An 82,563-nucleotide genomic window follows, 5' to 3' on the forward strand; every position below is an offset into this window, starting at 1 on the left:
ATACAACAAACTGTTGCTGTAAATGGTTATCAGCAATCAATGCTGGTACGGATGACTTAAAGTAGCGACGTTTGTAGCCAATACTTGCTTTGAGCTTAGCTTGTTTCATTAAGCGAGCAACTCGATTTTCACTACAGCTTTCACCCTGACGGCGTAGCTCATGCGTAATACGTGGGCTACCATAAACACCACCACTTTCAACATAGCTTGCTTTGATAGAGCGGCCGTTAGCAAATCAAAAAAAAGTAGCATTAGGGTGCAGAAGCAATAATTACTCTAATGAAAGGTTAAGTTCTTTATATTCAGCCACAGGAGATTCAAAGCCTGATATGCCTGCTTCAATTTATATAGGAATAATTTTCATAAAAACCATTGTACTGTGTAAACAAACAGTACAATGGTTTTTATCAGGTATAGAAGAAAACATTAAAGCTTAGTTTTTAGATTATGAGTAAAGTGAAATCAAGTTGAGTTTCTATCTATATAAGTATTTCTAACGTTTGATGTCAAATAAAACAACGCGTCAATTATTAGATCTTTGGATTATATTATATAGCTCCGTAAACCTGAAAACTTTAGAAAATCAAATATTTTCCCATATTAGAAATTGACTGGTAAAGACGCCCTGGATACGCCTTAAAATGGAAAGTATATTTATATATAAAAAGATACTTTTTTTGCAATATTCAATAAGATTTCCATAAATAGTTATTTTTAGAAACCTTTTAAATAAATAGAAGTTATATCTTTAGAGGGAATTAGAAAATAAATGACATTATTTAAAAAATGTATTGCACATAAGGTAAAGACTCATTTGCCATGCTAGATATTTTACTCAGCTTACAAAAAGCCGCGCCTATCGACTTTAAAATAATAGCTGTTAATTTAGACCAAAAGCAACCTGGGTTCCCTGCGCATATATTACCGGCATACTTCGAATCACTAGATATTCCCTATTATATTGTCGATAAAGATACTTATTCAGTAGTTAAAGCAAAAGTGCCAGAAGGTAAAACCACTTGTGGACTATGTTCACGATTACGTCGTGGCACCTTATATTCATTTGCTGAAGAAATTGGTGCAACTAAAATAGCACTTGGCCATCACATGGATGACATTGTTGAAACCTTGTTTTTAAATATGTTTTTTGGCGCTAAATTGAAAGCAATGCCGCCAAAATTGCGCTCTGATGATCTAAGAAATACCGTGATACGCCCATTAAGTTATTGCCGAGAAGCTGACCTGATAAAACTAGCTAATTTTAAAGAATACCCTATTATTCCTTGTAATCTATGTGGTTCACAAGAAAACCTTCAACGACAAAATATTAAAGCAATGCTAACTGAATGGGAACTTGCTACGCCCGGAAGAATTGAAAATATTTTCAAATCCATCAAAAATGTGAGTCCAAGCCAATTAGCCGATACCAACTTATTTGATTTTATAAATTTACCGATAGATAGAACGGTTGAAAAAGATACCTACGAATTTTCTAAAGAACTCGTTTCATCAACAAATATTGATGAATCACTGATTATTGATATTACTTATCAAACTAATTAATAATTGAATGTGAATCTCCCTCTCATTGATGACGGCATAGAGAATGTAATATCGTTACATTCTCTAGCTTTTAATCAATTATACCAACCTCTGGAACAAAATACCCTTGATTATGACGCAGCATATCAGTGATTTCTTCAACATAATCACTGCCTCGTTCTGAATAAGGTATCAAACCAGTTGCTAATACTTCTGGTACTAAGGGTTGTTGATTATCTCGAAGATTTTTTCTAATATTTCGAAAAACACTATAAGCACTGTTAGTATTGATATTATGTAAATATCGCTTTACCGCTTGCTTAACAGATGTATACGCAGCAACTTCATGATCTGCATCTTCATCCCTACTATTAGGCACCATGCCACAACCTTCAGTAAAACACCAAACACCAAAGAAATTTAATCCGATACGAGCAAAGCGAGACGTTCCCCAAGCCGATTCATTAGCTGCTTGAACCAAAACTAATGCCTTAGGAATAACATCTACTTTAGTTAAAAGCGCATTTATTTGCTTATTAGTTTCCTTTGCATTAACTCTATACTCTTTACTTAATTGTTGAATAAAATCAAATTCATTTTGCTCTATCGTTTCGCCATTAACTACCTTGGATTTGATTGCTAATAGTTGTTTCCTTAACGACATTATGTGATTGTTTTCTTTATTAACAGCGGGCTCTATAAAGTTAAAAAATTGCCTTTTTTTAGTTTTAACATTTTTAATAGCACTAAAGTCAGGTAAATTAACATTGTGTAATGGCTGTTCTTTCTCTATAACTGGCTCTTTGCTAATAGTGCTATCTTTTGAAGCATCTATTTCTGATTCGTCTTGTTGAATAAAAGGATACAACAATGAATAGAGAAAAATAAAGCTCAGTATAACTAATAAAACAATACGTAATTTAATCATATTTTCCTAATCCTTTAAGCCGAGAATATATTATCATCAGCAGGTTTATCACCGGCTTTAACAGCGATTTTCATTCCAAATATTTCTCGATACAATATGCCTTTAACATTATAAAAAAGAGGTGCTAAATAACTCATCGCAAAAAAGAAAAACATCCCTCCAATTAATTGTACAGATGAACCAGCCAATAAAATAAATGGCATAAAAGCAAAAACAAGTCCGACAAATAAAACAGCGTAAACCGTAAAAATAGACAACCATTGAAAACGGGTTACCTTCAATGAAATTGTAATCGCTTTAAATGGCGTAAACCCCTTTTCAACCACTAAGGGCAGTACTAAAGATAAAGCGACTAATAAATATAACCCTGGTAAGATAAATAAACTTAGCCCTAATGATATCAGCATGGATGAAAGCAAAGCACATACAGCAACGAGACTACCTTTGCTCAAAAAAGCAAACAAGGTTTTAGGATGAGTTTTAAGGCCTACAGCATGAAAAATCCCCATCATCTCAATTCCTACTAAAAATGGGGATACTAATAACGTGACTAAAATATTTACCGCAAAATTTGCTTGTGGATTTTCAGCCATCATCTTGATATCACCAAAATAACTTGCCACAACAAAAAATAGTAAGCCGGACAAAAATAAACAGAACAAAATGCCTAAATTAATAGAGACTCGTGACTTTTGAGTTAATGCCCATGCTTCCCCAATAATGGATTTAGCATTAATTTTATAATTCCCTTTAAGTGATTCTTCTAAATCACCACCTACTTGTATAACCGCATCTTTTTCCACGAATTAAAGCTACCTTTTATTCTTTTTATAAAACTGACATAGCTATTATACCTAATATAAAATAGTTATGTCAGTAATAGCAGTGTGTCGACAATTACATTAATTTTAAAAACCTATAAGCGTTTCAATATATTCTCAAAAAAAAGCAGCCCTTTTTCTCGGGAAATTTTAATATTATCTTCTGGAATTTGTTCTGGATTTTTATACACCGTTAACACTTTTTCCATGCTTTTTTCACGGATCAGATGAAGCGTAGGATATGGAGAGCGATTAGTATAATTGGCCGCATCATCAAAACTTTCTCCCTCAAAGCAATATAAAGGATGAAAGCTAGCAATTTGAAAAATACCTTCAAAGCCCTCATCAATAACTATATCATTGCAATAATCAACTAAATCAAGATAACGTTGAAAATCATCAAATCCCTGTTCAAAAATAAGTAAACTAGTTTCTATTTCAGGATGAGCATGTAAGTATTGGCATTGTTGCTTAAATTCTATTAATGCTTTTTTAATTTTTTGTTGGCTAGTTACATAATAATAAATGCTATTGTTTACTAATTCTTTTTTAGCGAAAGGACAAAAATTAAGCCCTACAATCACTTGGCTTATCCATTCTCGAGTTTTTTTAACCGTTTGATAACCCGCTTCATTCACAGCAATATTTGATAATAAATCTTTATTCATAATTATCACGATTAGATTGTTGCAATTGCCACATGGTAAAATATCGCCCCCTATGTGCTAATAATTCTTGATGGTTACCTTGCTCAACAACTTCCCCTCGATGTAAAACAACAATATTGTCAGCATCAACAATAGTTGATAATCGGTGCGCTATCACTAAACTAGAGTGCCCTTTGGCAACGTCTCTTAAGGCGTTTAAAATAGCTTGTTCTGAATGGCTATCTAAAGAAGATGTTGCTTCATCAAATACTAAAATTTCAGGTCCCTTTAGTATAGTCCGTGCAATTGCAACTCGTTGCTTTTCACCTCCTGACAGCTTTAATCCTCGCTCTCCTACTTGTGTATTTTCTTTATCTGGTAAAGCCGCAATAAAATCACTCAAATGCGCGAGCTCTATTGCGTGTCTAACAGCTTCATCAGACGCTAATGGATTACCATATTTTACATTTTCGAAAATAGTATCATTAAAAAGCACGGTATCTTGAGGAACAATGCCAATATGTTGTCGAACACTACTCTGCGTTAACAAGCAGATATTTTGTTTATCTATAGTAATATCACCTTGAACACAGTCATAAAAGCGGAATAATAACTTTACTAAGGTTGATTTACCTGAACCACTCTCTCCAACTACAGCTACCTTTTGACCTTTATCAACTTTAAACGATACATTTTTTAAAATTTCTCGCTTGTTACTGTAACCAAAATGCACTTGATTAAACTCGATTACGGCATCGCTGATTTCAATATCTGGAGCATTAGGTTGATCAACTACTTTTGGCACTCGCGCCATTAATGAGAACATATGTTCAATATTGGCTAAAGAGCCTTTAATTTCACGATATACAAACCCAAGAAAGTTTAAAGGCATAAATAACTGCATCATAAATGCATTGATTAAGACAAAATCACCTAACGTCATTTCATTATATGTTACTTGATAAGCAGCTAATGCTAGCATCGCTGTCATTGATAACGAAATGATAAATGCCTGACCACCATTTAAAGCGAAGAGCGATAATCTATTTTGTATTTTGGCTTTTTCCCAATCTGATAATTGTTGATCATAGGCTTGGGCTTCATATTCCTCATTAGAAAAGTATTTAACGGTTTCATAATTCAATAAACTATCAATAGCGCGTGTATTACTCGACGAATCAGCTTTGTTGGCGGCCCGTATATAACCGGTTCGCCACTCTGTAGCATAAATAGAAAAATAACCATAACTAACAATAGAGATAGCAGTTATTAGTGCAAACCAAATCCCATAGTTATACCAGAGGATTCCGATCACCATCACAATTTCTAACAATGTAGGAACAATATTAAAAACCATAAAGCGCATTAAAAAGCTTATACCTGAGGTACCACGATCTATGTCCCTAGATAAACCACCTGTTTGACGATCAAGGTGAAAATCTAAATCTAGTTGATGCAAGTGCTTAAAAACTTTTAGCCCTATTCGTCTAATCGCTCTTTCGGTAACTCGACCAAATAAAGTGTCACGCACCTCAGCTAATAGGACAATTGAAAAGCGTACTAATCCATAAGTGATTACCAAAGCAAATGGTACTAATAATATATTTTCCTCTAATTGCTTATCTAAGGTATCAACGATATCCTTAATAACAAACGGCAAATAGACACTCGCTATTTTAGTTAAAACCAAGCATGATAATGCCAACAAGATGCGAACTTTGAATTCAAAAAGATAAGGTAGTAACGAAGAAAAAACTCGCCAATCAATAGTGTCAACTTCACGTTCAGGGTAGGAATGTCGGCGCAAGTTAATCTCTATGCATAAAATATATAGTAACTATATTAGCATTTTATTGCACAGGAGAAACTACATTTAATAAACGTCTTCAAATAAAATTATATTGTTTAATGCTCTATATGATAGGTTACTTATTATGTTTAAATTAATATTCAACTTAATTGATAAAACATTATTTACCTTAATGTTTATCATAGGTATTCAGATACCAGCTTTTATCAATGCTTATCGTCAGTATTTATCGGGACAATTAAACGAAGCAAAAGAACACCTTACCCAATATCAACTTATTGCAGATATGCAATATCAAGGAAGTCTTGAACAACTTATAACCGCATTTAAAAATAATACAGATAAAGCTATACAACAAATGTCGACTGTGATATCGCATAATGTAGAGAGTGTTAATGCTTATCAACAACAACTTTTTAACTTAGAAAATGGTAGCTATGTGCAGAGAATTTTTTACTTTGTAGCACATATAGATCTAGAAAAAGCCTCTGATACACTAATTCGTTTTGTTCCTGCTATCCCTTTAGAGCTTAACGCAATCATCACAGGAGTGTTCTTAAGCTTATTATTATCAACATTACTCAATACACTCTATCTCAGTGGGAAAAAACTACTGACCACTAAAGTTAGCGTTTCCACAAAAAATGCATAAAAAAAGCACAAGAAAAGTTCTTGTGCTTTAAATTTCGCCGTGATTTACAACATTATAAGTACAAAATATTGATTTATAATGACAACGAATAAATATTAGTAGCCTTAGCCATTTCCATCTTCAACTCGGCTTTTCAATTTTTGACCGGGTCTAAAAGTAACAACTTTACGTGCAGAAATTGGAATATCTTCGCCTGTTTTAGGATTGCGACCAGGACGTTCACTTTTCTCACGTAGATCAAAGTTCCCAAAACCTGACAGTTTTACCTGTTCTCCACTTTCTAACATTTCTCGAATTTCTTCGAAAAATAATTCAACCATATCTTTGGAGTCTCGCTTACTTAGCCCGACTTTCTCAAATAAGTGTTCTGCGATTTCTGCTTTAGTTAGCGCCATTGCTTAATCCCTCAGTGATGCATTTAGTTCATCTTTTAATGTATCGACCACACGATTTACTACATCAGTAATGTCTTTTTCTTCAAGCGTTTTTTCTGTATCTTGCAAAATCATAGCAATTGCCAAACTCTTAAAGCCAGGTTCGATACCGTTACCTTGGTATACATCGAACAAGTTTAGATCAATTAGAAAATTTCCGCCAACCTTTTCAATGAGTTGTAACACTTTTTTTGCATCAATTTTCTCTTCGACTATCACTGCAATGTCACGTCTATTTGACGGAAAGCGAGATATATCGCTGGCTTCAGGTATTTTTCTTGTTGAAATTTCATCCAACAATAGCTCAAAAATTAATGTACGTCCATTAAGACCTAATTTTCGTTCTAATTCAGGATGTAAACTACCAACATACCCTACTAAGCGACCATTTCTCTGTATCGCTGCGGTTTGTCCTGGATGAAGAGCAGATATTTCTGCTGAAGAAAATTCAAATGATGAAACATCCGAAGTTAATGATATTAATGATTCAACATCAGCTTTAATATCATAAAAATCAGCTGCCGCCTTTTCCATTGACCAATGCTCGTTTTGACGAGAACCACTAATCACACCGGAAAGCAAAGCTTGTTGACGTACTCCATTTTCAGCTGTTTCATCAGGAATAAAACGTAAGCCAGTTTCAAATAAGCGCACCCGAGATTGTTGTCTGTTTTGATTATAAACAACAGTTTGCAATAACCCGGTCCATAAACTCACTCGCATTTCAGACATTTCAGAAGAAATAGGATGCGGTAACGTCATTACCTCTTGTTCAGGGTGAATCAAGCGTTGTACCTTAGGATCTACAAAACTATAAGTTATGGCTTCTTGGTAGCCACGATTCACTAAAGTTTCACGCATAGATGATAGTGATAAGTTCGCTTCTTTTTGCTCACGCATAGCCAGTGTTGCTTGTGGCGATACATTAGGAATATTGTTATAACCATAAATACGCGCAATTTCTTCAATTAAGTCAACTTCAATTGAAATATCAAAACGATAAGCGGGTACATTCACTGTCCATAAATCATTTGCAAAGTTAACATCAAAGCCTAAACGAGTTAAAATATCATTTACATTACTGTCTTGGATATGATGACCAATACGACTATCAAGCTTTTCACGACGTAAAGTAACCGTTCTTGCTTGCGGTATATGCTGCTCATGTTTAGCTTCAACAATAGGGCCTGCTTCACCACCAACAATTTCTAACAATAGCTGTGTAGCACGTTCCATCGCATCTCGTTGCATTTGCGGGTCGACGCCACGCTCATAACGGTGCGAAGCATCCGTATGTAAACCATATTGACGTGCTTTACCTAATATCGCTAAAGGCGCAAAGAAAGCACTTTCTAAAAAGATATCTTTTGATTCGTTAGTAACACCTGAGTGTAAACCACCAAAAATACCGGCCATAGCCAATGCTTTACCGTTACTTTGACTGTCGCTATCAGCAATAACTAAGGTTTGGCTTGAAAGCGTTACTTCATTTTCATCAAGTAATACTAGCTTTTCACCTTCATTGGCATAACGAACATTAATACCGCCGTCAATTTTTGACAAATCAAAGGCATGCATTGGGTGACCTAGTTCAAGCAATACATAATTAGTAACGTCTACTACAGGATCTATAGATCGTGTACCACAACGGCGAAGCTTTTCAACCATCCATAATGGTGTTTGCGCATTAACATTAATATTTTTGATGACTCGCCCTAAATAACGAGGGCAAGCCTCACCGGCAGTAATGGTAATATCACGGGTATCGTCAATAGTTGGTACAACTGACGTAATTGTCGGTTCAGTTACAGTTAAACCATTTAATACGCCGACTTCACGTGCTAAACCCTTTAATCCTAAACAATCACCACGATTAGCGGTTAAATCAACATCAATAGTAACGTCATTTAAATCTAAATATTCACGAACACACATACCAATAGGTGCGTCTTGCGCTAATTCCATTATACCATCAGAGTTTTCCGCTAAACCAATTTCAGATTCGCTACACAACATACCATGAGAAGGTACGCCACGAAGTTTGGCTTTCTTAATTTTAAAATTACCCGGTAATACCGCACCAACAGTAGCAACGGCTACTTTTAAACCTAAACGACAGTTTTTAGCACCACATACGATGTCAGCTAATTCGCCATCATTGTAATCTGGACCTAAATTAACTTTTGTTACTTGTAATTTATCTGCATCAGGATGTGGACCACATTCAACCACTTCACCAATGAGTACACCAGTAAATTCACCAGCAACAGGCTCTACAGCGTCAACTTCTAGGCCAGCCATTGTAATTTGATGAGCTAACTCATCTGAAGATATTGCAGGACTAACCCACTCTCTTAACCAAGATTCACTAAATTTCATTATTTGGCAGTCCTACTTAAATTGTTTTAAGAAGCGAAGATCATTTTCAAAGAATGCACGTAAGTCATTCACCCCGTAGCGCAACATAGTTAAACGCTCAACCCCCATACCAAAAGCAAATCCAGTATAAATTTCGGGATCAATTCCGGCTGACTTCAATACATTAGGGTGAACCATGCCACAGCCTAAAACTTCAAGCCATTTACCATTTTTCCCCATAATATCAACTTCAGCTGATGGTTCAGTAAATGGGAAATATGATGGACGAAAACGTATTTCTACTTCTTCTTCAAAAAAGTGATGTAAAAAGTCATGTAAAATACCTTTTAAATGCGTAAAGCTCACATCTTTGTCTACCATTAAGCCTTCAACTTGATGAAACATGGGTGTATGTGTTTGATCATAATCATTACGATAAACTTTACCTGGCGAAATAATTCTCAATGGTGGCTGTTCTTTTTCCATCGTGCGAATTTGTACACCCGAAGTTTGTGTACGTAGCACTAACTTAGGATTAAAATAAAACGTATCATGATCTTGTCTAGCTGGATGGTGCTCAGGAATATTTAACGCATCAAAGTTATGAAAATCATCTTCTACTTCAGGCCCCTGCTTAACAGAAAAACCTAAATCACCAAAAAAACTTTCAATGCGCGCAATAGTACGAGTGACCGGATGTAAACCGCCCATTTCACTTGTGCGTCCTGGTAAGGTTACATCTATAGATTCAGCCGCTAACTGTTGTTTAATTACTTCTGCACGTAATAACTCTCCGCGCTCTGTTAACAACTTTTGTACTTGTTGTTTCGCAATATTAATGATTTGCCCTGCTTTAGGCTTTTCTTCTTTAGGTAACTGACTTAAGCCTTTCATTTGTTCCGTAAACAAACCTTTTTTACCTAAATAATTAACGCGAACTTGATCAAGCCCAGCGGGATCGGTTGCAGCAGCTATGTCTTTTTCTGCCTGCAAAATTATATCGTCTAAATTCATGATTTCCTCTGAAGCGATCGTTTATGTCAACGCTTTGGGTAGACTTATCTATCAACAAAAATGGACACTGATTCTACACAAAAAACACAACAAAAAGTAGAGGTAAATATTGATTTTTTAATGAATTATAAATAAATTAAGTACAATAACTACTTTAAACTCCTTAATAAAAAACCCGCAAAAATGCGGGCTTTTTTACACAAACTTCTCTTAATAAGAATCTAATCAATTAATTGGTATTGATTTTTCAATATATCAATAATTTCAGCTTTAGGGTTATCACTTAATACAATTTTTTTGCCTGTAACTTTTTCAGCAATATCAATATAGGTTTTAGACACTTGCATTAATACTTCCGTTGGCAATACATTCTCTTGAGCTAAAGCATTACGCTCATCCATTCTGTCTTTATTTAATAAAATATCAGGATCAGGAAAATAATTAAGCAATAACTGACGGAAACCTTCTTTTGAATTTTCAACAACGTTACCTTGACTATATTGCTCGCCATCCCAAATACGCGAAGAATCAGGGGTTCCAACTTCATCCATATAAATCAGTTTATCATTACCTGCTTTATCTTTGACATAGCCAAATTCAAATTTCGTATCAACAAATATTTGATTTAATTGGGCAAGTTCATTAGATATCACATCAAAGCCGTCTTCGAGTAGCTTTTCATAAAGCGCAATGTCTTCTTTAGATTTAAAGTTGAATTTATCAAAGTTTTCTTCAATATCTTTGCGGGTAACATTCACGTCATCAACCGCAGGAACACCTGGAATACCTTCTAAAATCCCCTTAGTGGATGGAGTTTGTAATAAGTTAGGAAGCTTACTGTCTTTTGTCAGTCCTTCTGGTAACTCAATGCCACAGAATTTTCTCTCACCTTTTTCATAAGAGCGCCACATTGACCCTGTAATGTACTGACGACAAATAGCTTCAATCATTACAGGTTGTGCTTTTTGTACAATCCAAATAAATGGATGTGGAATATCAAGGATATGGCTTTCAGCTAAGCCTTTATCTTTAAACAATTTAAACCAGTGATTTGAAATAGCGTTCAGAGCCGCACCTTTTCCAGCTACACCACGCATACCTCCTTCACCCTGCCAGATACAATCAAATGCAGAAATACGATCACTGATCACCATAATCGCTAATGGCGTGTCGCTAGGCACATCATACCCTTTCTCTTCAATCAAACGGCGGCTATCAGTATCCGTTAACCAATAAACACTGCGCACTTTACCACTGTGTACAGGTTTATTTGTACGAATAGGAAGATCATTATTTACTGCAAGTACTTTATCAGCAAGATTCATTTGCATTGCTCTCTAATTATACCAATCGAACTAATTTATTAATCACTTAGCGAAAATTAAATTTAACGTTTAATTAAAACTATTTATCAAATCACTTTAACTAAAAGTTAAAACAGAAAAGGACGCCTAAGCGTCCTTTCCACATATAGTCATCTCGATTATGCTAAAGAAGCTTGCGCTTTTTCAACTAATACAGAGAAAGCTGCTTTATCATATACTGCGATGTCAGCTAGGATCTTACGATCGATTTCAATAGAAGCCTTTTTAAGACCATTAATGAAACGGCTGTAAGATAAACCATTTTGACGAGCTGCCGCATTTATACGAGCAATCCAAAGTTGACGGAATTGACGCTTACGTTGACGACGGTCACGGTAAGCATATTGGCCAGCTTTAGTTACAGCTTGAAAAGCAACGCGATAAACGCGACTACGAGCACCGTAGTAACCTTTAGCTTGCTTTAGAACTTTTTTATGACGTGCGCGTGCTACAACACCGCGTTTAACTCTTGCCATTTTATATCTCTCCTATTAACCGTGACGTAAAAGTTTTTTAACTGACTTAATGTCAGCTGCGGCGATCATGCATTTAGCACGAAGATGACGCTTAACTTTAGTACGGCGCTTAGTCAAAATATGACGAAGACCAGCTTGTTTAAATTTGTAGCCCGACGCTGTCGGTTTAAAGCGCTTTGCAGCACCTTTGTTAGTTTTCATTTTAGGCATTGAATATTACTCCACATTCACACAAAACAAAGAAGTTAAGTGTTGCCATTGAAATTTAGCAATTTAGGCGAAAACCAGCTTTAAAATAAAGTGATTTTACTTTCAAGCCTAAAATTACCCGTTAAAAACAATAATGGTGAGTTAACAACCTTAATTGTTAACTACTTGCATATACCAATTATTGATTATTTTTTTGGTGCTAAAACCATCACCATTTGACGCCCTTCCGCTCTACGAGGGAAAAACTCAACTACTGTTAGTTCTTCTAAATCGTTTTTAACACGAGTCAAAAGATCTAAACCGAGCTCTTGGTGGGCCATTTCGCGACCACGGAAGCGTAAAGTTACTTTGACTTTATCGCCATCCTCTAAAAAGCGTTTCAAGCTACGTAATTTCACTTGATAATCGCCTTCATCTGTACCAGGGCGGAATTTAATTTCCTTCACCTGTATTTGTTTCTGCTTTTTACGCTGTTCTTTTTGTTCTTTACTTTTTTCGTAAAGAAATTTGCCGTAATCCATAACACGGCAAACAGGAGGTTTAGCTGTTGGACTAATTTCAACAAGATCAACACCTGCGTCCTCTGCTTGGTCCATAGCTTCATCTAATGTAACTATGCCACCAGGCTCGCCGTCAAACTTAATTAAACGAACTTCATTACCCGGAATACCTGTGATTAACTCATTTAAACGATGTGCTGGCTCTGATTGCCCGCCTTTTTGACCATTCTTAATAGTCTGTTCCTCCAAAGAACTAAAATTACTAATGCCCGTTAAATTAACAAGAACTTAGCTACGAGAGCTAACTTCTTCACTTAATTTAGCGATAAAGTCTTCAACCGACATTTTACCTAAATCTTCGCCACTTCGTGTGCGAATAGAAATTTCGCCATTTTCCATTTCTTTGTCACCTACAACTAACAAATATGGAACACGCTTCAAAGTGTGCTCGCGGATTTTAAAGCCTATCTTCTCATTTCTCAAGTCTAGTTTTGCTCTAAATCCATTTTCTTTTAGTTTTTTAACAACTTTTTCACAATATTCACCTTGTTTGTCGGTAATATTCATTACAGTTGCTTGAATTGGTGATAACCAAGTAGGAAATTTTCCTGTGTACTCTTCAATTAAAATACCGATAAAGCGTTCAAGGGAACCTAAAATGGCACGGTGAATCATTACTGGAATATAACGTTCGTTATCTTCACCTACATAAGTAGCACCTAAACGCTCCGGTAAAGCAAAATCTAGTTGTACTGTACCACATTGCCAAGCTCGACCTAAACAATCCATTAAAGTAAATTCAATTTTAGGTCCGTAAAAAGCACCTTCACCCGGTAAGTATTCAAATTTAATATTACTATCAGTTAATGCTTGGGCTAAACCTTGCTCAGCTTTATCCCACATTTCATCACTACCAATGCGATTTTCTGGACGTGTAGATAATTTAACAATAACATCTTCGAAGCCAAATGAACCGTATACGTCGTAAACCATCTCAATACATTTAGTGACTTCGGCTTGTACTTGTGATTCCATACAAAAAATATGAGCATCATCTTGAGTAAAACCACGAACGCGCATTAAACCATGTAAAGAACCAGATGGTTCATTTCGGTGACAACAACCAAACTCAGCTATACGCAACGGTAAATCACGGTACGATTTTAGGCCTTGATTAAATATTTGTACGTGCCCTGGGCAGTTCATGGGTTTTATCGCATATTCACGCTTTTCAGATTCGGTAGTAAACATGCCATCTGCATACTTATCCCAGTGCCCAGACTTTTCCCACAGACTACGGTCCATCATTAATGGAGCTTTTACTTCGTCGTAATCATACTCATGTAATTTTTCACGTACGAATTTTTCTAATTCAGTATAGATAGTCCAACCGTCATTGTGCCAAAACACCATTCCCGGCGCTTCTTCTTGCCAATGAAATAAGTCTAATGTTTTACCAATTTTACGGTGATCGCGTTTTTCAGCTTCCGCTAAACGAACAATATAAGCTTTAAGTTGCTTTTTATCAGCCCATGCTGTGCCGTAAATACGTTGCAACATTTTATTGTCAGAATTGCCACGCCAATAAGCACCTGCAACCTTCATTAATTTAAAATGATGACAATGACGCATACTCGGCACATGTGGCCCACGACACATATCAATATATTCTTGATGATGATATAACGCTGGCGTGTCAGTTTTCTCGATGTTTTGATCAAGAATTTCTAACTTATAGGTTTCACCACGTTCTGTAAATGCATCGTAAGCATCTTGCCAAGAACCTGTTTTCTTAACAACTTCATACCCTGTACGCGCTAAATCAGTCATGCGTTTTTCAAGTTTAACTAAGTCATCTTCAGTAATTGACTCATCTAAATCAACGTCATAGTAAAAGCCATTTTCAATGGTTGGACCGATAGCCATTTTTACATTAGGGTAAAGTTGCTTTATTGCATGACCTAATAAATGTGCACATGAATGACGAATTATCTCTAAACCTTCGCTGTCTTTACTAGTGATTAACTGCAACGATGAATCAGCAGTAATTAGTTCGCACGCATCGACAAGGTTTCCATTAATACGACCAGCAATAGTAGCTTTAGCTAAACCAGGGCCAATATCAAGCGCAACATCCATTACAGAAACTGCTGAGTCAAAAGAGCGTTGTGAACCGTCGGGGAGAGTAATTACAGGCATGTTATTTCCTTTTCAGTGGCGACACACACGAAGCGCCGCTTGAGTTTTTATAATAAATAGTAAATGAATTCTTTAGATGTATTCGATAGCCATTTCAGCTTGTAGAATAAATCGAGCTCGGCAATATAGGGGAATTTTCCATGATTTGCAATGACTAGAAGTAATATGTTCATTTTGCTTTGCTATATTTCGACCAAAAACACTCAAAGTATCGCTATTTTTTAATTTAAATCTTTTGGCTGATTGGAGAGTATAGTTGAAATGCAGTATCAACATTGGATTTGATCATCAATTGTGCTTGTTCAGGTTTTTGCCATTTAATCGTTAAAAACTCTTCAACAAATGAATCAACGTCAAGATAATCAACCGCTGTCATAAATATATCGCAGGTCATTTGTTTAAACCCCCTGCTTTGTCATGAACAATCTTTAAAAATGTACCTTGATAATGTTTACGTAAATAATCATTTAAACTATCTACGTTACCATAGTCACTTTTTGACCATGTTCCACCATAAATCGCAGTAGTTAAAATCACGTTAGAAGTATTATACATAAGTAAATCAATTCATAATTAAGCTAAACATAAGATATAAATTTATTAGCAGTTATACATTAATTTATCACTATCAAATAAATAAATAAGCTACATTACAATCAGATTAATTAAAGAATAGACAGCAATAACATTAAAGGTTTATAACGTATTGTTGATGTATCTCTGGAAAAGTATAGTAATCATCAGCTACTGGGATAATTTCACTAGATTAGTTGGGAGAAACGAAAAGAAGCCGTTTCTCCATACAAGCTTTTCTTTCTATGCTATTTCAACATGGATAAAGCCATAGCTTCAGCAACTTTAATTCCATCAATACCTGCAGATAAAATACCACCAGCATATCCTGCACCTTCCCCTGCTGGATATAACCCTTTTACATTGAGGCTTTCTAAAGAGTCTTTATCGCGAGTAATTTGAATAGGTGATGATGTTCTCGTTTCTACTGCAGTTAATGTCGCATCATTCATTGAAAAACCTTTAATTTTCTTTTCAAAGGCAGGTAATGCTTCACGAATTGCTTCAATGGCGTAGCTAGGTAAAGTTTCACTTAAATCACAATATTTTACACCCGGCTTATAAGAAGGTGTTACTTCACCGTGTTCACCACTTTTTCTACCTGCGATAAAATCACCGACTAACTGCACTGGAGCATCGTAGTTTTCTCCCCCTAATTTAAAAGCGTATTCTTCTAAACGACGTTGAAAATCAATACCTGCAAGTACATTTTTCGATTCCCTTTCAGGGTCGTCACTGCCATAAGTAAAATCACTTGGCTCAATACCAACGACGATAGCACTGTTAGCATTACGTTCATGACGAGAGTATTGGCTCATACCATTGGTCACTAAACGCCCTTCTTCTGAGGCTGCCGCAACCACAGTTCCGCCAGGACACATACAAAAGCTGTAGACACTACGACCATTTTTACAATGGTGCACTAATTTATAATCCGCAGCTCCTAAAATAGGGTTGCCTGCATTTTGACCAAAACGCGCCTCATCAATAACTGATTGTTCATGTTCTATCCTAAAACCAACAGAAAATGGCTTTGCAACAACATGAACATTTTTTTCAACTAACATTTTAAAAGTGTCTCGCGCACTATGACCAATGGCTAATGCTACATGATTGGTATGAATCACTTCCCCCGTAGCAAGCGTTAAACCCGTTACTTGCTGAGTGCTCGTTCCTTCAACATTACTTTCAACATCAACACCTTCCATATGAATATCAGTAACGCGTTGTTCAAAGCGAATTTCACCGCCAAGCTCGATAATTTTTGCACGCATTTTTTCAATCATTGTCACCAACTTAAAGGTGCCTATATGAGGTTTACTTACATATAAAATTTCGCTCGGCGCGCCGGCGTCTACGAACTCATGTAACACCTTACGACCATAATGTTTTGGATCTTTTACTTGGCTATAAAGCTTACCGTCTGAAAATGTGCCTGCGCCACCCTCGCCAAATTGCACATTTGACTCGGTATTTAGTATTTTTTTACGCCAAAAATTAAAAGTATCTTTAGTACGTTCTCGTACTTCTTTACCACGTTCTAAAATAATGGGTTTAAAGCCCATTTGTGCTAATACTAAACCTACAAATAATCCACACGGCCCAAAACCTATCACAACTGGACGTTGCTTTATGTCTTCGGGGGCTTGCCCTACAAATTTATAAGTCATATCAGGGCTAACTTTTACTTGATTATCGCTTTCAAAACGTTCAAGTAATTCATCATTGATTGTTGTATTAACATCGAGGGTGTACATTAAGATAATTTTATTTTTCTGGCGAGCATCATAACCCCGTTTAAATACAGTGAAATCAACTAATTGCTCTGCTTGGATCTCCAGTTTATCTAAAATAGCTTGTAGTAATTGTTCAGGTTGATGATCAAGCGCTAATTTGATATTTGTTAAACGCAACATATGATGGAATTCCAGAAATTCAAAGTGATGAAAAGTAAAAGTGGCGATATTTTACCTGAACACTCGCCGATGATAAATCAAGAGTTTGAAATTGTTTCACTCCAAGGTATGATCGCTTCGATTTTCTTTGCTTCGTTATTTTTAGTTTTAAAAGAGTAGAATATGGCCTTTGTGGTTACCGACAATTGCATTAAATGCAAATATACTGATTGTGTGGCGGTATGTCCTGCTGACGCATTCTATGAAGGGCCTAATTTTCTTGCTATTAGCCCTGACGACTGCATTGACTGTGATTTATGCCCAGTTGAATGCCCCGCTGATGCTATATATCAAGAGGATAATGTCCCCGAAGATCAAAAAGTATTTATTGAATTAAATGCAGAATTAGCGAAAGTGTGGCCAAGAATAACAGAAGTTAAAACGCCTCCAGCTGATGCTAATAAGTGGGATGGAGTACCTAATAAAATTAAGCACCTCCTTATTGATTAATTTGAGTTGATTGACTCAGTTAATGAACATAAATTGATTAACTTATACTCATTAACTGTGATATTTAACTAGTTACTAGCAGTATCGTCCTGACTAATTCGGCTCGCTACTGCTCCCATTTGACCTTTGTATTTAGCATCATTTCTTTTGTTATAAGGGCGTAATGCGCTAGACGACATAGTTTCAAAATTTAATGCCGCTATTTTCATTTTAGGTCTTAAAGCCAAAGGAAGCTTTCCACTATTATAAAATTCCAACACTATTTGCCCTGACCAACCAGGATCAATACGATGTGCGGTTACATGAACCATTAACCCTAATCGTGCAAGTGATGAACGTCCATCTAACCAACCAACAATATCATCAGGTAAAGTTACTGACTCATAAGTCACGGCAAGTGCTAATTCTCCTGGGTGCAAAAAGAAGGCTTCACCATCAGGAATAACAATTTCATCGCTCATGACTGAGTCCATGGCCTTTTGCATTTCTTCTTTAGGACCACTTAAATCAATATATGGAGCGGTATGATCTTGAAATACACGAAATTCATTACCTAAACGAATATCAACACTTACTCCTGAAATCATTGAACTATCAGGTTTAGGGTCAATAATTATTTTGCCCTGTTCAAGTAAAGTCTCAATATCTTTATCACACAATCTCATTGTTGTTCTTCTTATCTTATTTTTACAAATAACGTTATGACTATAAAACTAATAATATTCTTTAATCAGTGACGAATAAACTAGTTAATATGTTTTAGTCTACTGTTTTAATCAGTATTTCTTTGGTTAAAGGACTACGTTTATCCAACTGATGAAATAGTCCAGAGGCTATTTTTGTCGCTATTCTACGGTATTGAAGTGCTACTTCACCAGTGCTATTTTCAAGTACCTGTGAATTTCCCTGATCAGCACTCTCGCAAATACTAATATCAAGCGGTAACTGACCTAATAATTCACAATTAAATTTGGTTGAAATTTTTACGCCACCATCGCGTCCGAATAAATGGCTTTTTTCGCCACAATTATCACAAATGTGATAACTCATGTTCTCAATAATACCTAATACAGGCACCTTTACTTCTTTAAACATTGCTAAGCCCTTAACCGCATCATTTAAAGCAATATCTTGTGGTGTGGTGATCACAATTGCCGCAGCAACAGGTACTTGCTGTGCTAATGTTAGTTGAATGTCACCCGTTCCTGGTGGCATATCTACAATTAAATAATCTAAATCAGACCAAGCAGTTTCATTAAGTAATTGTCCAAAAGCTCGACTTGCCATAGGGCCTCGCCAAATGGTAGCGTCATTTTCATCGGTTAAAAAACCTATCGACATAGCCGCTAGGCCACCAGACTCAAGTGGTTGCATTTTTTTACCGTCGATTGATGATAGTCGCTGCCCTGCAAGACCAAGCATTTTAGGGATAGATGGGCCGTAAATATCGGCATCTAAAATACCAACATTCGCGCCTTCTTCTTGTAATGCATAAGCAAGATTAACCGCAGTTGTTGACTTGCCTACACCTCCTTTTCCAGAAGAAATAGCAATTATATTGGTAATACCTTCAATTGCATGCTCTTTTACTTTTATCATTTTTACTTCTGCATCAATCAATACCGAGATTTCATGCTTTGCTAAAAGTTGCTCTGCAAAAATAGCTAACTCGCCCAAACAAGGAAAAGGTACTGTAATTGATAAAACAATATTACTATTTTTAACGGATAATTTGGTTAATTCAGTTACTGCAGCAATACCCTTAGGAAAAATGTCGCTTTGATACGTTTGATAAAAGTCGCGAATTGTTTTGCTGTGCTCGTCAGATGGAGATTTACTTGAAAATAATTTGGAAAACATAATTTTAAAACATCGGTTATCGAGTTAAATTACTAATTGCCACTAAAAGCCAACAATTATTAATGAAAAGTTATCATAAATTCTGTACCATTCCCCCCATAATTACCACCTTAATTTTTAGTCAGCGTTAGAGACTTGTATGCAATCAGTAGATAAACGTAAAATCTTAGTTACATGCGCCCTTCCTTATGCCAATGGTTCAATTCATTTGGGTCATTTATTAGAGCATATTCAAACAGATATTTGGGTACGCTTTCAGCGAATGCGTGGCCATGAAACCTACTTCGTTTGTGCTGATGACGCACATGGCACGCCAATTATGCTTAAAGCACAAGAGCTAGGTGTAACACCCGAAGATATGATCGCGGGTGTACGTGAAGAGCACATGGCTGACTTTAGTGACTTTCTCATCAGCTTTGATAACTATCATTCTACACACAGCGAAGAGAACAAAGCGTTTTCAGAAGAGATATACAAGCGTTTACATGACAAAGGGCATATTAAAACACGTACCATTTCTCAGCTTTATGATCCTGAAAAAGGTATGTTTCTACCCGACCGCTTCGTAAAAGGCACTTGTCCAAAATGTAAAAGTGAAGACGAAAATGGTGATAGCTGTGACAATTGTGGTGCTACTTATTCGCCAACAGAAGTGATTAACCCTCGTTCAGTAGTTTCAGGTGCCACACCAATACTTAAAGATTCAGAGCATTACTTTTTTGACCTTCCGGCCTTTGAAGGCATGCTAAAAGACTGGATACGCAGTGGCGCATTACAAGAAGAAATGGCAAATAAGCTTTCAGAATGGTTTGAGCAAGGTTTAAAACAGTGGGATATTAGCCGAGACGCGCCTTATTTTGGTTTTGAAATTCCAGGTGCTCCTGGCAAATTTTTCTATGTTTGGTTAGATGCTCCTATTGGTTACATTGGTAGTTTTAAAAACCTATGCAATAAAAACAGTAGCATAGATTTTGACAGTTTTTGGAATGAAAACTCTGACGCTGAGCTTTATCACTTTATTGGTAAAGACATTATTTATTTCCATAGCTTGTTTTGGCCAGCAGTGCTTGAAGGCGCAGGTTTTAGAAAACCAACATCTGTTTTCGCTCACGGCTTTGTTACCGTTAATGGTGCGAAAATGTCTAAGTCTAAAGGAACGTTTATAAAAGGGCGTACCTACTTAGATCATCTAAACCCTGAATATTTACGTTACTACTACGCCGCTAAGTTAACAAGCCGTATTGACGATCTAGATTTAAACCTAGAGGATTTTGCGCAACGCGTAAACTCTGATCTTGTTGGTAAGGTTGTTAATATTGCTTCACGTTGTGCCAGTTTTATTACCAAACGTTTTGATGGCATGTTATCAACAACCATTGAAAATCAAGCATTAGCTGATGAAGTAATGAATGCGGGTGACACCATTGCATCATATTACGAAGCCCGCGAGTTTTCTCGCGCAATGCGTGAAGTAATGGCGCTTGCTGATAAAGTAAATGAATACATTGCAGTGAAAGAACCATGGCAATTAGTAAAAGATGAAACTAAGCAGCAAGAAGTACAAGATATTTGCTCTCTTGGTATTAATTTATTTCGTATAATCATGATTTACTTAAAGCCAGTTATTCCTCAGCTAGCAAAGAGTACAGAAGAATTTCTTAACGATGAGTTATTATGGGATGGCCATAAAACACTATTAACCAACCATAAAATTAATAAGTTTAAAGCATTATTACAACGAGTTGACATGGATAAAGTAAATGCGATGATCGAAGACTCAAAAGAAAACTTGTTAGAAACTGACAGTAAAACAGTCGCAACAGGACCATTGGCTGACGATCCTATCAGCGAAGAAATTCAGTTTGATGATTTTGCTAAAATTGATTTACGCATTGTCAAAATCATTAATGCTGAGCATGTTGAAAAAGCCGACAAACTATTAAGACTTGAATTAGACCTTGGTGGAGAAACTCGCCAAGTATTTGCTGGTATAAAATCGGCCTATCAACCTGAAGACTTAATTGGTAAGCATACGGTAATGGTAGCTAACCTTGCCCCTCGTAAAATGCGCTTTGGTATGTCAGAAGGTATGGTATTAGCTGCTGGACCTGGCGGTAAAGACTTGTGGATACTCAATCCTGATGAAGGCGCACAGCCTGGTATGCGAGTTAAATAACCTGAATTCTGGTTAAGCTTCATTATATTTAACGATTAGGGTCAACATGCCCTACTGTCATTAACAATTAAAAAAGGCAATGATATTCATTGCCTTTTTTATCTTAACAATAAGTTTGGTACTAATTAATGATAATGTGCATCACAAAGAAACTAACCATGATTGGGCTATTAATTTTAGCCATTAGTAGTTGTTCTCAAAATATAACCGTTAATAGCAATCTTGATCCTGAAAACTTTCGAGAGTATTTTTCAGTAGGTAAAGTTAGCATTATAAAAGATGAGTCTGAGTTGCCAAAGCCTTATAAATATATTGGTCTTGTTGAAGGTCAGTCTTGCCAACTAAAAGCTCACCATGAACTCCCTAATGAAATAGACGCGAGAACAGATACCAGAAAGAATGCTATAACAATGAATGCTAATGCCGTACTTTTCACTTCTTGCACTTTGATCACCAATAACGAAGCAGATAAGCAATGTATCGCAACAAGAGTTTGTTATGCAAAAGCTTACATTATTCAACAGCCTAAGTAGTTAGTAGCAACTGATAATGACAGAGCCATCTTCTTTCAATTTTGCACCAATTGGATTAGTCAATTCACCCTATAAAGAAAAGTTTGCCATTCCTCGCCAGCCAGGGCTAGTAAGTGCTGCTCAAGGCACAATAACGTTACTCAACGATGCCAATCACCAAGACTTAGTGAGAGGTTTAGCGCAGTTTAGTCATATTTGGCTGATCTTCGTGTTTCACGGTACACAAATTCAAGGGTGGAAGCCCTTAGTTAGACCACCAAGGCTAGGCGGTAATAAAAAAATGGGGGTGTTGGCAACTCGATCCACCTTCAGGCCTAACCCTATTGGTATGTCGGTGGTTGCTTTAAACGAAATAACCGTTGAGCAGCAACAAGTAATACTACATATTTCTGGCTTAGACTTATTAGATCAAACACCAATACTCGATATAAAACCCTATATCCCCTACTCAGACGCTATAAGTTCAGCAGATGCTGGCTTTGCTCACACCGCGCCTACAGAGTTGTTAAATGTACGCTTTAGCGAGCAAGCACAACAGGTAATTGAGCAACAGCAAAGCTTGTATCCTCAGCTTGAGCTATTAATTAGCCAAGTGTTAGCTCAAGATCCTCGCCCAGCTTATAAAAAACAACAAATAGACAGTAAAGTGTATGGTATTGCACTGTATCAGTTTAATATTTTGTGGCATGTTGATTCTAACAACCAAATTCAAGTAACTGATATCATTCCAATCTAACAGGCTATATAGCTGCTTTTTCTGTGTATAAAATAGTTCATTTAATAAAGCACATTAATAATGTACTAGTGACAGTTACCAATACTAAAAATGATCTTTTTCAACCACAGCTGTTGTCCAATATTTTAACCTCGCAGGTTGGCAAATAGGAGCAAGTAACCCTTTTAATTCTGGTAATAGGTGGCTAGGAAGCAAAACTTCAAATTGGCAAAATGAGCGAAAGCCTTCAACTTGCTCAGCAATATCAAACAGGCTATGTTTTTTACTATAGCCATTAATTTCCTTCAAATTGAAGCCTGATATATCTGAAAAGCTCATAAGTATATCAATAACCTCATCTTCTAGGCTTTTAGGTGCATTAAGAAAAAAAATTATATTATCTGGCATTTCTTTGCTCCAACCAACAATAAAAAATTGGTAATAAGTACAGTGTGGTAAACGTAGAGGTGACTAAGCCACCGATCACAACAATGGCCAATGGCTTTTGAATTTCTGCACCTGGGCCAGTTGCAAAAACGAGAGGTAATAAGCCAAACATTGCAGTTGTGGCAGTCATCAGTACAGGCCTTAAGCGACGTATGGCTCCATCAATTACTCGACGTGTAATGTCAGTGGCAAACATTTTAGTTTGTTCAAAGTAACTTATCATTACAATACCGTTAAGAACAGCAATTCCCAATAGCGCAATAAAACCAACAGAGGCAGGTACTGATAAATATTCATCTGTAATGTATAAACCAATAATACCGCCAACTAAAGCAAAAGGAATATTAGCTATAATCAAACCTGACTTAGCTATTGAATTGAAGGTAGTAAATAGAATAATAAAAATCAGCCCTAACGCGATAGGTATCAGTAATAATAGGTTATTAGTGGCTCTTTGCTGGCTTTCAAACTCTCCACCAAATGAAAGCGAATAACCGGTGGGTAAGTTAATTGTATTTTTAATTTGGTTACTAAGATCTTCAACGTAACCCACCACGTCACGATTAATCACGTTAACACTCACGGAGGCGAATCTATTTCCTTTCTCTCGTTCTATTAATAAAGGCCCCGTTTGAAAGCTTACTTGTGCAACTTCTTCAAGTGGTATTAATTGATTGTTAGGCATTAAAATTAACTGCGACTTCAACGCATTTATAGAGTTAATTGTATTAGTATTTTCAGTACTCTGCTTAAGGCCATTGAACATAATAGGTATTGATTTATTGCCTTCGAGTAAGCTTGATACTTGTAACCCTTCAATTTGTGACGTTAAGTAATGACTTAATGTCTCGATAGTTAAACCAAATTGGCTAGCCACTTCCGGAATAAGCGTTATATTAACAAATTTACCGCCTTCAATAATTGCCATTTGTACATCAGTGCCGCCCCTAGTTTTTTCAGCTAGTGCTGACACCTTCTTCGCAAGGTCCGCTAGTACACTGATATCGTTACCGATAATTTTTATTGATATATCACCTGTACCTCCTGTTAGCATTTCAGAAACTCGCATCTGTATGGGTTGTGTAAAACCAACATTTATCCCTGGGAAGCGCTTTAAGGTTTGACGAATATCTTCAATTAACTCTGCTTTAGTATTAAATCGCCACTGCTCTTTCGGAGCGAGTTCCATAAAAACATCTGTTTCGTTTAATCCCATAGGGTCAAGTCCAAGTTCATCAGAACCCGTTCGTGCAACAATCTGAACAAGTTCTGGTGTTTGAGCTAATAAAGCTTTTTCAATTTGTTTATCGATATCGATAGATGCAGGCAATGAAATACTAGGTGACTTTTCAAGCTGCACAATAATATCGCCCTCATCTAGAACCGGCATGAAACTTTTGCCTAATTGCTGAACCAGAAAAATACTAACAACAAGAAACAAAACCCCAACCATGATTAACATTTTAGGTTTTTGTATCGCACTTTCGAGCGTTTTACCGTAAATTTTCTGAAGAAATAGCACGAGTCGGGGCTGTGCTACCGGACCCGCTTTTAATAAAAATGAGGCGAGTATAGGTATAATTGTTAACGACAATAACAAAGCACTGATCATTGCAAAAACAATCGTTAATGCGACAGGGGTAAATAATTTACCTTCTAAACCTGACAAGGTAAGTAAAGGAGAAAATACAATAATAATAATTAGCGTACCTGAAAATACAGGTGTAGCAACCTCTTTACAAGCACGATAAATTACATGCAAACGAGGCGAATTTTGATTTAAGGCAAGTCGATTTAAAATATTTTCAACAATAACAACTGAAGCGTCAACTAACATACCTATTGCGATAACTAAGCCTCCTAAACTCATTAAATTGGCTGACAGGTTAAAGTACTTCATCAAAATAAAAGTCAGTAGCGCTGACATAGGTAAAGACAGCGACACAACAAGCGATGAACGAATATCTCCTAAAAATATTGCCAGTAAAACAATCACTAAAATTACCGCTTGTGCTAATGCACTAGTAATGGTTGTTATAGCAGTGTCAATTAATGTTGAACGGTCATAAAATACATTGATAGTGGTACCCGCAGGTAAAGATAACTCAATTTCTTTTAATTTTACTTTTACATCGTCAATAACTTGAGCCGTATTACTGTTTTTAAGCGCAATAATAAGCCCTTGAGTTGCTTCTTCTGAGTTTTTAGTTACAGCGCCATAACGCGTTAAAGCACCAATACCTACAGAGGCAATATCTTTTAATTGTATGAACTTGCCATCAACGCTTTTAATAACGGTTTGCCCAATTGATTCTATGTTTTCAAACTTACCTTGAGTACGAAGTATCAAGGCATCATTACCTTTAATTAAGCGCCCTATCCCCCCATTTTTATTAGATTGAATAACCGCGGTCTCAATCTCTTCAAAACTAATTCCGTATTGTTGCATTGCTAACACGTCAGGTTTTATCTCATACGTTTTCACAAAGCCACCTAAGCTATTAACGTCTGCAACGCCCTCAACAGTCCTTAATAATGGGCGAATATGCCAATCAAGTATTTCGCGCTTAGCTGTTAACGATAAATCATCGTTATCAACGGTAAACATAAATACTTCACTTAATGGCGTGCTCATAGGTGCGATTCCGCCACTGATATTCGCAGGTAAAAGTGGCATCACACTCATTAAACGTTCATTAACCTGTTGTCGAGCCCAATAAATATCAGTGCCTTCTTTAAAGTCAATGGTAATATCAGTAATCGAGTATTTTGTGGTAGAGCGCAGCATTTCCTGCGAGGGAATACCGAGTAGTTCGGTTTCTATAATTCTAGTAACTTGTGACTCTATTTCTACCGCATTCATTCCGGGTAATTTCAGTACAATTTTAACCTGAGTAGGCGAAATTTCAGGAAATGCATCTACTGGAATACTCAACCATGCCTTAGCACCAAAAAACAAAGCAATGAATAGAAATATGCTGACAAAAAGTCGCTGAGTAAGGGAGAACTTAATTAAGAGATTCAACATTTACTCTGCTCCTAACTTGAGCAAAATGCCCTGAACTATGCTTACTGAGCTTGCTAGCACTTCTTTATTGCTGATATCTTCATTAGTAATAATATACGTATTTTCTTGATCAGTGCTGGCAATAGTTAGTGGATAAAAGCGTAATTTGTCCACTATTTTTACCGCAATAAAATCACGGTTTTCAAACTCGAATATTGATGACGAAGGAACTTTGTATCCAGCAAAGTGATAGACGGGTGATACTGTAAGCGTTTGTCCTAACCTGAAATTACAGTTATTTGTTGCTGGGCTTGCCCATACCCTGCTGTGGTATTTATTGGCCAACATCTCAACGTTTTTAATCACTAATTGGCAATTTGAAGACACAACAAAATGCGAAAGGTTTTGTTGTTGGCTTATTGGGATAAGTATTTCTACCTTAACAGATTCAGGATTAATAATTTCAAATGCTAAATCATTTACAGACTTACTATTTTCTACATTTTTTAAACTAACAATGCCATTTTCAGGGCTAATAAAATACACATTTTCATTTTCATCAACTGTTAAAAATGACAATTGATGGTTAAAGTGCTCTAGTTGGAGTTTAGCATCAAAGTAGCTTTGAGATATAGCTAGCCATTCTGAACTTTTAAGAGTTTTATCATTAAAATGACGTTTATTCGTTAAATAATGCAACTCTGATGCTGAGAAGATAGCTTTAACAGATTCATATTCATCAAGGAAATGATGTACCTCATATCCTTCAATTTTGGCAATTTTTTCTCCTCTACCGACAGTTGAACCATTTTTTACTAAATAACTAATTTTTTGTATGCCAAAAGGAAGTGATACTGAATAATTTTCACCGGTTCTAAAAGTTACTTTTCCTGTTAAACTTTGACCGTTAAGAAAATTTGCAGGCTCAATAGTTGTAAACTCTGTTTGAAAGTCTCCAAGACTGGACAGAGAAACTGTAGGTATATTTTCGTTAGCTTTAACATTATGTACACTCAATAAAAGTGATAACACAATTAATAAAGCCGTATTGACAGTAGTGCTAAGAGTAGTAGTGACAAATTTCCAACTAAATATAAGATTTAACATAGTTAATACATCGATAACTTTTAACGGTAGATGCATCCATCTTACCCTTTATTTTTGGTAATTCATCAGACATGTGTCAATATTTTTGCTATGGTACATTTGCCCATTGTAATTATAAGCATTTGAAATAAAGAGAATAAAATGAACGACAGAGTAATCGCTGCCATATTAATGATAATTATGGTACTTAATTTTTTTGATGTATTAACAGATATATCATTAGGTGTTCCTGCCTGGCATATTTTTTCTGAAAGCTTGATTGTTATTGTCTCTGGTATTGGCGCTATCTTTTTAATTAAAGATATCTATGCAAAATCATCGAATGTTGCCAAATTAAAAAATGAATTGATGATCTCAGACGACAAGCTTAAAAATATTTCAACAGAAATGATCAATGCACGTACTCAATATGCAGAAGTAATTCACTCGCAATTTGAACGTTGGGGATTAACTAAAAGCGAACAAGAAGTGGCTATGCTATTATTGAAAGGCTTAAGTTTTAAAGAAATAAGCGGTTTACGAAATACTAAAGAAAAAACAGTTCGCCAACAAGCTTCTCTTATTTACAGTAAAGCCAGTGTTCAAGGTCGTCATGAATTGGCAGCTTGGTTTTTAGAAGATTTTATGGTGACAAATTAAAGGGCAGCAAATAAAGCTTAGATAGTTTTTACTACCCTTTAAAGTCAAAGTAGACTTATTTGCTCTTAATAACCTCACCAGCTTTCATTACAAAATCAACATCAAGTAATTCTTCAATATTGTTAAGTGGGCTACCATGTGTGGCAATAATATCAGCCATTTTCCCTACCTCAAGTGTACCTAGGCTACTACTTCTATCGATTAAATCAGCAGCATTTACCGTCGCTGATTTAATAATATCGGCTGCCGGCATGCCAGCGTTAAACATCAGTACGGCTTCTTGTGCATTTGTGCCATGTTGAGACACGCCACTGTCGGTGCCAAACGCTATTTTAACACCGGCTTTATAAGCTTTAGCGAAATTACCTTTCATATCAGTGCCGACTTTAATTGCTTTAGCTTTTTGTGATTCACTTAACACATTTGTGTTTTTAGCCATTTGCAACACGGTTTCACCAGCAAGTAGTGTCGGGACAAGATAAGCACCTGTCTTTTTAAATAACTTATAAGATTTTTCGCCCGCATAAGTACCGTGCTCAATACTTGCCACACCCGCTTCTAATGCTGCAATAATGCCATCTTCTTGGTGCGCATGGCTGGCAACCTTCGCTCCCATTCGCTTAGCGGCTAGTACGACTTCTTTTAACTCATCCATTTCCATCTGTTGACCAGTACCTGTTGCACGATCAGTCAACACACCACCCGTTGAGGTTATTTTAATTAAATTAGCTCCGTATTTAATTGCATGGCGGGCAGCACGACGACAATCAAATGGTCCATCACAAACCGTTTTATTGCTGTCATCATGAAATTCCATTAGCTCAGGGCTAACGCCACTTACATCAGCATGTCCGCCAGTGATACCTACACCACCAGCAGCAATGATGGTTGGTCCTTGGATCCAGCCATTATCAATAGCATCTCGTAAAGCATACATTTCTTGGGGACTAGACCCTGCATCACGTACGGTAGTAAAACCCGCATTTAATGTTCGCATAGCAAACATATGAGATCTCATTTGCATCAGCTGTGACGACATTTTTAAGGCTTCGCTGTCGTTTTTAGGACCTAGCTCCCCTTGTAAATGTACATGTAAATCCATTAAACCAGGCATCACAAAACTCGATGATAAATCAATCAAGGTAGCGTCTTGCGCGATGTCTTTCGCGTTAACAAACCCTGATGTAACTTGGGTTATTTTGCCATCTTTTACTACAATCGTTTGTTTAGAAAGTGGTTTTTTACCAGGAATTGTTAGTAATTCACCTGCATGTATTACTTGCGTGTTAGCCCAAACATTAGTCGCTAGCGCCATTAATGTTAAAGCTGAAGAAAACTTTATCGTATTTATTTTTAGTCGTTTCATAAACCCTCACTTTTATCATTATTATTAATAGTTACTACGTTAAACTAGCAACCAACGAGAATTTAGCAAGTAAATTACCTTAAATAAGCATGATTTTACGACGAACAACAAAACTAAAAAGGCCAGCAAATGCTGGCCTTTCAAAAAAATTAACGATTTAAATAATCTTAATGGTGATGACCACCAACGCCATGAGCATGTCCATGTTCAACTTCTTCGTCAGTAGCATCACGTACATCAACCACCTCTAAATCAAAAGTTAACACTTTACCTGCAAGTGGTGGATTAATATCAACGGTGACCATAAAGCGCCCTGCCTTCACAACAGTCACTTGGCGTTGACCTTGTTCAGTATTAACTACAGCTGTCATACCTGGTTTCCATTTAGTGGCACCTTGTAAATGCTTAGCTGGCACACGCTCGATAGCATCTTCTTGACGTTCACCATAAGCGTCTGCAGGTTGTAATGTTACTGAAAACTTCTCCCCTGCTTCTTTACCGGTTAACGCATTTTCAACGCCAACAATCATATTTTTATGACCATGCAAGTAGGCTAAAGGATCACTTTCATACGAGTTTTCAATTTCTTCGCCCGCTTCATCTTTTAACGTATAGTGAAATTGCACTACTTTGTTATCTGTTATTTTCATTAATTGTCCAGTTTGCTTTGTATAAGGTGATAATCGCGCAAGTTTAACAAAGATATTATCGCTGCCAAAGTAAATTTTGATACCCCTACCGCTGTTATGCCCAAAGCAATAAGATAATGACACTAGCAATGACTAATGCCATCCCCAAATATTCCATTAATGTTATCTTTTCTTTAAAAATACGATAGGTTAAAAATAAAGTAATAAAAAATTCAACCTGCCCTAAAGCTTTAACATAAGCGGCGTTTTGATAACTTGCTCCAGTAAACCAACCTATGGAGCCTAAAACGCTGGTTATACCTACAAATAGACATAAACGCCAATGAGTAAACATTAAACTAAGCTGGTTTTTATCTTGTAACCACACATAGATAACCGAAATGAATGACTGAACCGTGATCATAAACACTAATGTAACCGCGGCACTTACCATTAAATCGATATTAAGTGCTAAACTCGATTCGCGAATTAACAACGTGGTTATTGCCAGTGCTAATCCCGACGCTAAACCAAAGCCTGCACCAGGGTTTTGAAAAATATCTTTAAAGGTAAATTTTACTTTCGACAAAATGAGAACGCCAACAACACCAATAACCACAGAAAGCCAGCCTAAAAAACTCATTGATACTGAAAAAACTAATGCGCCCACTATGGCAACTTGTATAGCTTCAGTTTTAGCCAAACTCGTGGCAACTGCAAAGTTTCTATATTTAAATGCGGCTACTAAACATGCAGTACCAACGATCTGCATCACACATGCAATTAAGGCATATTGTAAAAATTGAGGGTTAAGTTCAGGTAATGATTGCTGACGAAATTCCAATAGAAATACGAGATAAATAATAGCAAAAGGCAATGCATATAAATAACGAACGCCTGTGGTGGCCATTGAATTTAAATGAACAGATAATTTTTTCTGACCTGCTGTTCGTACAGCCTGCATGAAAGCAGCAAGTAAAGTAAATGCAATCCAAGTTTCCAAATAAATTCCAACGTTATGAAAAGAGTTATCAATTAGCTAAATTATTCTATAAAACCAAGTATAAAATGCGCAAAAATATTTCAGTTATAGGCCTTGATGTATTAATCTTGCTGAGGAAGTAATATCACTTTACCGTCACTTTTATGCTCGGCGTAATGATCTATCGCTTTAGAAAAATCAGAAAAACCAACTGTGGCATAAATATCTGTTTTGAAAACACCAGAAGCAAAGAGCTTTTGCACTTTTTTACTTAATGCCAATACCTGCCATGGTTTAGCTTTACCGATATAGGTTGCTAACCAAAAGCCTTCTATTTTTATATCTCTAAAAATAACATCTGCCACAGAAAAACGTCCACCAATAGGGTCATGGGTTTCAGTTAAGCGGCCATAAACTATTGCAGTTGAACCTTTTGGCATGGCTTTTAATACTCGTGGCGTATCATCAGCTGCAACCGCATCAAGTAATACTGTCGCTTGCAATTCATTAGCGAATGTTTTCAATTGGTGATCGAAATTTTCATCCATAGTATTTAAAACATGATCAGCGCCAAGTGTCGTTAAAACATCAACATTGGTTTGACTTCTCACTGTTGCAATGGTTTTTACGCCCAAACGCTTAGCATAACGAATGGCACCTTTACCTACTTGACTAGCTGCCGCATTGATAACAATGCTTTTAGCGCCCAACTCTACTGCTCTATCAACCATACAAACTGAAGTGCAAGGATTAACAATTAAAGTAGCTGCTTGTTCATCAGGAATATCGTTTCGAACAGGTAAACAAAAATTGGCTTTCGTAATCGCATATTTTGCCCAAACCCCATCAATACCTGGTTGCGCGGAAATAGCCACACGTTTACCTGTTAACCATTTACCATAAATTCCCGCATTGGCATCAACAACTATACCAACGCCTTCAAAGCCACAGTAAGCATTATCTTGTGGAGGTAAGCCATACTTTCCAAGCAAATAAACAAGATCGGAAGGGTTAACTGGGCTAGCTAGCATTTTAATTAAGACTTGGCCTTTTTTTAAGACAGGTATGTCTTTTTCAATTAAATTAAGGCGTTGAGAAGAAAGTAAACTTTCATCTTCACTTAAGACTAAAGCCAATCCCTGATTTTTGATAATTGATTGTTTCACTGTCATATTATTCTTTTTATTTTAATTATTGATTGCTATGGTAAAGACTATTGAAACTTTTTTCACTATAAATTGCTCCACATACAATAGCTTTGTTCATCATTAATATACTTACAATATTAGGTAACTCATGGAATTTAAAAGTATTACAGCGCCGGCAGCCAAAAAAATAGCGCTTGTTGCACACGACAACATGAAGGCTGACTTAATCACTTGGTGTTTACGTTATCAACAACAACTTTCAGCCCATACTTTGTTTGCTACCGGTACAACCGGTACTAAAATTTCCCAGCAAACCGATCTAAAAGTAAGCAAGCTTATAAGTGGCCCATTAGGTGGTGATCAACAAATTGGAGCGATGATCACTGAAGGTAAGGTCGATCTAATGATATTTTTCTGGGATCCGCTTGAAGCACAGCCTCACGATCCTGATGTAAAAGCGCTATTAAGGCTTGCCGCGGTTTGGAATATTCCTGTTGCTTGTAATCAAGCCAGCGCTGATTTTATTATCAGCTCGCCATTATTTTCCAATACCTATGAGAAGACGATTCCTGATTATGAGCGCTATCTAGAAAGCCGTGCATAAAAGTCTTAATTACATATTTTAATTGGCACGTATTTACAACCTTAGTCGCCAATCGCCGTGATATACATTAAAGCTATCTGATTTTAAAAAGGCGATTAAGGTTAAATCAAATCGTTTAGCAGCTTGAATTGCTAATGCTGAAGGTGCGCCTAGGGCAATAAGTATTGGACTACCTGCCACTAATGTTTTTTGTACCATTTCAAAACTAACTCGACTTGATATTAATAAAAAACAATCATCATTACGAATGACTTTATTATTAATAGCTAAAGCACCTATTAATTTATCTAACGCATTATGTCGACCTATATCTTCTTTTATTTCAATAAGTTCGGAATTTTCATCAAACATAGCAGCGCAATGAGCGCCGCCAGTTAAAGCTTGTAAAGGTTGCACATTAAATAACAACTTTCCTGCTTGATGAATCTGCTTTTTGCTTAACCAGTTTCGTCTGTTCGATAAAGGGGGGATTCCTTGTAGTTCTAAAGCTTTAAGGGAAGTATTACCACATAAGCCACAACTACTATAAGTAGTTTGGTATTTATTTATAGGTTTGATTTTATCTTTACAGCTAGCAATTAATGTTACTTCCCAAAGGTTACCTTGACTATTGTCGTCCTCATCGTTTTGCATGCTAAGAATTTGATGTTTATTAGTAATTACACCATCAGATAACAACAATCCTGTGATATGAGCTTGTTCATCTCCAGGCGTTCGCATGGTAAGCGTATATACAAACGCATTACTTCCATTTTCAGTACCATCACCTGAAATAACCAAGTTAATTTGCAAAGGCTGTTCACAAATAACAGTATCCAACTCGGTATTCGTAGCTGTATCTGTAACTAACTGTTTAAATAAATTTTCTGTTGTTTTTCTCAAAATAATCCAGTGAAGCGACTAACAATACAATAATTATAACGAGCTAATGTTCACACATAAATAATTATAAAATTTAATTAAGCTAAGTAACAAAAATAGAGAAAATAGAGAAAATATAAAACTTTACGTTACACTAAGATTCAAGGTTATCAATATAAATTTAAAAAAACTCTGAGACGCAGGACGCAGCTTGATAAAATGATTAAGGAAATCATATGCAAAAACTCCCCTCATCACTGATTAATACATGGTTATTTTTAGCTCAATGTGACGAACCTCAACTTGCTAAATCAAAGCTCATCGCTTTTGGGCGCATAAAACACTATTTTGGTAATAATGAATTGGCAAAGCTATATATTGAACAATCGAATGATAAAACAATAGAAGTATTCATCATATAGGTTTACTACAAACATAACTTCTATGAGATAATCCATCCGAGTTCTATAAAAATAATTAAATAATAATACTTAAACAATGCTTACTTTATTTACTCACTTTAACGTGCCATGTGGACATAAGGTTCAACTATTTTTACATGAGTTATCGCTCAATTATAATATACACCCTGTTAATTTAAGAGATAGTGAACACCAAAGTAGTTGGTTTCTAAAGCTTAATCCTAAAGCACAAATTCCAGTACTTTTAGATGATACGACGGTTATTTGTGATTCAACCGAGATTTGTATTTATTTAGATCATAAGTTTAACAAAGGAAAATTTTTCACTGAAAATCAACTTAATTATGGTGCTATTCAACAATGGTTAGATTTTATTGATCATAATATCCATCATGCAAGTAGCTTATTAAGTTGGTGTATTGCCGTTCGACCTGAAATGCTAAAAAGAGATGATTGGCAAATAAAACAATATATTAATGCAATTCCTTGTGAAGACCGACAACATAGACGAACTAAAGCGTTAAAGCTGGGGATAAATTTACCTGAGCTTTCAACATCGATGACTCACTACAGGTTAATGTTAACTAAAATGGCAAGATTATTGACACAAAATAATTATCTTTTTGGTGATGAATATAGCGTAGCTGATATAGTTACGCTGCCCTATATTGAACGATTAGTTTTATTATCTTTTTCTTCTATGTGGCAAGAGTACCCTGAAATATTGAAATGGCATAAAAATATGGCAAAGTTAAAAGGCTATCAAACATGCTTTCATGACAGTTATCCTCCTTATTTTAAGGAACGCTGGCTTGAATATGGTGACGCTGCCAAAGAAAAACTACTTAACCTCGATGCATAAGTCCCCATAAATACTTAACATACATAAGTAACAGGCATTACAAATTGTTTATAGACGCTCGAATGCTTGACGGTAATTGCTCAAACATTGCCTTAAAATGTTTACTAAAGTAACTATGATCTTGATAACCACATTGAAAGGCAATATCAGCAATAGGCAATGAAGTTTCAACTAAAAGTTGCCTTGCTTTTTCAAGCCTCACTTCGCGTATAAATTGCTTTGGCGTTTTATTTAAATACTTTTTAAAACGTCGCTCTAGCGCACTAATAGAAAGATGAGAAACCTTAGCTAACTCTTCAATATGAATATCTCTTTCATAATTTAAACGAATAAAATCAACGGGGACTTTTAACTCATCAATACCCGATAATGTTTTGACTGTTTTTTGCAAATGGCGAGTAATTCCATAAGTACCAATGATCTGGCCATTATCATCTCTAAGTGGCCTTTTAGACGTTGAAAACCATGCGACTTCTCGTGACTTATGCATATTCATTTCAAGACGATTTTGAACCATTTCACCAGCCAATACTTTTTGATCATCCACTATATATTGTTTCGCAAGGTGAGGAGGTGAAAAATCGCTATCACCTTTACCGATAACAGACTCCAATGAGCGATAACCTAAATGTTCAATCAAATATTTATTTGCATAAACAATTTTACAATCACAGTCTTTTATCCAAAAAAGGATGTCCGGTAGAAGCTCAAATGCTTCAATTAATTGCTTAGCACTTAGCTGATTTAGCAGTGGGTTTTCTTTCATAAGGTTAACTAATAACTTTATTGTTAGTGTAATTACTTTATCAAACGTAAAAGTAAGTTAAAACAACTAACGCCGAATTTATTGCATTTAAAACCGATAAAATAATACCCTAACAAATTATCACAGCGTTACACTGATGAAATAAATTCAATTATTACTTTTTGCTAACCTAACTATTAACAAATGCCAAAAGAGAAATTAACCACATGAATAATATAGATAAAAGAAAACTCAGAATGGCAATGGTTGGAGGTGGACATGGTGCTTTTATCGGTGCAGTTCATAGAATAGCAGCTCAAATTGACGGCCAAATATCCTTATGTGCTGGTGCATTTAGCCAAGATGCTCAACGCAGTATTGACTCAGGAATTTCATTGTTTTTACCAGAAGATAGATGTTATCGAAGCTACCAAGAACTGATCACGTGTGAGGCAAAAAAGCCACTTGATCAACGCATTGACTTTATCGCTATTGTAACACCAAACCATTTACATTTTGATATTGCTAAAATGGCGTTAGAGCATGGCTTTCATGTGCTGTCTGACAAACCCGCCACCTTCAACTTAAATCAAGCCTTAGCGCTTAAAAAGATTATTGAAAAAACCAATCAACTTTACGCTCTATCGCATGCTTACACGGGATACCCACTTGTTAAACACGCTAAGAACTTAGTAAACGAAAATGTATTAGGCAATATTAACAAGATTGTTGTTGAGTATAGCCAAGGTTGGTTAGCCCCCTCAGAAGATGATACCAGTAAACAAGCGAGTTGGCGTTTAGATCCGAAACAAAGTGGTATTAGCTGCTGTATGGGAGATATTGGCGTTCACGCAGCAAACCTAGCTGAATATATTTCAGGCCTCGAAATTACTCGTGTTTGCGCTGATTTAGCGCCCGTTGTAGAAGGTCGACAACTTGATGACGACGGCACAGTTTTGCTCAGATTTAATAATGGTGCAAAAGGCGTACTAATGGCTAGCCAAATATCTACCGGTGAAGAAAATGATCTTCGTATTCGCATTTATGGCGATAAAGCTAGCATCGATTGGTCTCAACTAGCGCCTAATACCCTTTGGCTGAAAATTAATCATCAGTCCGCGCAAATGATCCGTACAGGTGTTGGCCACTTTAGTGACAATGTAATAAAAGCCGTTCGTACACCAGCAGGACACCCAGAGGGGTACCTTGAGGCTTTTGCCAATATTTATAGCAATTTTGCTGAGCAAATACGGGCGTTTAACAAGAATCACACTGTGTCTAACACTCAATTTGACGTGCCGGGTATTGATGAGGCAATCAGAGGAATGGCTTTTATCGAAAACGTTGTTCGCTCCAATCAAACTGAGTCTAAATGGTCAACATTTACCATTTAATTAACACAAGAAATACAAACAGTAAAATGATTACGGAATTACTCATGAAAAGAATAAAAGGCCCTGCCATTTTTTTAGCACAATTTGCCGATGATTTAGCGCCATTTAATACACTTGAAGAAATATGTAACTGGGCATCAAGTTTAGGTTTTAAAGCAATACAATTACCTACTTGGGATGCACGTTTTTTTGATTTAAAAAAAGCGGCAAACAGTATCGAATATTGCCAAGAAATATTAAATACAGTGCGCAGTGCTGGTGTAGAAATTAGTGAACTTTCAACACATCTACAAGGGCAATTAATTGCAGTCAATCCTGCATATAATGAAATGTTCGACAACTTTGCTCCCGAGCATGTAAAAAATAACGCTAATGCAAGAACTGACTGGGCAATTGAACAACTAAAATTTGCGGCGCAGGCGAGTAAAAACTTAAATTTAACTACTCATGTCACTTTTTCAGGGGCGTTGTTATGGCATACTTTTTATCCTTGGCCACAACGCCCCGCTGGATTAGTTGAACAAGGCTTTGCAGAACTTGCTAAGCGCTGGCTACCTATTCTTGATGAATTTGATCGTGTAGGTGTTGATGTGTGTTATGAACTACACCCTGGCGAAGACTTACACGACGGCGTTACATTTGAACGTTTTCTTAAAGCGACCAATAATCATCCTCGCGTTAACATTTTATATGATCCTAGTCATTTTGTATTACAACAACTCGATTATCTTGCTTTCATTGATATTTACCATGAGCGGATAAAAGCTTTTCATGTGAAAGATGCAGAATTTAATCCTAATGGCCGTTCTGGCATATATGGTGGTTACCAAGATTGGATAGATCGCCCCGGTCGTTTTAGATCACTCGGTGATGGGCAAATTGACTTTGTCAGTATTTTTTCAAAACTCACTCAATATAAATATGAAGGTTGGGCAGTACTGGAGTGGGAGTGCTGTATAAAACACCCCCTTAATGGTGCAAGAGAAGGAGCCGTATTTATAGAGCAGCATTTAATCAATCCAACAGATAAAGCCTTCGACGATTTTGCAGGTACCGAACAAGATAATGAGCTTAATAATAAAATTTTAGGGTTGTAAATATTTAAGCGAAATAAAACAGCTAACTAGTTTAAGAGCTAATGAGGAAATAACAATGATAACAAATGCCAATAGCGCTAGAATATTTACCCTGTGTTGCATTTCACTGATTGTAACATCTATGACCTTTGCGATACGCGCAGGTATTTTAGGGCAACTCAGTGGCGATTACTCGCTCACCGACACGCAATTGGGCTGGGTTAATTCCATGGCCTTTTTAGGCTTTCCCTTGGCAACCATGATTGGCGGGGTTTTGTACAATGCTATAGGTGCACGAAATTTAATATCGTTAGCTTTTATCTGTCACTTATTAGGCTTGGTACTGACCATTACTGCTGATGGTTTCTGGGGATTATTAATATCCACCTTTTTAATCGGCTTTGCCAATGGCTCAGTTGAAGCGGGCTGTAATCCATTAATAGCGCAAATGTATCCTAATGATAAAGTAACAATGCTAAATCGTTTCCATGTTTGGTTTCCTGGGGGAATTGTTATTGGTGCCCTACTTTCAAACGCGATGACTTCAATGGGGATTATTTGGCAAATTCAAGTTGCGAGTATCATAATACCAACACTAATATATGGCTTATTATTACTGCGTTCTGACTTCCCTACGTTTGATAAAGAAATCAACTCAACCCGCAGTAATCTTAAAAGTTTGTTTTCACCTTTATACTTATTTCTAGTGTGTTGCATGACCTTAACTGCCACAACAGAATTAGGCACACAACAATGGATTGAACGTATTCTAGGCTCTACTGGCGCTTCACCTATGTTGATATTAGCGATGATCACTGGATTAATGGCCGTAGGTAGATTTTATGCAGGCCCTGTAATACATAGATTAAACCCTGTTGGCGTATTAGTATCATCGGCAATTTTAGCGACTATTGGTATTTACTTAATGAGTCAAGCTCAAGGTAATATGATTTACCTAGCTGCAATTATATTTGCATTAGGTTGTACCTATTTTTGGCCAACAATGATTGGTTGTGTCGCAGAATATACTCCCAAAACAGGAGCCTTAGGAATGTCATTAATTGGTGGTGCTGGTATGTTTGCCGTCAGTCTATGGAACCCTGTTATTGGTACTTGGTTAGATAATGCTAAGAGCCAATTTCAACATCAGAGCCTGTCAGCAGAAGAAATAGATGTATTAGCAGGACAAGCACTATTATCTAATTTATTGCTATTTCCATTGATATTAATTGTTGCTTTTGTTGGTTTATATCTATTTATCAATACACAAGCAAACCAAAAAATAACTAAAGAAGCATAAGTCGTAGCATTAAAACTAAACACGAAATTAAGTCATAAATACACGAACGGTCTTGGGGGGGAAATGACAGATTTTTCAAAAAATACAAGCATAAATGAAAATACTCGTAGAAGTTTTCTTAAGCAATTAACTGGCGCTATTGGAGCAACAACAGCTTATTCATTACTCTCTGGTAATAACTTAGCAATAGCATTAGCTTATAACGACAACAAAGAGTTATTAGATAGAATACCGTTACTTTTTAGTAAAACGCAACTAATAACTTTAGCGAGTATTTGCCAAACAATCATCCCTAAAACAGACACTTTGGGAGGTGCCGATGTTGATTGTCATGGCTTTATCGATCATCAACTTTTCCACTGTCATACAGAGGAAGAACAACAAAATAGTTTAGCTATTGTTAATAAGATAGAAACAATTAGCCTGCAATATTTTGGACATTCCTTTCATAAACTTGAATGCGAAATACAAACCAAAGTGCTTAATTACTTAGAAATGACTAAACACTTTTCTTCGATTGATAGTAATCACTTTAAATCGCTTAAAGCCTTAATTGTATTTGGATATTTCACATCAGAGATAGGTGCAACCAAAGCATTGAACTATCAGGCCGTTCCTGGTGGGTATAAAGGTTCAATCCCTTATAACGAAAACGCTAAGAGCTGGGGCTCTTTGTCATATTATTAATGACAACAAAAAATAAGTGCAAAATATGAATGAAAAACTCTATATAAATCAGACAAAGGACGTATTTGATGCCATTGTTGTAGGATCAGGTATTTCTGGTGGTTGGGCAGCAAAAGAATTATGTGAAAAAGGCTTAAAAACTCTAATGATAGAGCGTGGTCGCGTAGTTGAACACCGAAAAGACTATATTGGTGAAAGCAAAGGCCCGTGGGAGTTTCCTAACCGCACAAAAGTTGATAACTTGCTGGTTGAACAACAATATAAAATTCAAAAGCAATGTTACGCTTTTAATGATGCCACCAAGCATTTCTTTGGTAATGATAGTGAACTTCCCTATTCAACAGAGGAAGGAACTAACTTTTCTTGGATAAGGGCTAATCAGTTGGGGGGAAAATCACTACTATGGCATCGCCAATCTTATCGTTACAGCGACTTTGATTTTAACGCAAATAAAGCTGACGGCCATGGAAATGATTGGCCAATCCGCTATAAAGATTTAAGCCAATGGTATAGCCATGTTGAAAAACATATCGGAGTTAGTGGTGCAAAAGAAAATTTACCTCAATTACCCGATGGTGATTTTCTCCCTCCATTTGAGTTTACTGCCCCAGAACAGGCATTTAAACAATCTTTAGAGGCCAATTTCCCTGATAGAAAGCTAATTATTGGTCGAGCGGCTCATTTAACCAAACCCTCTGAATTTCACATTAGTCAAGGTCGCGGACAATGTATGGCGAGAAATGAATGCCAAAAAGGATGTTCTTTTGGTGCCTATTTCTCAACACAAAGCTCAACATTACCGGCAGCAGTTAAAACTAATAACCTTCATATTGCACCAAACAGTGTAGTACATAGCTTAATTTACGACGAGGTAACTAATAAGGTAAAAGGGGTAAGAGTCATTGATAATGATGATTTATCAACTCGAGAATATTTTGCCAAAGTGATCTTTTTATGTGCTTCTACTTTAGGCTCAACACAAATAATGCTCAATTCTAAATCATCAAAATTTCCAAATGGCATAGCTAATAGCTCAGGAGTTTTGGGGCATTATTTAATGGACCACAACTATAATGCAGGTGCAAGTGCAGAAATAGAAGGATTTGAAGATGAGTATTACTCAGGCAGATCGCCCACAGGCATTTATATACCTAATTTTTATTACGAACCCAGTAAATATAATAAGAAGTTTGTTCGTGGTTATGCCCTAGCAGGAGGTACAGGAAGAACAGATTGGCGCGGTAAAGCTTGGAATAAAGGCATTGGAAAAGACTTCAAAAAGCACCTAACACAAGCAGGAAAGTGGCATATAAGCCTGGGTGCTCAAGGTGAAATGTTACCACGGTATGAAAATATGATTTCACTACATCAAACTAAAACCGACAAATGGGGGATCCCTCAATTACATATCAACTGCCAGTGGTCTGATAATGAAAAGTTAATGATGGAAGATGCTGCAGTACAAGCTGAAAACATACTTATTAAAGCAGGTTATAGCAATGTAACGCGCTACACCAGTTACCATGTTAACGCGCCAGGACTAGCGATTCATGAAGTTGGCACAGCTAGAATGGGTAAGGATCCTGCGGATTCTATACTTAATGGCTATAACCAAACTCACGATATTCCCAATTTATTTGTGACTGATGGGGCAAGCTTTTGTTCTAGTGCAGTTGCCAATCCATCCTTAACATTTATGGCATTAACTGCTCGCGCTGTTAATTATTGTGTAAATGAAATGAATAACCACAGAATTTAGTAAAGGAGCATTCAATGAAAAAAATAACATCACTATTATCATTACTAGTAATAACACTATTTTGTAAATCTGCCGTCGCAAATGCGCAACAAGTTCCCCCATTAAGTGTGCAATTATGGTCGGTTAAAGATGAAATTAAATCAGATATTAAAGGCACCATAAAAACACTTGCTGACATGGGGTTTTCCGGCGTTGAATTTGCCAATGAATTTGGCGAATTTACCGGTAAGCCTGAACAACTGAAATCTTATTTAGATAGCATTGGAATAAAAGCAAGCGGCGCACATGTGTCATTTGAATCATTAAATGAAGTAAATTTTGATAAAACCATAAAACTCTATAAAGCATTAGGGGTGGATAGTTTAGTTATTGGTTGGGATACTAGAGCGTGGCATCCTCAAGGCATATTTGAAATAGTGAGACTATTAAATCAATTATCAAAAAAATTAGCGCCATTAAATATGCAAATTGGTTTTCATAACCATGATCATGAGTTTGATACATTCAATAATTCAACTTATTGGGATTACCTTGCTAAGCACACAAGTTATGACGTTATTTTACAGATGGATGTTGGTTGGGTAACTTATGCCGGTAAAGACCCCATAGAATATGTGAAAAAGTATAGTGGTAGAACCCTAAGCACTCACTATAAAGTACAACTACCTGAAGGCACAAAAGGCAAACTTCCTATTATAGGTAAAGATACTATCGATTGGTTAAATTTACTCAAAGCAAATATGTCTCATGGCGCAACAAAATGGATCATTGTTGAACAAGAAGATTACCCTAATGGGCTCACACCATTACAGGCGGTGGCTGAATCTAAAAAAGGGTTAGACAAGTATATTAAACAATTGACCCAATAAAAGAGTATTAAACACCTTTAAAAATAACTGGGCATCAATACTTCAACAAGAAAAACGTTACATAAACTGAATATAAAACATAAAAAAAATGATATTTCAAAATAAAATGCAACTACCAAGGTAGTATCTTGTAGTGAGCTTCTGTTAATATAACGCATATAATCTGCGTTGTTTAACAGAAGCGAGCGATCTAATGCCTGACGATAAACTTTCTCATGAAAATTTGTATTATGGCAAATGCCTGTGTGGTGCAGTGCAAGTCACGATAAAAGGCAAAATAAGTGACATCATTCATTGCCATTGCTCACTCTGTAGAAAAAATAGTGGTAGTGCTTATGCTACTAATGGTTTCATAAATACCAGCGACTTCAATATTACATCTGGGAAACGAAGCTTAACGGTTTTTTCATTTAAACCAGGCCGTAATCGGCACTTTTGTAAATGCTGTGGTTCCCCCATTTATAGCTCGAACGAACAAGATCCAAGCCGATTAAGAATACGTTTAGGCCTCCTTGACACTGATATAACAGAAAGGCCTATGTCTCATAATTTTGTTTCATCAAAAGCAAACTGGGAAGATCTAGATGCTGACTTACCTAGATATGATGCGTTTGAACCTAGCCGAAAAAAGCTAAAGTAAAACTAAGACATAGCCAAAAGAAATTAAATAGAATGCCAGACTTTATCCTTTCACAAATACTTGTCACCGTAACACTTATTATTGAGTGTTGTGCAATGCAGCTTAAAAATAAAAATTATATTCTAGCGGCTCTTTCTGTTAGTTGCTTTTTCAATGGTTTGCATTACCTATTGCTAGAACAACCCACAGCAGGCTATATCTTCCTATTTTCAAGTATTCGATTTTTAATCTCAATTAAATGGAAGTTTCAATGGATTTCAATAGTAGCGTTATGTGTTAGTTTAATAATTACCATCTCTACTTATACCGGTCTATTGAGTATGGTTGGCTTTGTTGCCACTGTATTTATCACCGTAGGATCATTTAGCAATAATGATAAATTTTTACGATTAATGATGATTCTAGGTGGTTCATTATGGTTGCTACATAACTTTTTATTATGGACCCCTGTTGGCATTCTTGTAGAAGTTATTTTCGTTAGTAGCAGTTTTATTGGATATTACCGTTACTATATAATCAAGCAATCGGTTAAAACATAACATTTATGAGGGTTAGATTAATTTAGAGTAATCTAGACGTCTTAATTATTTTAGGATCTCTAAGTGTCATACCAAGCTCAAGAAAATACTCTTCTATATTTTCAGGATATTCATGCTGCCCTGCCTCATTAATATAATGTCGCAGTGTTTTATTATTACCGGTATCTAAAGTGACAATCATCGCTGTAATATTTTCTGATGAAATATCCCCTAACGATGCAGCTTTTTCTTGATAATGTTGTTGCCAACTAAAGGTTAAATCTTCTTGAGAAATTTTTAAATTAACAACTTCATCAATATCAGAAACCAAATAACTATAGCTTGCTGTAGCTGTTTTATGTTGTGGATCATTATGATTTTCACCGACAAAAGTAAAAGTAATTTTAGCTGGTTCTACAAGCAACTCTTCCAGCCACTGCTCTTTAATAATAGTGGCATTAATTTCACTTAAATAATGGTTAACCGCCTCTTCGACATAGGGAAGCTCTGATTTTTTCTCATTAATGAGTAGTTCAAAATCAAAGGTTTTAAAGTTGCCAAAAGTAACGCCTTTTGAGGCTAAATCAACTTTAATACCATTACTATGTTGACGCTCCCAATTAGCTAATTTACGTACTAAAACTGTAGATACTTCTAAATGTTTTTCCTCATTTAACGATAATTCAGTTGCATCAATATGATAAGCGGCACTTGATAACCTGAGTTGTTTATATTCTTGCGGGAAAAATGAGATATGGTTCCAACCCGATATATCATTAAATGACACATCGTAACTACTTTCTTTCATTAATGATGAAAACACCTGTGGTATGAAGGATTCTTGCGCTTTTGACACACTCACATTTTCACTTTCAGGGGTTTGAATAAACTGGCACGAACTGATTAAATTTAATCCACAAGCTAAGCATAAATATTGGAGAACATTTTTACTTTTACTTTTCACTTCGCTTTTAGTTATCATCAAGGTTATCGACCTTTTTATTATTACATTTTATAACGTTAACTTATCTACCATACTAATTTTTAAGCAGAATAACCAATAGTTAATCGTATTTTTATGCAAATTTATTTTTTGCTTAAACTTATAGTTATTTACACAAAGGTGTGAATAACGAGTATAGTTGTTTTTATTATCCGCATCTTGAAAAATCATATTCGAGTTAGCAAACTAGTACAAGAATAAAGGGAAAACTATGACAGCTAGAACTTCTCTTGCGAGTTGGCAAGCATTAGTAGAACACGCCAAAGACATGAAAAAGCAGCACATGAATGACTTATTTGCTGCAGACAAACAGCGTTTTAATAAATTCTCAATTAAGCTACCCGCTTTTTTGTTAGATTATTCTAAAAATCTGATCACAGAAGAAACGTTCAACAAGCTAATTACACTTGCCAAAGATTGTGATCTTGAAGGCTGGCGCGAAAAAATGCTCAAAGGTGAGCATATCAATCGTACAGAAGACAGAGCCGTGCTTCACACCGCCTTAAGAAATCGTAGTTTAACGCCAATGATGCTCGAAGGTGAAAACATTACTGAGCAAGTTGAAAATGCATTAGCGAAAATGAAAAGTTTCAGTGAACAGGTTCGACAAGGTCAGTGGCTAGGTTATTCAGGTAAACGGATTACTGATATTGTAAGTATTGGGGTTGGTGGGTCAAACCTTGGTCCACAAATGGTTACCGAGGCATTAAAACAATACAGCGATCACAGCTTAAACGTACATTACGTTTCAAACGTTGACGGAACACAAATTGCTGATGTGTTACGCCCATTAAAACCAGAAAATGTTATGTTCATTATTTCAAGTAAAACCTTTACAACCACTGAAACAATGACGAATGCAAGAACCGCAGTAAAATGGCTAACCTCATCTTCTTTTGACGAGAAAGCCGTTGCCAAACATTTTGTCGCAGTTAGCGCCAATAAAGAAAACGCGATGGCATTTGGTATTAATGAAGAAAACATTTTTGATATGTGGGACTGGGTTGGCGGACGTTTTTCACTTTGGTCAGCAATTGGTTTGCCAATCGCCTTAGATTTAGGCTTTGACAAATTCATGGAGTTACTCGACGGTGCTCATGAAATAGATAATCATTTTACTAATACACCACTCGAACAAAATGCCCCTGTCATTCTTGCCTTGTTGAGTGTTTGGAACTGCACATTTTTAGGTGCACAATCGCAAGCAATTTTACCTTATGATCAATCTTTACATATGCTTTCAGCTTATATGCAACAAGCTGAAATGGAAAGTAACGGTAAATCAGTATCATGGGATGGTATTGAAGTGGACTACCCTACTGTTCCTACCATTTGGGGTGAAGTAGGCATTAATGGACAACATGCCTTTTATCAATATCTTCACCAAAGTAATAACGTAGTGCCAGCTGATTTTATTGGCTCAGTAGAAAGTGTAACGCCCGTAAAAGGACATCATCAAACTTTAATTGCTAACTACTTCGCGCAAACACAAGCATTAATGCAAGGCGTTAATGAAGAACAAGTACGTGCCGATCTAAAAGCAAAAGGCCGACAACCAGACTACATTAACAACGTTGCTCCGCATAAAGTACATAAAGGTAATCGTCCAACCAATAGCATACTAATGAAACGTATTTCACCTCGTTCGATAGGTAGCTTAATTGCGTTGTATGAACACAAAATATTTGTACAAGGCATTATTTTACAAATATGCTCATTCGACCAATGGGGTGTAGAGCTTGGTAAAAGTTTAGCAAATAATATTGAACAAGAGCTTGAATCTACCGAGGTTAATGAAACGCTCGATAGCTCAACGGCAGGTTTAATCGAGTTTTATAAAAGTAACTTAAGTTAGTGCTTTTGAATAATTCAACGAGACCGCTTATCAATAAAGTTACGAGCTAGATATAAAATCTTCTAATCGTGGTAGTTTTTAGTACTTGTTTAACTTTTGTTACTCAAGAAACTAAAAACTGCCATAAATGATTATTCTACCTCAATATTTTGAAGATAATTAATCCTGTTTACCTTACTAATCGCTAGTGAGCTAGAGAATTATACCTGTCGAATAAAATAGAAAATCACATTAACTTTGTTTATCCATTTCTCACTCTTTAACTTATTCCAAAAAAATCATTTTAACTTTTTGATTTTCCTATAAAAAAACTTATAACGTACCTCTTAATGATTAAGTGCGATAGTAAGCTTAAATTTTTTAAGGTCATTATGTTGCAAATAAAAGCCTGTAAAGTCGATATACTCATGCAATATATTAGCAACTAAAAATTTACCTTAAAGGCTTTACAATACTCAGTTATTAAACGCTAAACTATTCCAACAAGGGAAGTCTATTCCTATTTCACTGCTGATAGATTACTTAATAGACCTTAGTAGCATTTCGAAGGAAGATACCAAAAGCCCTGTAAAAAACGGGGCTTTCTCTTTTTCAATTTTTAAAATTATTAGTCTATTAAATCCAGAAGTTCGAGTCTTTGCTTTGCTAGAAAATACCTTGTGCGAACATCATCAATTTGCTGTTGAGTTAATTGTTTACCAAAGGTACGAAGTCCTCCGTTGGTATCATTATGGTGAACGCCAAAAGCAAATTTAAGATATTCCATAAGCAGCGGCTGAGCATCAAGATATGAAATGGAATTCATTGCCTGAGAAATTTTATTTGCCTGTGCCCATTGTCCATTATTAACATACTCTTGCATGGTGACACTCGCTTTTGGGAAGATACAACCGACACCTGTAATTCCACCGCATGCCCCCGCAAGTCCTGCATGTACAGTTACAGTGTCAACACCGGCCAAAATTTTTAAATCTTTATTCTCTAACATCAAAGTTTCAATAACAGAAACATCAATAGTCGATATTTTAAGCGCAGTCACTTCAGGAAGCGCCGCGAGTCTTTTAAGAATATCGGTTGAAAGTGCATGATAACCTGCAGCATCAGGATTGTTATACGGCATTATTGTCACGCCTGCTTCTTTTGCCGCTGTTGCTGAAAGCGCGTAGTACGCATACATTTCTTCATCAGAAGGAGTTTCTTTAGTTTTTGGTGGCATCACCATTACTGTGTCCACGCCAACAGTTGCTAGCTCTTTAACGATAGTGGCAAGCTCTTCTTTAGTTTCCGCTGCAGCTCCACTAATTAATGGCACATTGTATTCTTTAGCGACATCAGAAAGAGCTTTAAGTAAAGAAAGACGCTGTTCAGCGCTTAGATAGCTATTCTCACCTAACGTACCAGAGCCGACAAGACCGCCCATTCTGCTACCACCTTTGCCTTGAACTTTTAATATATCTGCAGCGTATTTTTTTGTCGCATCAAAATCAATTTCAAGGGCACCAGTTTCAGACTCTTTAAGCCATGTAAATACGGCCGGCATCACGGTATATCGCCAATCTTTACTATTTGTTTCCATCATATTTCCTGTTATTTAAAAATCACACTCGATAGATCATATCACTAAGATATACTGTATACAATATATCTTGGTGATAGTTGAATTATATCAGTTAAATTAACTCCGGCAAAGCATGAAATGTATAGGGATGCCCCTTTAAATGGCTAAAGTTAACACTCAACTTCTACTCTATGTCTATGTTAAATTCATTGTAAATGAATACCCCTAGTAAAAAAATTTATCCTTGGTAAATGTACCATTCTACCTCTGAATTTTGTATTATCGAGGGCGTACTATAGTGCTACTGTACTTTTCTCTTTTTAGACTAAATACTATATTCCGCTATTTTTATTGCCAGCATTTTTATTAAACGGTATGTTAATGAAATTGTACGTTTAGCAAACACTTCAAGCGGGGTTTTAAACAGTTTGCTCTATATCGTGTCGGTTCACTTTTAAGCACGCAATTTTTAGTCTCAAATAGGACGTATACAAGGAGGTTTAATGAAAATTAATAAAATATGGAGTTTTATAGGCGTTGTTTTATTTGTTGTTGGCCTGTTCGATATTATTTTTTACTGGCCAGTTACTGGGATATTTGGGTGTTTTTAATTAGGAAAGTATTCAACATAGTGGTGGGAGCCTTTTTAATTTGGGAGTACTTGATTAAGCCTAAATATAATAATGCTCAATGACCTAATTAGCGCTTGAGTCATAACAATTACATTATATATGGGTCAGCTAGTCGGCATTTAACCATTATATAAAGCAACAAAGACACTCGAATAACTGATAATTTTATGGCTAATGCAATACCTAAGGTTATGTACTAGCGCTCAAATGAATTTAATTAGAAATGGAAGTTTCAATATGTATAGACCAATTATTTTTTTATTAGTTATTATTTTTTCCAATACAAGCCTCGCTTCTAGCGATGTTGAGACAGCTCTGACAAATCATAAAATTGCAGGTATCACATTACTCACAAGCAAAAAAGAACTAGATGAAATACTAAAAGCTAGATCGGATTTGACCTGTGAAAATAGTGATGTCCCTGAACGGACCACTCATAATAAAGTTATTAGTGCATCATGGTCTCGTGATTGTCACACTATTTTCTCACCAACCGATCTCATAGGAATGAAAATACACGTGACAGGGTTGAAGTCTGTGATCACGAGTATTGACTATATTTGGTCTAAACGAGAAGGTGAAAGAGCGGATGTGGAAGACACGATCAAAGAAATAAGAAATATTTATCAAATATTAAAACCGCACATGCCAAAGAACTGGTCTGGTTATGAAGAAGTGCTGATGTCAGAGAAAAAGCCACAATTAAAAGCAATGATTGATCAAGGGTTAATTAAAGATAGTTATCGGCAAAATCTAGATGCTAACAAAATAGAACATTCTTGTGGTCCCATTAGATTCAGAACCCAAGTTGAATTTAACGATAGAGGTGTTAACTTGTTCCAACAAATGAATCGAATTGTTGAAAAATGTGTACCCAAGACTGTACCACTTAAAAGGTCATAAACTATTAAGATATTAGACTATTATAGAAATTTTAATCAAGCTTAGCCTTTTAGTTACTTGAATATTATCGTTAATCTCTCCATCTAAACCATATGTTAGTTGAAGTTATAAATAACCATATTCAATACAATTAATGTTCTTTATTACATATTAGCTATAGTATTTATATTATCTATATTTCGAGGTATGTTTAGTCTAATAGTTTTGAGTAAAAAATGCTAAAAGGAGCATTTATATTTTTAGCTATGCTCCCTTTAATATCTATTTTTCCAATACACCTCAAGAAGGCAAAAACCTGGAAAAGTAAAAACAAGAACAGATAAAAAGAAAAGCAGAAAGTGGTGAGCCTCTAATGATTTGTAACCATGAATTATTCAAGCCAGACAAATTACAACTTACTGTTTTATTTTTCATTATTTTAGCTAGCTATATTCTATGCGAGTGGATATGAGTATTATCATTGGTACAGCTATTTGGTTGCTTATAGTGCTATTAGCGATTGCAAATGGCGTTTTAAGAGACAAAGTTTTAGCTCAATTACTCGGTAAAAAGTTAGCTCTGCCGTTGAGTGGTATTTCACTGTCAACACTTATCGTTATTGTCGCTTCAAATACCATTCACTTTACAGGCTTATCAACCTTTAAAGGTTTTATTAACCTAGGGGTTTATTGGTTATCTATTACAGTTATTTTTGAATATACAATGGGGCTCTTTGTTGAAAAGAAGTCACTACATGAAATAAATCAAGTCTTTAACATCAAAAAAGGTAATTTGTTTGTGTTAGTTCTTATTGTGGTAACTTTAGCTCCACCTTTGATCGCATATTATAAAGAACTTTATTAAACAATTGCCTTGAAAAATAAACTATAGTCCTTTTAATTTAATAGCCTACACTAAGTAGGTGCTTTCTATACCTTTTATAAGTTAATCGTTGTTATATTGATGCTCCCCTACAAGGAAATATTATCTCTACACAAAACATAAACGCCATTAAAGGACTCTATTATGCTTTTTCTATTGGCGATATGCCTAATGTACTTGCCGTATTACATGATGACATTATTTGGAATGAAGCAGATAACTTTCCCTATGCCGATAACAATCCTTATATCGGCCCACAAGCAGTACATATTTGGACTATGAATAATGGAAAAGCCATTCGCTTTCAACAACACATAGATACCCTAAATACAGCTAGGACAACCGGAACAGTATAATTAAATACAAAAGCATCAGATCATGCTAATTGTTTACACTTCACTCAAAAATGCTAAGTAATTAAAATTACTTAGCAATCCAAGAAGACGAACATATTTCTTGGTTATTCACTAATACACGCCCTTTAAATACCGCACCTTGCTTAATTTCACCAACACCTTTTGGCGTACCTGTCATAACAACATCACCATTTTCTAGAGTCATAAATTTTTGTAATTCGCTTAAAATTTCAGATGGTTTATACATCATTAATAACACACCGCCTTGTTGAGCAAGTTCACTATTAATCGTCAGTTCAAGTGATAAAGTCTCATCAATAGTATCTATTGCAACAAAATCACTAAAAACGGCTGAGCCGTCGAATGCTTTGGCGCGTTCCCATGGTAAGCCTTTTGCTTTGAGCTTGCTTTGCAAAGTACGTTTGGTTAAATCTAGACCAAAACCTACTGCTGAAAATTTACCATCTTGATACACAAAACAAAGCTCGCCTTCAAAGTGTAATGGCTCTTGGTGAACAGCATGCAAGTCAGTTGAAATAGCACTATTAGGTTTTAAAAACACCACCATTTCGTTAGGTACTTCATTACCTAGTTCAGTAATATGATCAACATAATTTCGCCCTATACACATAATTTTTGATGGCGTTACTTTATGGTTGTTTACATTAATACAATTCATTACTTTTACTTACTCGTCTATATTTTAGTTAATACTTTGCTTGACCAACAACATTGCGGTTTCATGTTGAGCATGAACAAACGATCTAATATTAAGTTCTGATAATGCAGCTTTTTCTTCAAGCGAATTGACTTTCACCACTAACTTAGCTTCAGGGTAATATGCAAGCACAGCTTCACATACAATTTGTTTATTTTTTAAGGAATTAACAGTAATAATTATGCTACTTGTTTGCTCTACCTTTAATGACGTTAATACAGGAACTTTATCTAAGTGACCAAAATAAGCGTTATAACCACGTTTTCTAGCAAGTAATACATGCTGTAGATTATCGGAAATAATTAAAAATTCAACACCACTATTGGTTAACTCTTTTGCGACAATTCTGCCTAAAATAGAAAAGCCACAAACAATTGTATGGTTGGTTATATTCAACCTAGTTATTTTGTCTGATTCAAAAAACTCTACAACAAAAAATGAAGCTAATTTATAAATATTATTTACCATAAACGGCGTTAGTATCATAGACAACACTGTTATTAGTATAAGAAAGCTACCTAAGGTTTCTGAAATAAGGTGTTGATTTAAAGCCATGGCAAAAATAGCAAAAGAAAACTCCCCTACTTGGCATAAAGCAATTGCTGACTTTATTGATTCACTTTTATCCGATTTTCGTCGGATTAATAAATAAATAATAATCGCTTTAATCAGCATAACTAAGCTTAATACACCGAGTACCCAATGTAAGTTACTAGCAAAATAGAAAACATCAATTTTAGTACCAATAGAAAAGAAAAACGCACCTAATAATAAATCTTTATAGGAAGCAATATCTGATTCCACCTTTATATGAAATTTAGTTTCAGCGATGATCATGCCTGCAATAAAAGCACCTAGAGAATAAGTAAACCCCATCTCATGAGCAATTAACGATGCTCCGATAACAATAGTAAATACCGAACTTAAAAATAATTCTTCAGTTCGTGCATTCGCCGAAAAATGTAGTAACCATGTAATAACCTTTTTACCAATGGTAAACATGAAAATAATAACTAAGGTCGCATATAGTATAGTTTTTAATAACACATCCGTTAGTGATAATTCGTTATACGATAAAAAACCCATTAATAATAAAATGGGTATAACCGCTAAGTCTTGAAAGACTAAAATGGCAACTGATTTTTTGCCATATGGCGTAACAATATCTTTGGATTTTTTCAAATACGGTAATACGATAGCAGTTGAAGATAAACTAAATGCTAGAGCAATAATTAATGCAGAAATAGCTTCAAGGTTAAACAGATAAAATGCAACACCAAAGATAACCAATGCACTGGCTGCAACCTGAATAAAACCATTAAAAAATATCAGGTCTTTCATTTTTCCAAGCTTAGCAAATGACATTTCTAGACCAATAGTAAACATTAAAAATACAATACCAAATTCACCAATAAGATCTAAATAATGAAGATTACCACTACCATTAAATTCAAAGAATGTACTGACAAAAGTGCCAGTAATGATATAGCCAATGATATGTGATATTGAGAATTTAGTGAGGATAATATTAATTACGCTAGCAAGCGCCAACGATATAGCAATAATTATAAGAATAGAATCCATATAGCCCTTAAAGATATTTAACGCTACTTATAACAATACACGTAAATAATTTAAATTAGTATAATAACTCTAAAGAAATTCTAATAATTAACAGTTAGCCACTGAAGTAATGTATGGTTATCGTGAAACAACTTAAGCATACTTTAATAGATAAGAAGCTAATCCTAATTAATAAGGAATATTATGATACTTAAACTGCGATTGACCTTAATTCCAACATTAAAGCTTTCTATTTTTCTATTAGGATTAATAACTTTATCTATTAACGCACAAGAACCTGTTATCGCAAGCTATTATTCCGCAAAAGGTGAGCCGACTGCTGTAAGTAATTTACCCGCGGAAAAGTTAAGTCACATATTATATGCCTTTGTAGGATTATGCGGAGATAATAGTGGTACTAATGCAGCAACGCAAAAAGCAATGGCAACTGCTTGCGAGGGAAAAGCCCCTTTTTCTGCCGTTTTTTATAATGAAAATGCAGTAATGACTGAATTAAACGCTTTTAGAAAACTAAAGCAACAACATCCACATTTACGTATTTTACCCTCATTTGGTGGTTGGACACTTTCACAACCTTTTCATGAAATGGCAAAAAGTAACTCAGGGCTTAAACATTTTGTTGAATCCGCACTTGAGTTAATAAAAAAACACGAGGTATTTGACGGTATTGATATTGACTGGGAATATCCTGGTGGCGGTGGAAATAATCAAAGAAAATTACAAGGAAAGGCAGCACTAAATGAAAAGCTCGTTTTTACATTAATGATGAAAGAACTGCGCGAAGGTCTTAATAAGCTTCAACAACAAACAGGTAGAGAATATCAATTAAGTGCGGCAGTCAGTGGCCAAGCCGACAAGACTAATGCCATTGATTGGAAAAAAACGATCCCTTTTATGGATTATGTCTTTGCAATGACGTACGACTTTGCTGTTGGTAACGGGCGAGCTTCTCATCATACTAATTTATTTAGTAGCGAAAATAATCCCCAGAGTAGCGAAGCCATGATCAACAACTTGCTTAATGCAGGTATTCCTGAGCAAAAACTAGTACTGGGTATCGCATTTTATGGCAGAGGTTGGACCAACAGTGGCTGGCAAGGTGATCATTTCAATAAAGAAAATCAAGCTGTTTCAATAGGGAGTTTTACCTACAAAGCGTTAATCAACAAACCACCTACCGGTTATCAATATGGTTATGATACCAAAGCACAAGCAGCCTATTTTTATAATGCAGACAATAAAGGCTTTATTTCTTTTGACGATAAACGTTCTACTTTAGCAAAAGCTCAGTGGGCTAAAAACAAAGGGTTAGCGGGCGTATTCTCATGGCAGTTAATACAAGACAATGGCAATTTGCTTGATGCCATGAATAAAGGTATGAAATTAAAAGCTAAGGAATAAGCGATAAAAATTAAAGCTTTATAACAACTAGATATTCTTTATACAGCCCTAATTAAACATTAATTTTTTAAAAGTTCATGATGCTTTTTAAAGTTTAAACCACAGCGCCTAATAAAGTCTTTCAATGCTACTTTTTCCTGATGATATGCTGAATAATCAAATGATTGTTTCACGTTATCGGTAGGAAATACTCCATAGCCAGCAAGCATACACGCCCATGATTTAGGCTGATAACTGCCGATTAAGTTATACTTATGCATATCTCCAGCAAAGTTTTGACTATTCTGCCAAAGATGTAAAATACGCTTTAAAGTTTCAGAGATATGATTATTGGCTGCATTATCTCGCCAATAAGCGGTATCATTACGCTGGTTAGTTTTGTAATGACAAACGACATAATCTCGAATCCCATCGAATCTAGCGTTAATATCTTGATTAAATGCCGCTTCAAATTTGTTCGTCCCTTTACCTTCATGAAAATATTGCATGAATTGAGCTATTGTATTAAATGAAAGTGCAATAGCGGTTGCCTCAAGAGGCTCAATAAAACCCTGTGATAAACCAACAGCTAAACAGTTTTTGTGCCAGTGTTTTTCAACTCGCCCTACTTTCATTTGTAAATGTCTGGCTTGTATATCACTATCTAATAATCCTAAATGTTGCCTGAGCTCAACTTCTGCCTGCTCCGAATTAATGTAGTCGCTACTATAGACATAGCCATTTCCAAACCGGTTTCTAAGTGGTATTTGCCAAGCCCAACCATTAGATAGAGCTGTAGATTTAGTTTCTACAGGTAGCGTTTGTGATATTTCACTAGGCATAACAACAGCCGAATCATTATATAAATTATCTTTAAAGCTCTGATAATTAACTTTTAATGTGCTTTGCATCAGTAAAGAGCGAAAGCCTGAACAGTCAATAAAAAAGTCAGCTGTCAATAATGTATTATCATTTAATTTAACTGCGTTTAAGCTACCATCGTTATGCATTAGCACTTCATTAACCGTACCGACGATTCTTTTTACGCCATGTTTTTGTGCATTTTTAGATAAAAATTGTCCTAATAGCGCAGAATCAAAGTGATAACCATAGGCAATACCAAAAGGAAAGCACTCATCCGGTATAGGTCCCAAGTTATTTTTCGATAAATAAGATTCTAAAAAGTAATCATCTGGGTGGGCATCAACTTGATACCCCTGCATACGCGCATAAATATTGTTGAAAAAATGAGGGACTGTAAAAATATCGTCGGTTTGCGCCGCAAACGGATGAAAATAAGATTCAAAGCCTTCAATAGTTGACCACTTATCAAAAGTAATACCATTTTTATACGTTGCATTACACTCTGGCATCCAATCTGCGTCAGCAACACCTATCGCATCAAAAAACAACTTCAAGTGAGGCGTACTACCTTCGCCAACACCAATAATACCTATTTCTTGAGACTCAACTAAAATAATTTCAGTATCTTTCCATTGTGTCGCCAATAAATTTGCTGCCATCCACCCTGCAGTTCCGCCACCTACTATTACTAACTTTTTAGGTTTACTGTCATTATTTACGTTATTTAACATGATATGTGCTCATTACGGGTCATTTTATTTATGTAATTTTTTAGCAAAATAGTCTTTAACCGCTTCAATATAATCAGTTGATAATTCACCTAATAGATGATGTTGATGCTCAGGAATATAGGAAGCAGGATCAACGCCTTGCTTAAAAAGATAGTGATCAAACATACAACGCCAAGCATTTCGTTGATTTTGGCTAAGATCTCGCATAGCCAGCAAGGCTATATTTAAACTATCTATGGGACTTGGTGACATTGCATTAGGTGCCGAAGAGCCCGTCCACCAATAATTCATTAATGCATTTACTTTATCCAACGACTCAACATGATGCCACCAAAGCATAGGAATAAAAATAGCATCACCCGGCCCTAGCTCTACGCTGTAACCTTCTTTTTGAGCCTGTTTAAATAAGGGATAGCGTTCATAATCTGGTGCTTTAAAATCAACTAAGCTTGTTGGTGCACCCGCTGGTGTAAAATTTAAAGAGCCTGGATATAAATTTTTTGTTTGTTCAGGCGGAAACAGTATAAATTGCCTACGACCCGCAATCACACAAGCTACATTATCAGAGCCATCATAATGAGCACTAACAATACCTTCATTACCTATCCAAAGACGTGGCTCTAAGTCGGGGAAAAACTCAGAAGCATTATGATTAACTAACCCCGGAAAAATATCGCTAATATAAGCATTCTGCATGGAAATAGCCGGATAAACCTCTCTGTCAGCCAGTTCTAAAAGACGCCCTAAAAATAAATCTACGCGTTCCTCACCACTTAGGTAATTAACATCAGTCATTTCATCATTGTAAAAAAAACGTTTATCAGCTGAAGGCGGCGCAACAATCATTTTAGCCTTTTTACCTGTATAAAACTCATTCAAATAACTGATGAAGTCAATAGCGTGCTTTTGAGCTGCTTGCACTACTGGCCAGCTCTTAGCAAAGCCACGGATAACAACGGGCTTTTGGGCAGGCGCAATCTCATTAAAAAACTGTGTAGCTCCTAAAGGAGAGTTTTGTGCACAATATTCTGGAATGCTTTTATATACCGTCATCTAATTATTTTCACACTTATTACTTTGTTTTTATTACTTAATTTGTGCAATATTTCGTTAACTTAATATTAGGTTTTTATTTGAAACACTTTTCTATCTTTGAGCCTGACAATGTGACTGAATATAGTCATAATGCTTCGGCATTTTTAGCACCGTATCACGAATAGTGCTTACATTCTCATTTAATGTATTGGCTAAATTTTCGCTATGAAACGCATCTAATAAAGGGTGATATTTTTTTGGGCGTATTTTCATACCTTCTAAAATAGAATACCAACTATCACTGCTAAAAAACTGTCCAGGAATGTCTTCGACAACCCCTCTTTCTTTAAATAAGTGTATTTTTTCCTTTAATGTTTCGGGAATTTCCATGGTTTGACACCATTGCCAAAATTTAGAGTCAGATCGTGTTGATGTGCAATAATGAAGAACAATAAAGTCTCGAATTTCTATGTAATCGATATCAATTTTTTGATTAAACACTTGTTCGTTGTATGTATCAAAGTCTTTATCGGGTAAATACTTAATAAAGTGAACGAGAGTTTTATAAATAAGATGTATAGCTGTAGACTCCAATGGCTCTAAAAAACCAGAAGCAAGCCCTAAAGCCAAACAATTATTGTGTAATATTTTTTTGCGCTTACCTGTAACAAATGGAATAACTCGAGGTTCATTAAGAACTGTACCACTGACATTCGTCAGTAAAGTCTTTATCGCCTGTTCATCATTACAAAACTGATTAGAAAACACATAACCATTGCCAGTTCGGTGTTGCAATGGAATTTTCCAAGACCAGCCAGCATCTTGTGCTGTTGCAATTGTATATGGGACAGGTTGACCATCTTGCTCAGTTTGTACAACTACTGCACGATTACAAGGCAATAAATGGGACCAATCTTCATATTCAACCTTTAACGACTTTTCAATTAAAAGGCCCTTGAAACCAGTACAATCAATGAAAAAGTCACTTGAAACTGTTGCTTCATTATCTAAAATTAAGTCTTGTATAAATTTATTTCCATCAAGATTAACTTCGTTAACTGTTGCTTCAATTCGAGCAACACCACGTTGAGCACAAAGTTCACGTAAATAATTAGCCACTTTAACAGCATCTAAATGTAAAGCGTGGGCATAACTTGATAATACCCAATCTTGTGATTGATTTGGGCGCAACATAAAACGCTCATGCTCTGCCATAATAGCGCTTGGGGAATAATCTAACCAACGTGTTAATTGCCCATCAGCAAGAGATTTTAGCCAAGCCTGATAAAAATCAAACCCATTGACTCCTTTACCGACTCGACCAAAGGGATGAAAATAACTTTCTTCTGGTGTTTGCCAGTTATCAAACCGTATACCTAATTTAAAACTGGCGGACGTTGCTTGTATAAATTCTTTAAGATTAATTTGGCACGTTTGTAAAAAGTCCATTATTGACGGTACTGTAGACTCGCCCACTCCTATTGTTGCAATATCAGGTGACTCAATAACGGTGATCTTAATATTGCTACCTCTTGTGGCTGATGACAGTAACGTTGCGGCCATCCAGCCAGCAGTACCACCACCAACAATACAAATAGATTTTAAAGGGTTTTGCATAATGAAGCCGTTTGTAGAGTAAAAGAACTTTTGAATATTAAATAATTTTTTGAGTGATATTGAATATAAAGCCAACTAAAGTGTAATAAACTGCACAATATCACTACTGTGCAGTTTATAGCCTTTATCAATAGCGTTTGCTACTAGAAAGTGGCACGAACACTTAACGCATAACGACGATCAGTCGTAAAGCTTAAGGCATCAGTTTTCAGACCTTCCTGATTCATTTGATATTGAGTCTTAGTATCATCATTAAGTAAGTTACTACCCTCAATGCCAATTTTCCAGTTTTCATTGATGGTATAATAAAAGCTCGCATCCATCATACCTGAGGCTTCAGAATATGCAGGTGCATATTCTTCAGATTCGCGTAATGTCAGCAAATATTCAGAACGCCATGTATAGGCAAGACGGAATGAAATATTTTCATATTCATACATACCAACAATATTCATATTTTTATCTGAATAGCCCTGTAAAGGCAAACCGCTAAATGCTCTAAAAGAATGACGGTTGTCATCAACTCTTGAGCCATCTTCTTTAAAGCCTAAAGTTCCTTCACCAACATCATTTGGATCTTCTAACCCTGATTGATCAATATAAGTAAAGTTAAACTGTAAACCTAAACCACCCCATGCTCCTGGTAACATATCGTAGAATTGTGAATATGAAAATTCAATCCCACGAATAGTACCAGAACCTGTATTGTCCGGACCATAAGCGGCTACATCATAGTTTTCGCCATTAAACTCAACATCAAGATCAAAACGTTTGTTACGGATTATGTTGTCGAGCTTTTTATGAAATAAACCAACCGTCAAAAAGCCTGCATCAGCAAAATACCATTCAGTTGTTAAGTCTAAATTAATAGACTCTTCTGGCTCTAGGTATGGGTTACTCGCCAACGCTGTTAAATTCATATTATCAAGTGCAATAATAGGGTTAGTTTCATCACTTTGAGGTAAAGAAGGGTCTTGTAAACGAGTAGTATAGTCAAGACTCATTACCGTGAGGTTTCGTGTATCTAGTAAGCTTGGGTAATACAAACCTTTTGATGCACCAAAACGAATGACGACTTCTTCCGTTAAACCATAGTTCAAGTTTAAGCTTGGTAACACCGTTGTATAATCGGTACCATTAACTGTCGTTAATAATGAATCACCGTTAGCCAAGTCATAAAGCGCTTTATGATCACGTTGCATGACCTCGTTACGTGAAGTGCCTTCGTCACCACGAGAAGAGATTAATGGCTGTACTAATGCACCAGTCGACTCTAAATCATACTTAACATAACGCAAACCGATATTTCCTTTCAACGGAATATCATGATCAAGAAAGTCAAAATCACCTCGTATATAAAACTCAGTGCGTTTTTCATTAATTGAACTAATATTGTGCGCGGCAAAAGGCCCTTCAACACGATTAGGTTTATCAGCGTAAGGAACATACGTGCCTGTACAAACCCCCCCATTTGCTGCACTCAAAGTAGCGTTATGCCAACCGTCCTGACACCCTTGACGTAAAGAATTAGCATAATCTTTAACTAAATCCATTCTTGGAAATAAGAAATTATTAACACCGCCTAATAGGACATCTCCGTTATAAAAATCTGAAAAATCAACTTGTTCAAATAATTCAGGTCTGTTTATTGCACCTGCAGCAATTCGATCAGCCTCTACCCAAGGTGTACCAATAGCAGACCAGCCTTCGTAATTGGTATCACGAACAGTTAAGTCTTTATCTGAATGATAAAAACCACCTTTAACAACAGTCATAACCCCGTCGAGTTCATAAGAAACATCAAATTGAAAACTGTCAGACTTAGCCGTATTATATTCTTCTTGTTCCATACCTGAGGCCAAAAACAAGTTTGGCTCTGTCATGATAGGATTACCATCAGCATCTGGGGCATATCCAGGTGTTAATATGTTATCGCTAAGATACTCAATAGTTGGTCTTGAACCGGTTAAATCAAGGTAATAAGGCGAAACGTTGGCCACGTGACCACCACGCGTTTGACCTGCCATACTATAATTATGTACAACTTGTTCAGAATCTATGTTTTGATAATCAAACGCTAAAACTAAACGTTCATTTGGTTTGAAAATTAAATTAAAAGAAGTATCTTCTACCGTATTTTCATTGTAATTCCAGCGACTGCGATACATTAATGGAACGCCGGTATGTGTCCCCAATGCAACGCCTGAGGTTAAAAAGCCATTATCATCAAATGTACGTTCGTAACCTTCCCCTCCATCAATCCAATCGTGTGAAGAACGTAAATCTGAAACAAAACCTTGAGCTGCTTGACCTATTTGGTTTTCACGATATTCGAGAGATGCTTTAGAGTTAATATGCTCTAAAGTGGCGGTAATTCGCTCATCTGTGCTTTGCCATTGTAATGAAGCGGTAATCCCTTGGCGTTTACGATCGTTTTCAGCTGTACTCATGTGTATAGCCGCTGGCGTGTAATAGGTAACACCTTCTGGTTGATCTGAAATTGCAGTACCTTCATACAGAGGTGTATATGCAGCTGAATCAGCATCTGTATATTGCACAGTGTCTTCATAGCCCATGCCCTCACAACTACGCCACCCAGTATCACCAGGCACACAAGGGTTTGAATATTGTCCAGGAACGACACCAGGTGTTGCTGTTCCCCATTCATCATAAGAAAACTTATCAGAAGGGCCGCGGCTATGAAAATTACCTAAACCTACCCCATCACCACGAGTTTGGTATTCTGATTTTGAAGCAGCAACAAGTACACCAAATTTACCTGCATCCGTCTCCCAGTTATCAGAGAAAAGCGCTGAAAAAGAAGGGGTTGTTTCTTCTCTAAAGTCAGCATAGTTAGCTTTTGCGTTAAATGAAAATAAGCGTTTATCAGAATCAAATGGCTTACGAGTAATAAGGTTAACCGTACCTGCGATACCCCCAGAGATGAGATCTGCCGTTTGGTTTTTAACAACTTCTACTGCCCCTAATAATTCAGCAGGAAAGTCTTCATAACTAAGACCACCATAAGGGTTTGCACTAAATGCATCTCGGCCGTTAATTTCAGAACGCACTCGATCAAGGCCACGTACTAATACCCCTGTTCCTTCATCAGCATAATGTTTTGGATCACTCGATGATGCAAAACGCTCAATAGTTACACCAGGTACACGCTGAAGTGCTTCGGTAACCGATTTATCAGGTAACGCACCAATATCTGTTGCTGTTATAACATCCTTTACTGTGTCAGCATATTGCTTTAAGAGCTGGCCACTTTGTATACTTTGACGCATACCACGAACTTCAATAACCTCCGTGACATCATCTGCTTTTGTCTCAGCAGTTTCAGTCTCTTGAGCTATAGCAGTTGTAGAAAGTGAGCAACTAATCGCTGCTGAAATAGCGATTACTAAACGTTTTCTCTCAAATTTACTAGACATGTTTAACCCTCAATGTATTTTTATAATTTTGGTTTTCTAATAATGTTTATGCCTTTGTTTTGTAACCTTAACGCTCTGACAGCGTTGTCATTTTTATCCGTAAACATTAGTACAAATAATACGTAAAAACAAGTGTATGCAAATACAACAAATATAATTGTCCAATTAAAGTAACGCTTTAATCCTTTTATTACTCAATTGCGTAAATACTCTTCACTAAATTAGGTATAAATTAATCTATAGCACACTACTTTTTTAAGTTAAGTTACAAATTAACATGCTACTCAAGGCAATACCGTTACTTTTTAACACTTATTGATACCCAAAATCAACCACTTTTTAATCTACTAGTGATTTTCTTTTAATAACGGCAGTTTAGAATAAATTTAATAAAGGGCTTTAGTGAATAGATGTTAAAGAATCAATGGTAAAAGAACCACTAAATGTAAAAAGCCGATTCATAATGAATCGGCTTTAAAATATATTTTATAGTTTAGTGGTGCGGATGGGGGGACTTGAACCCCCACGACCTAAGTCACCAGCCCCTCAAGCTGGCGCGTCTACCAATTCCGCCACATCCGCGCAATACTAAACTATGTTAACTCGTTTTGAGGTAAATAAGTTGATTTAATCTGGAATATCACTATCTTTAGCTTTAGTGCTATCTTGCACTGTTGCTGCAGGAACATCGCTATTCTCAATTACCTGAGGCTCAACACTACCAGAAGGAATTCCATCTACTTGTTCTGTAACAGGAGCAGCAAGATCATTCCATTCATCAGTCGCTTTAACACGATTAGCAGTAAGGTTACCCAAAACTAAACTAATGATGAAAAAAGCAACCGCCAACCATGTAGTTGTTTTTGTTAAGAAGTTGCCCGAACCGCTTGAACCAAAGATGGTCGCCGATGAACCAGCACCAAAAGATGCGCCCATATCTGCGCCTTTACCCTGTTGGATTAAAACTAAACCAATCAAGCAAAGTGCTACGATTAGGTAAACTACGATCAAAATTTGATACAACATTGTTATTGTCCTTTCGCTGTCGAACAAATTACACTGAATTCTTCGACTTTTAAACTAGCTCCACCGATAAGACCACCGTCTATATCTGTTTGAGCGAATAATTGTTCACAATTACCTTCGTTGACGCTACCGCCATATAACAAAGGAACCTTTTGTGCGACTATATCACTTTCATTCGCTAAATATTGTCGAATAAAAGCATGTGTTTCTTGTGCCATTTCTGGCGAAGCGGTTTTACCCGTACCAATTGCCCAAACAGGCTCATACGCGATAACCACTTCAGTAAATTTTTCTATGCCTATCTCATCAATCACAGGCTGTATTTGTGATGCAAGCACAGCTTCAGTTTTTTCTGCTGTACGTTCTTGCTCACTTTCACCAATACATAATATCGGTGTTAAGTTATCTTCAAGTGCCTTAGCTACTTTCAGAGCAATTAAATTGCTTGTTTCTTGATATAAGCTTCTTCGCTCTGAATGTCCCAAAATAACATAATTAACAGACAGTTCACTAAGCATTTCTGATGAAACTTCACCAGTATATGCACCGTTTTGCTGTTCACTCATATTTTGAGCACCTAAACAAAATTTATTTGATAAATTCTGCTTTGTACTTTCGTTGGAATATGCAGCTAAATAAGGAAAGCTAGGACAAACAACAACTTTTACGTTTGAAGCAAGTTCAACCTGCTTTAATCCGCTTATCATTTCTTTTACTAAAGAGAGGCTACCATTCATTTTCCAATTGGCAGCAACTATTGCTTGTCTGGTCATTTATCTTTCCTAAATTTAAGCGGCGAGATATTAACTAACCTCGCCACAAGATACAAGCTTTTCACTTAATATCTTGTTCATTTGCTCATATTTCAACCCATTAGCATGCTTTTTTGACAGCATCGGCAATTTCATTAGCCAGGAGTGTCACTTCTTCATGTTCCGGCCCTTCAACCATAACGCGAATTAAAGGCTCCGTACCTGATTTTCTTAACAATACTCTACCACGGCCGGTAAGCTTTTCATTTACGGTATGAACAGCATTCATTACCCCTTCCGTTGTTAAAGGATCATTATCTCCTGCAAAACGGACATTAACCAATACTTGCGGTAATTTAGTCATTCCTTGGCGTAGCTCATTAAGTGATTTCTTACTAGAACAAATCGCTGTTAGAACATTCAACGCCGCAATAATACCATCGCCGGTAGATGTATGACTTAAGTTAATAACATGGCCAGAATTTTCAGCGCCTAACTGCCAACCATTTTCTTTTAACATTTCCATTACATAGCGATCACCAACATTACTTCGAGCAAACGGTACACCCATATCAGCTAATGCCAATTCTAGTCCCATATTACTCATTAATGTGCCAACAACACCACCACGAATATTACCAGATTTTAAATCGTTACAAGCAATAACAAATACACATTCATCACCATCAACAACATAGCCTGTGTGGTCAACCATCATCAAACGATCGCCATCACCGTCTAGTGCTATACCAAGATCTGCATTATGCTCTAAAACAGCAGCGCTAATCGCATCCATAGAGGTTGCACCACAGCCATCGTTTATATTTTTCCCATTAGGTGAGCCACCAATAACAATAACCTCAGCACCTAGCTCTCTAAAAACATTAGGTGCAATATGATACGTCGCCCCATGAGCACAATCGACTACAAGTTTCATGCCTGAAAGAGAGTACTGACTTGGAAAGTTACTTTTACAAAACTCAATATAACGCCCCGCTGCATCATCAATACGATTAGCCTTGCCTAAATGACTTGATTCAACACATCCCATAGGTTTGTCAAGTTCAGCTTCTATCGCTTGCTCAACATCATCTGGAAGCTTTTGACCATCTTGTGAGAAAAATTTAATGCCATTATCATAAAAAGGATTATGTGACGCGCTGATCACTATTCCCGCTTCGGCGCGAAACGTTTTAGTTAAATAAGCGATACCCGGCGTTGGCATTGGCCCAAGTAACCCAATATCAACACCTGCGGCTGAGAAGCCCGCTTCAAGTGATGATTCAAGCATATAACCAGAAATACGTGTATCTTTACCAATTAATACTTTTTTTGTGCCTTGAGCAGCCAATACTTTACCTGCTGCATAGCCCAATCTCATCACAAAATCAGGTGTTATTGGGTACTGCCCAACTAAACCTCTGATCCCGTCGGTACCAAAATATTTTCTCTCTGACATACAAGTCTCCCTTGTCAGTTATTATTTATTGTTTTGTGCTGTCGCTAATACGCGTAACGCATCAACAGTTTCTTTTACATCATGCACGCGGATAATATGCGCGCCATTTTGTGCGGCTAATAAAGCGGTCGCTAAACTGCCTGCTAATCTCTCTTGTGGTGGGCAATTTAATAAATTGCCAATCATAGACTTTCTTGATGTTCCCGACAATATAGGTAATTTAAAACTCGAAAATTCTTGTAAATTGGCAAGTAATTTATAATTCTGTTCAAGTGTTTTTCCAAAGCCAAAACCTGGATCGAGTATTATTCTTTGCCGCTCTATGCCTGCTTTTTGGCATTGCTCTATTCGCTGCTGAAAAAACAATTTAATATCTTCAATCAAATCATTATAAATAGGAGCTACCTGCATAGTTCTTGGTTTACCCTGCATATGCATCAAACAGATAGGAATATCTGTTTGCGCTGCCACTTCAATACACCCCTTATTTTGTAAAGCTCTCACGTCATTAATGATATCAACGCCATGTATTATTGACTCAGCCATCACTGAGGCTTTACTCGTATCTATTGAAATTAGAATATCAAATCGTGACCTAATGGCTTTTAATAAAGGTATCGTGCGTTCTAATTCGTCTTTATCGCTTACTTCTGCTGCGCCTGGTCGTGTTGATTCGCCACCAATATCAATTATTGAAGCACCTTCTGAAATCATTTTTTCAACTTGATGAAGTGCCAAGTCAATATTATTGAATTTTCCGCCATCGGAGAAAGAATCAGGAGTCACATTAACAATCCCCATAACCTTAGGCTGAGTTAAATCAAGCTTAAAGCGAGAACAAACGGATAAATTAGCTGTAGGACCAGTCAGCATGTTAAACACTACCTTTTTATTATACCAATCGAACTATGAGTTAATACGATTGGTTTAAATAAGCTTATCAATCATATTATAAAACAAAGCCTCGATAATCGAGGCTTTGTTGACAGTTTTATTACATTAATATGCTGTTTAACTTGCAGCGTCTGATGGCTTATTTAAATCAGGCTGTACTTCAGCTTTAGCTGTAGGTGGCTTATCTGAGTCTGAATGATTATCCCATTCAGCAGCAGGTTTACGTACTTCTCTACGTTCCATCAAATCATCTATTTGACCCGCGTCAATAGTTTCATAATGCATAAGTGCATCTTTCATTGCATGTAAAATATCTTCGTTCTCTTTAAGAACTCTTTCCGCACGTTGATAGTTACGATTAACAAACTCTTTAATCTCTTCATCAATGGCTTTTGCCGTTTCATCTGACATATTTAACGATTTTGATGAAGTACGACCTAAGAATACTTCGCCTTCTTCTTCAGCAAAAAGCATCGGCCCCATTTTTTCAGAGAAGCCCCATTGTGTCACCATTTTACGTGCTAATTGTGTTGCACGCTCAATGTCATTTGAAGCGCCAGTAGAGACTTTGTCAAAACCATAAATCATTTCTTCTGCAATACGACCACCATATAAAGATGAAATATTGCTCTCTAAATGTTGTTTACTGTGACTAAAACGATCTTGCTCAGGTAAATACATAGTCACACCTAGCGCACGGCCACGAGGAATAATACTCACTTTATAAACGGGGTCATGATCTGGCATTAAACGACCAACAATGGCATGTCCTGCTTCGTGGTATGCTGTCATTTCTTTTTCGCTTTCAGACATCACCATTGAACGGCGCTCTGCACCCATCAAAATCTTATCCTTAGCTTTTTCAAACTCATCCATTGAAACAGTACGACGAGCTGAGCGTGCAGCAAATAAAGCAGCTTCATTCACTAGGTTGGCTAAATCTGCACCTGAAAAGCCTGGTGTACCACGAGCAATAACCGATGCCTTAACATCGTCACCTAATGGTACTTTACGCATATGCACTTTTAATATTTGTTCACGACCACGGATATCAGGTAGGCCTACAGTGACTTGACGGTCAAAACGGCCAGGTCTCAATAACGCAGGATCTAACACATCTGGACGGTTAGTTGCAGCAATAACAATAACACCTTCATTACCTTCAAAACCATCCATTTCAACTAACATTTGGTTTAGCGTTTGTTCACGTTCATCGTGTCCACCGCCCATACCAGCACCACGCTGACGTCCAACCGCATCAATTTCATCAATAAATATGATACAAGGTGCTGACTTCTTAGCTTGCTCAAACATATCACGAACACGAGAAGCCCCAACACCTACAAACATTTCCACAAAATCTGAACCTGAAATAGTGAAAAAAGGTACTTTAGCTTCACCTGCGATTGCTTTTGCTAATAACGTTTTACCTGTACCTGGTTGACCCACCATAAGTACACCAGATGGAATACGACCACCTAATTTTTGAAATCGTGTTGGATCTTTTAAATAATCAACTAACTCAGAAACTTCTTCTTTTGCTTCATCACAACCTGCAACATCAGCAAACGTAGTTTTAATTTGATCTTCGCTCAATAAGCGAGCTTTACTTTTACCGAAGGACATTGCGCCTTTACCGCCGCCACCTTGCATTTGTCGCATAAAGAATATCCACACGCCAATAAGTAAAATCATTGGGAACCACGAAATAAATATGTTTGTTAACATACTAGGTTCTTCTGGTAGCTCACCTGTAGCATTAACACCTTGCTTAACAAGATCATTAATTAAGTCACGATCATAACCACCAGGGATCACCGTAACAAATTTTTCGCCGCTACGCTTAATGCCTTTAACAACACCTGCTCTGTCAACGCTAGCTTCTCGAACTTGCCCTTGACGAACATCTTGCACAAAACGGGTATAGTCAATTTGTGCGTCGTTACCACTACTTGGAGTGAAGCTTTGAAACACTGACATTAGTACAACGGCTATTACTAACCACAAAATAAGATTTTTTGCCATATCGCTCAACTTAATGACCTCTTTTAAAATTCACATCACTATTCTAACTGATGTAAGTATATAATTTCAGATTAATTCAGACTAATTTACTACAATTTAAACCCTGTCGCTACTAGATATACCTCTCGAGACCTAGCTCTTGATGATTCAGGTTTTCGAGTTTTCACAATATTGAAGACATTTCTAACTTCTTTCATAAATTGTTCAAAGCCTTGGCCTTGAAATACTTTTACTACAAAAGCGCCATTTTTCTTCAATACTTGATGACACATATCTAAAGCTAACTCTACTAGATACATGCTTCTTGCTGCATCGGCAGCGTCGTTACCAGTAAAATTTGCTGCCATATCAGACATAACAACATCAATATTTTTTCCATCTATTCTTGTTAATAAAGCATCTAAAACAGCTTCTTCTCGAAAATCACCTTGAAGAAAATCAACTCCAACTATAGGGTCGATGGGTAAAATATCACAAGCAATAACTTGACCTGAATCCCCGACGGCTTTTACAGCATATTCAGACCAACCTCCAGGTGCTGCACCAAGGTCAACTACCTTCATTCCAGATTTGATTAATTTATCTTTATTATTGATTTCTTCAATTTTAAAATATGCCCGTGAACGTAAACCAAGCTTTTGAGCTTTTTTTACATACTCATCATCGAAATGTTCTTGCATCCAACGCTGACTGCTTTGGGTTAATTTTTTCTTACTCATCTATCTCTCAAATAAAATTTTACCTGCTCAGCATTATAAACAAGCAAAAAACAATACTTACATTCAAATAATATAAGCTCGTGTTGACCTAGTATTACAAACAAGATGAGGGTAAAATAGCTTTAATTCAAGCTAACTTGTAACGAAAATTGTTAATGAGCCTAAATAATAAACAAATTCAACATTTAAAAGGTTTAGCACACTCGCTAAAACCTATCGTTTTACTTGGTAACAACGGACTTACTGAAGCAGTTGTTGCTGAAATTGATTATGCATTAAATCATCATGAATTAATTAAAATTAAAATTCCAACAGATGACCGCGAAAATAAAGCCTTGATAGTTGACGCTATTGTTCGTGAAACAAAAGGTACTAAAGTGCAAGTTATTGGTAAGACACTTATACTTTACAGAGAGTCTGCTGAAAAGAAAATTCGTATACCTAAATTTTAAATTCCATTTTCGCTATATGTATACTTTTAATAAATTATACATATAGCCAAACAACGATTTCGAATATAAAACCACAACATTTTAAATCAACAAGTTCAAACAAATCATAAATGTGGTTGCTTACTATATTAGCAAGCATTAATATAAAGGCATAATTTTATTAATCACTCGTTATTATGATCTCTCCCATTTCAGAACTGGTTAAACAAGCAAAGCAGAACATTTCAACAATATCAGCACAGGATGCCAAAGTGTTTTCTGAGCAACATCAATGCTTAATCATTGATGTACGCGAAGCTGGAGAAGTACAAACAAGTGCAATAAAAAATTCTATTTCTATTCCTCGTGGTGTGCTTGAAATACATGTGACTTCAAAATGTAATGATGTCAACATGCCGATTTTAGTCCATTGCCAAACAGGAGGTCGCGCATGTTTAGCGACAGAGCAGTTATTAAAAATGGGCTACAAAAACGTTAAAGCAATTACGGCGACTCATCAAGAAATGTGTGAATATTTTAACCTATAATACCACTGAGTTTACTTTAATATAGTATAGCAAAAAGCCCTTTAACCTAACGATTAAAGGGCTTTTTAATTAATCAATAACGCTAAAATTAAATATGCTCTACCGCAATTATTTCATACTCAACCACACCACCTGGCGTTTTAATTTCTATTTCAGTATCAACTTCTTTTCCAATTAAACCTCTAGCAATAGGAGAACTAATTGAAATACGGTTATTTTTGATATCTGCTTCATCATCACCAACAATTTGGTATTTCACTTCAGCTTCAGTATCTATATTAAGCAATGTTACCGTAACACCAAAAATCACTTTACCGCGATTAGGAATTTTCGCGATATCAATAATTTGCGCATTACTCAGTTTGCCTTCAATTTCCTGAATGCGTCCTTCACAAAAGCCCTGTTCTTCACGCGCAGCATGATATTCAGCATTTTCTTTAAGATCACCATGCTCACGGGCATCAGCAATATCATTTACTATTCTTGGTCGCTTAACAGTTTTAAGATAATTAAGTTCGTCACGTAGTGCATCTGCACCCTGTACTGTCATTGGATATTGGTTCATTCTTTATCTTCTTTTATTCATAATTTTTCGCAGAAGTTAACTAAAAAGTGGTTTTTTCGCTTGAAAAAACCACTTTAACTATTAACCCATGGGTTAATTTAATAGCTTATTGTAACTTAACTACATTGTTTGTGAAGCTCTTGAATTGACGTTACTGTATTTCTATCGTCAGCGGCATGCGCTTGGCACGCTGCAAAAGCTGCATTTAGCGTAGTAGTATAAGCAACTTTATAACGTAATGCACCACCACGTAATACTTTAGAGTCTTCAATCGCTTTACGACCTTCAGTCGTGTTAATAATATAGGTATATTCGCTATTTTTAATTCTATCAAGAATATGAGGGCGACCTTCATGTACCTTATTAACACGACGAACAGGTATTCCAGCTTCACGTAAAATGATTTCAGTGCCATGAGTTGCATCTAATTCATATCCAAGTTCAACCATTTGCTTAGCTAAGTCAAGTACTCGTCCTTTATCACTGTTACGAACAGAAATTAATGCTCTACCTGATTTGGGTACTGAAACTCCTGCGCCTAAATTTGCTTTGGCATAGGCTTCTTCAAACGTTCGCCCTACTCCCATGACTTCACCTGTTGAGCGCATTTCTGGCCCAACGAGCGGGTCACTTCCATGGAATTTATTAAATGGAATAACAACTTCTTTTACAGAAAAGTAAGGAGGAATAACTTCTTCTGTCAATCCTAATTCTGCAAGTGTTTTACCAGCCATAACACGAGCGCCTATTTTAGCTAATGGTACTCCCGTTGCTTTCGATACAAAAGGTACTGTTCGAGCTGCACGCGGGTTAACTTCTATTAGGTAAACTTCGTTATTTTTAACCGCCATTTGTGTATTCATTAAGCCAACAACACCTAACTCAAATGCTAAGTCTGTTACTTGCTTACGCATAACATCTTGAACTTCTTTACTTAAGCTATAAGCGGGTAATGAACAGGCAGAATCACCAGAGTGAACACCAGCCTGTTCTATATGCTGCATAATGCCACCAACAACTACATTAGTGCCATCACAAACAACATCAATATCAACTTCAATGGCATCATCTAAGAAATGATCAAGTAAAACAGGAGAATCATTAGAAACACTCACAGCGTCAGTCATATAGCGACGTAAATCTTCTAAATCGTATACGATTTCCATCGCGCGACCACCTAGTACATAAGACGGGCGAACAACAAGAGGAAATCCGATGGCTTCGGCTTTAGCCATTGCTTCATCTAACGATGTCACTGTTGCATTTTCAGGCTGTAATAATCCTAAACGGTCAACGGCTTGTTGGAAACGTTCGCGATCTTCCGCTCTATCGATTGCGTCCGGAGAGGTACCAATTATTGGAACACCTGCAGCTTCTAGAGCACGTGCTAATTTAAGTGGTGTTTGGCCACCATATTGCACAATAACGCCTTTAGGCTGTTCAATACGTACAATTTCAAGCACATCTTCAAAAGTAATCGACTCAAAATATAAGCGATCTGAGGTATCGTAATCGGTTGAAACCGTTTCAGGGTTACAGTTAACCATAATGGTTTCGTAACCATCTTCACGTAACGCTAAAGCGGCGTGTACACAGCAATAATCAAACTCTATCCCTTGCCCGATACGGTTTGGTCCGCCGCCTAAGATCATAATCTTATCATTATCGGTTGGATTTGCTTCGCATTCCTCGTCGTAAGTAGAGTACATATAAGCTGTATCTGAGCTAAACTCAGCAGCACAAGTATCAACGCGTTTAAACACAGGGAAAATTTCTGCATTATGACGCTTTTTACGTATTTCGGTTTCAGAAACACCAATAACATCAGCTAAACGTGCGTCAGAAAATCCTTTACGTTTTAATCTACGTAAATATTCAGGTGTTAAACTTGCCATTCCACCGTCAGCAACAGTTTTTTCTTCTTTTACTAAATCTTCAATTTGCACTAAAAACCATGGATCAATTTTTGTCGCATTAAACACATCATCCATTGTTAAGCCAAGTCGAAAGGCATCAGCTACATACCAAATTCTATCAGCGCCTGCCTCTTGTAATTCATGCATTATCGTAGTTTTTGCGCCTGGTTTGTTAACATCAACCATAGGATCAAAGCCATTAACACCTACTTCTAAACCACGTAAAGCTTTTTGCATTGATTCTTGCTGGTTACGGCCAATAGCCATAACTTCACCTACAGACTTCATCTGAGTCGTTAAACGATCTTCAGAACCTGCAAATTTTTCGAAGTTAAAGCGTGGTATTTTAGTAACCACATAATCAATAGTCGGTTCAAATGATGCAGGTGTTGCACCACCTGTAATATCGTTAGATAATTCGTCAAGTGTGTAGCCTACCGCTAATTTTGCTGCAATTTTTGCAATGGGGAAGCCTGTAGCTTTTGATGCTAACGCTGATGAACGAGAGACGCGCGGGTTCATTTCAATAATTACCATGCGTCCCGTATTAGGACAAATACCAAACTGTACGTTTGAACCACCCGTTTCCACACCAATTTCACGTAAAACAGCAACTGATGCATTACGCATAATTTGGTATTCTTTATCTGTTAATGTCTGTGCGGGTGCGACAGTAATCGAATCTCCTGTATGAATACCCATTGGGTCGAAGTTTTCTATTGAACAAATAATGATACAATTATCATTTTTGTCTCTAACCACTTCCATTTCATATTCTTTCCAACCAATTAATGATTCATCAATCAATAGCTCTGATGTAGGTGAAAGATCTAAACCACGCGTACAGATTTCATCGAATTCTTCACGGTTATAGGCGATACCACCACCCGTTCCACCCATAGTAAATGATGGTCTAATAATACATGGAAAACCAATACGTTTTGACGTTGCGTGTGCTTCTTCAATAGTATGTACAATTTCTGCACGCGGACATTCAAGACCAATATTTTTCATGGCTTGGTCAAAGCGCTCACGGTTTTCTGCTTTATCAATCGCATCGGCAGTTGCACCGATCATTTCAACATTAAATTCTTTTAATACACCCTTTGCTTCAAGCTCTAAGGCACAGTTTAACGCCGTTTGCCCCCCCATTGTTGGTAATACAGCGCAAGGACGTTCTTTTTCAATAATTTTACGAACTACTTCCCAGTGAATTGGCTCAATATATGTTGCATCAGCCATATCGGGATCTGTCATAATCGTTGCAGGATTAGAGTTAACTAAAATAACACGGTAGCCTTCTTCACGTAAGGCTTTACAGGCTTGTGCGCCTGAATAATCAAATTCACAAGCTTGACCAATAACAATTGGACCAGCACCTAAGATCAAGATACTTTTTAAATCGGAACGTTTTGGCATTTTCTCTATTCTCTCTCTTGTCTAGTACTTAAGCTTTTGCTGCTTTGATAAGGTCAATAAAATGATCAAACAATGGTGCTGCATCGTGCGGGCCGGGGCTTGCTTCAGGATGACCTTGAAAACTAAACGCTGCCTTATCTGTACGATGAATTCCTTGTAAAGAACCATCAAAAAGTGATTTATGAGTAACCGTTAAGTTATCAGGTAAATTGTTTTCATCGACTGCAAAACCATGATTTTGTGAAGTGATCATAACGACATTACGTGCAAAGTCTTTTACCGGGTGATTAGCACCATGATGACCGAATTTCATTTTCACTGTTTTAGCGCCACTGGCTAAACCTAACAATTGATGCCCTAAACAGATACCAAATACAGGAATATCTGTAGTTAAAAACTCTTTAATCGCACTAATGGCATAATCACAAGGCTCAGGGTCGCCAGGACCATTTGATAAAAAGATACCATCAGGATTCATTGCTAATACATCTGCTGCAGAAGTTTGCGCAGGAACAACAGTAAGCTTACAACCACGGTCTACTAACATACGTAAAATATTATGCTTTGCACCAAAATCGTAGGCAACCACATGAAAATCAAACTTTTCAGGTGTAATATGACCTTTACCTAATTCCCAGCTACCCTCGGTCCACTGGTAACTCTCTTTTGTTGAAACAACTTTGGCTAAATCCATTCCTTTCAAACCAGGAAAGGCTTTAGCTTGCGCTAATGCTGAGGCTTCATCTATGTTTTCACCCGCAAGAATACAGCCGTTTTGTGCGCCTTTTTCACGTAATATTCGAGTGAGTTTACGTGTATCAATATCAGCAATACCTAAAATATTTTTACTTTTTAAGTAGTCGCTTAAATTTTGTTCATTACGAAAATTACTTGCTAATAAGGGTAAATCACGAATAACTAAACCTTTTGCCCAAATGGTTGAAGATTCTTCATCTTCACTATTGGTTCCCGTATTACCTATATGCGGATAAGTAAGGGTAACAATTTGTTCTGCATAAGAAGGATCTGTAAGAATTTCTTGGTAGCCTGTCATCGCAGTGTTAAACACCACTTCACCAACAGCCGCCCCTTCTGCACCAATAGCGGTGCCCTTAAACACAGTGCCGTCTTCTAGCACCAAAATGGCAGATTTAGTCAATTTAACCTCCGTAAAGAAGAAAGAAACTTAATGTAAGAACAACTAAAAACTTCTATCATTAAGTACAAATGCTTTGCAATAAAAGCGCATAAAAAATGCCAAAAACATCCCTATAGATAAATTTTTGACAAAATCCACTTATTCTACGCTTAAGCTAACCTTTCGTCTAGTGTAAAATGTAAAAACCATCACTTTTTTAGCTTTTTACGCTAAAACATCTAAAAGTAACACTTTTCACTAACTGAATTTAATAAATAGCGTTAAAGTGAGCCCTTCAAGCCTAATACATCTTGCATATCATAATAGCCATTCGGCGCGTTATGTAACCAAAATGCTGCTCTCATTGCCCCTAACGCAAATGTCATACGAGAACTCGCTTTGTGAGTAATTTCTAGGCGTTCACCTAAATCTGCAAAAAATGCAGTATGCTCTCCCACAATATCGCCTGCTCGTACAGTAGCAAATCCTATAGTATCTTTTGCTCGTTCGTCAGTTATACCTTCTCGGCCATATACTGCGCACTTGTTGAGATCTCTACCAAGTGTATCAGCAATTACTTGCCCCATTTTAACCGCTGTTCCAGAAGGAGCATCTTTTTTAAATCTATGATGAGCTTCAAAGATCTCTATATCAGTATAGTCACCAATTGCTTTAGCGGTAATTTCTAATAACTTAAATAGCAAGTTCACACCAACGCTAGTATTAGGCGCAAGTAAAACCGGCATGTTTTCACCAGCCTTCTCAATCACTTTAACTTGTTCTTCGTTAAAACCTGTCGTACCAATAACCAACGCTTTATTATGCTTTTCACACCACCGAATATTTTCAAGAGTAGTATCAATTGATGTAAAATCAATAAATACATCAGCGTGAGATAATTGTTCATTTTCAGTTACTGTTTGAATACCAATAGTACCAATACCAGCTAGTTCGCCAAGATCAAAGCCAACAAACGAGGAAGATGTGCGCACACTACCACCTACCAATTCCACTGATTCATGCTCATGTGCTGCTTGAATTAAATTACGGCCCATGCGGCCACTACAACCCAGTATTGCTACTTTTACTTTCATTTATTCATTACTCTTGTACTAAAACTAATTGTTCATCAAATGTTACGGTATTTTCTACTTCATGAGACATAACATTAACTATATTTAATTTGTTATTTTCTTTAACTAAATGATAACAAGCAAAAAAATCAGCAAAAATATCTTGCTTTGTATCTTTAAATGTCCAATGACCACCTAACATAATGATCGCTTCATTGACCTGCGTAAAGCTTATGTCTTTAAAACTAAACTTTGCAGTATTAGCTTCTTTTAATTGTGTAAATATTTGCCTAAATTCCTCTTCAAATTCTTCACTTGACGTAATTAACACTAATTTGTCAGGTGTACTCAAAGTACAAGGCAATTGATAAAAATTTTGTAATGTTTTTACGTCATATTGTGTAAAACATGAAATGTAATTTTGAATAAAACTTTTTAATTGTTGCTTCACTAACTTAATCCAATAGCCACCATAGATAATCTTGAAAATGTCAGACGAATTATAATTGGCGTATAAAAAAGCCCTCAACAGAGGGCTTTAATTAATTAGCTAACGACGGCTAATAACTCAACGTCGAATACTAATGTTGAATATGGAGGAATCGCACCTTGCGAGCCACGCTCACCATAAGCTAAGTTATAAGGTACGTATAAACGCCATTTTGAACCTTCAGTCATTAACTGTAATGCTTCAGTCCAACCAGCAATAACACCGCCCACTGGGAATTCAGCAGGTTGACCACGATCATAAGAGCTGTCAAATACATCACCATTAATGAATGTACCGTGATAATGTGTACGTACTGTGCTTTGCGCAGTAGGCTTTGCTCCTTCACCCGTTGCTAATACTTCATATTGCAAACCTGATTCAGTTACCGTAACTTCTTCACGTTTAGCATTTTCAGCTAAATAAGCTTCGCCTTCAGCTGATTTTTCTTTAGCTGCAGCTTGCTCAAGTTCTTGTAGTTTTTGAGAAACTACAGAAAAAGCTTCGTTTAAATCTTCGTCTGAAACTTGACTTGCAACATTTGCGATAGCATCTGCTAAACCTGCTTGCACTGCTGATACGTCAAAGTCTTTAAATGGGTTGTTACGTAATTGGTCACCTAATTGACGACCTACGCCATAACTTACGCGTTGTTCAATCGATTCTAATGTATTTTCAGACATGTAATTCACTTATTGTTTAAGTTTGCGATAAAAAATCCGCAAGATAATAACATAAAGTTCATTCCTTCTGTAGGGGGTAATAGTTCGTTTTACTTATTTATTATAATAAATTTACTAAGGGCTAATTAAAGGGGTCATTAAGGAGCTTTACTGACAAACAATTAAAACACCAATTTAATATAGGTGTATTAAGTTGATGTTTTTTACTTAAGTACAATGCACTGGCAACTAAAGTATCAAACTCACTTGTTTTATTTTGCTCTACATCATTTTGCATTGAAGTTTTGCTATTAGAAGGTAAGTTGCTCAGCCCCTTTTTGATATTGTCGATTATTTTATCCGAGATGTTAGATTTTTCAGCTTTAGCAATTAATGCATATTCATCAATAAGTTGCTTCAACATTACGTAACACTCAGCATTTTCTCTAATATGCCCTAGCGGTTGTTCTACTAAACTGGATATCGTCGCCCAAGGAGCCACAAATAAGTACTTTGCCCATACAGCATTAGTAATATCATCTTTAATAGTGACATTAATATTTGCACTCTTAAGATCACTTGCTACCTTATCGATCATTGGTTTTATGTTCAAAAGAGCCTCTTTAGTATGAAAACCAGCTTTAACACCTAAGGTAATATGCGGCTCTCCACCACTATGCTCAATTACGCCATAATCAGCTACTTTACAAATAATATTAGCAAAACCTGTAATTATTTGATGTGACTTTAATCCGTACTTCAATAATCGTTGTTCTATGTCTATCCCGTTCAGTAAGGGGATAACAAAAGTATTAGACGAGCAAATACGGCTTATTTCACTTACTGCTTGCTCGAGCTGATAGGATTTAACCGCAATAAAAATTACATCATATGGCGCACCTGAATTAACTTCAGGCATTATATATTCATTTACATTAACTGAATTTAAAATCGTACTTCCATTTATACTGTTAAGTTGTAACCCATTAGCCTCAATCGCGGCTAATTGTTTACCCCTAGCAATAAAATCGACTTGATGCTGATTTTGTAATAAACGACCACCGAAATAACCGCCAATTGCCCCTGTCCCAAACATTAAATAACGCACAAATATTCCTCTATTTAACTCAACTATTACAAAACTAGTCGTTCATTTAACTTTTTTGTTATAGTCTTCTTCTTTATAGAAAACAATATCAAGTAGAAAAAGTGAATGGCCAACGAAGCAATGCCTAATGAATCCTTAGAAAATAACACAATTAATCACCCTATTGAAAAACGCTTAACCAGTTTACTGCCTTTTGTACTGTTTTTAGTACTATTTTTAGGCACAGGTGTTGTTTTAACGCTACAAGGTGAAGATTTTGCTTTTTACCAACTCCCCGCCAGTATTGCGATAATTCCAGCGGTATTGTTTGCTATTTACTTAGGGAAAGAAAGTTTAAACGATAAAGTCGCGCAATTTATTGAGGGTGCTGGCCATCAAAATATTATTACCATGTGTATTATATATTTACTTGCTGGTGCTTTTTCTATTGTAGCCAGTGCAACAGGTAGTGTAGATGCTAGTGTTCAACTGGGTCTGTCAATTTTTCCAGATTATTTATTATTACCAGGCTTATTTATTGTTGCTGCTTTTTTATCAACGGCAATGGGCACATCAATGGGTACTATTGCCGCCATTGCTCCTATTGCCTTAGGTTTTGTTGAAAGTGCAAATTTAGACGCAGGTATTGTAGCTGGTTGTATTATTTCAGGCGCTATTTTTGGTGACAACCTATCCATTATTTCAGATACCACGATTGCATCAACGCGTAGTCAAGGCGCGCATATGAATGACAAGTTTAAGGTTAACTTCAAATTTGCAATTCCTGCGGCGCTTGCCTGTATTCTCATTTATGCTTTTATTGGTACTCCTATTCCACATCAATTAGCAGCAGACATTTCAATTATTGGCTTGATACCTTACATCACAATATTGACCTTAGCCCTAATGGGGGTGAATGTTTTTGCAGTTTTAATTGTCGGCATTATTCTCGCTGCAATTATCGGAATGATAACAGTAGACTATCAACTAAGTGCTTGGATAAATGACATTAATACAGGCTTTTCCAATGTACAGGATATTTTTATCCTCGCATTATTTATTGGTGGCTTAAGTGAATTGGTAAGGCGACAAGGCGGACTTGCCGCACTAACTGATCTGGTACAACGTTTAGCAAAGAGAATAAGTCCTAATAATAATAAACGTGCTTCAGGTATTGGGATCGCGGCATTAGCTTTTAGCTGTAATTTTTTCACTGCTAATAATACCGTTTCAATTATTATTACAGGCGACACTGCCAAAGACCTAGCGACAGAAGGAGAAATTTCTCCTGCACAATCAGCCAGTTTATTAGATATTTTCGCCTGTATAAACCAAGGGTTACTACCTTATGGCGCACAAGCTTTATTATTAGGCGCTACTTTAGGCTTATCACCTGTAGACGTTGTGATCAGCGCATTTTACCCTATGATTTTATTATTTGTTGCTTCATTTACCTTTTGGCGCATGACTAAATAACTTGGTCTGAAGTATTAAATTGATTTCATACTATAAAACCATATTTAAGTTCACTCATATTCATTAACACTTGAGCTATAGTTAACGGAGATGTTTATTACGGTAGTTAGAAATATCAGAATTTAATGAAATAACATATCAAAATAGTGAGGCCGTGATGAGGGATTACTGTTCAAAATGTGGTGAAACCTTCCTAAATGGGCATATCATTACCTGTAAATGTGGGTGCTCTTTATGCTCAAATTGCCTAGCTGTCCATAAACAAAGATATTGTCAGTTATTATTTGATGGTTACGACGGCACAAAACTATGGTTGAGCAAAGCGTTTAATCCACAATTTTTAGATAATATGGATAGTCACTTAGAAAAGCAAAACCCTAAGGTGTGGGTGTTAACTAAAGCATCACCAGAAAAGGTGGTAACAACAATTAATTTTAATACACCAAACCCAAGTCTAAGGCACAAAAAACTGACAATCAATCTAAATGAATACCAACAAAAACTCGTACAGTTCGACAATAATAAAAATAAAGTCCTTATGGATTATATGCATCAACTACAAGCGATTATTACAAAGCAAAGTACGTTAATTTCAGCTGAGAATAAACAATCAAAAGAAGAAGGCTCACATCAAGAAAACTGTAATTCAAATAGTTATAATGCTATCGAAGCCAATCAAACCGCTGACTTTTTTAATTCCTTGACTCAAGTGCAAAAAAAGCATGTTAAAGAAGCGCATTCAAAGCATAATGTAAGAGGCATTACGGGATATTCCGAATATCTAAAAAACATAAATATGTAATAAATTCCGGAGTATAGTTAATACTTTCAAACACCTTTTGCGAATAATTCAATATCAGAGATAGTATCAAGGAGTTATAACGGTGAACGCTATTCGAATAGTAATAATATTATGTTTATTTTCTTTAAACAGTTTTGCTGAAGGCTCATGTACAGCAGACATAAATAAGTATGGGCATCCCTCATATTGTTATTGTGGTGAAGAATATATTTATCATGATAACTCTGGTGCTTGTGAACCTATTGAAAAACCAAATAAAAATCAACAGATACGTATACTCATTGAAGAATCACTCGCTTTAATTCATCAGATTCAAACGTACGAAAATATATCACTTAAAACACCATTAATCATAAAGCTAGAAAGAAAATTGACTACACTAACGCTGGCAATGGACGAGCTAATTTTTTTAAATAAAAATCAACCGAATAAACTCGCACTTTTACAGCGCGAGCTTGAAGCTTCATTAACCCAGATTTCAAAAACTAAAATAAACGACAGTGAAAATAACAAAGAGATTATTAAACAGATCTATTCAACATTGAAAACACTAAAAAATAGCAAAGCGTTAGAACATGCGTCAAAGCAAATAACACCTCTGTAACCCCAATCAAAAAAATAGCTAATAACTTACTAAACAATTAAAGGGGGTTACTCTTTTTGTAAATTATTTAGGGTTCGGACAAGCTGACATTGTATTGTACATTATTTGCCTCGCTTTTTTCTCAGAGCCCAAATCACCTAACTGCCCTAACAAGTAATTTTCAAGCAAAAAAGACGAACGATATTTCGAAATACGGCAATCACAGGCTGCTACATTGTATCTATTACTTGATTCTCTACAGGTCATATCTGCGGTTTGAAAGAAAACACCTGTAAGCAGATAATGAAGTGCTCCCCAGACTATTGCCATCACTATTAAAGGAGAAAGACAACCATTTTTATTCTCTTTTTCTACATCTGCCATTACGTATCCTCTTTAAATTAGGACTTTGAAACGCCTACCAATTTAAACTTTATACTCAATAAACATATAAAGTGATGTTTAATCCACATCTATTTTTAAACGTTCAGGTTCCCATCCATTTGAGATATAACGTTTATCAACTTTATTTTTTTGCCAAGACCTTAAATATACACCTCCACCAATGAAGATAGGCCCGAATGCTTTAGCTGATTCATCGCCATACAAGTGACTATGGTGTCAAACACTAATATTTAATTCATTTTTGGATCCCAATAGACACCATCTCTCACCATTGAATTTAAGA

At 36.3% G+C, this 82,563-nt stretch carries 75 protein-coding genes, 1 tRNA gene and 2 pseudogenes; 29 read left to right on the plus strand and 49 right to left on the minus strand.

Translation table 11 applies throughout. The features are described from left to right. Positions 1-343, minus strand: a pseudogene (locus IE155_RS18175) (IS3 family transposase); the annotation flags it as partial. A 458-nt stretch (positions 344-801) separates the two neighbouring features. On the opposite strand from IE155_RS18175, the pseudogene ttcA reads away from it, so the two are divergent. After that, positions 802-1,563 (plus strand): annotated as a pseudogene (gene ttcA / locus IE155_RS16645) (tRNA 2-thiocytidine(32) synthetase TtcA); the annotation flags it as partial. A 70-nt stretch (positions 1,564-1,633) separates the two neighbouring features. Here ttcA and IE155_RS16650 read toward each other — a convergent pair. The 4 genes from IE155_RS16650 to IE155_RS16665 form a co-directional block, all read right to left on the minus strand. Further along, a complete protein-coding gene (locus IE155_RS16650) occupies positions 1,634-2,470 on the minus strand; it encodes a glucosaminidase domain-containing protein (protein WP_189379391.1) in 837 nt (278 codons plus the stop codon). A 14-nt stretch (positions 2,471-2,484) separates the two neighbouring features. After that, complete coding sequence (locus tag IE155_RS16655) at positions 2,485-3,273, minus strand: hypothetical protein (protein ID WP_189379392.1); 789 nt, start codon at positions 3,271-3,273, stop codon at positions 2,485-2,487. A gap of 113 nt (positions 3,274-3,386) precedes the next feature. Continuing rightward, positions 3,387-3,959 carry a DUF1415 domain-containing protein gene (locus tag IE155_RS16660; RefSeq protein WP_189379393.1) on the minus strand — a complete coding sequence of 191 codons (573 nt, stop codon included), beginning with the start codon at positions 3,957-3,959 and terminating at the stop codon, positions 3,387-3,389. Further along, positions 3,952-5,745, minus strand: coding sequence for an ABCB family ABC transporter ATP-binding protein/permease (locus IE155_RS16665; protein WP_189379394.1), 1,794 nt, complete (start codon positions 5,743-5,745; stop codon positions 3,952-3,954). The genes IE155_RS16660 and IE155_RS16665 overlap by 8 nt, the downstream gene beginning before the upstream one ends. 127 nt (positions 5,746-5,872) lie before the next feature. On the opposite strand from IE155_RS16665, the gene IE155_RS16670 reads away from it, so the two are divergent. Beyond that, positions 5,873-6,400 carry a DUF2937 family protein gene (locus IE155_RS16670; protein ID WP_189379395.1) on the plus strand — a complete coding sequence of 176 codons (528 nt, stop codon included), beginning with the start codon at positions 5,873-5,875 and terminating at the stop codon, positions 6,398-6,400. A 104-nt stretch (positions 6,401-6,504) separates the two neighbouring features. Here the strand turns inward: IE155_RS16670 and IE155_RS16675 are convergent, their stop codons facing one another. The 10 genes from IE155_RS16675 to IE155_RS16720 all read right to left on the minus strand — a co-directional run bounded on the left by IE155_RS16675 (position 6,505) and on the right by IE155_RS16720 (position 17,444). After that, complete coding sequence (locus IE155_RS16675; protein WP_189379396.1) at positions 6,505-6,795, minus strand: integration host factor subunit alpha; 291 nt, start codon at positions 6,793-6,795, stop codon at positions 6,505-6,507. A gap of 3 nt (positions 6,796-6,798) precedes the next feature. Then, entirely contained in the window at positions 6,799-9,213 is a 2,415-nt protein-coding gene (gene pheT, locus IE155_RS16680) for a phenylalanine--tRNA ligase subunit beta (protein ID WP_189379397.1), read from the minus strand. Positions 9,214-9,225: 12 nt separating this feature from the next. Further along, complete coding sequence (gene pheS / locus IE155_RS16685; protein ID WP_189379458.1) at positions 9,226-10,209, minus strand: phenylalanine--tRNA ligase subunit alpha; 984 nt, start codon at positions 10,207-10,209, stop codon at positions 9,226-9,228. A 218-nt stretch (positions 10,210-10,427) separates the two neighbouring features. Beyond that, positions 10,428-11,531, minus strand: coding sequence for a phosphoribosylaminoimidazolesuccinocarboxamide synthase (locus tag IE155_RS16690; RefSeq protein WP_189379459.1), 1,104 nt, complete (start codon positions 11,529-11,531; stop codon positions 10,428-10,430). A gap of 158 nt (positions 11,532-11,689) precedes the next feature. Beyond that, the gene (rplT, locus tag IE155_RS16695; RefSeq protein WP_184422580.1) at positions 11,690-12,046 is read right to left on the minus strand and encodes a 50S ribosomal protein L20; all 357 of its coding nucleotides are present in this window, start codon (positions 12,044-12,046) and stop codon (positions 11,690-11,692) included. Between the two features lie 15 nt (positions 12,047-12,061). Further along, positions 12,062-12,256 carry a 50S ribosomal protein L35 gene (gene rpmI, locus IE155_RS16700; protein WP_189379398.1) on the minus strand — a complete coding sequence of 65 codons (195 nt, stop codon included), beginning with the start codon at positions 12,254-12,256 and terminating at the stop codon, positions 12,062-12,064. A 185-nt stretch (positions 12,257-12,441) separates the two neighbouring features. Further along, positions 12,442-13,005: a translation initiation factor IF-3 gene (gene infC, locus IE155_RS16705; RefSeq protein WP_189379399.1), complete on the minus strand. Its 564-nt coding sequence runs from the start codon at positions 13,003-13,005 to the stop codon at positions 12,442-12,444. A 39-nt stretch (positions 13,006-13,044) separates the two neighbouring features. Next, on the minus strand, positions 13,045-14,955 hold the full coding sequence (gene thrS, locus IE155_RS16710) for a threonine--tRNA ligase (protein ID WP_189379400.1): 1,911 nt from the start codon (positions 14,953-14,955) through the stop codon (positions 13,045-13,047). A gap of 226 nt (positions 14,956-15,181) precedes the next feature. Continuing rightward, complete coding sequence (locus IE155_RS16715; RefSeq protein ID WP_189379401.1) at positions 15,182-15,349, minus strand: hypothetical protein; 168 nt, start codon at positions 15,347-15,349, stop codon at positions 15,182-15,184. Positions 15,350-15,776: 427 nt separating this feature from the next. After that, complete coding sequence (locus IE155_RS16720) at positions 15,777-17,444, minus strand: NAD(P)/FAD-dependent oxidoreductase (RefSeq protein WP_189379402.1); 1,668 nt, start codon at positions 17,442-17,444, stop codon at positions 15,777-15,779. A gap of 24 nt (positions 17,445-17,468) precedes the next feature. On the opposite strand from IE155_RS16720, the gene IE155_RS18085 reads away from it, so the two are divergent. Together IE155_RS18085 and fdxA are read left to right on the plus strand one after the other, a co-directional pair. Beyond that, on the plus strand, positions 17,469-17,603 hold the full coding sequence (locus IE155_RS18085; RefSeq protein ID WP_268245259.1) for a hypothetical protein: 135 nt from the start codon (positions 17,469-17,471) through the stop codon (positions 17,601-17,603). 3 nt (positions 17,604-17,606) lie between these two features. Continuing rightward, positions 17,607-17,933 (plus strand): ferredoxin FdxA, encoded by a 327-nt coding sequence (gene fdxA, locus IE155_RS16730; RefSeq protein WP_189379404.1) that lies wholly within the window; start codon positions 17,607-17,609, stop codon positions 17,931-17,933. A gap of 68 nt (positions 17,934-18,001) precedes the next feature. Here the strand turns inward: fdxA and dcd are convergent, their stop codons facing one another. Next, positions 18,002-18,598, minus strand: coding sequence for a dCTP deaminase (gene dcd, locus IE155_RS16735; RefSeq protein ID WP_189379405.1), 597 nt, complete (start codon positions 18,596-18,598; stop codon positions 18,002-18,004). Positions 18,599-18,692: 94 nt separating this feature from the next. After that, positions 18,693-19,793, minus strand: a complete 1,101-nt coding sequence (apbC, locus tag IE155_RS16740; RefSeq protein WP_189379406.1) for an iron-sulfur cluster carrier protein ApbC — start codon at positions 19,791-19,793, stop codon at positions 18,693-18,695. A gap of 139 nt (positions 19,794-19,932) precedes the next feature. On the opposite strand from apbC, the gene metG reads away from it, so the two are divergent. From metG to tsaA, 3 genes are all read left to right on the plus strand, one after another. After that, positions 19,933-21,969 (plus strand): methionine--tRNA ligase, encoded by a 2,037-nt coding sequence (metG, locus tag IE155_RS16745; protein ID WP_189379407.1) that lies wholly within the window; start codon positions 19,933-19,935, stop codon positions 21,967-21,969. 158 nt (positions 21,970-22,127) lie between these two features. Next, positions 22,128-22,502 carry an Rcs stress response system protein RcsF gene (gene rcsF, locus IE155_RS16750; protein WP_184422606.1) on the plus strand — a complete coding sequence of 125 codons (375 nt, stop codon included), beginning with the start codon at positions 22,128-22,130 and terminating at the stop codon, positions 22,500-22,502. A gap of 16 nt (positions 22,503-22,518) precedes the next feature. Further along, complete coding sequence (gene tsaA, locus IE155_RS16755; RefSeq protein ID WP_189379408.1) at positions 22,519-23,238, plus strand: tRNA (N6-threonylcarbamoyladenosine(37)-N6)-methyltransferase TrmO; 720 nt, start codon at positions 22,519-22,521, stop codon at positions 23,236-23,238. Between the two features lie 84 nt (positions 23,239-23,322). Here the strand turns inward: tsaA and IE155_RS16760 are convergent, their stop codons facing one another. Genes IE155_RS16760 through IE155_RS16770 form a run of 3 tightly spaced genes read right to left on the minus strand, consistent with a single transcriptional unit; the run spans position 23,323 to position 27,814 of the window. Continuing rightward, the gene (locus IE155_RS16760) at positions 23,323-23,625 is read right to left on the minus strand and encodes a DUF3240 family protein (protein WP_189379409.1); all 303 of its coding nucleotides are present in this window, start codon (positions 23,623-23,625) and stop codon (positions 23,323-23,325) included. After that, positions 23,615-26,692, minus strand: coding sequence for an efflux RND transporter permease subunit (locus IE155_RS16765; RefSeq protein ID WP_184422612.1), 3,078 nt, complete (start codon positions 26,690-26,692; stop codon positions 23,615-23,617). The genes IE155_RS16760 and IE155_RS16765 overlap by 11 nt, the downstream gene beginning before the upstream one ends. Then, positions 26,693-27,814, minus strand: a complete 1,122-nt coding sequence (locus IE155_RS16770) for an efflux RND transporter periplasmic adaptor subunit (protein WP_189379410.1) — start codon at positions 27,812-27,814, stop codon at positions 26,693-26,695. A 105-nt stretch (positions 27,815-27,919) separates the two neighbouring features. On the opposite strand from IE155_RS16770, the gene IE155_RS16775 reads away from it, so the two are divergent. Further along, complete coding sequence (locus IE155_RS16775; RefSeq protein ID WP_189379411.1) at positions 27,920-28,417, plus strand: helix-turn-helix transcriptional regulator; 498 nt, start codon at positions 27,920-27,922, stop codon at positions 28,415-28,417. Positions 28,418-28,472: 55 nt separating this feature from the next. Here IE155_RS16775 and IE155_RS16780 read toward each other — a convergent pair whose 3' ends face one another. The 4 genes from IE155_RS16780 to IE155_RS16795 form a co-directional block, all read right to left on the minus strand. Further along, entirely contained in the window at positions 28,473-29,783 is a 1,311-nt protein-coding gene (locus tag IE155_RS16780) for an amidohydrolase family protein (RefSeq protein WP_189379412.1), read from the minus strand. Positions 29,784-29,950: 167 nt separating this feature from the next. Further along, positions 29,951-30,433 carry an FKBP-type peptidyl-prolyl cis-trans isomerase gene (locus IE155_RS16785; protein WP_189379413.1) on the minus strand — a complete coding sequence of 161 codons (483 nt, stop codon included), beginning with the start codon at positions 30,431-30,433 and terminating at the stop codon, positions 29,951-29,953. 94 nt (positions 30,434-30,527) lie between these two features. Then, complete coding sequence (locus tag IE155_RS16790; RefSeq protein ID WP_189379414.1) at positions 30,528-31,415, minus strand: DMT family transporter; 888 nt, start codon at positions 31,413-31,415, stop codon at positions 30,528-30,530. Positions 31,416-31,516: 101 nt separating this feature from the next. Beyond that, complete coding sequence (locus tag IE155_RS16795) at positions 31,517-32,566, minus strand: zinc-binding dehydrogenase (protein WP_189379415.1); 1,050 nt, start codon at positions 32,564-32,566, stop codon at positions 31,517-31,519. Between the two features lie 124 nt (positions 32,567-32,690). Here IE155_RS16795 and IE155_RS16800 point away from each other — a divergent pair, with 124 nt between their 5' ends. Continuing rightward, complete coding sequence (locus IE155_RS16800; protein ID WP_189379416.1) at positions 32,691-33,146, plus strand: methylglyoxal synthase; 456 nt, start codon at positions 32,691-32,693, stop codon at positions 33,144-33,146. A 33-nt stretch (positions 33,147-33,179) separates the two neighbouring features. On the opposite strand, the gene IE155_RS16805 is transcribed toward IE155_RS16800, so the two are convergent. After that, complete coding sequence (locus IE155_RS16805) at positions 33,180-34,028, minus strand: formate dehydrogenase accessory sulfurtransferase FdhD (protein ID WP_189379417.1); 849 nt, start codon at positions 34,026-34,028, stop codon at positions 33,180-33,182. A 215-nt stretch (positions 34,029-34,243) separates the two neighbouring features. Here IE155_RS16805 and IE155_RS16810 point away from each other — a divergent pair, with 215 nt between their 5' ends. Together IE155_RS16810 and IE155_RS16815 are read left to right on the plus strand one after the other, a co-directional pair. Then, a complete protein-coding gene (locus tag IE155_RS16810) occupies positions 34,244-34,429 on the plus strand; it encodes a hypothetical protein (RefSeq protein WP_189379418.1) in 186 nt (61 codons plus the stop codon). Positions 34,430-34,505: 76 nt separating this feature from the next. Next, on the plus strand, positions 34,506-35,291 hold the full coding sequence (locus IE155_RS16815) for a glutathione S-transferase family protein (RefSeq protein ID WP_189379419.1): 786 nt from the start codon (positions 34,506-34,508) through the stop codon (positions 35,289-35,291). Between the two features lie 37 nt (positions 35,292-35,328). Here IE155_RS16815 and IE155_RS16820 read toward each other — a convergent pair whose 3' ends face one another. Then, a complete protein-coding gene (locus IE155_RS16820) occupies positions 35,329-36,057 on the minus strand; it encodes a helix-turn-helix domain-containing protein (protein ID WP_189379420.1) in 729 nt (242 codons plus the stop codon). Between the two features lie 215 nt (positions 36,058-36,272). On the opposite strand from IE155_RS16820, the gene IE155_RS16825 reads away from it, so the two are divergent. From IE155_RS16825 to IE155_RS16860, 8 genes are all read left to right on the plus strand, one after another. Continuing rightward, positions 36,273-37,430: a Gfo/Idh/MocA family protein gene (locus tag IE155_RS16825; protein WP_373295382.1), complete on the plus strand. Its 1,158-nt coding sequence runs from the start codon at positions 36,273-36,275 to the stop codon at positions 37,428-37,430. A 44-nt stretch (positions 37,431-37,474) separates the two neighbouring features. After that, complete coding sequence (locus tag IE155_RS16830) at positions 37,475-38,527, plus strand: sugar phosphate isomerase/epimerase family protein (RefSeq protein ID WP_189379421.1); 1,053 nt, start codon at positions 37,475-37,477, stop codon at positions 38,525-38,527. 55 nt (positions 38,528-38,582) lie between these two features. Next, positions 38,583-39,806: an MFS transporter gene (locus IE155_RS16835; protein ID WP_189379422.1), complete on the plus strand. Its 1,224-nt coding sequence runs from the start codon at positions 38,583-38,585 to the stop codon at positions 39,804-39,806. A 63-nt stretch (positions 39,807-39,869) separates the two neighbouring features. Continuing rightward, positions 39,870-40,493, plus strand: a complete 624-nt coding sequence (locus IE155_RS16840) for a gluconate 2-dehydrogenase subunit 3 family protein (protein WP_189379423.1) — start codon at positions 39,870-39,872, stop codon at positions 40,491-40,493. A gap of 25 nt (positions 40,494-40,518) precedes the next feature. Continuing rightward, the gene (locus IE155_RS16845) at positions 40,519-42,252 is read left to right on the plus strand and encodes a GMC oxidoreductase (RefSeq protein ID WP_189379424.1); all 1,734 of its coding nucleotides are present in this window, start codon (positions 40,519-40,521) and stop codon (positions 42,250-42,252) included. A 14-nt stretch (positions 42,253-42,266) separates the two neighbouring features. After that, a complete protein-coding gene (locus IE155_RS16850) occupies positions 42,267-43,121 on the plus strand; it encodes a sugar phosphate isomerase/epimerase family protein (RefSeq protein WP_189379425.1) in 855 nt (284 codons plus the stop codon). A 223-nt stretch (positions 43,122-43,344) separates the two neighbouring features. Next, positions 43,345-43,761 (plus strand): GFA family protein, encoded by a 417-nt coding sequence (locus tag IE155_RS16855; protein ID WP_229817428.1) that lies wholly within the window; start codon positions 43,345-43,347, stop codon positions 43,759-43,761. Between the two features lie 32 nt (positions 43,762-43,793). Beyond that, the gene (locus IE155_RS16860; RefSeq protein WP_189379427.1) at positions 43,794-44,300 is read left to right on the plus strand and encodes a YgjV family protein; all 507 of its coding nucleotides are present in this window, start codon (positions 43,794-43,796) and stop codon (positions 44,298-44,300) included. 22 nt (positions 44,301-44,322) lie between these two features. On the opposite strand, the gene IE155_RS16865 is transcribed toward IE155_RS16860, so the two are convergent. Beyond that, positions 44,323-45,264 (minus strand): hypothetical protein, encoded by a 942-nt coding sequence (locus tag IE155_RS16865; RefSeq protein ID WP_229817420.1) that lies wholly within the window; start codon positions 45,262-45,264, stop codon positions 44,323-44,325. A 229-nt stretch (positions 45,265-45,493) separates the two neighbouring features. On the opposite strand from IE155_RS16865, the gene pgi reads away from it, so the two are divergent. Next, on the plus strand, positions 45,494-47,137 hold the full coding sequence (gene pgi / locus IE155_RS16870) for a glucose-6-phosphate isomerase (protein WP_189379429.1): 1,644 nt from the start codon (positions 45,494-45,496) through the stop codon (positions 47,135-47,137). A 607-nt stretch (positions 47,138-47,744) separates the two neighbouring features. On the opposite strand, the gene IE155_RS16875 is transcribed toward pgi, so the two are convergent. Beyond that, the gene (locus IE155_RS16875; protein WP_189379430.1) at positions 47,745-48,713 is read right to left on the minus strand and encodes a dihydrodipicolinate synthase family protein; all 969 of its coding nucleotides are present in this window, start codon (positions 48,711-48,713) and stop codon (positions 47,745-47,747) included. An 851-nt stretch (positions 48,714-49,564) separates the two neighbouring features. Between IE155_RS16875 and IE155_RS16880 the strand changes: the two genes are divergently transcribed. The 3 genes from IE155_RS16880 (at position 49,565) to IE155_RS16890 (ending at position 51,447) form a co-directional block, all read left to right on the plus strand. Further along, positions 49,565-50,230, plus strand: a complete 666-nt coding sequence (locus IE155_RS16880) for a hypothetical protein (protein ID WP_189379431.1) — start codon at positions 49,565-49,567, stop codon at positions 50,228-50,230. 447 nt (positions 50,231-50,677) lie between these two features. Beyond that, a complete protein-coding gene (locus tag IE155_RS16885; protein WP_189379432.1) occupies positions 50,678-51,073 on the plus strand; it encodes a hypothetical protein in 396 nt (131 codons plus the stop codon). 182 nt (positions 51,074-51,255) lie between these two features. Continuing rightward, a complete protein-coding gene (locus IE155_RS16890; RefSeq protein WP_229817422.1) occupies positions 51,256-51,447 on the plus strand; it encodes a hypothetical protein in 192 nt (63 codons plus the stop codon). A gap of 67 nt (positions 51,448-51,514) precedes the next feature. Here the strand turns inward: IE155_RS16890 and IE155_RS16895 are convergent, their stop codons facing one another. Beyond that, positions 51,515-52,126 (minus strand): fumarylacetoacetate hydrolase family protein, encoded by a 612-nt coding sequence (locus IE155_RS16895; protein ID WP_189379433.1) that lies wholly within the window; start codon positions 52,124-52,126, stop codon positions 51,515-51,517. Positions 52,127-52,150: 24 nt separating this feature from the next. Next, a complete protein-coding gene (locus IE155_RS16900; RefSeq protein WP_189379434.1) occupies positions 52,151-53,749 on the minus strand; it encodes a cation:proton antiporter domain-containing protein in 1,599 nt (532 codons plus the stop codon). 183 nt (positions 53,750-53,932) lie between these two features. On the opposite strand from IE155_RS16900, the gene IE155_RS16905 reads away from it, so the two are divergent. Beyond that, positions 53,933-55,150 (plus strand): glycoside hydrolase family 18 protein, encoded by a 1,218-nt coding sequence (locus tag IE155_RS16905; RefSeq protein ID WP_189379435.1) that lies wholly within the window; start codon positions 53,933-53,935, stop codon positions 55,148-55,150. 59 nt (positions 55,151-55,209) lie between these two features. Here the strand turns inward: IE155_RS16905 and IE155_RS16910 are convergent, their stop codons facing one another. The 11 genes from IE155_RS16910 to rlmE all read right to left on the minus strand — a co-directional run bounded on the left by IE155_RS16910 (position 55,210) and on the right by rlmE (position 69,688). After that, positions 55,210-56,724, minus strand: a complete 1,515-nt coding sequence (locus IE155_RS16910; RefSeq protein WP_189379436.1) for a tryptophan halogenase family protein — start codon at positions 56,722-56,724, stop codon at positions 55,210-55,212. Positions 56,725-56,748: 24 nt separating this feature from the next. Then, entirely contained in the window at positions 56,749-57,777 is a 1,029-nt protein-coding gene (locus IE155_RS16915; protein ID WP_189379437.1) for a cupin-like domain-containing protein, read from the minus strand. A gap of 93 nt (positions 57,778-57,870) precedes the next feature. Next, positions 57,871-59,376, minus strand: coding sequence for a tryptophan halogenase family protein (locus tag IE155_RS16920; protein WP_189379438.1), 1,506 nt, complete (start codon positions 59,374-59,376; stop codon positions 57,871-57,873). 143 nt (positions 59,377-59,519) lie between these two features. After that, on the minus strand, positions 59,520-62,813 hold the full coding sequence (locus tag IE155_RS16925) for a TonB-dependent receptor (RefSeq protein WP_189379439.1): 3,294 nt from the start codon (positions 62,811-62,813) through the stop codon (positions 59,520-59,522). A gap of 497 nt (positions 62,814-63,310) precedes the next feature. Beyond that, a tRNA-Leu gene (locus tag IE155_RS16930) sits at positions 63,311-63,395 on the minus strand. A gap of 45 nt (positions 63,396-63,440) precedes the next feature. Further along, positions 63,441-63,836, minus strand: a complete 396-nt coding sequence (gene secG / locus IE155_RS16935) for a preprotein translocase subunit SecG (protein ID WP_189379462.1) — start codon at positions 63,834-63,836, stop codon at positions 63,441-63,443. A gap of 5 nt (positions 63,837-63,841) precedes the next feature. After that, positions 63,842-64,612, minus strand: coding sequence for a triose-phosphate isomerase (tpiA, locus tag IE155_RS16940; protein ID WP_189379440.1), 771 nt, complete (start codon positions 64,610-64,612; stop codon positions 63,842-63,844). A 100-nt stretch (positions 64,613-64,712) separates the two neighbouring features. Then, positions 64,713-66,050, minus strand: coding sequence for a phosphoglucosamine mutase (glmM, locus tag IE155_RS16945; protein WP_189379441.1), 1,338 nt, complete (start codon positions 66,048-66,050; stop codon positions 64,713-64,715). A 21-nt stretch (positions 66,051-66,071) separates the two neighbouring features. Continuing rightward, the gene (folP, locus tag IE155_RS16950) at positions 66,072-66,923 is read right to left on the minus strand and encodes a dihydropteroate synthase (RefSeq protein ID WP_189379442.1); all 852 of its coding nucleotides are present in this window, start codon (positions 66,921-66,923) and stop codon (positions 66,072-66,074) included. A gap of 138 nt (positions 66,924-67,061) precedes the next feature. Further along, positions 67,062-68,969, minus strand: coding sequence for an ATP-dependent zinc metalloprotease FtsH (gene ftsH, locus IE155_RS16955; protein WP_373295381.1), 1,908 nt, complete (start codon positions 68,967-68,969; stop codon positions 67,062-67,064). Positions 68,970-69,058: 89 nt separating this feature from the next. Continuing rightward, positions 69,059-69,688, minus strand: a complete 630-nt coding sequence (gene rlmE, locus IE155_RS16960) for a 23S rRNA (uridine(2552)-2'-O)-methyltransferase RlmE (RefSeq protein ID WP_189379444.1) — start codon at positions 69,686-69,688, stop codon at positions 69,059-69,061. A 155-nt stretch (positions 69,689-69,843) separates the two neighbouring features. Here rlmE and yhbY point away from each other — a divergent pair, with 155 nt between their 5' ends. Next, positions 69,844-70,140 (plus strand): ribosome assembly RNA-binding protein YhbY, encoded by a 297-nt coding sequence (yhbY, locus tag IE155_RS16965; protein WP_189379445.1) that lies wholly within the window; start codon positions 69,844-69,846, stop codon positions 70,138-70,140. A gap of 176 nt (positions 70,141-70,316) precedes the next feature. Beyond that, positions 70,317-70,667 carry a rhodanese-like domain-containing protein gene (locus IE155_RS16970; RefSeq protein ID WP_189379446.1) on the plus strand — a complete coding sequence of 117 codons (351 nt, stop codon included), beginning with the start codon at positions 70,317-70,319 and terminating at the stop codon, positions 70,665-70,667. An 88-nt stretch (positions 70,668-70,755) separates the two neighbouring features. On the opposite strand, the gene greA is transcribed toward IE155_RS16970, so the two are convergent. The 7 genes from greA to IE155_RS17005 all read right to left on the minus strand — a co-directional run bounded on the left by greA (position 70,756) and on the right by IE155_RS17005 (position 79,035). After that, positions 70,756-71,232 carry a transcription elongation factor GreA gene (gene greA / locus IE155_RS16975; RefSeq protein WP_189379447.1) on the minus strand — a complete coding sequence of 159 codons (477 nt, stop codon included), beginning with the start codon at positions 71,230-71,232 and terminating at the stop codon, positions 70,756-70,758. A 116-nt stretch (positions 71,233-71,348) separates the two neighbouring features. Continuing rightward, positions 71,349-74,567, minus strand: a complete 3,219-nt coding sequence (gene carB, locus IE155_RS16980) for a carbamoyl-phosphate synthase large subunit (RefSeq protein WP_189379448.1) — start codon at positions 74,565-74,567, stop codon at positions 71,349-71,351. Between the two features lie 28 nt (positions 74,568-74,595). Next, the gene (gene carA, locus IE155_RS16985; RefSeq protein WP_189379449.1) at positions 74,596-75,726 is read right to left on the minus strand and encodes a glutamine-hydrolyzing carbamoyl-phosphate synthase small subunit; all 1,131 of its coding nucleotides are present in this window, start codon (positions 75,724-75,726) and stop codon (positions 74,596-74,598) included. Between the two features lie 260 nt (positions 75,727-75,986). Beyond that, entirely contained in the window at positions 75,987-76,799 is an 813-nt protein-coding gene (gene dapB, locus IE155_RS16990; RefSeq protein ID WP_189379450.1) for a 4-hydroxy-tetrahydrodipicolinate reductase, read from the minus strand. A 7-nt stretch (positions 76,800-76,806) separates the two neighbouring features. After that, entirely contained in the window at positions 76,807-77,229 is a 423-nt protein-coding gene (locus tag IE155_RS16995) for a DUF6841 family protein (RefSeq protein ID WP_189379451.1), read from the minus strand. Between the two features lie 95 nt (positions 77,230-77,324). After that, entirely contained in the window at positions 77,325-77,948 is a 624-nt protein-coding gene (gene bamJ, locus IE155_RS17000; RefSeq protein ID WP_189379452.1) for a BamJ family beta-barrel-assembly machinery protein, read from the minus strand. Between the two features lie 121 nt (positions 77,949-78,069). Next, on the minus strand, positions 78,070-79,035 hold the full coding sequence (locus IE155_RS17005) for a ketopantoate reductase family protein (protein WP_189379453.1): 966 nt from the start codon (positions 79,033-79,035) through the stop codon (positions 78,070-78,072). A gap of 105 nt (positions 79,036-79,140) precedes the next feature. Here IE155_RS17005 and IE155_RS17010 point away from each other — a divergent pair, with 105 nt between their 5' ends. The 3 genes from IE155_RS17010 (at position 79,141) to IE155_RS17020 (ending at position 81,896) form a co-directional block, all read left to right on the plus strand. Next, on the plus strand, positions 79,141-80,490 hold the full coding sequence (locus IE155_RS17010) for a Na+/H+ antiporter NhaC family protein (protein ID WP_229817424.1): 1,350 nt from the start codon (positions 79,141-79,143) through the stop codon (positions 80,488-80,490). A 157-nt stretch (positions 80,491-80,647) separates the two neighbouring features. Continuing rightward, positions 80,648-81,292: a hypothetical protein gene (locus IE155_RS17015; protein ID WP_189379454.1), complete on the plus strand. Its 645-nt coding sequence runs from the start codon at positions 80,648-80,650 to the stop codon at positions 81,290-81,292. 82 nt (positions 81,293-81,374) lie between these two features. After that, positions 81,375-81,896: a hypothetical protein gene (locus tag IE155_RS17020; RefSeq protein WP_189379455.1), complete on the plus strand. Its 522-nt coding sequence runs from the start codon at positions 81,375-81,377 to the stop codon at positions 81,894-81,896. Between the two features lie 63 nt (positions 81,897-81,959). On the opposite strand, the gene IE155_RS17025 is transcribed toward IE155_RS17020, so the two are convergent. Beyond that, positions 81,960-82,259 carry a hypothetical protein gene (locus IE155_RS17025; protein ID WP_189379456.1) on the minus strand — a complete coding sequence of 100 codons (300 nt, stop codon included), beginning with the start codon at positions 82,257-82,259 and terminating at the stop codon, positions 81,960-81,962. Positions 82,260-82,563: the final 304 nt, after the last annotated feature.

The organism is Thalassotalea profundi (genome assembly GCF_014653195.1).
GTDB lineage: Bacteria > Pseudomonadota > Gammaproteobacteria > Enterobacterales > Alteromonadaceae > Thalassotalea_B > Thalassotalea_B profundi.

What these genes read in the sequence shown, in the direction of transcription:
- IE155_RS16650 (WP_189379391.1), bottom strand. Translation starts at nt 2,470, where the DNA reads ATGATTAAATTACGTATTGTTTTATTAGTTATACTGAGCTTTATTTTT.
- IE155_RS16660 (WP_189379393.1), bottom strand. Translation starts at nt 3,959, where the DNA reads ATGAATAAAGATTTATTATCAAATATTGCTGTGAATGAAGCGGGTTAT.
- IE155_RS16670 (WP_189379395.1), top strand. Translation starts at nt 5,873, where the DNA reads ATGTTTAAATTAATATTCAACTTAATTGATAAAACATTATTTACCTTA.
- IE155_RS16675 (WP_189379396.1), bottom strand. Translation starts at nt 6,795, where the DNA reads ATGGCGCTAACTAAAGCAGAAATCGCAGAACACTTATTTGAGAAAGTC.
- pheT (WP_189379397.1), bottom strand. Translation starts at nt 9,213, where the DNA reads ATGAAATTTAGTGAATCTTGGTTAAGAGAGTGGGTTAGTCCTGCAATA.
- IE155_RS16690 (WP_189379459.1), bottom strand. Translation starts at nt 11,531, where the DNA reads ATGAATCTTGCTGATAAAGTACTTGCAGTAAATAATGATCTTCCTATT.
- rplT (WP_184422580.1), bottom strand. Translation starts at nt 12,046, where the DNA reads ATGGCAAGAGTTAAACGCGGTGTTGTAGCACGCGCACGTCATAAAAAA.
- rpmI (WP_189379398.1), bottom strand. Translation starts at nt 12,256, where the DNA reads ATGCCTAAAATGAAAACTAACAAAGGTGCTGCAAAGCGCTTTAAACCG.
- thrS (WP_189379400.1), bottom strand. Translation starts at nt 14,955, where the DNA reads ATGCCTGTAATTACTCTCCCCGACGGTTCACAACGCTCTTTTGACTCA.
- IE155_RS16715 (WP_189379401.1), bottom strand. Translation starts at nt 15,349, where the DNA reads ATGACCTGCGATATATTTATGACAGCGGTTGATTATCTTGACGTTGAT.
- IE155_RS16720 (WP_189379402.1), bottom strand. Translation starts at nt 17,444, where the DNA reads ATGTTGCGTTTAACAAATATCAAATTAGCGCTTGATCATCAACCTGAA.
- fdxA (WP_189379404.1), top strand. Translation starts at nt 17,607, where the DNA reads ATGGCCTTTGTGGTTACCGACAATTGCATTAAATGCAAATATACTGAT.
- dcd (WP_189379405.1), bottom strand. Translation starts at nt 18,598, where the DNA reads ATGAGATTGTGTGATAAAGATATTGAGACTTTACTTGAACAGGGCAAA.
- apbC (WP_189379406.1), bottom strand. Translation starts at nt 19,793, where the DNA reads ATGTTTTCCAAATTATTTTCAAGTAAATCTCCATCTGACGAGCACAGC.
- metG (WP_189379407.1), top strand. Translation starts at nt 19,933, where the DNA reads ATGCAATCAGTAGATAAACGTAAAATCTTAGTTACATGCGCCCTTCCT.
- rcsF (WP_184422606.1), top strand. Translation starts at nt 22,128, where the DNA reads ATGATTGGGCTATTAATTTTAGCCATTAGTAGTTGTTCTCAAAATATA.
- tsaA (WP_189379408.1), top strand. Translation starts at nt 22,519, where the DNA reads ATGACAGAGCCATCTTCTTTCAATTTTGCACCAATTGGATTAGTCAAT.
- IE155_RS16760 (WP_189379409.1), bottom strand. Translation starts at nt 23,625, where the DNA reads ATGCCAGATAATATAATTTTTTTTCTTAATGCACCTAAAAGCCTAGAA.
- IE155_RS16765 (WP_184422612.1), bottom strand. Translation starts at nt 26,692, where the DNA reads ATGTTGAATCTCTTAATTAAGTTCTCCCTTACTCAGCGACTTTTTGTC.
- IE155_RS16770 (WP_189379410.1), bottom strand. Translation starts at nt 27,814, where the DNA reads ATGCATCTACCGTTAAAAGTTATCGATGTATTAACTATGTTAAATCTT.
- IE155_RS16775 (WP_189379411.1), top strand. Translation starts at nt 27,920, where the DNA reads ATGAACGACAGAGTAATCGCTGCCATATTAATGATAATTATGGTACTT.
- IE155_RS16780 (WP_189379412.1), bottom strand. Translation starts at nt 29,783, where the DNA reads ATGAAACGACTAAAAATAAATACGATAAAGTTTTCTTCAGCTTTAACA.
- IE155_RS16785 (WP_189379413.1), bottom strand. Translation starts at nt 30,433, where the DNA reads ATGAAAATAACAGATAACAAAGTAGTGCAATTTCACTATACGTTAAAA.
- IE155_RS16795 (WP_189379415.1), bottom strand. Translation starts at nt 32,566, where the DNA reads ATGACAGTGAAACAATCAATTATCAAAAATCAGGGATTGGCTTTAGTC.
- IE155_RS16800 (WP_189379416.1), top strand. Translation starts at nt 32,691, where the DNA reads ATGGAATTTAAAAGTATTACAGCGCCGGCAGCCAAAAAAATAGCGCTT.
- IE155_RS16810 (WP_189379418.1), top strand. Translation starts at nt 34,244, where the DNA reads ATGCAAAAACTCCCCTCATCACTGATTAATACATGGTTATTTTTAGCT.
- IE155_RS16815 (WP_189379419.1), top strand. Translation starts at nt 34,506, where the DNA reads ATGCTTACTTTATTTACTCACTTTAACGTGCCATGTGGACATAAGGTT.
- IE155_RS16820 (WP_189379420.1), bottom strand. Translation starts at nt 36,057, where the DNA reads ATGAAAGAAAACCCACTGCTAAATCAGCTAAGTGCTAAGCAATTAATT.
- IE155_RS16830 (WP_189379421.1), top strand. Translation starts at nt 37,475, where the DNA reads ATGAAAAGAATAAAAGGCCCTGCCATTTTTTTAGCACAATTTGCCGAT.
- IE155_RS16835 (WP_189379422.1), top strand. Translation starts at nt 38,583, where the DNA reads ATGATAACAAATGCCAATAGCGCTAGAATATTTACCCTGTGTTGCATT.
- IE155_RS16840 (WP_189379423.1), top strand. Translation starts at nt 39,870, where the DNA reads ATGACAGATTTTTCAAAAAATACAAGCATAAATGAAAATACTCGTAGA.
- IE155_RS16845 (WP_189379424.1), top strand. Translation starts at nt 40,519, where the DNA reads ATGAATGAAAAACTCTATATAAATCAGACAAAGGACGTATTTGATGCC.
- IE155_RS16850 (WP_189379425.1), top strand. Translation starts at nt 42,267, where the DNA reads ATGAAAAAAATAACATCACTATTATCATTACTAGTAATAACACTATTT.
- IE155_RS16860 (WP_189379427.1), top strand. Translation starts at nt 43,794, where the DNA reads ATGCCAGACTTTATCCTTTCACAAATACTTGTCACCGTAACACTTATT.
- pgi (WP_189379429.1), top strand. Translation starts at nt 45,494, where the DNA reads ATGACAGCTAGAACTTCTCTTGCGAGTTGGCAAGCATTAGTAGAACAC.
- IE155_RS16875 (WP_189379430.1), bottom strand. Translation starts at nt 48,713, where the DNA reads ATGGAAACAAATAGTAAAGATTGGCGATATACCGTGATGCCGGCCGTA.
- IE155_RS16880 (WP_189379431.1), top strand. Translation starts at nt 49,565, where the DNA reads ATGTATAGACCAATTATTTTTTTATTAGTTATTATTTTTTCCAATACA.
- IE155_RS16885 (WP_189379432.1), top strand. Translation starts at nt 50,678, where the DNA reads ATGAGTATTATCATTGGTACAGCTATTTGGTTGCTTATAGTGCTATTA.
- IE155_RS16890 (WP_229817422.1), top strand. Translation starts at nt 51,256, where the DNA reads ATGCCTAATGTACTTGCCGTATTACATGATGACATTATTTGGAATGAA.
- IE155_RS16895 (WP_189379433.1), bottom strand. Translation starts at nt 52,126, where the DNA reads ATGAATTGTATTAATGTAAACAACCATAAAGTAACGCCATCAAAAATT.
- IE155_RS16900 (WP_189379434.1), bottom strand. Translation starts at nt 53,749, where the DNA reads ATGGATTCTATTCTTATAATTATTGCTATATCGTTGGCGCTTGCTAGC.
- IE155_RS16905 (WP_189379435.1), top strand. Translation starts at nt 53,933, where the DNA reads ATGATACTTAAACTGCGATTGACCTTAATTCCAACATTAAAGCTTTCT.
- IE155_RS16910 (WP_189379436.1), bottom strand. Translation starts at nt 56,724, where the DNA reads ATGTTAAATAACGTAAATAATGACAGTAAACCTAAAAAGTTAGTAATA.
- IE155_RS16915 (WP_189379437.1), bottom strand. Translation starts at nt 57,777, where the DNA reads ATGACGGTATATAAAAGCATTCCAGAATATTGTGCACAAAACTCTCCT.
- IE155_RS16920 (WP_189379438.1), bottom strand. Translation starts at nt 59,376, where the DNA reads ATGCAAAACCCTTTAAAATCTATTTGTATTGTTGGTGGTGGTACTGCT.
- IE155_RS16925 (WP_189379439.1), bottom strand. Translation starts at nt 62,813, where the DNA reads ATGTCTAGTAAATTTGAGAGAAAACGTTTAGTAATCGCTATTTCAGCA.
- tpiA (WP_189379440.1), bottom strand. Translation starts at nt 64,612, where the DNA reads ATGACCAGACAAGCAATAGTTGCTGCCAATTGGAAAATGAATGGTAGC.
- glmM (WP_189379441.1), bottom strand. Translation starts at nt 66,050, where the DNA reads ATGTCAGAGAGAAAATATTTTGGTACCGACGGGATCAGAGGTTTAGTT.
- folP (WP_189379442.1), bottom strand. Translation starts at nt 66,923, where the DNA reads ATGCTGACTGGTCCTACAGCTAATTTATCCGTTTGTTCTCGCTTTAAG.
- ftsH (WP_373295381.1), bottom strand. Translation starts at nt 68,969, where the DNA reads ATGGCAAAAAATCTTATTTTGTGGTTAGTAATAGCCGTTGTACTAATG.
- rlmE (WP_189379444.1), bottom strand. Translation starts at nt 69,688, where the DNA reads ATGAGTAAGAAAAAATTAACCCAAAGCAGTCAGCGTTGGATGCAAGAA.
- yhbY (WP_189379445.1), top strand. Translation starts at nt 69,844, where the DNA reads ATGAGCCTAAATAATAAACAAATTCAACATTTAAAAGGTTTAGCACAC.
- IE155_RS16970 (WP_189379446.1), top strand. Translation starts at nt 70,317, where the DNA reads ATGATCTCTCCCATTTCAGAACTGGTTAAACAAGCAAAGCAGAACATT.
- greA (WP_189379447.1), bottom strand. Translation starts at nt 71,232, where the DNA reads ATGAACCAATATCCAATGACAGTACAGGGTGCAGATGCACTACGTGAC.
- carB (WP_189379448.1), bottom strand. Translation starts at nt 74,567, where the DNA reads ATGCCAAAACGTTCCGATTTAAAAAGTATCTTGATCTTAGGTGCTGGT.
- dapB (WP_189379450.1), bottom strand. Translation starts at nt 76,799, where the DNA reads ATGAAAGTAAAAGTAGCAATACTGGGTTGTAGTGGCCGCATGGGCCGT.
- bamJ (WP_189379452.1), bottom strand. Translation starts at nt 77,948, where the DNA reads ATGTCTGAAAATACATTAGAATCGATTGAACAACGCGTAAGTTATGGC.
- IE155_RS17010 (WP_229817424.1), top strand. Translation starts at nt 79,141, where the DNA reads ATGGCCAACGAAGCAATGCCTAATGAATCCTTAGAAAATAACACAATT.
- IE155_RS17015 (WP_189379454.1), top strand. Translation starts at nt 80,648, where the DNA reads ATGAGGGATTACTGTTCAAAATGTGGTGAAACCTTCCTAAATGGGCAT.
- IE155_RS17025 (WP_189379456.1), bottom strand. Translation starts at nt 82,259, where the DNA reads ATGGCAGATGTAGAAAAAGAGAATAAAAATGGTTGTCTTTCTCCTTTA.